Here is a 115,343-nt window from a genome sequence, read left to right as displayed (position 1 = left end):
TTCTTCTTTTCCTCATCTGTAAGAGGAATGGTATTTGAAGACTTCGTGTAGTAAACTTCAAAATCATCAATATAGAGGGTACCAGCATATTTACCGATATTCAGCAGCAGGCGCAAGGCATTGTCACCATTACATTTGGTAGTCACATCAACTTCCTTCCAATCAGTTGTAACCTTGATGGTAGGGAAGTCACCACAGCCTTTGTATCCGTCAGGATTCTGGAATCCAGCACCAAATTCACCAGCTACAGAACCCTTGATTTTCATCTTCAAGTGATAGGTTGTACCATTCTCGAAAGTGAAACCTGGTTCATAGTTAACTTGTGCATCCCAGGGGTTTTTCTTGGCTGCGTTGTTACCAACCTCACAAACACCATTTACAATCTTTGGCTTATTATCCATACCCCATCCACCAAGGTTCTGACCATCATCAAAGGTAAGATGCCCAACACTTACAGGGATTTCAACCACTTGACTTTCGGCCACTTCTTGAATTTCTGAAGTTACAGTATGCCAGGAATAAGGTTTATTACAAGGAACTTCGTCCTCTTTTATGTCACCATTTACGATCAAATTATTGGTAGAACCTTCTTCACAAAGACTCAAAGACTTGATGTCCAGTTCGCCGCCCAGTTTACCTGCAGCAAAAACAAAGTTCTCATAATTTGCTGTCGGAGTAAATTCAACGGTATATTCATTCCATTGAGTACCTACTGAAATCGAACCTAAACCTGCATCACCTGGAGCTCCCCATAGAATTAAGTCAAAAGGAGCAGTAGCTTTTGCATTCATTGTAAAGACATACTTTTTCCCTTGAGATAACTGAGCAGGGAAATATAATTGAGCATCCCAATGACCACCAGCCTTATTATTCTTAATAACCAAGCAACGTGTGACATTAGAAGAAGGAGGTAACTCCTTATCTGCAATCAGTCGCTTCAGATACTTGTTAGGCTGCTGTGAGTGCCATGCCAATGTATGACCATATACAGAAAGACCTGCATCGGTAGCATTCTTAACATATTCACTTACTTTATCAAAATTCATGCTACCATCATCAGCAACACAAGAAGACATCTTCATGGCGTTGCCGGCTACAGTCTCGTTAAAATTGCTGTTGGTCAAAGCATACACCAGTTCCTTCTTGTTATATTCATCTACAGTAGTTCCGATTCCGAGGTGGAAGTTTGGACGGTCCTTGATGTATTCCTTCAAGGCATCATATTGCTCCAGATAACCATACTGCGCTTCCTTATCAGGACGTACGGTCTCGAAATTCTGGTCGAAGTGGTCTGCACAAGAGGCCAAAAGCATGGCCCCGAGTGCAGATACTAATATTTGTTTATTCATAACTTATGCGATCATTAATTATTATAGGTATAAGAGAACTCCTCTAAAGTTACTCCACTACGCCACCAGACGAGTTTCTCGTTCAAACTCTTCTTTACACCATCAGCGAAGGTGATTTCGGCGTTGAGTTCCATCAGGTCACGATCCTTATTATTCCACGAATGGATACCATCGTCAGCCCAAGAGCCTGAGCCTGTAGCCTTAACACCTTCGGTGAGCGAAGTGATGGTACACTTTTCGTTGGCATCGAAGGTGAGCAGGAGGTCTGCCTTGTAGATGGTACTGCCCTCCTGGAACTCTACTGAATAAACAGAGCTGTTCAGGGTGCGGGTAGTAATCTGAACCTGTGAAGCCTTCTCGATGTTGTCGGTGCTTGTATTGTGATTTGTCAACCACCAGCCACTATACTTGTTCTGATACTTCACGCAGTACATCACGTAATCCTTAGGAGCTGTTTCCCAGATGGATGTATTGGTACGAGAGCCTGTAGCACCTTCTTTCAGAGTACCGGCAGAGATTCTGTCGAAGCCCTGCTGATCGGTCATCACCAGAGGAATCACGTAGGTATTCTTCACGGCATCAGGGTCGTTGAAGAAAGCATCAGTCAGCTGCACTACTGTCTCACCCGTCATTCCACCCTTGAAATCGAGTTTGTTGGTAGAAAGAGAGTAATATTCTGCAGGCATTGCCTTTACAGGAGTACCATCGGCAAAAGTAAGATGATCGCACAGACTGTTATCCACAGCTACGTTCACATAACCTTTTCTTCCATTGTAAGAGCCGGCAAAAGTTGCCTTGATTTTGCATTTATGCTCCTTATCGAGAGAGGTATCGTATTCATCATCGCCCAAGACGATGGTACGAACCGGACTCTGATAAACGAACATGGCAGTGGTTCCACCCTCGTAATCATCGAAAGCCTGGTCTCCATTCTCACATGCTGTGAAAGAAGCCATCAGTGTCAGAAGGGCTGCCACCATTTTGATATATCGTTTCATAATCATTAGTCTTTATTTATAATATTAGCCGTTTATTATTTCCAACCATCGTTCTGCTTGAGGTTGCTGTATTTCAGAATCTCAGAGTATGGGATAGGACCATAGTACATATAGTCTGAATAGTTGCGTTCCTCAGCGTCGAAAGTCTTGTAGATGTATTTGCCTGTTGTGGCATCTGTCGTGATGTTGATACCCTTGGCAGCCTCATTGAGTTTAGGGAGCTCAACCTTCCAGCGACGCAAGTCCCAGAAACGATGATTCTCGAAGCAGAGTTCCAAGCGACGCTCATTGCGAATCAACTCACGCATCTTGTCCTTGTTCTGTGCGCACTCTTCCAAGTATGGGTCTTCACCAAACTCACCAATGCCTGCACGCTCACGGATTGCCTTGATGACATCGTAAGCAGAATAGTTGGCTCCACCTACATTAGCCTTAGGACCCTGAGCCTCATTGGCAGCCTCAGCATAGTCAAGCAAGATTTCCGTAGTACGGATACGAGCTGACAGATGCTTCTGCTTGGTTGCAGAGCTTGGGTTGAGGTTCACATCAGGACGGAGCAACTTGCGGAGATAATAACCAGTCTTGGTTGATTTTCCGTTCTCCTTGTTCAAGCCATCCAGAGTTTTGGAATCGGCAGCTGTATTTACCACTCCATCAGTAGAACCGATTTTATCGCCATTTACAAGAATGTAGGCAGCGAGACGTGGGTCACGGTTCTGATAAGGATTCTTGGCATCGTATTCTGCATTAGCATCAGTAATAGGATAACCGTTTGCCATAGGGAACGCATCCACCAGGTTCTGGGTTGGATTGAGCTTACCGCTACCATAGAGCGAAGGAGGATAGTTATCTGTCTCCAGAGTGTTGCTTTCATCAACGTTTCCACGCCAGATAATCTCCTTAGGATTCTCGGATGTAGCACCCAAACCGTCTATGAGCGACTTATTGCAGAACCACTTCCATCCGTCAGGATCCACTGCATCCAAACCACCAAACTCGCTCAGGCAGTTGGCAGCATATTTGGCAGCATCCTCATAAGAGGCTACTTCGGCAGATTTATAAGCAGGAGAAGCGGCGAGGATGGCGAGCTGAGCCTTGAAAGCCGAGATGATGCGACCGTCAATCTTGCCACGATGGTTGGTACCGAAGGCACGATTGTACTCTGCATTGGTAGCACCCTTCTGGGCATACTTGGCAGGAACCTTATCCTCATCCACATCGGCATACTGCTCAGGCAAATACTTCAGAGCCTCATCAAAATCAGACATAATCTGATCGTAGCACTCCTTGAAGGAGTTACGTGGAAGATTGAAATCAGACTTTGAATCTTCTGAAGAAAGATGGATAGGCACACCCATCAACTGACCATCTACCATTCCGGCATGAGCACGGAGCAAGTACATCATGTGTAAGCCACGCAAAGCATAGGCATTACCCTTGTAGTTGTCGCAATACATCTGATTGAGAATCTCACTTGAGTAAGACCACTCAACCTTATCACAGTTTTCCAACATCAAGTTGCAGTACTGGATGGCATGATAACGTCCATCCCACTGTGAAACAGGGTTCATATTGGCAGCCCAAGAACCTGTAGCCATCTTCTTATGGTTGAAATAGTCGCCTGAGTTTTCGTTGGTGACAGCATCATCTGTAGCCACATCAGTATATGGAGAGGTGCTATATGGCAGAGCCAGGTAAGCATTGTCAAGAATACCACGGGCAAACGTAGGATCCTTATACATCTCGCTGATATCTTGGTTATTTTCCAAGGCAGGCTCAAACAGGTCGTCACAAGAAGTGAGCGATACTAAGACTGCACTTATCAATAATAATCTTGATAATTTCATAATTTTAATTCTTTAATTAATTCTAGAATGAAACCTTAGCACCGATGCTATAGAAGCGGTTCAATGGTGCCGAGCCTGAATTGTTAACATTCATATCCATGAGCTTGCGCTCCTTGGCTATGGTGAGCAGACTGTTGCCATTGACAAAGAGCTGAAGTCCGCGTACGAAACTCTTCATGAACATCGCCTTAGGGAAGTCGTAGCTCAACTGCACCTTCTGAAGGTCGATGCGGTCGGTAGAGTACATCCAGAAGTCTGATGTCTGATAGTTGTTCGTACCTGCCTCTGTGGTCAGACGTGGGAAGGTGGCTGTGGCTGCAGTCTCCTTGGTCCATCTGCCGCGCATCTCTGCTGTATATTTGGCGCTACCGCCCACCCAGAAGTAGGTGGAATTCTTCACGGCATGAGCACCGAAGTTTCCTGTGCCGAGCATGAAGAGGGTGAAGCCCTTATATTTCAGAGTGAGGTTCATACCGATAGTGGTAGGAGTTCCATACCAGCCACCCTTGCCCAGGTAAACCTGGTCCTTGCTATCGATAACGTTGTCGCCGTTCTGGTCCTTGTACTTCAGGTCACCCGGACGGATGGTTCCGCCGATAATCTGAGTTGGAGAGTTCTTAATATCATTCTCATCCTGGAAGAAGCCCAGGCACTCATAACCCCAGATGGCATCGAGTGGCTGACCCTGGCGATACTGATAGGTATCAGCATACTGCGAATCATCTCGCTTGGTTGCCTCGGTGGTGTAGTAAGTTACGTTGGCTCCTACGCCGAAACCGAAATCACCAAACTGCTTCTTGTAGTTCACAGCAAAGTCGAAACCGCTGCGCTTGTCCTCATTAAAATTAATGTAAGGAACAAAAGAAGACTCAGGATAGTAGCTGAACAGATAGCTAGGCACCTGATTGCGAGCCTCCAGAATTCCATTGGTCCACTTAGAGAGGAAGTAAGATGCATCGAAACTCAAAGCCTTGTTGAGCACCTCTGCATGAACCGTGGCAGAAATTTCCTTGCGGTGCAGGTAGCTGAGTTCGTCATTGCTACCACGCTTAGCCTGCATAGCTGAGTGACCGGCGCCACCATTCCAATCCCACCAGCCACCGCTCTGATAGGTTCCGAGATACATATAATAGTTATCAATGCCCAGATCGGTCTTCATATCGGTATAGCTTGCACTCAAAGTTAAGTCATCGAAGATGGAATTCTCCAAGAACTTCTCTTTAGACAAGCGCCATCCCAATGTAACGGATGGAGAGACACCCAATCGCTTGGCTGATGGCAACTTGGCAGACCAAGGTGTAGCCAGAGCAAAATCGGCATAATACTTATGATCATAGTTATAAGAGAGCTGCAAGCCCATGTTGGCGTTGCTCACCTTATGATACTCTGCTGACTTACTCTGCTGATAACCGTTGGCCACCAACATGGCACTTACGTTGTGCACACCGTTGAAGGTGCGGTTGTAATCGAAGTGCGCATTGAATGCGATGGTCTGGTTATCGGTAGAACCAGAGATATTCTGAGCACCCGATTTCTTGTCCACCGTACCATTGTTGTTCAAACCTACGATAACATCCTTGCCGTTGTAGTTAGCCCATGTAGGCTGGAAGGTGGCGTAGGAATTGTTGAACGATGTTGAGTATGCCGTAGCATAGTCGATGGCTACCATCGTGTGGAAACTCAAGCCCTTGAGTACAGAAGAGAGGTCGAAGTTCAAACCTGCATCAAACTGGAACTGACGGCTGTGATAGACATTGGTACCCGAAGCATAAATATCGCCGAACACGTTGGTGAGGTCGGCAGAAGAACCACCCAGGAAGTACTTGCCATCAATGATATTGCTGGTAGCCCCAATCATAGTCAGCGCCGACTTGGCATTAGGGTCAATCATTTCCACAGGAATCAGCGGAGCCACACGGTTAGGGCGGAAGGTGCGAGCCTGCTCCCAGTAGCTGCTATTGTTAGTGTTAGCCGACTTAGCCCCGTAGAAGGTGGCATTCGCATTTACGTAGGCATTGATGGTGCTGCTCAAGGCGAAATCCACATTACCTCTTACATTGAATCGGTCGGTATAGTTCTTCTTAGCCTCGCCGAAGTTCAAGTTGTCACCGTTGCGATAGTAACTCACGTTGGCATAGAAGCGCGCCTTCTGGTTGCCGCCTTCTATTTCGGCAGAAACCTCCGAGCGGTTGAACGCCTTCTTGATGTAATCAGAAGAATAGAAGTCTACGCTAGGATAGCGATATGGATTCTTTCCGGATGCATAGTTGTAGATGGTCTCTGCAGAATATGGCAGGTTGTTTACATCACCACCATCATTCAGGAAAGCCTCATTGTAAAGGCTCATGTACTCAGCCGAACCGAGATACTCTGGAAAAGCCTTGGCTACGTTCCAGCCCGTATTGGCATTCACCTTAACAGACAAGCCATCGCTAACCTTGCCACGCTTGGTGGTAATGAGAACCACGCCATTGGCAGCCTTGCTGCCATAGAGTACTGTGGCCTGGGCACCCTTCAGGAAAGAGATATCCTCAATCTCGTCGGGGCGAACATTACTGGCTTCACGTGGCACACCGTCGATGAGGACGAGTGCATTGGAATAACCCCACATACCACTGCCATTATAACCGGATACATAACCCTGCATATTGTCAAGGCTGTAGGTATTATAGTTTTTCTCTGTCAATTCTCTGACGTTGACGGTGCTCACACCACCGAGCACATCGCTCTGGTACGCCTTCTTGAACGCCACGTTAACCATTGCGCTATCAGCAGATTCCTGAGCCGAAGCAGGCAACTGTGCCAGAAGTGCCGTAACCACTGTCAGAGCAGAGTATATTGTTTTCTTATTATTTTTCATATATAATATGATTATTTCTAAGTTTATGCTTTTTATATATCACATCTCCGGGTGATTACCATCCAGGATTCTGACCAAACTCAGGATACAGATAAACATCACTTTCCTTGAGTGGCAAGAGATAGTGTTTCTCAGAGAAGTCGCGGGTCACGATGCGTTTCTCGCTCCATCCTGTCACCTCGGCATCACGTGGATCGTTTTTGGTATAATCGAAATTACCGACACGCTTGAATTCCTGTGAAGTCTTGATGTTATAAGGATATTCTGTGAGAAGCAACCAGCGCTGCAGGTCGTTCCAGCGGAAGCCCTCAAAGGCAAGCTCTACGGCACGCTCGCGGCGAACCTCGTCCATAAACTTCTTCTGGTCGTTCATAAACTTATCTGCCACATGACCAGCTTTTACTCTCTCGCGAAGCACATTGATTGCTTCAGCAGCGGTGAGGTTGAGCTTTGAGCTCTTGTAGTTGGCTCCCTGAACGGCAGCACCAGCCTCAGCATACATCAGATAGAGGTCGGCAAGACGCATGTAAGGAAGGTCGCACTGCAAGGCACCACCCCATTCGTACATGCCATCATACTTATTTGCCTGGTGAGGAACCAGCTTCTGAGTATAGTAACCAGTGCGGCATCCCTGACTTGAAGAACTTCGCAATATACTACCAGAATACATTGGTATATACTGCAATGCTGCAACCTTTGGTTCCTTTACTGCATCAATGGTTGTATTGATATACTTAAAACCATCGAAGACGATGTCATGATAGAAACGCGGATCACGATTCTTGAATGGATGCTTTGGATCGAATCCGGAATCAGGATCATCCAAAGGCAGACCATTAGCCATACCATAATAGTTTACATAGTTGGCTGTCGGCTGGTGAATCACAGCATCGTGTTGTACGATATCTTCCATCTTAGGTCCCCAAAGTTTGGTGAAGTTCCAGTTTGATGAATTCTCGCCAATATATGGACCGCGCATGATTGCCTCTGTAGAACCTGGTTGTTTCCAATTCTTACCTGTAGTACGGAAGATATCAGAAAAGTTGTTTGTAGAACCAGACTTTGCTACATGATTATAAATATCAGAGTAGTCATAGGTACACAATGCATATGGGGTTTTGCCTGAATTTACCTGAGCAATAGCCTCTGCCAAAGCATCAGCAGCCTTTGTGGCAAGCTCTGTATTATACTTATAGGTATCGCCATTCTTGGAAGCTCCCTTCTCTGCACCGATATTATTCAATGGAGAAGAAGCCCAAAGCAACACTTTACCTAAGTAGCCCAAAGCGCAAACTTTTGTAATACGAAGTTCATTCTTGCCCAAAGTTTTCTTACCTATAGTTGTCTTGTCCCAATCATTAGGAAGTAACTCTGCAGCAGCCTTAAAATCTTCGGCACATTTCAATGCGCACTCCTGATAAGAAAGACGAGGCAAAGTCAAAACTGATGCACCATCCAATACGGTGTCTACGTATGGCATACCGCCAAAGAAAGCTATCAACTCCTCGTGCCACCATGCACGGAAGAACAACAACTGTCCCTTGATGAAGTTCTTCTCTTCCTGGGTACAGTCGGTCATCAAGTCAAGGTTAGCAAGACCCAAGTTACACTTGCGGATGCAATACCAGGCATGCTCCAAAGAATGAGCAAATTTATTGGTTGAAGTCGGATCAAGGTACTCACCAGGATTTCCAGAAGAAGGTCTGTGCAAGAAACTTTGATTATTGCCATACCAGTTACGGTAGTCGCCTAAATCAAAATGAGCAGTCACATGATCATCTCCCAAGCCAGTATTCATGATTTCATCTTCACCCCAGTTGAATGATGTACAATACATATTCGACTCCTTACTTGGAATACAGTTGTAAATTTGCTCCACATATCCCTGGAAATTGGTGAAGTTCTTGAACGCTTGTTCTGCACTCACATCTGTATCAGGGCTCTTATCTAAGTAATCTGTACAAGAAGCAAATCCGCAAGTGAGGCTCAGCGCACAAAATATTTTTACTAAATTATTTTTCATTTGTTATGCATGTTTAAAGATTAAACTTGACACCGAAGTTCACACGCTTCATTGTAGGGTAAGCACCTACGGCTCCACCGTTACTAGAGAAGTTTGACTCTCGGTCGTCTGGCATTCGGGTCCAGAGCCAGAGGTTGTTACCACTTACGTAAACCTTGAGGTTGTTCAAACCGAGTTTCTTGATCCAACCGCCGTTCCAGGTATAGGCAATCTCTACGTTCTTCAAGCGAATGTAAGAACCATCGCAAAGATATTGAGTGCCATAGTAAGCCGCATTCGACATTGGCTTAGAGTTGAAACGTGGAGTGATGACATCGCAGTTGTTGTGATTGTCGCTCCACCAGGTTCCCTGGTCATAAACATTGGCAAGCATTGGATCTACCAAACTGATCATGGTTACGTCACGGGTTACGTTGGTTACACCATAGAACTGAGCGAAACAGCTGAAGCCCTTGTACTCATAACCGATTGTTGCATTGTAGGAGTTCTGTGGAGTACCGGTATAACCGTAAGGAACTCTATCGTTCACATTATCCACCTTACCGTCGCCATTGAAATCGACGATGTAGTAGTCACCAGGAAGACGCTGGCCATCGTTGGAATCCATCTTCGGAGAACCATAGACATCATCATAGTTCTGAAGAATGCCCTTATCTAAATAGGTGTAGGTCTGGTTAATGGCATGACCTGCTGCCTTGCGATAAGATGGGAGCAACGCTGCATCATCCTTGATCTTCACCTCGTTCACGGCGTGGGTCATACTGAAGTTTGCCCAGAGACGCATCTTGTTGGCAAAAACCTTGTTGAACTTCACTTCCAACTCATAACCGCTGGTAGTTACTTTACCTAAGTTGGCTGTAGGAGCAGTCTGACCGAAGTAAGAAGGAATGGAACGATCTGAACCACTAACCAGAATGTCTGAACGAGTATCATGGAAGAAATCCACAGCACCAGTAATCAAACCACCCAAAAATCCATAGTCAAGACCGAAGTTTAGCTTCTTCACTTTCTCCCAATGTACGTTAGGGTTACCTACTGCTGACTCACGATACCATGTATAAATAGACTCCTTATCACTGGAAGTCGTACCCAACTGAGTCTTGCCGCCATATGCCCACTGAGTCATATAGAGGAAGCGGTCTCCTACGTTATCATCACCGATTTCACCATAAGATGCACGGAGTTTCATCATATCCACAATCTTGTGCTCACGAAGATACTTCATGAATGGCTCTTCGGAGATCATCCAACCAAGGGCACCAGAGCTGAAGAATGCGAAACGATTGTCTGGAGAGAACTTCTCTGAACCATTATAAGCACCATTGTACTCGAAGAAGTAACGAGAGTTCCAATCGTATGTGGTACGGAACACCCAGTCTTCACGATAAGAAGGAATCATGTAACCTGTTGCATATTCCTGGCGACCGAAAAGTCCCATGGCACTTACGCTGTGCTTGCCAAAACTGCGAGCCCAGTTGAGCTGAGCCTGATAGTTCAGGTTGCGCTGTGTAAGCCTATTGTTAACCTCACCACCATTCACGGTCCACTGGTTTCCCATAGCATAATCGAACTTATCGTATGGCTCGAATGGTTTCTTGTAAGAAACGGCTCCTGTATGAGGATCTATCCACTTCAGCTGAGGATCATGGTCCATATCATTAATACCACGATTCTTCTCTACAAAAGTATTGTCCCATGAAATCATACCTCGTGCAGAAAGTCCCTTGGTAATGAAATCAAGTTTCTGTTCCAACACGAAATCAGTAGTGATGCGAGTAGTGGTAGAAGTCATGGTACCACCCAAAGAAACCTGCTGGGCAGAGTTGGTTACATTAGTAGATCCTGGCAAAAATCCCCAAGAGCCATCGCTATACTTAGGCAAGAAAGCATCTGGAGAAATATTATATGCACCAGCCCATTGCTGGCTGACCTGCCAATCACTATAACCATCAGAACTATTTACCCAAGGAGCCTTGCGCTGACCGTTGGAACCGGCAAGGTTCATCTTGAACACGGTAGTCTTTGTGATGTTGAAGTCGAGATTAGAACGAACATTCACACGATTGTAGTCATAACCTGAACTATAGTTACGACCATTGCCGAAATCCTTATAAAGGTCACCCTCGCTCACGAAATCCACACCTGCAAAGTACTTCACAAACTTGGTACCACCCGATACATTCACATTGGCATTGTATGACATGGTGTAATCCTTGAAGAGTACATCCTGCCAATCTACGTTCGGATAACGCTCACGCTGCTCCAGTGTAGTCTGGTTGCGATAGTTCTCGATGAAACTCATCGGTTCCATCTTGTCGAAACTGCCTGGAGAGATGTTCAACTCATGTTCGATAGCCTTGTTGCGGGCAATAAGCGCATCGTAAGAATCATATTTATCAGGCAACTTTGAAGGAATCTTCATTACAGCATTGGCAGTAACGCTAATCTGAGCCTTGCCTTCAGAACCACGCTTGGTGGTAATCAGGATGACACCATTCGCACCCTTCACACCATAAACGGCGGTGGCAGAAGCATCCTTCAATACAGAGATGGTAGCCACAGACTGCATATCAACGCTTGACATTGGTCGCTCAATACCATCCACCAACACGAGAGGAGAAGAGTTGTTCCAGGAAGAAGCACCACGAATCTGAATCTGAGGTTCCTCTTCACCTGGCATACCACTGGATGCAGTGGTAACAACACCCGGAAGGTTACCAGTCAGAGCTGCTCCGATATCACTGATACCCGCAGCACGCTCCAGCGTTTTTCCTGTGGTCTGGGTGATGGCACCCACTACAGATGCCTTCTTCTGCTGACCATAACCAACGACTACAACTTCGCCGATGGCGTTGTCGTCTTCAAGAGTAAGTTTCAACTCTCTCTTCGTACCAATCTTTACTTCCTTGGTCTTCATACCTACGTATGTAAATACGAGGATAGAATTCTCTGAAGGAACACTGATACTGAAATTACCATCTAAGTCGGTGACCGCACCGACGCTGGCATTACCTTTCACTTTTACAGTGGCACCTATCAGAGGCTCACCTGTACCGTCAACAAGATTACCCTTGACCTGGATCTTCTGTGCCTGAGCATTCAAGCTGCAGAAAGCTCCCACCAAGCATAAGGCTGCTGTCCGTTTCATTGTTAACACTTGTTCAATCATGTTCTATTCATTTTTGATTTATGCTTTAAAAATTTAGGCGTGCACAAAAACTGTTTATTCACGGCGGCAAAGGTATGGATTTCTTTCGAAACATACTTTGCGTGGTGTAACAGAAAGTTTACCATTTTAGAAAAACCTTGCGAGAACGTATTTTCCCATTACTTAACAGTTGTTTTATTATATAAACACCAGCAGTTGGCTTTTCAACTTCTTTTCCTTCTATATTATAATATAAGGTGGAAACCACGTCTGCTTGAGTTTCTGTTTGTTTAATTCCTGTTGTATTTTGTTTCAAATACCATTCTTTATACCATTTCATACAGGCATAGCCGCAACATTCTTCGAACAATCCGTGTTTCTTGGCATTCTGGAAACCCGGCTGCACAATTCCGCTCTTCAAGTACTCATCAATATCGTAATATTCCTGTGGATGGGTAATCGTCATTCCGATATTGCCAAAGTGGTCGTGAACTGCCTTCCATGCCAATCCCCATTTCGAGGTTGATGCAGTTGCCCAGCTTCCCAGGTTAGGCTGCGTCCACTGTCCCCACTCATTATAGTGACCTTCGTTCGCCTTGTCCGGATCTTCCGGACTCCAGTCTATCTCCGTTACCATGATAGGCTTCGTCTCTACCATCGGCACCTGACTTTTGAAGTTGCGGATGAAAGTATCGTGATTGCAATTCTTATCGGTCATATTTCCATACCATCCGGAATAAACATGTACTGCATAAGAGAAGTTGTCCTCGCTATCGGTGATAGGATACTTGGCGTAATCCTGATACTGGCTCTGATAACCTGCACCCGGAACCCAGATAATTCCCTTGAAGCCCTGGACGCGAATCACATCCACTACCGGCTGGAAGAAATCATGCAGTGCTTTATCCGAATTAGAACCATCACTCAGATGAACCCTCACCGGCTCGTTGGCTAGTTCGATGGAGATGATGCCCGAATTCTGCTTGATGTATTCATCGGCAGCAAAGGTCTTCCATATCGACTTCAGGTAGCGGTTATATTTGTCGCCAACACTGATATCACCAGGACAGACACCCGGTGGACGTACGATGACGTAGAGTCCATGTGCTATAGCATCCTTGATGAGAGGAATGTAGAGTTTCTGGAGATAGAGACAATAGCGCGCCATGTTGAATGCCGAAACATCTGCCTCGTTTTCTGCTTTCTTCGATGGATCGTTGGTCCAACATGGATCCATGTGCAATCGGAACACCGTACAATAAGCTCCCTGCTCTCTGTCTGTAATGGCCTTAAACTGCTTAGAGAAATATTCCAAGCAAGGTTTGATGTCGGCTTCAGAATAGTCAGCCTTCCACTTTTGCCATCTCCACCCATTGAAGTAACGGTTCGGTGTATCCATCACACCATGAAGAACCACAGTTTTACCATTGGCATCCACCAGGTTCTTACCCTCCACACGGAGTGCCGGCAAATTATCGGCAGCCAGTCCCGCCATTGACAGCATAGCCATAGCGAGTGATATTAACAATTTCTTTCTGTTCATTGTTACAATTATTTTTAGATTTATCATTTATTGTCAGTCACCTTATTATATTATGAAGGATTGCCAGGTTCCAGTTTACAGAAAAGGATGCTGGTCTTTTAAAATAGAATGGCGCGTAATCACTACGCACCATTCCCCGAAAACCAATTAATCATGATTCTATATAAAAACCATAATATCAAAATCTTTTAGAAATTCTAAACCTATTCTACAAACTATTATGTATAAACCTAACTAACCTAAATGTTCTGAAACATACAACTTTAAAAACCGATGCAAAGATACTCCTAATCTATCATATATACTTTATAATAAGTAACCAATAGTTTTTCTCTTGTACCACATGTAACATTATCTTTACTTTACGTAACATTTTAACATCTTTTTAGCACAAATCTATAAAAAACATACATTTCCGTGCACTATTCTCCCATAAATTTTGTATTTTTGCAAACGAATATAAAAAAGCCAAAAGACAATGAAACCAAGAATCATGATGATTTCCATGAAATCAAACCTCAGAACAATGAGATACATCGGTCTTTTACTGATGTTTATCTTCTGTCTCACTGCGCAGAACATGATGGCGCAGCGAGGAAAACTTTTCAATTCAGACAACCAGCTTTCGAGCAACCTTGCCACTCAGGTGTTCCAGGATTCAAATGGTTTCATTTGGATTGCCACCCGTAACGGCTTGAATATCTATGATGGCTATAACTTTATGGTCATCAGAAAAACCTACGGCAACAGTAACGGGCTCAACAGCAACTATATCAACTGTATAACACAGGATGAAAAGGGGCGTATTGTGCTGGGAACAAACAAGTCGCTACTTATACTTAATGGCAAAAGGTTCTGCAACGTACCTATGCTCGATTCAAGAAATAAGCCTATAAACACTTACGTTACCCAGGTAAGCCGTTTGCACAATGGCGATATTGCTGTCGTCACCTCCGGTTACGGCATCATGACCAAGAAAATAGATGCAAACGCCTGTTACACCATGAAAGGAGAAGTAGAGAAGCTGAAGTTTGTACACAAGATATTGGAAGACAAACAAGAAAGGCTCTGGATTATCCTGGAAAACGGAAAGCTGTTACGGAAAGAAAAGAACGGCAAGATTGTTTCACGCATCATGGGAACAGAGCAACTTAACACACAAGATATCAGGCAAGACAACAAGGGCAACATTTATCTTGCTACCAAGAATGATGGTGTTTACCTTCTCAAGGCAGGTTCAACCGCCTTCACCAAGATAGCCGGCATAGGCAACCTTCCTATTGACAACATCTATATCAGCCGCGACCAGCGCTTGTTTATCGGTTGCGATGGTATGGGTATCTTCGTGTATAATCCTGTAACAGGATTCTTGCAAAATAATCCTCTGTTCTGCCATGAAGTAAATCTTGCCAAGAGCAAGATTACCAGCATTATAGAAGATTCTACGGGAAACATCTGGGTGAGTATGCTCCAGAAGGGCGTATTCATGCAGTCGCAGGCTCAATGCGATTTCAACTATATGGGCTACCGTTTGGACAGCCGCAACGTGATAGGCGAAAACAGCATCACAAGTCTGTGTGCCAACCAGGGCGATCAAGTCTGGGTGGGCACCGACAAGGATGGTCTTTACCTCTTTGACATAAAAACCGGTAGCATCAAGAGCCATTTATTAAGCAACACCACGGTACTGGCACTCTGCAAAGACAAGAAAGGCAGAACATGGGCAGGAACCTATACTGACGGCATCGGGCTGATAGATGCGGGGGGATCTTTCCATCCATTCAGCCTAGGCATTGGCAACCAGGCGGGCATCTTCGATATCAAGGAAGACCCGCAGGGCAATGTATGGTTTGCTACTATGGGCAAAGGACTTTTCCGCCTTTCTCCAGATGGAAGCATCAAGCAATGGGAAGCACAAGATGGTGCCGACAACAACCTGAAAAAGAACAGTATTCCTAATGATTACCTCATAAAACTTAGCATCTCAAAAGATGGTAAGCGGATTTTCGTAGCCACTTCTGTGGGTCTGGCTTGCTATGACCAGCAAAAAAACAGCTGGACTTCCACTTTCGGTGGCGTCAACTGTCTGAGCAAGGGCAGTTTCTCTCATTGCGTTTATTCAGACAGCAAGAACCGCGTATGGTTTGGCACAGAAGACGGCGCAATCTGCTATGATCCGAAGAAGGGATATGCTCATCCGAAGATCTATAACACAGAACTTGGACTTTCTGACAACAGCGTAACCAGCATCATAGAAGATTACAAGGGTAGAATCTGGATAGGAACTACCTGTGGTTTAAACCAGATAGATACAGAAAAAGGTACCATCAACAAGTACTACTCAGACAATGGCTTGCAGAGCAATGAGTTCAGCGATGCAGCAGCCTGCACGCTCTGGGGAGGAAAGATGCTGGTGATGGGCGGAACCGGCGGTATCAACTGGTTTGATACGGACAAGGTGAAACAGCATCCTTGGCAGGCAAAAGTTACCATATCAGGACTTCTTGTGGGCAACAAACCTGTATACCCGGATATGGAATCGGGCATCTATACTATCACCGACAAAGGCGCCTACAACAGCGACAAGTTCTCCTTATCTCATGAAGACAACACCTTCACCATCCAACTGTCTACTCTTACATATAATAATGTAGAGCAGATCAGTTATGCCTACAGCATCAATGGTGAGGATTGGCGAACCATACAGTCTGGCATGAACGAGCTGTCATTCTCACACATGCCTGCAGGTACCTATAAGTTCCGTGTCAAGGCCATCTGCAACGGATACGAAACCCCTGTCAAAGAGTTCTCCATCATCGTTCACCCAGCCTGGTACGCCAGCATCTGGGCAAGACTCTGCTATCTGCTTGCCTTCCTGGGGCTCTGTCTGCTCTATATCAAGCACCGCAAACGCAAGATAGAAGACCAGCTCATATTGCAGCAGCATATCCATGCGGAAGAGATGGGCGAAGCAAAACTGAAGTTCTTCATGAACATCAGCCACGAAATCCGTACCCCATTGACTCTTATCCTCACTCCGCTGTTCACGCTGATTAAGGAAGACAAAGACGCTCACCGACAGGGCATCTACGATATGATGCGCAAGAACTCGGAACGAATCCTGCACCTGATTAACCAGATGATGGACCTGAGAAAGATTGACAAGGGACAGATGGTGATGCACATGAGCAAAACCGATATGGTTGCATTCATTGGCGATGAATACAAACTCTTCTGCCAGCAAGCGGTGGCCAAGAGCATCCAATTCACCTTTGAGCACGAAGATGAAACACTCCCGGTATGGATAGACCGCGACAACTTTGACAAGGTATTGATGAATGTCCTGTCAAACGCCTTCAAGTTTACTCCTGCAGGCGGCAGAATCCGTATCACCCTCTCCCACTCGCCTCATCATGTCCGCATCGCCATCAAGGACAGCGGCAAGGGCATTCAGGAGGAAAAGCTCGAAACGATTTTCCAGCGCTTCTATCAGAGTGCCACCACTTCTAATGACCGGAATGTAGGTACGGGAATCGGTCTCGACCTGACCCGCTCGCTCGTGGAACTGCACTACGGAACCATTACAGCCGCCAACAACAAGACACTTGATGAAGCCGACTGGAAGGAAGGAAGCCAGTTCCTCATCACGCTGCCTCTGGGCAACGAGCATCTGAAACCGGAAGAAATGATAGATGCACCGGAGCCACAGACAGCTGAAGACATCAAGGAACTGGAAGAAAACATGGAGGAAGGAAACGAAGAGAATGCTGCCGATACAGCCAATGACGCCGAAGAAGATTTCAAGAGCAAGGTAAAGAGCACCATCGCTGTGGTAGAAGACGATGAGGCTATACGTAATTTTCTGAAGACCCAACTACAGGAAACCTACAATATCCTTACCTTCTGCAACGGAAAGGAGGCGCTGCCGGAGATTATCAAGCAGAAGCCAAACCTCGTTATCTCAGACATCATGATGCCAGAAATGGACGGAAACACGCTCTGTACCAAGATCAAGAACAATGTGAACACCAACCACATTCCGGTGATTCTGCTCACAGCGATGAGCAGAGAGGAAGACCAGCTGACCGGTTTGCAGTCGGGTGCCGATGCCTATTTGGTGAAGCCGTTCAATATGGACATTCTGCGCCGCACCATCATCAACCTGCTCAACGTGCGCCGTACTTTGAAAAACAAGTTTATGGGCAACGAGAGCCAGAGCGACAGGCAACTCGCGATAGAAAAAGACCTGTCGCCAAAAGACCAGCTGATGGAACAGGTGATGAAGGTAATCAATGATAACATGGATAATGAGGACCTGAGTGTGGATATGATTGCCCGCGAAGTAGGACTGAGCCGTGTGCATCTGCACCGCCGAATGAAGGAACTGACCAACCAGACACCACATGCCTTCATTCGCAATACGCGTCTGCAATATGCCGAAAAGTTGCTGAGTCACTCTAACAAGACGATAACAGACATCATGTATGCCTGTGGTTTCTCCAACCCAGCCAGCTTCAGCACCATGTTCAAGAACTTTTATGGCTCTTCGCCTCGCGATTATATGCAGGCACACCGGAAAATCTAGCCTTTTCACTGCAGAAAAGGCCAGATGTTTCCAGAAATAAAGTATTTGTTACATATAGAGATGTTTATGATACGCCTCGCAAAGTGTTGGTAACATTCTGTGGGGGTATATTTAAAAGGAAAGCGGTAACTTTGCAGCAGAATTCTGAATACATGTTTCAGCCATGAGTTCAGATACTCATTCTGTAATTTTAAACCCAATAATAAAATGAAGAAAATTGCAATCTTATCGCTTTCCCTGACGCTTGCAGCCGCTGCACAGGCGCAGACAGCTGAGTTTGACTATTTCAAGTATGCGGGAAATGACGCTCGCTTCAATGTTGAAATCGACAAGACTCACCAGTATTACAACCCAGTACTGGCTGGTTTCTATCCAGACCCATCACTCTGTCGCGCAGGTGACACCTACTATCTGGTAAACTCTTCGTTTACCTTCTTCCCAGGTGTGCCTCTCTCAACCAGTAAAGACCTGGTCAACTGGCAGCCAGCCGGTCATGTTCTCGACCGCACATCACAGGTTCCATTGAAGGGCCAGCAGGTATCAGCCGGTATCTTCGCACCAGCCATCAGCTATAACAAGAAGAACAAGACCTTCTATATGATTACCACCAATGTGGGAGCCGGCAACTTCTTTGTGAAATCAAAAGATCCTTCAAAAGGCTGGAGCGAGCCTATCTATCTGAAGAAGATTGACGGCATCGACCCTAGCTTCTTCTTCGATGACAACGGAAAGGGATATATCGTTCATAACGGTCCGGTAGTTGGCGGTGCCGATTACGAAGGTCAACGCTCTATCCGCTGCTTCGAATTCGACGTGAAGGGCGACAGCATCAAGGGCGACTTCAAGGAGATTCTGCGTGGCGGAACCCATGTAGAGGCGCGTCCTATCTGGATTGAGGGTCCTCACCTCTTCAAGAAGGACAAGTTCTATTATCTGATGTGTGCAGAAGGTGGTACAGGCGGATGGCACAGCGAGGTTATCCTGCGTGCCAAGAATCCGATGGGACCATGGGTAGAATGCCCTAACAACCCTATCCTTACCCAGCGTACCGGTCTCGACCCTAACCGCAAGGACCCAGTATCAAGTGCCGGTCATGCCGACATCGTAGAAGATGGCAAGGGTAACTGGTGGGCTGTATTCCTGGCTTGCCGTCCTTATGAAGAGGATATGTACAACACAGGTCGCGATACTTATCTCCTGCCTGTAACCTGGAAGAATGGATGGCCAGAGATTCTTGCCAAGAATACTCCTATCTCTACCGTTGGAGAGAAGGCTGGTTTGAAGCCTGCAAAGAAGAATGAGTTCTCAGGCAACTTCTCTTATGTGGATAACTTCGATGTAGATAACAATAAGGTAGGTCTGAAAGAGTTGAATCCACGCTGGATGTTCCTCCGTGACTTCGTTGACTGTTACAAGGTAGAAAACGGCAAATTGAAGTTCAATCTCCTGCCAGGCAACATCTACAAGCGTGAGCCGATGTCTGCTATCTGGGCACGTCAGCAGCACGGCACCTTCACAGCTGAGACAGAAATCAACTTTACTCCTCGCAACGATAAGGATATCGCAGGCTTGGCACTTCTCCAGAAGGAAGACCACAACTTCGTATTGGGTAAGACCATGAAGAAGGGCAAGCTGATGATTACCCTGACCCGTGCCGAGAAGAACAACGTAACTATCGCTTCTGCTCCTATCAAGGGAGGTAAGCTGAAGCTGAAGGTAGAAGGTCATGACAGATATTATGATTTCTATTATGCTGAAGAAGGCGGCAACTGGCAGCTTCTTGCCAAGGGTGTGGATGCCTCTAACCTGAGCACCCAGAAGAGCGGCGGCTTCCTCGGTGCCTGCATCGGTCTCTATGCTTCTTCCAACAAGGAATAAAGATTTGAGAAAAGATTAACGTTTTAGGAATAGATAATTAAAGAAAAGGTTGATACCTCGCGTTTTGCCTGGTATCAACCTTCTTCTTTTATTTATTCTTCACAATATCCAATGTCATTTTTCCTACCCAGATGGCGCTCTTTCCGTTCTGGTCGATTGGCACCGGTTTGCCATCGAGATTATTCAGATACTCCAACTGCTTGAAGTAGGTATGGCTATGACCGCCCAGTATCAGGTCGATGTCACGGGTGGCTGGGGCTACCTCAGAATCGTCGATGCCATCTATCTTCCAGCCCAGGTGGGAGATACAGATGATGACATCACACTTCTCTTTCTTCTTCAATATCTCTGTCATTTCCTTTGCCTTGGCGATAGGATCGAGATACTTGATGCAGCCATAGTTGGCTTCAGTTACCAGACCGGCAAGTTCCGGACACAAGCCGAAAACGCCAATCTTCAGTCCCTTGCGCCTGATAATGGTATAAGGCTTTACGATATTTGCCAGTTCGGTACCGGTGAAATCATAGTTGGAGCAGACGATAGGAAACTTCGCCATCTTGAAGATGCGCACCATGTTGTCTATTCCGAAATCAAACTCATGGTTTCCGATGGTAGCAGCATCATATTTCATCTCGTTCATCAGTCCTACTTCCACATCTCCCTTGAAGAGAGAGTAATAAGGTGAACCCTGTGAGAAATCGCCACTGTCAAAGAGCAGCAAGTCGGGATTCGCCTTACGCTCCTGCTTGATCATCACCACCCTACGGAGGAAACCGCCACGATTTGCTGTTGCCGTATCTGCAAGATTCGGATTGATGGGCATTACGCATGAATGCGTATCGTTGGTATGGAGCACTACGAGTTGCTTTACCACCTTTGCCTCTTTCTTCGCTTTAGCCTGAACGGCTGCCGGCTGCATCATGAAGGATGCCAGAGCCAGGCCTAGATATAATAATGTATGTTTCATCAGAATTATCAACTATAAACTATTAACTATTCTACCACGCAGCGGCCTTCAATCTTAGATTCCACCACCTTACCCTGTGCCTGCATCTCACGGAAATAATTCATGATGATGTAGCGCACATTGTTCTCTTTCTGCTTAGGAGAAAAGACATCGGTTCCGCTCTTGAAGGCTACGAGCTGGTCATTACCTTCGGCAAGATAATCGAGGGTTGCAACGCGGTAACTCTTCTCCGGATCAACAGGTTCACCGTTCAGCGTAACGCTCTTCAGCTTTCCATCCTTGGTGATAACCATTCTTACAGCATGGCTCAAGCCTTCGCCGCCACGATGAGCTATCTGCTGGAAAAGCTCCAGAACCTTATCACCCTTCAGGGTCAGGAAACAGATTTTGTTCTCGAAAGGAGCCATATCGTTCACATCGCCTACAGTAATCTTACCCTTGGCAAGATTAGAACGGATGCCACCCATATTGTAAACAGCGAAAACAGGCTGTTCTTCAAACTGCTTGCCACCCCATACCAGGATGTCACAGAGCAAGTTACTGAGTTCGCTCTCCGGACGGTGGCGAGTCATATCATGAGCAATATGACCTACAACAGGGCCCATGATACTGTCTACCTTACTCTTATAAGGAGCGATAAACCTGGTAGCCTCAGCATCAGGCTGTGCATCCCATTTCTGATCAACCAATATTCGGGTTCTCTCCACCTTCGCCACCTTGTATTTCTGGGCGAAAGCCGAACTTGCCATCAGCAACATGACTGCCGAAGCAAGGTAAATCTTGATACTATTTTTTTTCTTCATACTTAATACACTAAATACTTTTAGAGCGCAAAGATACAAAATAAATCGGCGAAATCGGCAAAATCGGCCAAAAAATTCCATTGCAGAAGTAAAGAAATCAAAAAAACAAAGGGAAAAAGTGAAGAAAGTGACTGAAAATTTGCGAGATACAAGAAAAAGTAGTAACTTTGCACCCGCTTTTCGGCGTAACCGCTGTTGTCTGGGCAGAAGTGTTGTCCAAGTCCATGTTGCGTTGGAACGACAAACAATTTTTAATTTTATACAAAAAATGGATTTGATTAAAGTTGCTGAAGAAGCATTTGCAACCGGCAAGAAGTTCCCTGAGTTCAAGGCAGGTGATACTATCACAGTCGCTTACAAAATCGTCGAGGGTACTAAGGAGCGTATCCAGCTCTATCGTGGTGTTGTTATCAAGATCTCTGGTCATGGTGACAAGAAGCGTTTTACAGTTCGCAAGATGTCTGGTACAGTAGGTGTTGAGCGTATCTTCCCTATCGAGTCACCAGCTATCGATTCTATCGAGGTGAACAAGCATGGTAAGGTTCGTCGCGCTAAGTTGTATTACTTGCGTAAGCTTACTGGTAAGAAGGCTCGTATCGCTGAGAAGAAGACTGTAGCTAAGGGTGCAGAATAATTTTTCTTAGGAGACCTAATCAGAAAAAAATAAAGGGAATCCAGTCTCACGACCGGGTTCCCTTTTTTATGTTAATAATCTTATACCGAAAAACAACTATCTTTACGATTCAATAAATCATGGTTGACAGCTAAACCAACCATGTTCTATTCTTTTATTTTTCGCCCGCATCATAATTCACGAGCCCATCCTCCGTGCCGTGTAAAGCACCTTGGAAATCATCCCAGCTCTGGAATCCGGCAAGCAGCGCCAGCTTGTCCAAAGTCTGGCGGGAAGGCTTCTCCTTCCCTTTCAAAACATCCCACATTTTGTGGAAAACATGCGCCTTGCCAACCTTCTTTTCTATGTGTTCAGCAAGAACTTTCAAATCCTGTTTCATAACAATCCTCTCATATTTACTAACTGGGAGCAAAAGTACTGAAAAAGAATGAAACAGAGTTCATTTTTCCCGACTTTTTTATGTTTATGAGTAAAAAAATGCTTTATATCATAAAAATGCTGTTTTTTAGGGCTTTTTACGAAACAGAAGTCCAATATCTCAATCATTTTTTGTATCTTTGCGCCAAATTCCAAAATACATTTCTTAGAAGATGAAAGAATTAGCACTTAAGTACGGATGTAATCCAAATCAGAAACCTTCTCGCATCTATATGGATGACGGAAGGGAGCTTCCTATCGAAGTGATCAACGGCCGTCCTGGCTACATCAACTTCCTGGATGCCTTCAATTCCTGGCAATTGGTCAAGGAGCTCAAGGCTGCTACAGGAATGCCTGCTGCCGCTAGTTTCAAACACGTTTCTCCTGCCGGTGCAGCTATCGGCTTGCCTCTGAGCGACACATTGAAGAAGATTTACTTCGTTGATGATGTCAAGTTTGAGCTCTCTCCATTGGCTTGTGCCTATGCTCGTGCGCGTGGCGCTGACCGCATGTGCTCTTATGGCGACTTTGTTGCGCTGAGCGATGTATGCGACGAGGCTACAGCCCTCCTCATCAAACGTGAGGTAAGCGATGGTGTCATTGCTCCAGGCTACACTCCTGAGGCTATCGAGGTTCTGAAGGAGAAGCGCAAGGGTACCTACTGCGTTATCAAGATTGATCCTGACTATGTGCCAGCTCCTGTCGAGCACAAGCAGGTGTTCGGTGTTACCTTCGAACAGGGACGCAACGAGGTGAAGCTTGATGATCCTGCTCTCTTCGAGGATGTTCCTACCAAGAACAAGACTTTCACTCCTGAGGCTAAGCGCGATCTGATTATCTCGCTCATCACCCTGAAGTATACTCAGAGTAACTCTGTATGCTACGTAAAGGATGGTCAGGCTATCGGTATCGGTGCCGGCCAGCAGAGCCGTATCCACTGTACCCGTCTGGCTGGTTCTAAGGCTGATGAGTGGTGGTTGCGCCAGTGTCCTAAGGTGATGAACCTGCCTTTCAAGGAGAAGATCCGCCGTGCCGACCGCGACAATACCATCAATGTCTATATCTCTGATGAGTGGGAGGATGTATTGCAGGACGGCGTTTGGGAGCAGTTCTTTACTGAGAAGCCTGAGCCATTGACCCGCGAGGAGAAGAAGGCTTGGATTGCCCAGAACAAGGGTGTATCATTAGGTAGTGATGCTTTCTTCCCATTCGGCGACAATATTGAGCGTGCTCACAAGAGTGGTGTTGAATACATAGCAGAAGCAGGCGGTAGTATCCGTGACGATCATGTTATTGATACCTGCGACAAGTATGGCATCGCTATGGCGTTTACTCACGTTCGCCTCTTCCATCACTAATTTATTATATAATTAAGGTATATGAGTGACATTGACGATATTATCATGGGCGGTATGGTCTTCAAGGGCGGCGGTGGTCCTAAGAAGGATGACGACGACAAGGTGAAGACCAAAGCCAAGAAGAAAAAGTACATAACGGGTGCTCACGGTAGTGGCTCTGCCCGTCAGAAGGCAAAGTATCGCCAGCAGAGAGCCAATCGTAAATCCCAGAAGAAGAAATAATACTTCTCTATCATAAATACATGTTTCGCCCGTGTGCTGTATGATAACAGCGCACGGGCGAACTGTTTTCTGATAGCGGGAGCCATGAATAGAGTACTGGCAAGCGAAAGACAGGATACTGGTATAAGTAAGACAGCCCACTAGCAAGCGTATTGCTAGTGGGCTGTTCTTCTTAAACAGTCATCAAAATCCAAAGGAAAAGCGGTAGAAGTAACGTACATCGAAAAACTCTTCACTCTTCACCTTTCCTTCGGAACCCCCTGTGTTTATCGGGGTTTCGAGGGGTGAAGAGTGAAGAGTAAAACGGCTATCGGTTCTTTACACTCTTAACGCCCCTGCCCTTCGTTAGATGAAGGGTTACAGGCTTCAATTGATGCTTGCCGTGGTCATAAATGATGGCTGGGTCCAGTCGTCTACCATCAAAGCTAACCTCGAAATGGAGGTGCTCTGTGGTAGCCCTACCGGTACGGCCCGTCAAACCGATTACCTGACCAGCCTTTACCTTATCGCCCTTCTTCACCTTGTTCCTACTCTGATGGCTGTAGAGCGTCTCGAAACCATAAGCATGCCTGATACGGATACAGTTGCCGTAACCATAGTAGGGTCCTGATGCAACAACCGTACCGTCAAAGGCAGCCACAATCTCATCATTCGGGCACGTCTTGAGATCTACACCCGAATGGCGGCGCTTGCCACCATAAGGACTGATTACCTTGGCACCCGGCAAAGGATAAGCCCAGGCTGTCTTTTCTATCTTCTCCAAATCAAGCTCGAAAGTATTGGTAATGGTAAACGGATCATGAACCTCATCAGGATCGAGCGTCATTCCATCTCCTATTCTACCCTTTTTCTTGCCAGATGCCTCCTTGTCAGCCTCAGCATTTCTTCCTACAGAAGAATCCTTTCCGCCGATAACCGAAGCGATGACACGGGCACCATGCTTGCGGAACTGCACGGTCTGGCGGCGCAACTTATGCGATTTCAACTCTACGAAAGTTTCCGGATTCAACCTACCGCCATTCACCATGATAGAGAAGTCGCAATAAGTTTCACCCTCCTTAGAGCCTACAATGGCAATCGTCTGTCCGGCATCCACATGCTGTCCTACCTTAACCAGGTTCTCGGCATTGTTGGCATAAACGGTTTCCAGACCGCAATCGTGGCGCACCACGATGACATTACCCATTGATTCCGACTTTCTGGAAAGTCGCACATAACCTTCGAGCATCGCCTTGACAGCATCGCCTTTAGAGGTAGAGATACGCAACACATGATTGTTCAGAAGGGTTGCTTTGCCCACAGGAAGCGGGAAGGAATATTCCTTAGCACGGAATATCTCAAAGTCTACATTAAATGCCTGACTCTGGGCAAAGAGACCGGGTGTTGCAATACTCACCTGCTGCTGTTCGGCTGCCGTGAATACATTTTTAGCGGGCATAAAGCTGCTCAGCGAGAACACCATGAGTCCTGCCACAGCCAATAGCCGCAATCCTTTTTTCATTCTTTTCATTATTTACTTTTTCTTTCTAAATCATTAAATATGCTATAAACTATTCAAGTTTCGCAAGTGAGCTCCACACGCCCTGAACCAACGGTCACCGGCCGAAGGGAATTGAAAATCGCTGACCGAAGGGTAAAGCAAAGGTAAAGGGCAGAAGCTCCTAGCCACACGCCCTGAAAGGGCAGAAGCTCCTAGCCCAGGGAGGGCACTGAAAAAGTAAAATCCACTTTCAGATTGAAAGTTAATGACGGATAAATCGTAGTTTTATCCTTCTTTTTCTGTCAAATACAGCCTTATTAAGACGATTTATGGAAAGAGAAGTTATAAATCGTAACCTTTTTCCGTTTTAGTCCTTAAAAATGGGGACTTTTTCAGTGCCCTCCCAGGGCAGCGCCCTGGGTTATTACGGACGCAAACCTGTCGCCCTGAAAGGGCAAAAGCTTTCAAGTACCAGGCAATTTACAAAGCTTTTGCCCTTACAGGGCGCCTTGCTGATTGCTATTATACCCAGGGCGATGCCCTGGGCTAGGAGCTTCTGCCCTTTCAGGGCGTGCTGCTTCTGGAGCTTTTGGGCCTTCAGGGCGTGCTGCTTCTGGAGCTTTTGGGTCTTCAGCCCGTACTTGAACCACATGCGAAACTTCAGTAAACTATAAACTGAAAAACATCCATTTCTCCCTCTCCGTTCTTACAGAAAAGGAAAAATGGATGTTATCTTGAAAACTATCTGATACTTACCTGCTACCAGGCTTTTACTTCAACAAGATGCCTGTATAGATTCTGCCACTCTCGATACCCAGCTTTCTGGCAGAGAAGTACTCATCGCTATGGGCAAAGGTACAGATGCCACAATCCTGGATATTCTCTTCGGGCACTCCACAATGCAGAAGAATCTGTCTGTTGCAGAGCGGAAGATTGAGATGCCATTTCAGCGGCTGCACGATATTACCCTCAGCTGCCAGGCGCTCACGCTCAGCAGGATCAACCGAGAAGGCGGCATTAGGACGCTGTTCGGCAATCTCTTCCATAGGGAAAGCTGCCTGCTCGAACGCCTCGTAAACCTCATCGCCCACCTCGAAATGGTCGAGCGAAATGCCCGGACCTATCACCGCCTTCAACTTCTTCGGGTCGGTATGATAGGTAAACGCCATCTCCTGAATGGTTTTATGCACGATGCGAGCCAGCGTACCACGCCAGCCGGCATGGATGGCAGCCACAGCCTGATGCTCCTCATCATAAAGAAGCACAGGGATGCAATCGGCAGTAGAAACACCGATGCATACACCTTTCTGGTCAGTCATCACGGCATCTACACCTTCGAGCACCATCTTGCGGATATTCTCAGGCATGGTGAGAAACTCGCCGGCAATATTGCGCACCTCTACTCCATGCACCTGATGGGGCATGATGATATGGTCGGTAGTGACACCGAGTTCAGCAGCCAGACGCTTGCGGTTCTCGGCAACATGCTCGGCAAAATCGCCGCAATATTCGTTGATATTGAATTCGCCATAGTTGCCCTGGCTTACTCCTCCCCTGCGGGTAGTAGAGAAAGCCATGACACCAGCGGCTACCTGATATTCTTTTATCATAACATTTACTCGTATTCGAAATCATCGAGGTCGTCAACATCCTCGATTTCATCCTCATCAATATATTCTACTACATCCTCGCCCTCTGCAGCCAGTTCCTGCTGGAAGCGAGACATATCCTTGTCACGGTGAACAAGCGTATCTTCGGCAGTAATCTCCTGAAGCTTGTTGCTCTCAGAATTGAGTTCCTTCCAGAGCACATCCTTCAGTTCCTGGATACCCTGTCCGGTAACAGACGAGATGAAGACCACCGGAAGATCGGTAGGCAAAGTTTCCTTGAGCATTTCAATCAGCTCTTCGTCGAGCAGATCGCACTTGGTGATAGCCAGCACGCGATGCTTGTCGAGCATCTCTGGATTGAAGTTCTTCAGTTCGCCCAGCAATACTTCATATTCTTTCTTGATGTCGTCAGTATCGCCCGGAACCATGAAGAGCAGCAGAGAGTTGCGCTCAATATGACGGAGGAATCGCAAGCCCAAACCTTTTCCTTCGCTCGCACCCTCGATGATGCCAGGAATATCAGCCATGACAAAACTCTGGTGATCGCGATAATCTACGATACCCAGCGATGGTTCGAGCGTAGTAAACGGATAGTTTGCAATCTTAGGACGGGCACTTGATACGGCACTCAGCAAAGTTGACTTGCCGGCATTAGGGAAACCTACCAGACCTACATCGGCAAGGAGCTTGAGCTCCATGATGATGGTCATCTCCTGCATAGGTTCGCCCGGCTGTGCATAGCGAGGAGCCTGGTTGGTAGAGGTACGGAACTGGAAGTTGCCCAATCCGCCACGACCGCCCTTGAGGAGCAGAACTTCCTGCCCGTCATAAGCCACATCGCATACAAACTTGCCTGTTTCGGCATTATATACCACGGTACCGCAAGGCACATCGATATAAATATCCTTGCCATCGGTTCCATGACACTTATCACGGCCACCATTTCCACCATGCTCGGCAAAGAAGTGGCGCTGATACTTGAGGTGCAGCAACGTCCAGTAGTTATGGTTGCCGCGGAGATAGATGCTTCCTCCACGTCCGCCGTCGCCACCGTCAGGACCGCCGTTAGGCTGGTACTTTACGTGGCGCAGGTGCATGGAGCCCTTGCCACCCTTACCAGAGCGGCATTGTATCTTTACGTAGTCTACGAAATTGGATTCAGCCATTTATTCTTTTCTTTTTATTTAATGAATAAATCTTCCCCACCATAGCGGGGAAGATTCTTTATCTTGATTACAAGTTGTCGATTACATTGCAAACACGAGCGAAGATCTCATCTACAGTACCGAGACCCTCGATGTGGTGATGAATGCCTTCCTTCTCATACCAGTCGATGAGCGGAGCAGTCTGTGTATGATAAACATTGAGACGCTTCTTGATAGTCTCCTCGTTATCATCAGAACGGCCGCTTTCCTTACCGCGGTTAATCAGGCGAGCCATCAGCTCATCCTCAGGAACTGCCAACTCAATCATCGCAGCAATCTTATGACCACGCTCAGAAAGCATCTTCTTCAGAGCCTCAGCCTGTGGAGTGGTACGTGGGAAGCCGTCGAAGATTACACCAGCGTGGTCCTTACCGAAGCTATCGTATACACTTGCGAGGATGTCAATCATCAACTCGTCTGGAATCAACTGACCATTGTCGATATAACCCTTAGCTGTCTTACCAAGTTCTGTACCGTTCTTGATTTCGTTACGAAGTACGTCACCTGTAGAAATGTGACCGAGACCATACTTCTCGATCATCTTGTCGCTCTGTGTGCCTTTACCTGCACCTGGAGCGCCGAAAATTACGATATTTTTCATTTTTACCTTAATATATATATAAAATATTTATGTTGTGTCAGAAACTTAATTTATACTGTTAAACCATTGCTTTCCCTTCGGAGTCATAACAAATAACAAGAATACTATAGCAGGGATTCCTACCATAGCCAAAATAATGTATGTACCCAAAAAAGGTATATCCAAGCAATAATCACTAATTTTCTCCCACATGCTTCACCCCCTATTCTTCTACAATCGTGTAGATGTCGCGGAGGTTTCTGCCTTCTTGGTCATAATCCAATCCATATCCCACGATGAAATCGTTAGGGATTTCCATAACAGCATAGTTGATATCAAGATCAACCTTCAAGTTGCCTGGTTTCACGAGGAGGGAACAAATTTCGATGCTGGCAGGATTTTTCTTCTTCAGGTCTTCAATCATGTGAGCCATGGTGAAACCGGAATCTACGATGTCCTCTACGATAACCACGTGGCGGCCTGCCAAATCCTGGTTCAAACCCATCAGGGTCTTCATGCTGCCCGTAGAGGAGGTACCCTCGTAAGAAGCATACTTCACGAATGAAATCTCGCTTGGCACGGTAATCATTCGCATCAAGTCGGCTGCAAAGATAAATGCGCCGTTCAATACTGCCAGGAAGACAGGTTTCTTGCCTGCATAATCCTTGTTCAGACGGTCTGCTACGACCTGTACTTTCTTCAGAATCTCAGCTTCAGGAATCGATGTCTTGAAGCTTTTATCCTTGATCTTTACTATGCTCATAGTCTGTTCTATAATAATATTTTCTGCAAAATTACGAAAAAAACATGAAACTTCGTGCTTTCATCAACTATTTTTTGTACTTTTGCATGAAAATAACCGTTTATCTGCATGAGTTGACAAATTATCACGACAGTTCGCGCAGATAATACTAAGATTATCAGATAATATGAAGATTTTCACAAGCGCTCAGATTCATGAGTTAGATAAATATACCATTGAGCACGAACCTATCAGTTCGCTCAACCTGATGGAACGTGCAGCCAAAGCGCTGACACGTGCCATAGAAGAGGAATGGTCTAACCGCACTCCAGTGGTCGTTTTCGCCGGTCCGGGAAATAACGGCGGCGATGCGCTTGCTGTGGCGAGAATGCTCAGCGAGGATGGATATGATGTAAGTGCATACTTATTTAATGTGCAGAACAAACTGTCGGCAGACTGTCTTGCCAACAAGAAGCGTCTGCTGGATGCAAAGAGAGTGAAATTTACTGAGATAACCACTAACCTGGACCCTCCTAAGCTCAATGCAGAAACGCTGGTGGTGGACGGACTCTTTGGAAGCGGACTCAACAAACCATTGGCTGGCGGATTCGCTGCGATGGTGAAATATATCAACCAGAGTCCTGCCAAGGTAGTAAGCATCGATATCCCTTCGGGACTGATGACCGAGGACAATTCCTATAATATCCATGCCAACATCATCCGTGCCACTCTGACCCTTACCCTGCAGCAGAAGAAACTGTCGATGCTGATGGCGGATAACCAGCAGTACCTGGGCAGACTGCGCGTGCTCGACATCCGACTTTCCCAGGAATTCATCCAGAATACGGAGTGCCGGTGCCGCATACTCGAAGAGAACGACATCCGTCCGCTCCTGAAATCGCGCAGCGACTTTGCCCATAAAGGCAGCATGGGTAATGCGCTGCTCATAGCGGGAAGTTACGGCATGAGCGGCGCTTCGGTATTAGCCACCAAGGCTTGTCTGAGAACAGGTGCGGGCAAGGTAACAGCCCATACCCCAAAACGGAATTATGAAATCATGCAGATTTCGGTACCTGAAGCGGTACTGCAGATGGATGCTGAAGAAACCATATTCAGCGAACCGGTAGATACAGAGATGTTCGATGCGCTGGGCGTAGGTCCTGGATTGGGACAGAACGAGACAACAGCCATCGCCCTCATCGCCCAACTGCGCCGTGCTACCTGTCCGCTCGTCATTGATGCCGATGCACTCAATATTCTTTCCAGCCACAGGGCGTGGATGCAGCAGTTGCCAAAGAATATCATCATGACACCTCATCCGAAGGAGTTCGACCGGCTTGCCGGCAATGCGAGCAGCAGCTGTACCGAAAGACTGATGAAGGCAAGCGAACTGGCTGAACGCCTCCAGGCATACATTATATTAAAGGGACATTATTCTGCACTCTGCCACCCTGACGGGAAGATTGACTTCTGCAGTACGGGCAACAGCGGTATGGCTACAGCAGGCAGCGGTGATGTACTGACAGGTATCATCACCGGTCTTCTGGCAAGAGGATACAAACAGGAAGATGCCTGTCGCCTGGGTATGCATCTTCATGGTCTGGCAGGCGATCTTGCAGCTAAAGATCTGGGCAAAGAAAGCCTCATCGCCAGCGACATTATCCAGTATCTTCCGAAAGCATTTCTCAGATTGGAAGAATAATGATCAATTCAAGTTTCGCAAGTAAGCTCCACACGCCCTGAAAGGGCAGAAGCCCCTAGCCCAGGGCATCGCCCTGGGTATGATGGCAATCAGCAAGGCGCCCTGTAAGGGCAAAAGCCTTATGTTTTGCCTGGAGTTTTAAAGCTTTTGCCCTTACAGGGCGACAGGTTTGCGTCCGTAATTACCCAGGGCGATGCCCTGGGCTAGGAGCTTCTGCCCTTTCAGGGCGTGTGGGGCGATACTTGAGTAACTATTTACTTTCTATTTATATAAGTATAAGATAAAAGATGATGTAAAATACGATCTGTTTTCAGCGGATTGTGCCAATATGTGCGAAACTTAATTTTGAGAATAAGAATTAATAAAATATATTGTATAACTTTTTTTGTATTAAGTAAAAAGATTATGAAAAAAATGAATTTGCTCGTAATGAGCTTGGTTTCAGCCGCAGCTTTGTCTTTCACTAGCTGCAGCAGTAATGATGATTTGGATGATAACAAAGCTGGTCAGGAGAAGGTAGATGGTTTCTACATGACCTTGTCTATTCAGACTCCAAATGCTAGCGGTACTAGAACTTCAGTTCTTGATAAGACTGAGAATGCTACAACAGGTGAAGCAGCTATCAAGACTGGTACTTTGTATTTGGTAGATAAGGACAATAAGATTGTTTTCTCTGAGAATCTTAAGAACCTGACTTGGTCTGGAGCCGTTACTGGTAAAGATGGTACTACAACACAGCAGGACGGTAACAAGACTTTCGAAATCAAGGTTCCTGCAGTTGAAGCAGATAAGACATACCGTGTATATTTCTTGGCTGGTAGCAACAAACCAGCACCTGAAATGGACTTCGCAGCTACGAACAAAAACGTCTTTACAGCGACTAGCAAGTTCGCAAATCCATTCGCTACCGACGACAACTTTGCTATGTTCAACCAGAACGATGCACAGGTAAATGGTAATGGTTATTCTGTAACCTTCAGCAAGGCTAACAACAACAAGCAGAACCCTGCAAAGGTTAAGTATATATCAAAAGATGGAGAAACTCCAATAAACAATGCTCCTATCAAGGTTGAGCGTGTAGTAGCTCGTATTGATGCTCCAAATCCTGGTACATCTACAGTTCTTGCAGAAGCTCCAACAGATGCTTCAGCGGCATTGAAGGTAGCAATGAAGGATGCTAAGGAGAAGGTTGCAGAGATTAAGTTGTTAAACTATGCTGTTTCTAACTTGGCAAATAAGTCTTACGTGATGCAGAATTGGAGTACTGATAATAAACTCATCATTCCAGAAGGAATCAGCTACTACCAGCCAACAGCAGATTTCGGTGGAGTATACGATTACCAGGATGGTGGTTTCACTACTACAGAAAAAGCCAAGGTAAACTACGTCTTCGAGAATAGCTCTACAACTGCTCCTACAACCATGTACTTCGAGTATCAGATTAAGTTGGATAACAGCAAGTTTACTGAACCTGCAGACTTCAAGGATGGTACATTCTATCGTTACAACAACGTAATCTACACCTCTTTCGCTCAGATCTTCAAAGATTACGAGGGTGTAACAGGCCTCTTCAATGGCAAGGACAAAGATGAAATGAAGACAGAATTGACTAATGCCATCAAAAACGAAACAGAGTTGGCAAAGTTCCGTAAGGATTACAACATTGAAGTATTCAAGGGAGGTAAGACATACTACAAGCATGTTATCAAGGACAATTACATCAATGGCATTATCCAGCGTAACAGCATCTATCGCCTCAATATTAACAACATCTTCAACGTAGGTGCCCAGGTACCTAATGGTACTCCAACAGAGAATGATTCCTACTATCTCAACGTTACTGTTACTGTTAACCCTTGGGTTCTCAACGAAGATAACGTTAACTTGCAGTAATATTCCGTCAAACCAGACAGATAAAATATAAATACTTATATATATACCAATACTCTCGGGGGAGCAATCCTCCTCCGTGAGTTTATCAACCAAACGTTCGTTCTGAAAAGAACGAAAACATTCTTAAAAGATAACTAACATTGCCGCCCATGTATAAAAGGCGGGAGATACAAAGACGTGCCGTCATACCCCCAACCCGAAAGACTGGCACTTTTCAATCCTTAGATAATAACGATGCCGAAGGCAACGAAACAGAGAACTGATAAAGCAAAGATATTCGCTACCTACGGCACTCTCTATATAAAATAAGTAAAAGTAAAAGATTATAAAAGATAAAGAATATGGCACATTTCCTCAACAACAAATGTTGCAAGCTGGTTTGCATCTCAGCCATCGCACTCACTTCTCTTTCATCATGTATGAAAGACGAAATCACGAGCTGCCCTACAGCTAAGTTGTCGCTCAAATTCGACTATACTTATAATGTGAAAGAGGCTGATGCTTTCTCTGCTGAGGTGAAGAACCTCAACGTTTATGTATTCGACAAGAACGGTAAGTTCGTAGATAACTATACCGAGTCGGCTGACAAGTTTGAAACAGGTCATAAGATGGAAATCACAGACCTGCAAGCAGGCAAGTATACCTTCGTCTGCTTGGCTCGTGACAAGCAGCCTGCCGCAATGGGAACAAGAGCCGAAGGTGATGATGAGACCGAGTTTAGCTTTACTAAACTTACCCCAGGTATCTCTACCATCAACGACCTGCAAGAGGAAATGGGCAAAAAAAACGCAGAAGAATCCGTAAACGACAAGCACTTCACCGCACTCTATACCGCACAGGACTCCCTCAACTTTGATGGAGAAAACGATGTGCAGGGAAAATTGAGTCTGATGAAGTGTACCAAGACATACCGCGTGGTGATGCTTCCATTCGAACCCGACCAGGAAGGATTCACAGCCGAAAACTTCGATGTAGAAATCAAAGGTTCCGCTGCCCTACTCGACTATAAGGGCGACAAGGTAAAGCCAAAGGCAATCACCTATCTACCTTATGAGAAGAAACTGGTAGAAAACCACAGCGGCAAGACTGAGGTAGAAGGCGAAGACGTAGAAAAGGCGCTGGTTTACGACCTGTCATCATCACGTATGTTCGAAACCAAAGATGACAACAAGAGCCGCGCTGCCGACGGATCCAGCCAATATGATGACAAGCGCATCGTCATCACCGACAAGCGCATCAACAAAGTCATCTTCAACCACTCCCTGCCTTGGTTCCTCTCACTCTGTGCCAGCGACCGCTACGGCAAAGACTGGAGCGACCAGCAGTATCTGGACCGTCAGGATCATTACACCCTGGTATTCTACGTGCCAGCTCCAAGTTCTACCTATAGCATGGATGCAAGAATCAAGGTAAACAACTGGGTTCTGAATCTTCAGAATGCCGACCTGGGAAAATAAGAAAAGAAAAGAAGTATAAGTAAAAGAAAGAAAACATGAAACGCTATCAATCTACTCTGACCAAGATGACACGCCCAGTGTGTATGGCACTCGCTGCTTTGCTCATGGTAGGCGCAATGGCATCCTGTTCAGAGAATGAAAATACAGAAACAGCTCAAAGCGACAATGCCTATCTGAGCCTCAGTTTCTCTACCGGCACCGGAAACAGTACCAGAGCCGGAGAAAGCCATACGGAAGATGTGCTCGCAAATAATGAAAGTAAAGCTGACCCAAACTCAGAGAGCGACTTTCACAGCATCAAGGTATGGGTGTTTCAATCTGGCACAAACGAAGATGCCAATCCTATCGCATATAAGGAAGAAGCATTGAAAGATATTAATGGCAGCTACAATTTGCAGCTACGTTTCTTAAGAAAGATAGCAGGAAAAGAGGTAGAAAATATCGACCTCTACATCCTGGCTAATTCAGAAAGTACCAACATACAAGACAAGTTGAGCGGTAAGAATTTCAGCAGCATCACCCGCAAGGAGTTGCAGAATATCAGCTTTGACTCTACTTTTGGCATTCAAGATAATGGTAATCCACAGAACACAAAAGTTCCTGAAACAGGTCTCCCTATCTCTCGTGCCATCACCAACATTTCTGTAGAGAAACATGTTGGAACAACCGAAGCAGAGGCAGCGACCAAAGGCATCAAGATTCCTCTGGTTCGCGCTGTTTCCAAGCTCCACTTCTACTTTGCCCGCAAAACGGGCACAGAAAATGTAAAGGTTACCAGTATCGAGGTGGAAGGAAACACCATTCCTACCGCCAGCTACATCTTCCCTGATGAGACTGAATACAAAGAAAATGATGACAATCAGGTTGTTACCAGCAACAAATACAATGTAAACAGTAACGGCTATGTATCAACTGTTTTGAAACTGAATGGTGTTGAGACTGATAACATCAAGGAAGTAGAAGATCCAGAGAAGTTCAAGAAGAACGAAACTCAAACTGCACAGGATTATCTGGATGCCTTTAAGAAAGCAGGAATTGCTCCCCACAACCTGTGCTATCTCCGTGAAACCACCAAGGCAATCAAAGGAAAGATTCATTATTCTTTAGGCACGGAAGAAAAAAGCGTTGACTTCAGTATCCCAACAGGCAGTAAAGCCATCCGCAACCGCGAGCTGGTAGTTTACGGTTACTTCCTCAACGGACAGATGGGCATGCTCACCGTTACTCCAACCATTAAAGAATGGCAAGATGGCGGAACGTATGATTACAACGATCCATCAACAGAAGTGATATTTCCTGATGCCGACAAGACTGATTGGGGCTACAAGGTATATTATGGTCAGCCACAACGCGGTCCGATGATTACACTGAAGGACATCGACACCAAAGGAGCACCATGGATTCTCCAAACAGACAACCCACTTTTCGGATTCGTAGAGTGTAATGAGGATGGAAGTTTCAAAGCAGGACAGTCGGCCGACAGCTACAAGATAGAAAGCTACATCATCAACAAGGAAGGTGCAAAGAAAACCCTCTACTTCTATGTAGTGCCCAAGAACCGACTGGATATGGCTCAGCCACACAACGTAAGAGCACATGTGTTCCTGACCAAGAATCCAAACGAAAGGTTTGTTCTCAATCCTGATTTCAAACTGAAGGGATGTATCACCGGAGAGGATGCGGGCAAAGACATTCACTTCGAACAAGTATTATAAAGACATAAGAAAACAATATTCATCATGAAGAAGTTATATATAGACATAAGATTCGCAAAATGCATCTTGGCTCTTACGGCAGGATGGCTCATGGCAGGATGCTCGGCTGAAGACGAACTGGGAAACGGTTCGGCTACACAACAGCTGAGCATGACTCCCATGGTCAACGACCTGCAGACCACAAGAGTGAAGGAAGAAGAGAATCTTCATGAAAAAACTCTATCTTCTCTTGACTTTAAGATGTTCGAACCGACATCCAACGAACGCAGAATAAACCGTCAGTTCGACACCCCTGCAGAGAACAAAGAAGAGGAACTGGGTTCGGGCGACTGGAAATCGGAACTCCATCTTGATGTGGATAAAACTTATCCGTACTATGCAGTAGCCAATGCCAAGGAAAATCTCAAGGGTAAGAATCTGGAAGAACTTCTTGCCAGCACCCAGCAGGACAACGACATCTGGCTTCCCTATCCTCAGGCAAAAGACAAGAAGTTTCTGATGAGTGCCAAGGAGCAGTATATCATCAGCAAAGACCCTATACAGGATATTCCTGTAGAATTGGTGAGAGCGGCTGCCAAGATTAAGCTGAATCTCTCTTCATCAGTAAACGGCTACAATATCACAAACGTAACGTGGAAGTTTCTCAACTACAACACCAATACTGCTGTATTTGCAGGCCAGCCAGCTACGCCAAACATCATGAGCAACAACGAAGATAACACGGTGGATAAAATAGAAGCCAACAAGTGTTCTGTAACTACATACAGTTATTCCACCACCTGGACCAGCCAAGAGGATGCTCCGAAAATTGCCGTAAAGGTCGTTTTCGAAAGCACGGATGGCAAGAATGAAAAAAGGGAAAAAGAGCTGACCATCCCCGTTCGTGACCCAAAGGGAGAAAAGAAGCTGGAACGCAACTACATCTATACGGTAAATGCAGACATCAAGCGTCTCAAGGATAATATAAACATTGATTACGATAAAGAATTGGGCTATCTGAAATGGGCTATCACCAAATGGACTACGGGAGAAGATACTGAAGTAGATGCTGATAAGGCAAGCTATCTGGTGGTATATCCTACGAAGCTGGATATGAAAGACAAATCGCTGGATGAAAGCATTCAATGGTTTGCTGCAGAAGAATGTCGCACCTCTGAAAAAAACGGGTATGAAATCAACAAGTTTGGAGAAATCAGCACTCAAGAGGTTCAATTTGGTGGAGCTGACGCAAAATATTCAGGTGAAACATGTGACAATAAAAGAGGATGGATAAGAATAGAAACAGGAGACCAGCCATCACACAATACCGTCGTTTACTGTAAGTTCAAGATTGGCTTTAACAAGAATGGTTACAGCAAATACCAGGATGTACTCGTCAGGAAATATCCTGCTGTGTATTCACTGAATGTAGAAAGTGTTAAATCTGACCATACAAAGGATATCAAAAACCGACTGTACACAGTTCAGGTAGCTAATACCAGGAACAGTAATTACAGTCAATATACCTTTGCCAAGCCAAAATTGGACAACAACAACATGTCACAAGACAATACGGTTTCACCTGCCTTCATCATAGCCTCAACAGTGGGCGAAGGCGATCATGCAAAAGGCAATTTCTACGAAAGCAACCAAGCAGCCAGAGATTATTGCAAAAAGTATACAGAAACCGCAAAGACCCGAAAGCGTGAGACCGTTGAAATGAACGGCTGGCGCCTTCCAACTCAAGACGAAGTAAAAGTCATCTTGGGTTTGCAGAAAATTGACGAGGCAAAGAATGCTTTCGGAAAAGTGATGACAGGTGAATGCTACTGGACTCTTGACGGCAACACATCAGGCTACAATAACGACAAGAAGCAAGATGGCAAGTTCGTTCGCTGCGTCCGTGACCTGACATTGAATGAAATTGAAAAAATCGAGAACCAAGACATCGAATAAAAGAAGCAGAATGATATGAAAGAAATAAAATTATATATCGGAATCATAGCAGTGCTGTTAACAACCATGTTGACAGCCTGTTCCGATTCTATGGTTGACAACGACCCTTCTACGACCAGTGAAACAGAAGAAGGTTACTATAAAGCCAGTTTCAGAATAGCCATTCCCAGTTTCGAAGAGAACGCTACCCGAAGCACCGTGTTCCTCAACGAAGGTATCCGAAACAAAGAAGCCATGAAGCTGTTCTGCTTCGACAACAAGGGACAGTTTGTGGGCTTAGGTAAAATACAGGATTTTACTGCGGTTCTTGGATTCAGAAGAGATAACGACGGAAACTATCATGAAGTTGACGAGAATGGCAATTACACTGGAAGCATCACCCATAACCCAGCAGAAGGAGTGAACGGCGGAGGCATCAAGACCAACGGAAGCACAGAGCCAAAAGAATTTTCGGCAATGATTCCGAACAACACCTCACGTATCCATCTGGTGGCGAATACCGACAATGTTTACAAAACCATCAATGAAAGCGATCAGTGGAAATGGGCAGGCATGCATGAGAACCTGCTCATGACTACTTTCGAGACCTATCACACAGAAGAACAGTCTGTGATTACGCGCTATTGGGGATATATCTGCAAAGAGAACCCAGAAAAACTGAAAGAATATCTGAATCCCAAAACTACAAAGGAGGATTATATCATCCATCTCATCAGAGACAGGGCTAAGATTTCGGCAGAATGGAGCAAAGATGCCATTGAAAATGCTAAGAAAGAAAACAGGACGCTGGAGAATGACTTCAAACTGACAGTGATAAACGGAGTGGCATACGGAACCCTGGCACCATTCGACAGAACGAACCTCAAATTCACCCCAACAACAGGCGACTCCGAATGGGTATGGAACGTAGATTATGTAACTCCCCCCCCTGGACGGAAGCAGACTGGCAGGTGATGCCACCCAGATGTTTAACCCTACGGGCGTATACGAAGATGCCAACCTGCCTTCAGAACCTTCAAAAGTTCTTATGGGGCACAACGGAAAGTATTATCTGATATACCTGCAAGATGCAAGCAACAAGCCATACCAAATCAAGCGAAACTATGAATATAAAATCATCATAGACAAGCTGGATGAAAACAGAGGATATAGCAATCTTCAGGAGGCATTGAAAAGTGCTCCTGTCAACAATCCATGGATTACCATACAGCAAATCGTACCAGGGGTTTCTAATGGCGATGACGAGCTGAAAATTGAAGGTGGAACCTATAAATTTGTGCATTCGGGCGAAGGCACAAAGCAGGAAATCAGCTTTACCTATAAAGGTAATGACGCTGCCAGCAAGCAGGCGTCAGCTTTCAAGGCAATATGGACAGAAAATCTGGCATACGCAGCGGATGCCCAGCCTGTGGTTTCAAGCTACACGTATGATTCTGCAACAAAAACGGGCACTGGTACCATCACATACAACCTGGGAATCGTTGATGATAACTGGCGAGAAGGAACCATCCACCTCTACGATACCAAAAAGCATGGATTGAGCATCAATATCCATCTCTACAGCATCAACGAGGTGCAGTATCAGGTAAACGCTCCTGCCAACATCGGAACAAATGCAAATGCTGAGGCAGAGTTTAAGTTTACCGTTCCCGCCAACTACCCGAAGGAGTTGCTTCCAGTAACCGTGAAGTTTGCATCGGGCGATGTAGTTCCCGAGGGCTGTGACATAGAGTACAGTTCTACAAGGGAGCTTAACAAGACCTGGGACTGCTGGTATGTATTCAAGGCTGGTGAAGCCGGCAAGACATATTCCTTGAACTTGAAAAACGTTCATCAAAACGCTACTGGCAATGCTACCTACTACGTGAAGATGGACAATGCCAATCAAGGACAAGCAAAGGAGTATGAAATCACCTATCAGTAGTAAGTATTAGAAAAGTTTAGTTCATATATCTGTATCGGGGCGCATATCGTTTCAAAATTTAAATGCCCCCAAATATCAATGAAATAGGTAATAAAATAATTATCATTTACTATACAAATAGAATGCGGGAACCAATAAATTAAACTAGACTGGTCGTTGGAACTGTAGTTGCCGAGGTGATCTCACCTTCTATAGTTCCGCGGCTTTTTTTTTTTGATAAAATTACGCTAAAATCTGCCGAATAACTTAAAATGAGCTATTTATGAGTTTTTTACCTTAATGGAGGTAATGATTTGGCAACAGTTCTAATTTATGCAATCTTCATAGGTTTGCTGTCAAACAACTCTTTTCGGGTTGCAAAAATACAATAATAATACGAAACAGCAAGGACTTTTAGCAACTTTTTACGGTTAATTTTCTGTAATTATATAATGTGGTTTAATCGTAATCGCAGAAAAAAATGTATTTTTGTAGGCAAATTGTATAAAAAACAAGACCCGATAGCTTGACGAATCAGAGGCTACCGGGAATCAACGCTACAAAGATAGTGTTTTTTCTTGTTACAACCAAGTAAACGAACAAATATTTATGGAATATTTAGAATTTGAGCGGATTTTGTCTGCCAAACGAATACAGAGATACAAAGATGCTGCGAATGGTGACACTCGCAAGGCTATGGCTTTGTATCGTTACAACTTGCGCTTGTCGCAGGAGATGTTCACTATCGTTAGTTGTTTTGAAGTTGCTTTGCGTAATGCGATAGATAGCCTTTTAGTGCCGAGCTTGGGAGAGGATTGGTTGAAAGATTCCGTTCAAGACAATGGAATATTCTCCAATGGGCGCATGAACGAAACACGGAAAATCATAGAAAAGGCATACAACCGTTTGAATAGACAAGGTAACTATTCTCATTCCAAGCTGATTGCCGAAATGGAATTTGGAGTTTGGAAATATATGTATTCTTCACTACAATATCGTGCAACAGGACAATGTCTATTGAGGGCTTTTCCTAACAAACCTCGCTCATCGGCTGCTGTTCAATACAACAACACCTACATTTTCAATGAACTTGACAAGGTGAACAGTCTGCGAAACAGAATTGCTCATCACGAACCGATATGCTTTAGACTTCATGAGGCTGAGATTGATACAAGTTACATTATCAACGAATACCAGAAAATTCAAACCTTGTTTTCGTGGATGGGCATTGATTCACATTCAATGCTTTATGGACTTGACCATGTGCAAAGTGTCTGTGCCAAGATAAATAGTTTAAAAGTGTAATTATAGAGTCTGCTTATGAGCAACGACAAAAATGACTTCTTCCTCCATTCCAATGAGGTAAATCACATAGCGAAGGAGGATTACGACAAGATAGAATTGTTGGTGAATACGGCAAAGGCTTTTGCTCGCAGCACCTACCAGTGCGTCTATATCATTGACTACTTCCACCAGGGTTTCATCTATGCCTCTGATAACCTGGCGTATCTCTGCGGCTTGCAACCTGAGCAACTCTTGGATGCTGGCTATCAGATGTATATCGACCATGTGCCAGAGCAAGACTTGCAGATGTTGTTGGAAGTAAACAAGAAAGGTTTCGACCTATTCAACGAACTGCCTGTGGAAGACCGGCTGGAATATACCATATCGTATGATTTCCATCTAACCAACGGCAAGCATAGCCGACTGATTCATCATCATCTCAACCCGATTCTCCTTTCCGATGACGGCAGGATATGGCTTGCCTTCTGCACCGTTTCGTTGGCGGCGACCGATGAGCCAGGACATATCATCATGCAGAAGAATGGCGAGCGTGGGTATTTCGAGTATTCCACAGACCGCCACAAGTGGGAGAGGAAAGAATGTATAACCTTGAGCGAGGCTGAGAGAGAAGTTTTGAGACTGTCTGCCCAAGGCTATACGATGAATGAAATTGCCGATAGAGTGTGCAAGTCGGTGGATACCATCAAGGCTTGCAAGCGAAGCCTCTTCGCCAAATTGGGTGTGAAGAACATTGCAGAGGCTCTATTCCATGCGGTCAACTATCAGATGATATAAACTATACCTCTTCCAGCAGTGGCGAGAGATAGAACTTAGGGAAATACTTTACCTCCTTGCCTTCCGCAAGTCTGCAAAGGATATTCACGCAATAGCCTGCGGCAATATATGCCCCAATGCTCAGTTGTGGGAAAGATTTCTCTGAATAGTTCTTGATGGCTTCGTCTATCCAAGGTACAGGCTTCTGCCAAAACATACCATACTGCGAGATGTACTTGCCAAGCTTTCTTTGGAATATATCGGCATTCCAACTATCAAGAGCAATCCTATCTTCATTCTTTTCGATAGAATCCTCTTCATGCTTCCCAATAGAACCCTCATCTGAATTTCGCTTTTTTACCTCGCTGAAAGGATAGCCTTTCGGTTTTCCCACGGCGAGGAAAGCTGCCTTGCCAAGGTTGACGGCATGGATGACAGGAATGCCCTGCTTCTTGCATTTCTCATCGAAGGCAAACGAGGCTTCTGTATCGTGCAGCGTGGCATTCACGACATATTCTACCCCCGACAAATCACATTGCTCCACATCTTCCATCGTCAGCGTGTTCTTTTCGAGACGAGAGATTCGGAATCTATCTTCTTGCAGAAGACGATTCTGGAAGTCATAGTGCAAGGCACAGGAAGCTATCAAGCCTCCCATGTCTGCACCTGCTATCATAACATTAACTTGATTATTCATATCGTTGAGAGATTAGAAACGGTTTATTTCCTCATTACCTGCACCTTTACCCTTATATCGGTTTCTTGAAGTATTGAAGTTGTACTGCAATGTCAAGAGCAAGGCACGAGTATCACTTGTCATGTTTTGCCTAAGTGTAACATCCTTGTTGTAGAATGTAACATTACGGTAGCTCTTGTTGAAAATGTCATTGGCTTCAAGCGACACGGAGAAACGATTTTTCCAGAAAGCCTTGTAAAGTTTGGCATTGAGGTACGAGGAAGAACCGAGTTTCATGTTGTCCTTGTTGCCACGGCTATTCCATTCCATATCGATGTTCATCCAAATGTCTCCAGGCAGATGGATAGCATTTTGGAACTGTACGATTCCCAAAGGATTGCTAAAGGATTTGCGTTCACCCATATACTCGCCTGTGAACCACTGTTTGATGATGCCAGCATTCACTTTTGGTTCCCAAATGCCAACCTTAAATTGTGCGCCAACAAATGCTTGTAGTTCATCTATCTTTGGAGTGTTCTCCATGGTGATCAATTTCACCTCTCCGTCCTCGCAATACGATTTCGTAGTCTGGATAAAGGCATCCTTTCTATGTTCGTATGAAATCTTCGCAAAGAATTGCTTCCATGCACCCATCAACTCCACAGAATGAATCTTCATAGGGGATAGGTAAGGATTTCCACTTTCCAAGGTCAAGCGATTGACATAGCTGACTGTTCCGTCAAGGTCATCGTATGATGGACGTTGAGTCTTGCTTGTGTAGCTCAATGATAATTGCGTTTTTCCAATCTCTGTAGAAATAGACAAAGAAGGGAAAACGTTGTTGTAAGTCTTGCTTTGGTCTTCCTTGAGTTGCCCATTTTCCGTGTATTTGAAGTTGACATGCTCGTAACGAAGCCCTGCCTCTACGGCAACTTTTCCGAACTGCTGACCTATGGAGAGAAAACCAGCCATGTTTTTCTCATCGCTCTTGGTGTTGCTATTTCCGATAGTAGCCATATTGATGTTGAAATCATTCAATGTCTGTGAGGCGGTGTACTCATTGCCCACTTCAAGTTGTCCTTTCCACAGAGGATAGCTCAAAACCAGCTTCTCGGCAAACATTCGTGAGTGCCCGATACCATTGGATGTAATCGAATTGTCCTCATTGTTGAGGTTTATCTCCGACAGATTGGAAGTCTTGCGCTTTTTTCTCCACATGTAGTCCATGTTGAAGTCAACGCCAAGTTTGCCCACTTCTCCATTGTAATAGATATTGGCATGATGCTTAGGCATGGCATGTGTCCTGTTGAGTCCTACGGTGGAAACCATATCTTTCAGAGTTCCATCTGCATACGAAGTGGTTTTATAATCAGGATGTTCCTTTTGCAGTCCCACTCCATTCACATAATAAGCGCCAATGGAATGATGCTCATTGAGCATCCATGACAATCCAAACTTGCCGAAGAACTCATTGTTTCGCATACGACCGATGCTTTCTATGTTCTGAAGCCAATTGGTAGAAGCTTTCGTTTCCAGGTCCGTGACTCCATAGCTATAGAATTTGCCGGTATAATAATTGAGATTGGAGAATAGTTCCAAGCCTCCTTTACGATATTTCAAGTTTGCTTGCTCCATGCTCGAAAAATAGTGTCGGAAACCATTTTGGGCACGAAGTGTTCCACCAAAGCCTTCACCTTGCGATGGTTTGGTACGAATACGAATGACAGACTTGACCGAAGCATCATACTTGGCACCAGGATTGGTGATGACTTCCACATTCTTGATGTCTTGTGAGTTGAGTTGTGCAAGCTCGTTTTTGTCTTGTACGACACGCCCATTGATATAGATAAGTGGTGTACCCTTGCCAAACACCTCGAAGTTGCCGTCTCTTCCTGTAACCATTGGCACTTGGCGCAACACATCATTTGCTGTGCCAGCATGAGAAAGTTGGGAGTTGGCTACAGTCGTAACCAAGGCATTGCCTTTGATGGCAGTAACGGGGCGTGATGATTTCACCACCACTTCGCCGAGCATCTTACTGTCTTCTTCCATCTTGATGATGCCTACATTCTCGCCTGTGCAATCCTTGCAGATTGTCTTATAGCCTACGGATGTCACCTTGATGATTCCGCCATTGCATGAAGAGTCGATGGAGAAGCGTCCATCATTTCCACTCACTGCTCCCTTGACGAAAGCAGAGTCTTGTCGGTTCAAAAGCACAACATTGGCAAAAGCTAAAGGCTCACCCTTGACATCCACTACTTTTCCCGTGATATTCTGTGCCATCATCGGAGTCATTGCCGAGATGCACAAGGCTGTAATAATCATTTTCTTTTTCATAACTTTTTATATTATGGATTTTTCTGAGTGCAAAAGTAAGGACATGACTTAAAAAGACTTTGACACAAAAGTGTATTTCTGAGGTGATGGGCAGAAAAATTACACTTTTGTGTATGTTAAGAGGGAGAAACGATACACATGTTGCTTGATTTTCTGACTTTGGAAGAAAATCTACATTTATTTTCGAGAGTAACTCGAAAGGTTTTGAGTAACTCAAAACATACCTTGCTGTGTCTTTATGGACACCATGTTTTGGCAAGAGTAAATCTAATACCATTGAAAACACTGCGGAGGTTCGCCCAGTGGCTGGAGGCGCAAAGCCTCCAAGGAACGGCTCATTTTCTTTATGCTAAAGGATGAAAACGAAAAAAATCCCGAAGAATGAGTTTTCCTTGAATGCCATTCCTCGGGATGAACAAAAATGTATTCCTGCATGTCATACGTTTTATATGTCATACGATAAAAATGTAAAACGTATGGCATCAATGCATATATGCTTACACACTTCTTTGCATGGATACTTCTTTATCAAATTGCAACTGCACTTCCATACGACAATGAATCAGTACGTCAATAAGTCAATACGACAGCGAATCATCGAAGCGTCAAAAAAGCGACCATTCTCAACTAAAGGAATTAGTCCCTCCATAGAGTTGCAAGACAATGTTTGTTTTCTCTTTTGCTCCGTACAATCTCTTGATGATGGCATCACGAAGTTGTGCCGCACCATTAGAGTTTAGCCGGAAGCAAATGGCAACAACCATAGGGAATCCATACAACGTTTGCCAAATACCCTTGGAAAGTTCTTCCCTTCGTTGGACTTCCGACATAGACAACATACCTTCTTTATATATAGCTCGTATCACAGCAGTGAGTTTCGGGGCAGTGATATAAAGCATATCAATCAACTCACTCTCACTCATCCACAAGTCCTCCAAGTTGGACGGAATGGAAAGCCTTCCATTGCCATCCACGGTGATTACAGTCCGTTTCATGCCATTCCTCCCATTACAGGCAAATGCCCCTTGATTCGACTTTCAAAGACAGATATGTCATGGTCAAGTTTTGTGCTTGTCACCTTGGCGTATATCTGTGTTGTGGTGATATTCGTGTGACCAAGAATCTTGCTCACGCTCTCTATCGGCATACCATACTCCAAGGCTAAAACTGCCCAACTATGACGTGAGACATGAAATGATACACGCTTTTTTATACCACACATTGCAGCAACTTTCTTGATGCGCTTGTTAATGCTGTCAAGATTACCGATATTGAACAAGTGGTTGTCTTTTCTGAAAGACTTGTATCTCTCAACAATCTGCATAGGAATATCCATCAGCTTGATTTGGAACGGTACGCCTGTCTTCTGACGCTTGGACACTATCCAAGGAGCACCGTTTACCATGCTGATGTTATCTTCCGTCAAGTTCTTGATGTCGATGAAAGCTATACCTGTCCAACTGCCAAAGATAAAAAGGTCTCTCGCAAATGCCATGTTGGGGTCTTCCAACTTTATCTCAGTCATGGCGGTAAGCTCGTCCAAGGTCAAGAACTCACGTTCCTTGTGGTCTGGATCAACGTGGTACATGGCAAACGGATTTCTCGGTATCTTGCCGTTGTAGTGTGCCGCCGTAACGATATGTTTCAGAGGTATGGAGTAAATCCAAATGGAGGACTGCGCAAGCCCTACCACATTTTTCAAGTAAAGGCAATAGTCACGGATAAACTCCTCGGTAAGCTCATTCATGGACATATCGCTGCGCTTGTACTGATACTTGATGAACTCGGCAACGTACTTTCTCACCACAAGATACTTGTTGTAAGTTGTCTTTGCCCTGTCCTTACCCACACGCTTGGCAAAGGCGGCGTTCTCCTTGTCGAAAGCTCTGAGCAAGGTCTCGTATTCGGTGCCTATGCCTTGATAGGCGTTTCTCACCATTTCAGCGGTAACGAACGCCTCACGGTCGGAAAGTCGTTGGTAATGCTTGGCGATTTGAGCCTTGATGTTGTCGAGCGCAAAATTCACTTCCTTGGCTTCCTTACTCTTGCCTATGGCTCTGTTGCCCTTGGCATCCCAGATAGCCTTGGTAACGCTCTGCTTGCAACTGAACTGTGCGATAGTTCCGTTGATTGTCACACGTCCCATGATAGGGACAATTCCGTTTCTCTCCTTGCTTCCATTTACATAGAAGACTGTCTTGAAAGTGCATCTCATAATTCTTACTTTTTTGTTCGGTGCAAAATTAAACTATGAGAGTTGCATGGCAAAACCAAAACTTACGCAGAATGGAGAAGATTGAACCGCCACCGTTAAAAATGCTTATTAGGGCGTTTCCATTGGGTAATGATTTGAAAGCGTTTCTACTTCTCTAATCTGCTTTTTCCTCATTTCCTTGTCACTGCCAACTAAAGCCAACGACTGCCACAACCACTTGAAACTCAAACCAAATGCTCTATTTTGCTATTTTTTGCCTTTTTAGGCGTTCTTTTTATATAAAAAACCTTGCCACTTTCAATTTTATTTTGTAATTTTGCACCCGTTAGTAATATTATTAATTCCAATATAAAGATGATGGCAAGATTCATATTCCTCAGTTTCTTCATGCTGGTTGGAGCCTTAGCCCCAACCAAGGCTCAGAACAGTTTCCCATACCCTGCTCTGCCAGACAGTCTGCGCAGCGTAGAGCAACGCGCAACATACCTGAGTGAGCACTATTGGGACAACTTCAACTTTTCCGACACCCTGGAACTGGCAAACAAGGAGATGGCAGAACAGGGCTTTGTCAACTTCATCGATATTCTGGCACGTTTCGACCAGGAAATAGCCCAGAAGGGTATTGCTGCCTTTACAGCCAAAGCTTACCGGCAGAAGCCATCTAAAGAGAAGTTTGAAAGCCTCATCGAGCATTATTATGAGAACCCTGAGTCGCCCATGCGCAACGACAGGGTATACGCCCTATTTCTGGAAGACATGGCTAAATCGCCATACTTCGATGTAACCGAGAAAGAAAGAATAGAATTTAAACTGAAACAGGCAAGAAAGAACTTGCCTGGCACACAGGCTACCAATATCAGTTTTATGCTGGAAGACGGTAAGCCTCATCAGTTGAGCGATTACCGGGAAAAGAAGGTTATCTTATATTTCTACGATCCTGACTGCGAGAACTGCCACAAGATATCTGCATGGCTCGACAAGCAGACAATACCAGCCGGCTTCAGTCTGCTCCGCATAGTAGCAGATAACCGATTGAGCACGATTTACGGGCTCAAAGCCATGCCAACCATTTACCTGTTGGATAAAGAGAATAAGGTGATATTAAAAGACTGTACACCGGAACAGCTCATGGAAACGTTACGGGGAAATGAAAACAGAAAGTAAAACTAGACTGGTCGAAAGAAGCGACATCTCTTATTGAATAAACATATCATTTACTATCATTTGTCTTAACTTCGTATATTATATATCAACATACCATTCATTATAATTGTAACTTCATATCATTTATTATATATCTGAATTGCATTTTACTATTTATATGTATCTTAATTAGCTCGGGAAGAGTCATACTTCAACTTGAACTCCTCACGGGCGTGATTATTGCGCATTACAACAACCACATAGTCACCATCCTTAACTGTTCCTACCTTGGCAACAAGCGTATAATAACCATACTGACCAGACTTTCCATAATCACCTGTTTCGGTAATGATTAACTTCTTGCCAACCAACTGAGTTGCAAACTTGATATTTGTACCTTGGTCGAAGATTACATTCTTATGAGTCAGCATCAGCTGACCACCCGGAAGAACCTTGCAAACCAACTTCTCATCATTCTCAGCCTTACTGTTAGACTCCTCGCTTACGGCAGAGCCCGCAGTCATGGAATAGCTGAGCAAAGAGAAACCTGACTCATCGGTGGTAACGCGACTAACTGTTTCACCCATTTCATCGTCAGATGCACTGCAACTTACAAATCCTATTGTCATCATAGTCATAGCGATGACCATCATAAAATACTTCTTCATAGTTATACCATTTACTAATTGTTTTCATTATCATTTAAACCAGTCATCTTCAGATTCCAGCCTTTCGGCCATTACCATCCGATGCTTTTAAAAACAAACACCTTTCGGTTTAAATCATCTTTTACAATTACACAAATGATATGTTGGGAGGAGTGATATCATTTACTATTGGTTATCATTTACTATTGCTTATCATTTACTATAGGGCTTATACCCCTCTTACATGTCCTGTTCTTTCGTTTGAACATTGCAAATATAGGAAAAAAGTCAATAGGATGCAAGTTTTCTTGGTTAAATAATGTAAAGATCTTCATGTTATCGTGCACAATATGCATTACTTGCTGACAGATTGTATGATTGCGAGAAAAAAGGGGATAAAACAAAAGCGGGAACCCTTTCGGATTCCCGCTTATATCTTGTGTTGTAAAATCTCGAAGTTTAGTCGAGGTTAGCCAACTTGTTGTCAGAATGAAGAACATCCTTAATCTTGTGGCTATAGAGGTCAACCATGTACTCACGAGCCTTACCGCAGTACTGACGTGGGTCGAAGTACTCTGGGTGCTCAGCCAATGTCTCACGAACACCTGCTGTGAAAGCAAGACGAGAGTCAGAGTCGATGTTGATCTTGCAAACAGCGCTCTCAGAAGCCTTAGTCAACTGCTCCTCTGGGATACCAACTGCATCTGGCAACTTACCACCGAACTTGTTGATGATATCAACATACTCCTGAGGAACTGAAGAAGAACCGTGGAGAACGATAGGGAAACCAGGAAGCTGCTCCTCAACTGCTGCCAATACGTCAAATGCCAATGGAGGAGGAACGAGGTGACCAGTCTTAGGGTCACGTGTGCACTGCTCTGGCTTGAACTTGTAAGCACCGTGAGAAGTACCGATAGAGATAGCCAATGAATCAACACCTGTACGTGTAGCGAAATCTACAACCTCCTCAGGCTTTGTATAGTGAGACTCCTCAGCAACTACGTCATCCTCAACACCAGCGAGGACACCGAGCTCACCCTCTACAGTTACACCGAACTGATGAGCGTAATCAACAACCTTCTTTGTCAATGCAATGTTCTCCTCGTATGGAAGTGCAGAACCGTCGATCATTACAGAAGAGAAGCCGAAATCTACACAGCTCTTACATGTCTCGAAGCTATCACCGTGATCGAGGTGAAGAACGATCTCAGGATGGTTGCAACCCAACTCCTTAGCATACTCTACAGCGCCCTCTGCCAAGTAGCGGAGCAATGTAGGGTTAGCATACTTACGAGCACCCTTAGATACCTGGAGGATAACTGGTGACTTCAAGTTAGAAGAAGCCTGGATGATAGCCTGGAGCTGCTCCAAGTTGTTAAAGTTGAAAGCAGGAACGGCCCAACCGCCCTTGATAGCTCTTGCAAACATCTCCTTAGTGTTCACAAGACCGATTTTCTTGTAATCTACTGCCATAATTTTACTTAATTTATTGTTTAATGAAACATTCTTTTTTTTCTTATATATAATAAGGTGTAGAACTTATGAGGCTCTTTCCTTACCGAGTGCAAATTTACCTTTTTCTTTTGAGACAGCAAAATGATAATTCGATTTTTCGTGTTGCAATCGAGTTAAAAAAGTTAATTCCGCACCAATACCCTACAAAACACAAAGTTTTTGCTAAACGCAGTTAGCAATTTAACATCTTTATATTTACATCTTTCTGCCCAACCGCCAGTTACTTCTTGGCAAGTTTATATTCACGAGCCGCATAAGCCAGAACGATGACAAATCCTACGAGCGGTACCAGGAAAGGAAGCGTGAAATGAGTACGGTCGGCGATGAGTCCCATCAACAGGAAGCCGCAACCTCCGATTGGCGTCATCATCAGAAGCGAAGAGGCTGTCTTGGTAAGGTTGCCCAAACCCGTGAGGGCGATACTGAAGATGGTAGGGAACATGATGGCCTCGAACATATAGTTGCAAAGCAGGGCTACCAGCGATAGCTTACCCAGATTTGACAGGACTAAAAGTATACAGACAACACACCCCACAGCGCAGATCAGCAACATCGTTGTTGCCTTGATTCGGCGCATAATCCAGGAACCGAGGAATCTGCCTACCATAAAGAATGCCAGCGCACAAGTCAGGGTTACGGAAGCCGTGCGGTCGTCCATCCATTTCATGCCCGTTACGAAATTGATGAAATAGGAATTGATTGAAATCTCTGCCACTTCATAGCTCAGCAAAGCCAGAAGTCCAAACACGAACATCTTGTGATGGGAAAAGAGTTTGCTGATATTAGAACCGGCTGCCTCATCTTCTGCTGTTGCCACATGACTGATTTCCGGTAAATCTACACGCGAGAAAACCAGAGCTATCACCAAAACCAGAATACCCAGAATGGTATAAGGCACCACCACATTGCCGCCCTCTTCGGTCTGGTTGAAGAGGAACTGACCGATGCAAAGTGTGGCGAAAATGCCACCCAATCCATTAAACGACTGCGATAAGTTCAGTCGGCTGGTAGCAGTTTCCTTGGCACCCAGTTCGGTAACATAGGGATTGGCGGCTGTTTCCAGAAACACCAAACCGCACCCGATAATGAAAAGGCAGAGCAGGAATGCAGAGAAACTGCCCACCGCAGCACCCGGGATAAAGAGCAAAGCGCCAATACCAAAGAGGAGCAGACCGAAGACTACTCCACGGCGATAACCATACCGGTTGATAAAAAAGCCAGCAGGTATTGCCATCAGGAAATAACCCAGATAGGTAGTAACCTGAATAAGGGCGGAATGAGTAATACTGATGTGCAGAGCATTCTGGAAGTGCTTGTTGAGTACATCCAGAATGGCACGAGCGAAGCCCCACAAAAAGAAGAGCGACGTAATGAGAATGAATGGGACAAGATATTTCCTGTCGGTTGTCTGATTTGTATCTGTCTGTTGTTCTGTTAACATATTCATAAGGCATTCATTTTAGCTGGGAACAAAGGTAAGGCTTTTCGATGGAAATTCCAAACTTTCCCAGGATTATTTGTTGTTTATATCAAATATAATTGTCTTTACTATCAGATGAAATCTCCGTTCATAGACGTTGAACGGCGGTTCAGCGTCGATGAACGGCGGTTCAACGTCGCTGAACGGACATTCAGCGTCGATGAACGAAGATTTCATTCTACTGTAAATACATCTTTAACTAGAAATAGAACGTTTCTGATGTCTATTCTGAGACAACTCTTCCCGTCATTCCTTCGGAATCAAGACGGCTCCCTCCTGCTTCTTACCATCCATCAGAATTCTCATCGGGTGCTCAAAGCGCACATGACGGACATATTGCGTCTCCTCTACAGCCGGCATGGCATCCAGGATTTCCTTATTTACAAAGCCGCCTTCACCGGTATTTGTATCTACCGTAAAGTATCCCACGCCAAAAGAGGTGAGGTTCTGGAAGAAGTGAGTACCCTGACTAGGATCGATATTGTAATTCTTCAGAGCCACCTCTACGATAACCCGGGCAGCGCTGATATGCGGCCACTTTACAGGTACACCCAGATAATGGTCGCTGGAACCCCAACGGCCAGGACCTATCAGCACATAGTTCTTGCCTTCAGCAAGGAACTTGCGGTTGATTCGTTCTATATCATCGGCTACATAAAAATTATTCATCGCAGAGAAGTGGTCATCATACTTCACATAAACCACATCAACCACATCTTCGCTGATGCCATGACCCAGCGAATTGTGCGAACGCAACAGGCAGTCGGAATCAGGGATAGCCTTCACATCTTCATCAAGCATCTCCTTGGCATCGACGATAGGACGAATCTGAAGAAGATAGAATTCGCAAGTCCTGTCATTATTGATATTGCAGGCAAACTCTATCTCCACAGGTCTGCGCATAGCCCCTGCTCCATACTTCATCGACATCTGCAGTATCTCTGGCAAAGGCACCACTCCATGCTGGAGCACACTTGAGAAGGTTATCAGTTTGCGGCCATTCTCATAGACTCCATCATTGATGACCTGATCGTATGGATCGAAAGTAGATGCGATATAGGTAAGGCTCTGGTCTTCTACGGCATCCTTCACCCGAAGTTTAAGAATATTAAAGCCATCATCCACCTTGAAATCATTGCCTACATGCTTCATATCCAGCGCATAGAACTGGGTCTGGGTGTCGCGCAGAGCCAGCTCAGTTTCCGATGTCTGGAGCACCTGATTCGGATGATAAGGACAAACACGCAGGGTCTGACCTCCATCTACGATATATTTACCCAAGCCCAAGGCCAGACTGGCTATACCCTCTTCTGCCTCTTCATCACCTATCGGATAGTAATTGAGCGAACGGAGCACACCGCTCATGGTAGGATAAAATCTTGTACCATAGTCTTTACCCACAACCTGCTGCAAGATAACAGCCATCTTTTCCTGATCGATGACATTGCTCGTTGCGGTCATGTAAGCCTTCGAGTCGCGATAGAACACAGAAGCATAGACACCCTTAATGGCACAGGCCAGCATCTGCAGCATCTGATACTTATCTTCCAGATACGGAATCATATAGGTAGAATAAATACCGGCAAACGGCTGATAGTGGGCATCTTCGAGCAGCGAACTTGAACGGATTGCGATAGGACTCCTGGTTGCCTCAAAGAAGGTGAAAAAGTCGGCTATCAGCGAATCGGGCAGCTGGGCATGCAGGAAGTGCTTCAGAATCTCATCGTCGCTAGCATCACTCAAAGCTATCGGATAGAGATTGTTGCTCATCATGAACTCGTCGAAGATATCGGTACAGAGCACCACGGTCTTCGGAATCTGCACGGTGGCATTCTCATACTGGTTGAACTCAGGATGGCGCTTGATGATGTTGTCGAGGAATGCAAGACCTCTACCCTTTCCGCCCAGGGAGCCTTCTCCGATACGGGCAAAGTGGGCATACTTGTCAAACTTCATGCGGTCGAAAACAGCCACTACACCGATGTTTTTCATGTGACGATACTGCACGATAGCATCGAAGATAATCTGTCGGTGAGCATCTACATCCTGTAATTTCTCCCAGGTAACATGCTTCAGGAAAGCAGATACAGGGAAGATGGCACGAGCACAAAGCCAACGGCTCATGTGGTTGCGGCTGATATGATAGAGCATGGAATCGTTAGGAATATTGAAGATGTTATCCTGCAATTCCTTCAAACTATGAATGCGCATAATCTCCTCATGAGTCTTAGGATCACGGAATATGAAATCGCCAAAGCCCATGTGCTCTTCCATCAGACGGCGAAGATCTACGCTCATCTTCTTCGAGTTCTTGTCAACAAAGCGGAAACCTTCTGCCTCTGCCTTCGCACGGTTCTCACTTTCAGAACTTTCTATGATAAGCGGAACGAAAGGATCATTCTTCCTGATATAACGGAAGAGTTGCAAACCAGCATCCGGACACTTCTCGCGACCGAAAGTATCTGTACGATGCTTAGGCTTCTCTTCAGGCATCACCTCATTACCAAAAGCTTTGGCAGCACTCTTTAACGGGAAACGTGCATCGCTGATTACACCCAACGTGTTATCAGAATACTTATCATACAGTTTCTGGGCTTCCTCGTAAGTACGAGCCAAGACCACCTTAGGACGGCCACGCATACGCATGGTAGCCGCATGCCGGTTCAGAGCCTCCTGAGAAAAGTTCTTGCTCTGCTCCAATATATAATTATAGAGATTAGGCAATATAGAACTATAGAAACGGATAGAATCTTCTACCAGGAGAATCATCTGCACGCCTGCTTCCTGTATGTCATGTTCAAGATTCATCTTATCCTCTATCAGCTTGATGATAGAAAGAATAAGATTGGTGTTGCCAAGCCAGCAGAAGACATAATCGAAGATACTCAAGTCTTCATTCTGCATACGCTTGGTAATACCATGAGAGAAAGGCGTAAGAACAACACAATGGATATTGGGAAACTTACCCTTGATGTCGCGCGCTACGTCGAAGGCATCATTATCAGCATTGCCAGGCATGCAAATCACCAGATCTATGACGGTAGAACGCAGCACGGCAGCAGCCTCTTCGGTAGTAGAAACTTGAGTAAAGGTTGGCGGATAGCGGAGACCCAGCTCCATATATTCATTATATATCTTCTCTTCGATACGTCCATCATCTTCAAGCATGAACGCATCGTAAGGATTGGCTACAATCAGTACATTGTAGATACGGCGCATCATCAGATTCACAAACGATACGTCTTTCAAGTAGAATTTATTCCACTCCTGAGGTATATTATTTTCCATAAATGAAGTTAAAGTTTGTGCAAAGATACTGATTTTCTGAGATTTACTTGCATCTTTCAACATTTTTTTTTATATTTGTGCCATAAAATATGAAGATATGGTTACAAAATCTTTCATCACAGCCATCTTGGCTATATTCAGCCTGGTTCCATGCTACGGACAAAAGCACCAACACGGCAAGGCATCATATTACTCTAAAAGAGCAACAGGTGCCCGCTCTGCAAGCGGCCAGAGAATACATCATGACAGTTTAACATGTGCACATCGGTTTTATCCCTTCGGAACGCACCTCAAGGTTACAAACCTTAGCAATGGCAAGAGTACTATCGTAAAAGTCATCGACAGAGGGCCGTTTGGAAGAGGTAGAATCATCGACCTATCATGGAAGGCTGCAAAAGAAATTGGTATGATTGCACAAGGCGTAGCGACTGTAAAAGTTGAAAGGGTGGAAAACCCGATTCCTTACAAACCAGAGGACACAAAATTGCCTAAGGTTGATTTCGAAGTGGCTGAAACGGAATATGAATTTCCAAACAAGTGGGGAACTCCTAACAGGAATAAGGAAAATCATCACAGCAGTAAAAAAGAAACAAATAAAATTGCTTCAAAGGTAATAAATAAAACAGAGCACCATAAAAGCAAAGAGGTAACAAAGGCTGAACTAAAAAAGCAAAATACAGATAAAGCAAAAAGTAAAGGCGAGAATCATCATTGATTCTCGCCTTTACCTTTTTTATTTATAACAGAATCCTAAAATAAGATACTATCATACATTTCATTATCATACAGGAATCTTATCTGGATTTTGTCGGAATATCAAACTGATTAACCTTGGAAATTGTCTTACCGCCTTGTATAACTGAAACACAGAAACAAGCAGTACCATTCTTCAAACGGTTATCAGCCTTGACCATTGCCGTATATCGAATCACATGACCAGGAGCAATACTTTCTACATGAACACTTGGAGATATGAAAATATGCTTATTGCCGGTAGTCTCAATAACGGTAGGAACTACATCATACAACGTGTGAGCTCCGTTATTTCGGATTTCAAAAATAACCTTGGCTGTTTCATTCCGATTCAAAGTATTGTCCTCATTTGAATCTACAAAACGAGCATTCATTATTTCCAAAGAGGATGAATAAGCATAATTCTGCCCCAGTTCTTCCAGAGTAGAACTAGGAATAGTAGCTACAGGCTGCTGAGCACTATAACTTCCTGTATAATCCCTATCATTGAAATCATAAATCCTATCATCACCAGAATTAGTTGAATCAAAGATTTCGTCATTGGAATAAACAGGTGAAGAGTGCTGATAAACTCCATCCTGATAAGAGTGTTGATCACGGTGTGATCTATCTCGATAAACAGATTCTCTTTGCTGCTGGGATTTCTGGTCAGCCTGACTACCAATGGCCGCTCCAACGGCAGCACCACCAGCCATGCCAATGATAGTACCCATATCAGAACCTCTAGGACCACCAGACAAGCCACCGATAGCAGAACCAAGAATAGAACCAAATGTGGCACCAGCATAAGCACCACTTCCCGTATAAGTATCGCAGCTACTCAACAGCAAAGAAGAGCAAGCTACAAAAAGCATAATCTTTTTCATCTTCATTAAGCTTTAAATTTCTGCTGCAAAGATACAAAGAACTAAAAGAACAAAAGCAAAAAAATCCCTAATAATGATTAGGAAAAACCCTAAAAGAGCAGATAGTTTTGAAAAAGGGACAAAAAAAGCGCCCTTGTCAAGACAAGGACGCTAAATTTATCTGAGATGATTGAAAATTATTCAGCCTTTGGAGCCTCCTCAGTTGCAGGAGCCTCAGTCTCAGCTACAGGAGCCTCTTCAGCCTTTGTTGCCTTACGACTACGACGAGTCTTCTTAGCAGCAGCCTTCTGAGTCTTAGCCATATTCTCATCAAAGTCAACGAGCTCGATGAAAGCAATCTCAGCTGCATCACCCTGACGGGTACCCAACTTGATTACGCGAGTGTAACCACCTGGACGGTTAGCTACCTTCTCAGCTACCTCACCGAAGAGAGCCTTAACAGCATACTTATTCTGAAGATAACGGAAAACTACACGACGTGAAGTTGTTGTATCGTTCTTAGAACGAGTAATCAATGGCTCAACATACTTCTTAAGAGCCTTTGCCTTTGCGAGGGTCGTAGTGATTCTTTTGTGCTCGCTCAAGATAAGTGATGAAGCCATGTTAGCCAACATCGCGTTACGATGAGAAGCAGTACGACCTAAATGGTTGAATTTCTTATTATGTCTCATTTTTGTTTTTGCTTTTTGGACTACGAACCTTTAAGATTCCTTGTCTAATTTATACTTTGAAATATCAGTTCCAAAAGACAGATTCAGACTCTCGAGCAAATCATCAAGCTCTGAGAGCGATTTCTTACCAAAGTTGCGGAACTTCAAGAGGTCAGTCTTGTTAAACTGAACCAAATCACCAAGAGTCTCAACATCAGCTGCCTTCAAGCAGTTGAGGGCACGAACACTAAGATTCATGTCTACGAGACGAGTCTTAAGCAACTGGCGCATATGAAGAACCTCTTCATCAAACTCCTGATTGCTCTCCTGATCCTGAGTCTCAAGAGTAATCTTCTCATCAGAGAAGAGCATGAAGTGATAAATAAGGATCTTCGCAGCCTCTTTCAGTGCATCCTTTGGACTAATGGAACCATCTGTTGTAATTTCAAGTACGAGCTTATCATAGTCGGTCTTTTGCTCAACACGATATGGTTCTACAGCGTACTTTACATTACGGATAGGGGTGTAGATGGAATCGATTGGGAGAACGTTAACGTCAGTGCAGAATTGACGATTCTCATCAGCAGGAACATAACCGCGTCCCTTATTAATAGTCAAATCGATCTGCATCGAAGCTTTGGCATCTAAATGACAAATCACCAAATCAGGGTTTAACACTTCAAATCCAGTCAGATACTTACCGATATCACCTGCTTTGAATTCTGTAGAATTCTCAACGGTGATACTAACTTTCTCATTCTCGAATTCTTCTACTACTTGCTTGAATCGAACTTGTTTGAGATTCAAGATAATGTTAGTAACATCTTCCTTTACACCAGGAACTGAAGAGAACTCATGCTCAACACCCGCAATGCGGATAGTGTTAACAGCATAACCCTCCAATGATGAAAGGAGAATGCGGCGCAAGGCGTTACCAATGGTAACACCGAAGCCAGGCTCCAAAGGACGGAATTCAAACTTTCCGAACTTGTTATCAGCCTCTAACATTACTACTTTATCAGGTTTTTGAAATGCTAATATCGCCATTAATGTAATGATTTATTTAGAGTACAACTCAACGATTAACTGCTCCTTAATATTCTCTGGAATGTCGGCACGCTCTGGCTTGTGCAAGAACTTACCGCTCTTTGAATTATCGTCCCACTCAATCCATGGGTACTTGCTATGATTGAAACCTGCAAGAGCTGCTTCGATAACCTCGAGAGACTTAGACTTCTCACGAACACCAACAACCATACCAGGCTTAACTGCGAATGAAGGGATATTAACTACCTTACCATCAACAACGATGTGCTTGTGACCAACCAACTGACGCGCAGCTGCACGTGTTGGAGCGATACCAAGACGGAATACAACGTTATCAAGACGGCACTCGAGATTCTGAAGAAGAACCTCACCAGTAATACCATCAGCCTTAGCAGCCTTATCAAACATATTACGGAACTGACGCTCTAATACACCATAAGTGTACTTAGCTTTCTGCTTCTCTGCCAACATGACAGCGTACTCAGACATCTTACGACGACGGTTGTTGCCATGCTGTCCAGGAGGGAAGTTTCTCTTGGACAAAACTTTGTCAGCGCCGAAGATTGGCTCACCAAAACGACGCGCAATTTTAGATTTCGGACCTATATATCTAGCCATAATATTATATAAATGCTATATTGTTTGTATCTTAATTAATAATGCTAACCTCAAGCGTTATACACGACGACGCTTTGGAGGACGGCAACCATTGTGTGGTAATGGAGTTACGTCAACGATTTCAGTAACCTCGATACCTGCACCGTGAATAGCACGGATAGCAGACTCACGACCATTACCTGGACCCTTAACATAAGCCTTAACCTTACGAAGACCAAGATCAAAAGCGACCTTTGCACAATCCTCTGCAGCCATCTGAGCAGCATAAGGAGTATTCTTCTTAGAACCACGGAAACCCATCTTACCAGCAGAAGACCAAGAAATAATCTGACCCTCATTGTTAGCAAGAGATACAATAATGTTATTGAATGAGCTATGAACGTGAAGCTGACCGATAGCGTCAACGCGTACATTTCTCTTCTTAGATGTTGCTTTTTGCTTTGCCATAATTAATTTCCTCCTTCAGAATTACTTAGTAGCCTTCTTCTTATTAGCAACAGTCTTCTTCTTACCCTTACGTGTACGAGCATTATTCTTTGTGCTCTGACCGCGAACTGGAAGACCATTACGATGTCTAACTCCACGATAGCAACCAATATCCATCAGTCGCTTAATGTTCATCTGGATCTCTGAACGGAGATCACCTTCAACTTTGAACTCAGCGCCGATAATTTCACGGATCTTAGCTGCCTGGTCATCAGACCACTCGCTAACCTTCAGGTCACGGTTTACACCGGCCTTATCCAATATCTTTGCTGAACTACTTCGACCAATACCGTAGATATAGGTCAATGCGATTTCGCCACGCTTATTCTGGGGCAAATCTACTCCAACAATTCTTATTGCCATTGTTTAAATAAATAATTAAAAAATTAATACCTTTCGTTTAAAGCGGTGCAAAAGTACAACTATTTTTTGAAATAACGGCACTTTTACAATACTTTAACATTAACCCTGACGTAATTTCATCTTAGGGTTCTTCTTGTTGATAACGAACAGACGACCTTTACGACGAACGATCTTACAGTCAGCTGAACGCTTCTTTAATGATGCTCTTGTCTTCATAACCTTATATATGATTATTATTTGTATCTAAAAACAATTCTACCTTTGGTAAGGTCATATGGGCTCATCTCCACCTTTACCTTATCACCAGGTAAAATCTTGATGTAATGCATTCTCATCTTACCAGAGATATGAGCTGTGATGTCAACTCCATTCTCTAATTCTACTCGGAACATCGCATTTGACAATGCTTCTACAATTGTTCCATCTTGCTCAATAGCGGCTTGTTTTGCCATAATATAAATATTTGTCCTTCTTAATGTTAAACTTCTACGAATGAAGATAAAATTGTGCTTTATCTTTTCGAGCAACTTTGTGCCATCACTATCAGATAAAAATCATAATTAGATGACATATTAGCGGGAAAAGGCTCTCCAAGTGGATGAGGAATTACCTATCCAAATGGAGAGTCGTCTCACAAAATATAGTAAATTCAAGTCAGCTTTACTTGAAGATGAAGTAAAACTGCACTCTGAATAATTTCATCTTCTGTCTTCAGAAATTTCTCATTTCAAAAGAAAAAGATTAATATGCAGCAACACCACCCTGACGCGTATGGCCTGAATTCAAAAGACCATCATAGTGGCGCATAAGCAAATGACTCTCGACTTGTTGTAATGTGTCAATGACAACACCAACCAAAATCAATAGAGATGTACCTCCAAAGAATTGAGAGAAAGCTTGCTGTACATCGAGAAGTCCTGCTAATGCAGGCATGATTGCAATAAACGCAATAAATAACGAACCTGGTAAAGTAATACGAGACATTACGGTATCAATGTACTCAGCTGTATCCTTTCCTGGTTTTACGCCAGGAATGAAACCATTGTTACGTTTCATATCCTCAGCCATCTGAGTAGGATTCAATGTAATAGCTGTATAGAAATAAGTAAATGCAATAACCAAGATTACATAAACAACATTATATAGCAAGCTACGATTATCCATCAACTGCTGAACAACACTACTAGCATTTTCAGACTGATAGCGAACTATCGCCAATGGAATAAACATTAAAGCCTGTGCAAAGATGATAGGCATTACGTTAGCTGCAAAAAGCTTCAAAGGGATGTACTGACGTGCACCACCATATTGCTTATTTCCAACCAAGCGTTTAGCATACTGAACAGGAATCTTACGTGTACCTTGCACCAAAAGAATTGATGCACAGACTACAGCATAAAGGATAAGAATCTCTACAATGAACATAATAAGACCACCACCAGAAATTGCCTGCAAACGAGAAGTTACCTCCTGAACGAAAGCCTGTGGCAAACGGGCGATAATACCAATCATAATAATAAGAGAGATACCATTACCTACTCCCTTGTCAGTGATACGCTCACCTAACCAAAGGATAAACATACTACCTGCAGCCAAGATAATTGTTGCCGGTATCATGAATACCGTCCAACTAATACCTGTGGCTAGAGCATTAGCAGCCTGCATTTTCAAATTCAAAAGGTAACTAGGAGCCTGAAAGACCAAAATGGCCACAGTCAGGACTCTAGTATACCATTGTATTTTTTTGCGGCCGCTCTCGCCCTCGCGCTGCATCTTCTGGAAATAAGGTACAGCAACAGCAAGAAGCTGCATAACGATTGAAGCTGAGATATAAGGCATAATTCCGAGTGCAAAGATAGATGCATTGGAAAATGCACCACCAGAGAACATGTCCAATAGCGACATAAGACCGCCAGAGGTCTGCGACTGAAGTTTTTCCAACATGCCCGGATTGATACCTGGAAGTACCACAAACGAGCCAAAACGGTAAATAGCCGTAAACAGAAGAGTAATGAGGAGTCTCTGACGGAGATCCTCTATCTTCCAACAGTTCTTTAGTGTCTCAATAAACTTTTTCATTTACTTAGATTATAGTTGCGTTACCACCTACTGCCTTGATTGCTTCTTCGGCAGTCTTTGAGAAAGCATTAGCTTCAACTTCCAATTTTGCTTTAAGTTCACCGTTACCGAGAACCTTTACAAGCTCCTTGCCGTTTGTGAGGCCAGCAGCCTTAAGTTCCTCAATACCGATTTTAGTAAGGTTCTTTGCTTCAGCAAGAGCCTGAAGAGTTGAAAGGTTTACTGCGAAGTACTCCTTATGGTTGATATTCTTAAAACCAGCCTTTGGAACACGACGCTGCAATGGCATCTGACCACCTTCGAAACCAATCTTTCTCTTATAACCAGAACGAGCCTTGGCACCCTTATGACCACGTGTTGAAGTACCACCGAGACCAGAACCTGGACCACGACCAATACGACGACGTGAATGGGTAGAACCTGCAGCAGGTTTCAAATTATTTAATTTCATAATCGTTCCTAATTTAAAAAGATTAATTAATCAACTACACTTACGAGGTGATGAACCTTACGGATCATACCACGGTTGCTAGGAGTATCCTCTACCTCAACAACCTGAGAAATCTTGTGGAGACCAAGACAAGCGAGAGTACACTTCTGATCTACTGGAGCACCGATTTTACTCTTAATCTGCTTGATTTTAATTGTTGCCATATTCGATTTTTCCTAATTAACCGTTAAATACTTTATCCATACTGATACCACGCTCACCTGCTACAGTATAAGCATCACGCATCTCTGCAAGAGCTGCGATAGTAGCCTTCACAAGGTTATGGGCATTTGAAGAACCCTTAGACTTAGCGATGACATCCTTGATACCTACGCTCTCAAGTACTGCACGCATAGCACCACCGGCCTTCAAACCAGTACCGGCTGCAGCTGGCTTAATAAGAACCTTAGCACCACCAAATGAAGTTTCAACCTCATGAGGTACAGTACCCTTGAGTACAGGAACCTTTACCAAGTTCTTCTTAGCAGCTTCAGTACCCTTTGCGATAGCAGCAGTAACCTCACCTGCCTTACCAAGGCCGTAGCCGATCACGCCATTACCGTCACCTACAACGACGATAGCAGCGAATGTGAAAGTACGACCACCCTTTGTAACCTTAGTTACACGGTTGATAGCAACCAAGCGATCCTTAAGTACTTCTTCGTTATTTACTTTTACTTTATCCATTGCCATAATCGTTTAAAATTTAAGACCACCATTACGAGCACCTTCAGCCAACTGCTTTACACGACCATGGTAAAGGTAACCATTACGGTCGAAAACTACTGCCTCAACGCCAGCAGCCTTAGCCTTCTCAGCAATGAGCTCGCCAACCTTAGTTGCCTGCTCCTGCTTAGGCATCTTCTCCAAACCGAGTGAAGAAGCTGATGCAAGTGTAGTGCCTGTCAAATCGTTAATAACCTGAGCGTAAATCTGCTTGTTAGAGCGGAATACACTAAGACGTGGACGCTCAGCTGTACCGTTCACACTCTTACGAATGCGGAACTTTATCTTAATTCGTCTTTCTACTTTCTTTGTTGTCATAATCGTAAATAATTAAAATTACTTAGCTGAAGCACTCTTACCAGACTTTCTGCGAATAACTTCACCCTTAAAGAGAATACCCTTACCTTTATAAGGCTCAGGCTTGCGGAAAGAACGAATTTTTGCACAAACGAGCCCCAACAACTGCTTGTCGCAAGACTCCAATGTCAAGATTGGGTTCTGGTTTCTTTCAGACTTAGTCTCAACCTTAATCTCCTTAGGCAACTGGATGAAAATAGGGTGAGTGTAACCCAAAGCAAACTCAATGATATTACCCTGGTTAGAAACACGATAACCAACACCTACCAATTCCAAAACCTTTGTATAACCAGCGCTTACACCAACAACCATGTTGTTAACGAGAGAGCGATACAAACCGTGGAAAGCCTGCTTCTGCTTAATATTTACAGGACTATTTTCATCGATTTCAAAGCTAATCTGACCATCTGCATTATTAAACTTGATAGATGGATCAATCCACTGAGAAAGTTCACCCTTAGGGCCCTTTACTGTACAAACATGAGAAGTCTCATCATAGTTTACAGTAACACCTGCAGGGATACTAATTGGCAATTTTCCTATTCTAGACATATAAAAGCCTCCAATTAATAAATATAGCAAAGAACCTCGCCACCGATCTTAAGATCAGAAGCTTCTTTGTCTGTCATTACACCTTTGGATGTAGATAAGATTGCAATACCTAATCCGTTAATAACTCTTGGCATGTCCTTGTAACCGGTATACTTACGCAAACCTGGAGTTGACACGCGCTTCAAACACTTGATAGCGTTTTGCTTTGTAGTTGGGTTGTACTTCAAGGCAACCTTAATTGAGCCCTGAGGACCATCCTCTACAAACTTGTAATTGAGGATGTAACCTTTCTCGAAGAGGATCTTAGTGATCTCTTTCTTCAAGTTAGACGCAGGAACTTCTACAACACGGTGATGAGCCATGATTGCATTTCTGAGTCTTGTCAGATAATCTGCTATTGGATCTGTCATAAAATATAAATGTTTAATTAATCGGGACTACCCCGACAATATTAAATAAAAAAATATTCTTACCTTTGAAAGGATTACCAGCTAGCCTTCTTTACACCTGGAATCAAACCAGCAGAAGCCATCTCACGGAACTGGATACGAGAAATACCGAACTGACGGATATAACCCTTTGGACGACCAGTAATCTTGCAACGATTGTGAAGACGGATTGGGTTTGCATTCTTAGGGATAGCCTGAAGCTTACGAGCTGCCTCGTATGCTTCGGCTGGATCATTAGAAGTTGCAATAATCTTTTTCAGTGCTTCGCGCTTTTCAGCGTAACGAGCTACAAGCTTTGCACGCTTAACCTCGCGAGCTTTCATTGATTCTTTTGCCATATCTCTTAATCTTTATTTGCGTTCTTGAATGGAAGACCAAAAGCCTTCAAAAGAGCAAAACCTTCTTCATCAGTCTTAGCTGTTGTTACGAAGGTAATATTCATACCCTGAATACGATCAATCTCATCGATATTAATCTCAGGGAAGATAATCTGCTCTGTGATACCTAATGTATAGTTACCACGACCATCAAACTTGCTCTCAATACCCTTGAAGTCGCGAATACGAGGAAGAGAAACACGAACGAGCTTCTCCAAGAACTCGTACATACGCTCACGACGCAATGTTACCATAACACCGATAGGCATCTTCTTACGAAGCTTGAAGTTTGCAATATCCTTTTTAGAATATGTAGCAACAGCCTTCTGACCGGTGATAGCAGTAATCTCATTGATTGCTACATCAACAATTTTCTTGTCCTGAGTAGCATCACCAAGACCCTGATTAATGACAATCTTCTTCAATACTGGAATCTCCATAGCTGAAGAGTAGTTGAACTGCTTCTGAAGAGCAGGAGCGATTGTCTCCTTATATACTTTCTTTAACTGTGCTGTATCCATTACTTGATTTCCTCCCCTGACTTTTTAGCGATGCGAACAACGTTTTTACCCTCATGCTTGATAGCAACACGAGTAGCCTTGCCACTCTTAGGATCAATCAAACTCAAATTTGAGATATGAATAGGAGCCTCCTGCTTAACAATACCTCCCTGAGGATTCTTAGCAGATGGCTTAGTGCTCTTAGAAACCATGTGCACACCTTCTACGATAGCACGGTTCTCCTCAACGAGGACCTTAAGCACCTTACCAGTCTTGCCCTTATCTGCACCGGCAATAACGATAACGGTATCGTCTTTCTTAATATGTAACTTACTCATTACTTCTTACTTTTTAAATATTAAAGAACCTCAGGTGCCAAAGAAACGACTTTCATATTTACTGCACGAAGCTCACGAGCAACAGGACCGAAGATACGGCTACCACGAAGCTCACCTGCATTGTTAAGCAATACACAAGCGTTGTCATCGAAACGGATGTAAGAACCATCTGCACGACGAATTTCCTTCTTTGTGCGAACAATCAAAGCCTTTGATACTGCACCCTTCTTCAAATCACTTGATGGGATAACGTTCTTGACTGCAACAACAATAACGTCACCAACGCTAGCGTAACGACGGCCTGTACCACCGAGAACTCGAATGCAAAGAGCCTCACGAGCACCGCTGTTATCACATACTGTAAGTCTTGATTCAGTCTGTATCATAATTACTTAGCTTTTTCAACAATTTGTACTAATCTCCATCTCTTTGTCTTAGACAGAGGACGAGTCTCCATGATCATAACAGTATCACCTACGTTAGCCTCATTATTCTCGTCATGTGCATGGTACTTCTTTGTCTTCTGGACAAATTTACCATAAATAGGGTGCATCTCCTTGAACTTAGCTGCAATAACAATGGTTTTATCCATCTTGTTGCTAATAACAACACCCTGTCTTACTTTTCTTAAATTTCTTGTTTCCATCTGGACCATTATTATTTGTTAAGTTCTCTCTGACGAAGTTCAGTTTTCATACGTGCAATATCACGACGAGCAACCTTAATCTCTGATGGATTCTCAAGTGGAGTTACATTATGATTGATCTTCTTCTTGTTCAAAGCATCAACAGCTGCCTCCAACTTCTCAACCAATTCTTTGGTCTCGATATTTTTAATTTCTGCAATCTTCATAATTAAGCGTTTTTATCGTAATCACGTCTAACAATAAACTTAGTCTTAACAGGAAGTTTCTGAGCGCAAAGGCGAAGACCTTCTTTTGCAATATCGAAACTAACTCCTTCAACTTCGAAGAGAATTCTACCTGGTGTAACAGGTGCAACCCATCCTGCTGGATCACCCTTACCTTTACCCATACGGACATCAGCAGGCTTGCGAGTGATTGGCTTATCAGGGAAAATTCTAATCCAGACCTGACCTTGACGGTTCATATAGCGGTTCAATGCTACACGAGCTGCCTCAATCTGACGACTATCGATCCACTTTGATTCAAGAGTTTTGATACCAAAAGAACCGAAAGCCAATTGTGTACCTCTGTGAGCGTTGCCTTTGTTGCCACGACCATCTTGAGGTCTTCTATATTTAACTCTTTTTGGCTGTAACATGATAGCTTTCTAAAATTTAACGGTTATTGTTTCTTTTACGATTACCACCACGGTTGTTAGAGCGACCGTTACCACGGTTGTTGCTCTTATTGTCCTGTGAGAAGTTTGGAGTAAGATCAGCCTTACCATAAACCTCACCACGGCAAATCCAAACCTTAATACCAAGCAAACCTACCTTTGTAAGTGCCTCGCACTGGCAGTAGTCGATGTCTGCGCGGAATGTATGAAGAGGAGTACGACCCTCTTTGTACATTTCTTTACGTGCCATTTCAGCACCATTCAGACGACCTGTAATCTGTACCTTGATACCCTCAGCACCAGCACGCATGGTGTTAGCAACTGCCATCTTGATAGCGCGACGATAAGCAATCATGTGCTCAATCTGAGTCGCAATATTCTTACCAACGATAGTAGCATCAAGTTCAGGCTTTTTAACCTCGAAGATGTTGATCTGAATATCTTTCTTATAAAGCTTCTTCAACTCTTCCTTCAACTTATCTACATCCTGACCACCTTTACCAATGACAATACCTGGACGGGCTGTACAAATAGTAATGGTAACAAGTTTCAATGTACGTTCGATAATAATACGAGAAATGCTTGCTTTAGCAAGACGCTCGTTAAGATACTTACGGATTTTCTGATCCTCAACGAGGTTATCACCGAAGTTCTTACCACCGAACCAATTTGAATCCCAACCACGGATAACACCAAGTCGGTTACTAATCGGATTAACTTTCTGTCCCATTCTACTTAATTATTTTTCGTCATTAGTTTTTGCATCAACAAAAAGAGTTACATGGTTAGAACGCTTACGAATTCTATAACCACGACCCTGTGGTGCAGGTCTCATACGTTTCATTGTAACGCCTTCGTCAACGAAGACCTTACTGATATAAAGCTCACCGTCTTCAGCCTTGCGATTATTCTTAGCTTCCCAGTTAGCGATAGCTGAACGAAGTAATTTCTCTACATCAGCTGATGCCTGCTTCTTAGAGAAGCGAAGTACTCCGAGTGCACGGTTAACCTCCATACCACGAATCATGTCTACTACATAGCGCATCTTACGTGGAGAAGAAGGAACGCCTACCAACTTTGCGAAGTACAAGTTTTTACGGGCTTCTTTCAATTTCTCAGCCGCAATATGTTTTCTTGCTCCCATTATTTACTTAAATTTTAAATGGTTTAACCCTTAGCTTACTTTCTGTTACCAGAGTGACCGCCAAAGCGACGTGTTGGAGCAAACTCTCCAAGCTTGTGGCCAACCATATTCTCTGTAACATAAACAGGGATAAATTTGTTACCGTTATGAACTGCAACAGTATGTCCTACGAAATCAGGAGATATCATTGAAGCTCTAGCCCATGTCTTAACAACATTCTTCTTGCCACTCTCGTTCATAGCGAGAATCTTCTTCTCGAGAGAAACGTTGATGTATGGACCTTTTTTAAGTGAACGACTCATAATTTACTCTTTATTTTTTGTTAGCTCTTTCGATAATATACTTGTTAGAAAGCTTCTTAGGTGCGCGAGTCTTAAGACCCTTAGCGTACAAGCCCTTACGTGAACGTGGGTGACCACCACTCTGGCGACCTTCACCACCACCCATTGGGTGATCAACAGGGTTCATAACAACACCACGGTTGTGTGGACGACGACCCAACCAACGAGAACGTCCAGCCTTACCAGACTGTTCAAGAGCGTGGTCAGAGTTACCAACACTACCAACTGTAGCCTTACAAGCACTCAAAATCTGGCGTGTTTCACCAGAAGGGAGCTTAATTACACAATAACTGCCCTCACGAGAAGTCAACTGAGCAAAATTACCAGCCGAACGAACCAACAAGGCACCCTGACCAGGACGCAACTCAATGTTGTGGATCACTGTACCTACAGGGATGTTTGCCAAAGGAAGACAATTACCAATCTCAGGAGCAGCATCTGCACCTGACATCAAAGTAGCGCCTACCTGAAGTCCGTTAGGAGCAATAATGTAACGTTTTTCACCATCAGCATAGTAAAGCAATGCGATACGAGCCGAACGGTTTGGATCGTACTCGATTGTCTTAACAACTGCTGGAACACCATCTTTCTCACGTTTGAAGTCGATTAAACGATACTTCTGCTTGTGACCACCGCCAATGTAGCGAACGGTCATCTTACCGGTGTTGTTTCGACCGCCGGTAGAACGTTTACCGTAAACGAGAGACTTCTCTGGCACGGATGCAGTAATATCCTCGAACGTGCCAATAACTTTGTGTCTTTGACCCGGAGTAACCGGTTTTAATTTACGTACTGCCATTTTTTATTTTAAATATTGCTGTAAAAATCAATTGTATCGCCCTCCTTAAGAGTAACGATTGCCTTCTTGAACGCATTCTTCTGACCCTTAACAAGACCTGCCTTTGTATAACGGGCAGAGCGCTTGCCTGCGTAACGAATAGTGTTCACGTCAACTACTGTAACATTATACAGACTCTCAACTTCCTTCTTAATCTCGAGCTTATTAGCCTCAGGACGAACAACGAAGCCATAGCGGTTAGGCTGCTTGTCTGTAATCTTGGTCATCTTCTCAGTAACCAATGGTTTGATAATAAATGCCATATTCTAATATCTCCTTTTTACTTTGTTAAGATCTGGTCGATAGTCTCCAGCGACTTTTCAGTAATCACTACTACATCAGCGTTCAAAACTTTGTACGAATTGACGTTAGATGCGAGGATAACCTCAGCGCGCTGTAAGTTACGTGCAGACAAATATACGTTTTTATTTGATTCTGGCAAAACGAAGAGCACTTTTTTGCCCTCAATTTTGAGATTCTTAATAATACTTAAGAATTCTTTAGTCTTCGGAGCCTCAAATGTAAAGTCTTCCAACATTACAATTGCGCTTTCCTGTGCCTTATAAGACAGAGCAGACTTACGAGCAAGAATCTTTACTTTTTTGTTGAGCTTGAAGCGGTAATCACGTGGTTTAGGACCAAAAACGCGAGCACCACCTACGAGTACAGGTGAGTTAATATCACCACGGCGAGCACCGCCGCCACCCTTCTGACGACCAAGCTTACGAGTAGAACCGCTCATCTCGCTTCTCTCCTTAGACTTAGCTGTACCCTGACGCTGGTTAGCGAGATACTGCTTTACGTCAAGATAGAGAACGTGATCGTTAGGCTCAATGCCGAAGACTGCATCATTAAGAGCTACCTTGCGGCCGGTCTCCTGACCTTTGATATCTAATACGCTAACTTCCATTATTTCTCAATTAAAACAGTTGAACCTTTGCATCCAGCGAAAGAACCCTTAACAATAAGAAGATTCTGCTCTGGAATTACCTTTAACACCTGAAGGTTCTGAGTTGTAACTCTGTCACCTCCCATTTGGCCGCCCATGCGCATACCCTTGAATACCTTTGCAGGGTAAGAACAAGCACCAATAGATCCCGGCTTACGAGCGCGGTCATCCTGACCGTGAGTAGACTGACCTACACCACCGAATCCGTGACGCTTAACAACACCCTGGAAGCCTTTACCCTTTGATGTACCAATTACATCAACGAACTTACAATCGTTGAAGATTTCAACTGTAATTGTGTCACCGAGGTTGTACTCCTCATCAAACTTGAACTCGGCCAAGTGCTTCTTAGGTGTTGTGCCTGCCTTCTTGAAGATTCCCATCATAGGCTGAGAAGTACGCTTCTCCTTTGCCTCTTCGAAACCTAACTGATAAGCCTTGTAACCATCCTTTTCTACAGTTTTCACCTGGGTTACAACACAAGGACCTACTTCGATAACAGTGCACGGAATATTCTTACCGTCGGCACTGAAAACGGATGTCATTCCGATTTTCTTTCCAATTAATCCTGGCATTTCAATTTAATTTAAATAATTAGACTTTGATTTCTACTTCTACACCACTTGGCAATTCAAGCTTCATCAAGGCATCAACTGTCTTAGCTGTTGAACTGTAGATGTCAATGAGACGCTTGAAATCTGAGAGCTGGAACTGCTCGCGAGACTTCTTGTTAACGAAAGTACTGCGGTTTACAGTAAAAATACGCTTGTGTGTTGGCAATGGAATAGGACCACTAACGATAGCGCCTGTTGCCTTTACAGCCTTCACAATCTTCTCAGCTGACTTGTCAACCAACTGGTGGTCGTAAGACTTCAGCTTAATTCTGATTTTCTGACTCATTTTTAAAATTAAGTTATTATTATATGAATTATTTAGTCTAATGGAAGAAGAGGTACGCTGCTTAAGAGTCATTCGCTAAGCAGCGCCTCATCTTACCGTTATTCTTTATTATTAAAGAAGATCTGCGTGACCCTTAACCTCCTCCAACACAGCCTTAGCAATTGTTGAAGAAAGAGGTGCATGATGATCGTACTCCATAGAACTTGTTGCACGACCAGAAGTGATAGTACGCAAAGCTGTTACATAACCGAACATCTCAGCCAATGGAACCATTGCCTTTACGATGCGAGCACCGCTACGACCTTCTTCCATACCCTGAACGAGACCACGGCGCTTGTTCAAGTCACCGATTACATCACCCATGTTCTCTTCTGGAGTAACAACCTCTACCTTCATGATAGGCTCCATCAAAACTGGACCAGCCTTAGGGCAAAGTACCTTGAATGCCTGATGTGCTACCAACTCGAATGACAACTGGTCAGAGTCAACTGGGTGGAAGCTACCATCGGTCAAAGTCACCTTCAAACCTGTCATTGGGAAGCCACCGAGTACACCATTTGACAAGCAATCAGCGAAGCCCTTCTGTACAGATGGAATGAATTCCTTAGGAACGTTACCACCCTTAACCTCGTTGATGAACTGCAAGTCGCCTTCCTTGTAATCCTCGTCCTTAGGACCGATGGTTACATCGATACAAGCGAACTTACCACGACCACCAGACTGCTTCTTATAAGTTTCACGGCTCTGAGCTGTCTTAGTGATAGCCTCCTTGTAGTTAACCTGAGGCTTACCCTGATTACACTCAACCTTGAACTCACGCTTCAAACGGTCGATGATGATATCCAAGTGGAGCTCACCCATACCAGAGATAATTGTCTGACCGCTCTGCTCGTCTGTACGAACTGTGAAGGTTGGATCCTCCTCAGCCAACTTAGCGAGACCATTATCCATCTTAGCGATGTCTGCCTGGCTCTTTGGCTCTACTGCGATAGAAATCACAGTATCAGGGAATGTCATAGACTCCAATACGATTGGGTGTTCCTCGTCACAGAGAGTATCACCTGTACGGATATCCTTGAAACCTACACCTGCACCGATATCACCAGCATCGATAGACTCCATTGGGATTTCCTGCTTAGAGTTCATCTGGAACAGACGGCTGATACGCTCGCGCTTGCCAGAACGTGGGTTGTAAACATAAGAACCAGCAACGACCTTACCTGAGTAAACGCGGAAGAATACCAAGCGGCCCATGAATGGGTCAGTAGCAATCTTAAATGCGAGAGCAGATGTTGGTTCATCCTCAGATGGTTTACGATCCTCTTCCTCCTCTGTATCAGGGTTAGTACCGATGATATTTGGAGTATCCATTGGTGATGGCAAGAATGCACATACATAGTCGAGCAATGGCTGAACACCCTTGTTCTTGTATGAAGAACCGAGCAACATTGGGCAGCACTCCATAGCACAGCAACCCTTACGGATAGCAGCAAGAAGCTTTTCTTCTGGAATATCCTTACCATCGAGATAAAGTTCCATAACCTCATCATCGAAGTTTGCAGCACCCTCAAGGAGCTTATCACGCCACTCAGCAGCCTCGTCAGCCAAGTCTGCAGGGATATCTTCTACATCATACTCAGCACCCATAGTCTCATCGTGCCAAAGGATAGCCTTCATCTTAATGAGGTCAACTACACCCTTGAAGTTCTCCTCTGCACCAATAGGAATCTGAATAGCAATTGGATTAGCGCCCAAGATATCCTTCATCTGCTGAACTGTCTCGAAGAAGTTAGCACCAGAACGGTCCATCTTGTTTACATAACCGATACGAGGTACATTATACTTATCAGCCTGACGCCATACAGTCTCAGACTGTGGCTGAACACCATCAGCTGCAGAATATGTAGCAACAGCACCATCAAGTACACGGAGAGAACGCTCAACCTCAGCAGTGAAGTCAACGTGTCCCGGAGTATCGATCAAGTTGATCTTATAAGACTTACCGAGATAGTTCCAATTACAAGTTGTAGCCGCAGAAGTGATAGTAATACCACGCTCCTGCTCCTGGGCCATCCAGTCCATTGTAGCAGCACCATCGTGTACCTCACCAATCTTATGAGTCTTACCTGTATAGAACAAAATACGCTCAGAAGTTGTTGTCTTACCAGCATCGATATGCGCCATGATACCGATGTTACGAGTCAAATGTAAATCGCGATTTGCCATTTTCTTTTAACTATATTATATATTAAATTAGAATCTAAAGTGAGCGAACGCACGGTTAGCCTCAGCCATACGATGCATATCCTCCTTACGCTTAAATGCACCACCCTGATTATTAAAAGCATCCATGATCTCTGCAGCAAGCTTATCAGCCATAGTCTTACCACCGCGCTTACGTGCAAAAAGAATAAGATTCTTCATAGAAATACTTTCCTTACGATCAGGACGAATCTCTGTAGGAACCTGGAAGGTTGCACCACCGATACGACGGCTCTTAACCTCTACCTGAGGAGTAATATTATCAAGTGCCTGCTTCCAGATTTCAAGAGCAGACTTTTCCTCGTTAGACATCTTAGCCTTTACAATGTCAAGTGCATTGTAGAAAATCTCATAAGATGTATTCTTCTTTCCATCATACATCAAATGATTTACGAACTTTGAGACCTTCTGGTCATTGAAGACAGGATCTGGAAGGATCACTCTCTTCTTTGGTTTTGCTTTTCTCATTTTAAATAAAACTTTTTTTAATTCTGCATGGGGCTGTATAATGTTCTTCAACGCTCGCACCCGAGCATTTACTCAACCTGATTACTTCTCCAGCAAAACTTTTATTAAATATTTTAACCCCAACTCCCGACCTTCTCCGACCGTGAGTCTGCGGTTTTGTCTAAAATTTAAGAAGCTATATTACTTCTTTGCCTTAGGACGCTTAGCTCCGTACTTAGAACGACGCTGTGTACGATTCGCAACACCTGCAGTATCAAGTGTACCACGGACAATGTGATAACGTACACCAGGAAGGTCCTTTACACGACCACCGCGAACCAAAACAATTGAGTGCTCCTGCAAGTTGTGACCCTCTCCTGGAATATAAGAGTTTACTTCCTTTGAGTTTGTCAAACGTACACGTGCAACTTTACGCATTGCTGAATTAGGCTTCTTAGGAGTTGTTGTATAAACACGAACACAAACACCACGACGCTGAGGACAAGAATCCAAAGCTGGTGACTTGCTCTTGTCTACAAGAACTCGTCTGCCTTTTCTTACTAACTGTGAAATAGTAGGCATAATTTTACTTTTTAATTTATATATTTATTTTTATTTATTGTCTTATTTCGATGTAAGCCACTACTTTATAGAGCCTTTTCGGGGTGCAAAGGTACGATTTTTTCGGCAAACTACCTAAATATTAAGGAGACTTTTAAAAAACGAAGGCTAGTTTTAACTTTATATAACTATTAAAAACGAATATTATAAAGAAAAAGCGGAATTTAGCAGAGAATTTAGTCTTAGTATGTATGCTGTAGTACATTATGCCTCACCCTTTGGTGTGCCAAATGGAGCGATTGTACGTTCTTGCTCATCAGACAACTTAATTTTACCGAAGGACTGCTCATAGTTATAAATATTGCTCTGCAATGCCTGGAGCAATCGCTTAGCATGCTCAGGTGCCATGATAACACGACTCTTGATCTGAGGTGCAGGCATGCCAGGAAGTGCACATGCAAAATCCAAGATGAAGTCTGAACTAGAATGAGTAATCAGTGCCAAGTTAGAGTATGTACCCTCTGCAACTTCAGGGCTGATGCCCATCTGGAACTGATTCTGCTGCTGTTGATTATTCTTATTTTCTTCCATAATTTTACTAAGTTAATAGGATTAAACTTTAAATGATAGTGCAAATTTACACATAATATCTGAAAAAAACGAATAATCTGCCACTTATTTTAAAAAAAACATCATAAGACAACAGAAGATGGAATCTTGATTCTTTGCTTTTTTTCATCTGTTACAGATAATAAAAGGGTGCGCCATAGACTTATGACGCACCCTCATTATACCTATTTATATATAGTACTCTATTCTACGATTATTCTCCTATTGGAGAATCAGCATAGTCGAGCACATTTTTCTTATTAGCCTGCATACGCTCATATTCTTCTTTAGAGCCAACGATGAGCTTATCCCACTGACGAAGACCAGTACCTGCAGGAATCAAGTGACCACAGATAACATTCTCCTTCATACCCTCAAGGTAATCAACCTTACCACGGATAGCAGCCTCATTCAAGACCTTAGTAGTTTCCTGGAATGATGCAGCACTCATAAAGCTCTTAGTACCAAGAGCAGCACGAGTAATACCCTGGAGGATCTGTGTAGAAGTTGCAGATACGGCATCACGAACCTGTACAAGTTTCAAGTCACGACGCTTCAATGCAGAATTTTCATCTCGCAATCTACGAGCCGTTATGATCTGACCTGGTTTGAGACTTTCACTATCACCACCGTCAGTAACAACCTTCTTACCCCAGATACGATCATTCTCTTCTGCAAAGTCAAGTTTATCAACCAACTCTTGCTCCAAGAAGGTAGTATCACCTGGATCGTCAATACGAACCTTACGCATCATCTGACGTACCACAACCTCAAAATGCTTATCATTAATAGCCACACCCTGAAGACGGTAAACGTCCTGGATCTGGTTAACAATATATTCCTGAACAGCGGTAGGACCCATGATGGCGAGAATATCGCCAGGAGTTACACTACCATCAGAAAGAGGAGTACCAGCACGTACAGCATCATGTTCCTGTACCAAGATCTGCTTAGAAAGAGATACAAGATACTTCTTCTGATCGCCTGTCTTAGATGTCACGATGATCTCACGATTACCACGCTTTACCTTACCCATAGTTACCTCACCATCGATTTCAGATACAACAGCAGGGTTAGAAGGGTTACGAGCCTCAAGAAGCTCAGTTACACGAGGGAGACCACCAGTGATATCACCTGCACCACCTACAGCACGAGGAATCTTAACCAAAACCTCACCGGTATTAATTGTCTGTCCATCCTCAACTGCCAAGTGACCACCTACAGGGAAGTTGTATGTACCAAGGATTTCACCATTAGCATCGATAACATCACAAGATGGAACCATTGCCTTATTCTTGGAATCGGTGATAATCTTCTCCTCCAAACCTGTAGTCTCATCGACCTCAGCACGATAAGTCTGATCCTTCTGAACGTCATTGAACTTCAATGTACCCGCATACTGGCTGACGATAACGGCGTTGAATGGATCCCAACGGGCGATAACGGTATCCTTCTCTACGATTTCACCCTCCTTGTGATACAATGAAGAACCGTAAGGAACATTCAAAGTTGCAAGAACGATGTTTGTATTAGGATCCACGAAACGGATTTCAGCCAAGTGGCTTACTACCTTTTCGCACTTGATATCGTTTCCTTCCTCGTCTTCCTCTACGAATGGTACTGTGCTCAACTCGTCAAACTCGATACGAGACTTATTCTTCGCAGCAATCTTAGCATTGGCAGCAGCATTAGATGCAATACCACCGGCGTGGAATGTACGGAGAGTCAACTGAGTACCTGGCTCACCAATAGCTTGAGCAGCGATGACACCAACGGCTTCACCCAACTGTACCATACGGGCTGTTGCCAAGTTACGGCCATAGCACTTCATGCAGACACCCTTTTTGCTCTCACAGGTGAGAACAGAACGAATTTCAACACTCTCGATAGGAGATTCATCAATAGCCTTTGCCTTAGCCTCGGTGATTTCTTCACCAGATTTGACAATCAGTTCACCAGTTGTTGGATGAATAACATCATGCACAGAAACACGACCCAAAATACGCTCATAAAGAGATGAAATAATCTCATCACCATTCTTTAAAGCTGTACAAACCAAGCCACGCAATGTACCACAATCCTCTTCGGTGATAATAACATCGTGAGAAACGTCTACAAGACGACGAGTCAAATAACCGGCATCGGCAGTCTTCATAGCGGTATCAGCAAGACCCTTACGGGCACCGTGAGAAGCGATAAAGTACTCCAATACAGACATACCCTCCTTAAAGTTAGAAAGGATAGGGTTCTCAATGATCTGCGCGCCCTCTGCACCAGCCTTCTGAGGTTTAGCCATCAAACCACGCATACCAGACAACTGCTTAATCTGATCCTTAGAACCACGGGCTCCAGAATCAAGCATCATGTATACGGCGTTGAATCCCTGGTCAGCTTCGGTCATCTCCTTCATCAAGATATTACCCAAATCTGTATTTACGTGAGTCCACGCATCAATAACCTGGTTGTATCGTTCCTTGTTGGTGATGAAACCCATATTATAGTTATTGGTAATTTCCTCAACCTCCTTACGACCGCGCTCAACAATAGCTTCCTTCTCTGGTGGAATAATAATATCACCAAGGTTGAATGACAATCCTGCGACATAAGCCATACGATAACCTAAGTTCTTGATTCCATCAAGGAATTCACAAGCCTTAGCCATACCAACAGCCTTGATAACATTAGAAATCAAACCACGGAGGGTTTTCTTGGAAATCACATCATTGAAGAAGCCAACTTCATCAGGAATGATACCATTAACGATGACACGTCCAACAGAAGTTTCTACCATTCGTTTCTGGATTGTACCATCAACCAAGTCGTCAACTACAACCTTAATCAAAGCATGAAGATCACATCGGCCCTCGTTACGAGCAATCAATGCCTCTTCAGGACCATAGAATGTCAAGCCCTCACCCTTTGCACCTGGACGAATCTTAGTAATATAGTAAAGACCAAGCACCATATCCTGAGAAGGAACGGTGATAGGCGCACCATTAGCTGGGTTGAGAATGTTATGACTCTGAAGCATCAGGATTTGAGCCTCCAAAACAGCCTCATTGCTCAATGGAAGGTGAACAGCCATCTGGTCACCATCGAAGTCGGCGTTGAACGCTGTACATGCCAATGGATGCAACTGAATAGCCTTACCCTCAATCATCTTAGGCTGGAATGCCTGGATACCGAGTCGGTGAAGCGTAGGGGCACGGTTCAACATAACCGGATGACCCTTCATTACATTCTCAAGAATATCCCAAATAACTGGCTCGCGACGATCAACAATCTTCTTGGCACTCTTAACAGTCTTTACGATACCACGCTCTATCAACTTACGGATGATAAATGGTTTGTAAAGCTCTGCAGCCATCAGTTTTGGAAGACCACACTCACCCATCTTCAACTCTGGACCTACAACGATTACAGAACGGGCAGAATAGTCAACACGCTTACCCAGCAAGTTCTGACGGAAACGACCCTGCTTACCCTTTAAAGAGTCAGAGAGTGACTTCAAAGGACGATTGCTCTCACTCTTTACAGCAGAGCTCTTGCGTGAGTTGTCGAACAAGCTGTCAACAGCCTCCTGCAACATACGCTTCTCGTTACGGAGAATAACCTCAGGAGCCTTGATCTCAACCAATCTCTTCAAACGGTTGTTACGGATAATCACACGACGATAGAGGTCATTCAAGTCTGATGTTGCAAAACGACCACCATCCAATGGTACCAACGGACGAAGCTCAGGTGGAGTAACAGGAATAATCTTCATGATCATCCATTCTGGCTTGTTAATACCTTTACTAGCACGGAAACCTTCTACAACTTGCAGACGCTTCAGAGCCTCAGTTTTACGCTGCTGACTTGAATCGTTATTTGCACGATCGCGGAGTTCGTATGACAAAGAGTCAAGGTCTACATTCTGGAGCAACTGATAAATTGCTTCAGCACCCATTTTTGCTATAAACTTATTAGGGTCCGTATCGTCCAAAAGTTCATTGTCACCATTAGGATCATACTGGTCAAGAAGAGCCATATATTCATCTTCTGACAAGAGATCAAGTTTGTGAGAACCGTTCAATTCAAGACCATCAGCATCAGTCTTTCCCTCAAGAATACCAGGCTGGATAACTACATACTTCTCGTAGTAAATGACAGCATCAAGTTTCTTGGTCGGCATACCCAAAAGGTAACCAATCTTATTTGGAAGAGAACGGAAATACCAAATATGAGCAACAGGTACGACAAGCTCAATGTGACCAGAGCGTTCACGACGAACTTTCTTCTCTGTAACCTCTACACCGCATCGGTCGCAGACGATTCCCTTATAACGGATACGCTTGTACTTGCCGCAGGCGCATTCATAGTCCTTAGTAGGACCAAAAATACGCTCGCAGAACAAGCCATCACGCTCCGGCTTATATGTACGATAATTAATGGTTTCCGGTTTAGTAACCTCACCATACGAATTTTCCAAGATCTCCTCTGGCGAAGCGAGACCGATGGTAATCTTCGTAAAATTATTCTTTACCTTTGTATCTTTTTTGAAAGCCATGTTTCTATATATAAATTAGGGGTTCTCAAAATTAATCAAGTTTGATGCTCAAACCAAGGCCACGAAGCTCATGGAGCAATACGTTAAGTGACTCAGGAATACCAGGAGTTGGCATTGGATCGCCCTTTACGATTGCTTCGTATGCCTTGCTACGTCCTACAACATCATCTGACTTAACAGTCAGGATCTCCTGCAAAACGTGGCTTGCACCGAATGCCTCGATAGCCCAGACCTCCATCTCTCCGAATCGCTGACCACCAAACTGTGCTTTACCACCAAGTGGCTGTTGTGTAATCAAAGAGTATGGACCGATAGAACGAGCGTGCATCTTATCCTCAACCATATGACCTAACTTCAAGAAGTAAGTCATACCAACAGTAGCTGGCTGGTCAAACTGCTCTCCAGTCTCACCATCATAAAGGTAAGTTGAGCAGAAACGTGGCAAGCCTGCCTTATCTGTCCATTCAGAGAGATCATCCAATTTAGCACCATCAAAGATAGGAGTAGCAAACTTTACACCCAACTTTTTACCTGCAGCACCCAAGATACACTCAAAGATCTGACCAAGGTTCATACGTGAAGGCACACCCAATGGATTCAATACCATATCTACAGGACGACCGTCAGCCATAAATGGCATATCCTCCAAACGAACTACCTTAGACACAATACCCTTATTACCATGACGACCGGCAAGTTTATCACCAACCTGGATCTTACGCTTCTTAGCAATATATACCTTAGCCATCTGAAGAATACCTGATGGAAGTTCATCACCAATAGTGATAGCAAACTTACGACGCTTTAATTCAGCATCAAGTTGCTTATACTTGCGGATATAGTTCATAATAAGTCTCTGAATCAAGCCATTGGTATGCTCATCCTTAGTCCACTTATTAGACTGAACACCATCATACTCCAAATTCTTCAAGGCTGTAGCAGTAAAGGTACTGCCCTTGGTGATAATCTCAGCACCTGTATAATCCTTAACACCCTCAGAAGTCATACCTTCTGTAAGTGTAAGCAACTTGTCTACGAGAATATCCTTCAAGTCATCACCCTTTGCCTCATACTCCTCATCAATCTTAGCAAGAATAATCTTATCCTGCTTCTTTGACTCACGGGTCTTGATAGCACGAGAGAACAACTTCTTGTCAATAACAACACCGCTCAATGATGGATTTGCCTTCAATGAAGAATCCTTCACATCACCAGCCTTATCACCAAAGATAGCGCGAAGCAACTTCTCTTCTGGTGAAGGATCACTTTCACCCTTAGGTGAAATCTTACCAATCATGATATCACCTGGTTCAATTCTTGCACCAACACGCACGATACCATTATCATCAAGATCCTTTGTAGCTTCCTCGCTGACATTAGGGATATCAGATGTGAATTCCTCTACTCCACGCTTAGTTTCACGGACATCAAGAGAGTATTCGTCAACATGTACAGATGTCAATACGTCATCACGAACCATACGTTCAGAAATAACAACAGCATCCTCATAGTTGTAACCCTTCCAAGGAATATAAGCTACAAGCAAGTTACGGCCCAAAGCCAGCTCACCGTTTTCTGTCGCATAACCCTCAGTCAGGATATCACCCTTCTTTACACGCTGTCCCTTATTACAGATAGGACGCAAGTCGATGGTCATATTCTGGTTGGTACGACGGAACTTAGGAATACGATACTCCTTCAAAGCTGGTTCGAAGCTTACAAATTCATCGTCTTCTGTGCGATCGTAAAGGATACGGATAGTTGTAGCATCAACATATTCGATAACACCCTCACCTTCTGCAGTAACCATAGTACGTGAATCCTCACAAACTTGCTTCTCAAGACCAGTACCAACTATTGGTGCATCATTATGAAGCAATGGTACAGCCTGACGCATCATGTTACATCCCATCAACGCACGGTGACCATCATCATGCTCCAAGAATGGAATCAAACCTGCGGATACAGAAGCAATCTGCTGTGGAGATACGTCGACATAATCAACTTGATCCGGACCTACAACAGGATAATCAGCATCCTGACGACACTTTACTACATCACGAATGAAAGAACCATCAACAGTCAAAGGCGCATTACCCTGACCGATAATCTTAGACTCTTCATCTTCAGCAGTCAAGTATACAACATCCTCATTAGCCATATCGACCTTGCTATCATTCACCTTACGGTAAGGAGTAACAATAAAACCAAGATCATTAATCTTTGCATACATACAGAGAGAAGAAATCAAACCGATGTTTGGACCTTCAGGACTCTCAATAGGGCAAAGACGACCATAGTGTGTATAATGTACGTCACGAACCTCGAAACCGGCACGCTCACGAGACAAACCACCAGGACCTAAGGCAGAAAGACGACGCTTATGAGTTACCTCAGCCAGAGGGTTAGTCTGGTCCATGAACTGTGACAATGGATTAGTTCCAAAGAAAGAATTGATAACACTAGAGATTGTCTTAGCATTAATCAAATCTGTTGGAGTAAACACCTCATTGTCGCGAACATTCATACGTTCACGGATAGTACGGGTCATACGTGCCAAACCAATAGAGAACTGGTTAGCCAACTGCTCACCTACAGTACGAACACGACGATTAGACAAGTGGTCGATATCGTCAACTGTTGCACTAGAGTTAATCAGCTGAATAAGATATTTAATGATCTCAATAATATCTTCCTTAGTCAAGACACGAACATCAATGTCAGTATCAAGATTCAATTTCTTATTGATACGATAACGACCTACCTCACCCAGATCATAACGCTTATCCGAGAAGAACAGGTTTTGGAAAACCTCACGTGCACTTGCGTCATCTGCAGGATCAGCATTACGCAACTGACGATAGATATAGTTAACAGCTTCCTTCTCAGAGTTACTTGGATCCTTTGCCAAAGTATTGAAGATAATAGTAAACTTGTTGGCAGCTTCCTCATCCTTATGAAGCAGAACAGTCTGCGCACCACTCTCAACAATCTCCTCAATATTATCAGCAGTAAGTTCAGTCTCACGCTCCATGATTACTTCGTTACGCTCAATAGATACTACTTCACCGGTATCCTCATCAACGAAATCCTCATTCCAACTCTTCAAAACACGAGCAGCAAGCTTACGACCAATAGCAGCCTTCATATTCTTCTTGTTAACCTTCACCTCCTCGGCGAGATCAAAAATCTGAAGAATATCCTTATCCTGTTCGTAACCAATAGCACGCAACAATGTGGTTACAGGCAACTTCTTCTTACGATCGATATATGCATACATTACATTGTTAATGTCAGTTGCAAATTCAATCCAGCTTCCCTTGAAAGGAATGATACGAGCAGAATAAAGCATGGTACCATTTGCATGAACACCCTGGCTAAAGAACACACCAGGAGAGCGATGAAGCTGAGAAACAACAACACGCTCAGCGCCATTAATCACGAAAGTACCATTATCGGTCATATATGGGATAGTACCAAGGAACACATCCTGAATAAATGTACCGAAATCCTCATGATCAGGATCAGTACAATACAGTTTCATCTTAGCCTTCAAAGGTACACTATATGTAAGACCACGCTCCAAACACTCATCAATAGAATAGCGAGGAGGGTCGATATAGTAATCCAAGAACTCAAGAACGAAATTGTTACGTGTATCGGTAATAGGGAAGTTCTCAGAGAACACCTTATACAAACCGTCATTCTTGCGTTCCTCAGGCGGAGTATCCAACTGTAAGAAGTCCTTGAAAGACTTTAACTGCACATCGAGGAAATCCGGATATGGATACGGATTATGCACGCTGGCAAAATTTACTCTGTTATCAACAATTTTTGTAGCCATTAGAAGTTATTAAATGGGTTTTATTAATAATATAATAAAAGACACAAAAAGGTTAGGACTCACCTACTTGGAGAATCCTAACCATTTATATAAAAAATGTATTACTCTAATTACTTGAGTTCTACCTTAGCACCGGCCTCTTCGATAGCCTTCTTAAGGTTCTCAGCCTCGTCCTTAGCTACACCTTCCTTGATTGTAGAAGGAGCACCGTCTACGAGATCCTTAGCCTCTTTCAAACCGAGACCACAAGCCTCCTTAACAGCCTTTACAACCTGGAGCTTAGCGCCACCAACCTCAGCGAGGACTACGTCGAATGTAGACTTCTCCTCAGCTGCAGCTGCACCACCAGCAGCAGGACCAGCAGCTACAGCTACAGCTGCAGCAGCAGGCTCAATACCATACTCGTCCTTGAGGACTGTTGCCAACTCATTAACTTCCTTAACAGTAAGATTTACTAACTCTTCTGCAATAGCTTTGATATCTGCCATTTTATTCTAAATTTTATTTTTGTTTATACTATAATTAATGATAACATTGTGATTGATTACTCAGGACGCTCGCCCAATGTCTTAAGCACACCATGAATAGTGTTGCTTCCTGATTGAAGAGCTGAAACAACGTTCTTTGCAGGTGACTGGAGCAAAGCAACAATCTCTGCGATAACTTCGTTCTTGCTCTTGAGAGCTGAAAGCTCTGCAAGTTTGTCTGCGCCAACGTAGAAGCTTTCCTCTGCATAAGCAGCCTTCAATGTTGGAACATCTTCCTTGTCATATTCCTTCAACAACTTAGCTGGTACATTAGCTGTATTAGCAAACAACACAGCAGTAGTACCCTTCAAGTAGCCATAGAGCTCAGAGAAATCGATATCTGAAGCCTCGAACGCCTTGTGAAGCAAGGAATTCTTAACAACAACCATCTTAATCTCGCTCTGGAAGCACTTGCGACGGAGTGCGCTTGTCTTCTCTGCATTCAATCCTGTAACATCTACAAGATAGAAATGAGGAAACTCCTGCAACTTCTGTCCAAGTTCGGCGATAATAGTATCTTTAACTTCTTTCTTCATTTTACAAAACTTTTAGAGTTATTCAACTGATTTAGGATCAATCTTGATACCCTTACTCATAGTGCTAGAAATAAAGATACTCTTGATATATGTACCTTTAGCAGCAGCAGGCTTCAGCTTGATAACTGTGTTGATGAACTCCTTAGCATTTCCATAAATCTGCTCAGAAGTCATGCCAACCTTACCGATTGAAGTATGGATAATACCAGCCTTATCAACCTTAAAGTCGATCTTACCTTGCTTAACTTCCTTTACTGCCTTAGCAACATCCATAGTTACAGTGCCACTCTTAGGGTTAGGCATCAAACCACGAGGACCGAGTACACGACCCAAAGGACCAATCTTACCCATGCAAGAAGGCATTGTGATGATGACATCAATATCTGTCCAACCACCCTTAATCTTCTCAACGTATTCGTCAAGACCTACATAATCAGCGCCTGCTTCCTTAGCAGCAGCTTCCTGATCAGGAGTACAGAGTGCGAGCACACGAGTAACCTTACCTGTTCCGTTTGGCAATGAAACAACGCCACGAACCATCTGGTTAGCCTTACGTGGATCAACACCTAAGCGTACATCAATATCAAGAGATGCATCAAACTTGGTAGTGGTAATTTCCTTTACCAACTCTGAAGCCTCCTTCAATGTGTATGCCTTCCCTGCTTCAACCTTATCAGCTACTGATTTTTGATTTTTTGTCAGTTTACTCATTTTTCTAATTGAAGTTTTAAATTATTTACCAGGGAAGTCCCCTTTTACAGTAATACCCATACTTCTTGCAGTACCAGCGATGAGCTTCATAGCTGATTCTACAGTAAAGCAGTTCAAGTCCTTCATCTTATCCTCAGCGATTACCTTTACCTGATCCCAAGTAAGAGAAGCAACCTTCTGACGATTAGGCTGAGCAGAACCTGACTTGATTTTGGCAGCCTCTTTCAATTGAACTGCAGCAGGTGGAGTCTTGATAATAAAATCAAAAGACTTGTCAGTATAATAAGTAATAACTACTGGCAACACTTTACCTGCTTTGTCCTGGGTACGGGCGTTGAATTCCTTGCAGAATCCCATAATATTAATACCCTTAGAACCCAATGCAGGTCCTACTGGAGGTGAAGGATTCGCAGCGCCACCTTTAATCTGTAATTTGATTAATCCAGCAACTTCTTTAGCCATTTCTTTGTTAATATTTAAAATTGAAACTTATAAGGAATAACAATCTCGTAACAGAATCCTATTCCTTTTCTACTTGCATAAAACCTAATTCCAACGGAGTTTTACGTCCGAAGATCTTAACCGTAACTTTCAGCTTATGCTTTTCAGCATTAACCTCTTCAACGATTCCGCTGAAACCACTGAATGGACCTTCCATAACCTTAACGGTATCATTAACCAAGTAAGGACAATCAAGATTCTCCTCAAACTCAGTCTCCTCAGCAGAACCCAGCATACGATTGATATCGCGCTGTGGAACTGGTGTCGGTTCATCCAAACCTCCAAGGAAACCCAAAACATTAGGGAGGAAACGCAACGTATGCGCTACATCACCCTTCAGTTTGGCCTCCACAAAAACATAACCTGGAAGAGAAACCTTTTCTTTAACGACTCTCTTTCCATTACGCACAGTTGCATGCTTCTCAACTGGAATCAACACCTGAGAAACATTTGCTGCTAGTAAGTCATTGTGCTTCATTTCAGCTTCGATGTATTCTTTCACCTTAGCTTCCTTACCACTAACGGCTTTAAGCACATACCATTTATTTCCTGCGTCTGCCATTTCCTTAAAAAATTAACCTGGATAAACTACACCCATAAAGGCTTTGAAAATAGAATCCATCGCGAACACAACAAGTGCAATGACTAGGGAAGCAGATAATACAACCATTGCACTATGAGTAAGTTCGGCACGTGATGGCCAAGTAGTCTTATGCGCAAGTTCATCGTAACATGCCTTGCAATAATTTACTATTTTATTCATATTATCTTCTATTTAGCACGGGTTGAAGGGCTCGAACCCTCGACACCTGGTTTTGGAGACCAGTGCTCTACCAACTGAGCTAAACCCGTAGAAAGACTCCCGCTCCCTTAGGAGGGGAGTCTGATATATATAGCAAATTAGATAAATCTAAATTACTTGATATCGTCGAGAATTGTTGTAATCTGACCAGAACCTACTGTACGACCACCCTCACGGATAGCGAAACGAAGACCCTCGTTCAAAGCAACCTTGTAGATCAACTCTACCTCAATCTCTACGTTATCACCAGGCATTACCATCTCAACTCCCTCTGGAAGCTTGATTTCACCTGTACAGTCCATAGTACGGAGATAGAACTGAGGACGATACTTGTTACCGAATGGAGTGTGACGACCACCCTCTTCCTTCTTCAATACATAGATAGAAGCCTTGAAGTGATCGTGAGGAGTAATAGCTCCTGGGTGTACAACTACCATACCACGCTTAACCTCAGCCTTATCGATACCACGGAGAAGCAAACCTACGTTATCACCAGCTTCACCCTCTGCAAGAATCTTACGGAACATCTCAACACCAGTAATAACTGACTTCTTGTCCTCACCAAGACCGAGCAACTGAACTTCGTCACCTACCTTGCAACGACCTGTCTCAATACGACCTGTAGCAACAGTACCACGACCTGTAATTGAGAATACATCCTCGATAGGCATCAAGAATGGCTTATCAATCTCGCGCTCTGGCTCCTGAATCCACTCATCAACTGTATCCATCAAAGTCTCAACAGACTTAACCCACTTCTCAACACCGTTCAAAGCACCGAGAGCAGAACCACGTACAATTGGAGTATCCTCCTCGTAACCATACTGCTCGAGGATCTCACGAAGCTCCATCTCAACGAGCTCAAGCATCTCCTCATCATCAACCATATCGCACTTGTTCAAGAAAACAACCAAACGAGGTACGTTTACCTGACGTGCAAGAAGTACGTGCTCACGTGTCTGTGGCATAGGACCATCAGTAGCAGCACAAACCAAGATTGCACCATCCATCTGAGCAGCACCAGTAACCATGTTCTTTACATAGTCAGCGTGTCCAGGACAGTCAACGTGTGCATAGTGACGCTTTGCTGTCTCATACTCGATGTGAGCAGAGTTGATAGTGATACCACGCTCTTTCTCCTCAGGAGCATTATCAATCTGATCGAATGACTTAACTGCCTCAGATGTACCGAGCTTCTCGTTCAATACCTTAGAGATAGCAGCGGTCAGAGTAGTCTTACCATGGTCAACATGACCAATTGTACCAATGTTAACATGCGGTTTGGTACGCACGAATTCTTCTTTAGCCATAGCTTTTCTTTTTATTTATATAAATGAATAATCTGTTCCTCTACCATCCTAAGCATCTAGAACGATAGAGCTGTAACTGAGAGTTGAACTCAGGACCTCTTCCTTACCAAGGAAGTGCTCTACCACTGAGCTATTACAGCAAGTTAATAAATTGAGCGGAAAACGGGGCTCAAACCCGCGACCCCCAGCTTGGAAGGCTAGTGCTCTATCAACTGAGCTATTTCCGCTTATCAAAGAAAGTGGGTAGTGATGGATTCGAACCACCGAAGGCATAGCCAGCAGATTTACAGTCTGCCCCATTTGGCCACTCTGGTAACTACCCAATTTTCTTTTTCTGAGCCTCTTGTCGGATTCGAACCAACGACCCCGAGATTACAAATCACGTGCTCTGGCCAACTGAGCTAAAGAGGCAATCTTTACAGCCGCAATACGGCTAAATTTCCATCTACCGGAAAACGGCTGCAAAGATACAACTATTTTTTGAATCAACAAAATTTTTTCGAGTTTTTTTTTATCGATTCCTTGATTTTTCTTTAAATTTGGTCAATTGAACCTTCATTGAGTCCACTGCCTGGTCAATTCCTTCCTCAAAAGTGTCACATGTCTTTTCTACGAACAACTTGGTTCCAGGGACAGCAACTTCCAGATGAACTTCCTTATTCAAGGCAGTAGCAGGCTTCACGACCTTTAATTGCACCTCTACTTTCTGTATATCTTCAAAAGTTTTTTCTAACTTGGCGACTTTCTTTTCGATAAACGCCTGTAACTTCTCGGTAGCGTCGAAGTGAATCGACTGAATCTTAATTTCCATAGTTACCTCCATTTTTTAAAAGGTTACGCCCGAGGATGGGCTTCAATATAAACTCGTTTCAACTGTTCAAACGTTGTATGCGTATAAATCTCGGTCGTCGAGAGTTTCGCATGTCCTAACAGTCTTTTCAAACTTTCAATTCCTGCACCATGATTCAACATTGCAGTAGCAAACGTATGCCTCAACACGTGCGGACTTTTCTTTTTCAACGAGCAAACCCTTGCGAGGTTCTCCTTCACGATTTCTCTGACTTGAACCGGACTCATCCGTCCGCCCTTATCCGCAAGCAAAAGAGCTCCAGTCTTAACCATCACCCTTCGTGCTCTTAGAGCCAAATATTCCGAAAGAGCATTTTTAAGCTCGTCACCAAAAGGAACTATACGTTGTTTGTTTCCCTTACCCGTAATCTTTATCTCTTTTTTGATAAAGTTCACATCGTCAACATCAAGTCCTATCAACTCTGACAATCGCATCCCCGTCTCATAGAACAATATTATAATAGTACGTGCGCGTACATTATTATAATCATCGCCCCACATTTTCCTGTCAAGCAACTCATCCATCTCATTTTCTTTCAAGAATTGAGGTAGCGGTCTACTTTCCTTTGGTCCTTTGAGGCTATGAGCGGGATCCGACTCCACATAATGTCTGACTAAAGCAAACCGATAGAACATTTTCAAAGCACTCAACCGGCGATTAACCGAGGTTGCCTTATTACCTGCATCTACCATATGCTCCATCCAGTTGCGAATCATATCAGAATCAACAGATTCCCAAGTGAAGGATTCAGACAAGTTCCTAGCATACTGCTCAAAGAGTTTCAAATCTTCGCGATAGTTTTCTACCGTCCTCTGCGACCTGTTCAGTTCAGAGCGCAAATATTCCAAGAACTTATCTATACTCAACATAACGTCGTACCTTTTTCATTTCGGCAACGAAGTTACGAAAATTATTTTAAACTACCAAATTTTTTGAGGATTTTTTACTTTTATTCCTCGTTTGCACGCAACTGCTGTACGTAGATGGCGTGTTCCATCTTGAGACGCTTCAAAACAGAAGGTTTGTCATACTGCTGACGAGCACGAAGCTCCTTAACAACACCTGTCTTTTCGAATTTTCTCTTAAACTTCTTGAGAGCTCTCTCGATGTTCTCACCGTCTTTAACTGGTACAATAATCATTTTTTTGCTTTTAATTTATTATGTTAAACTTATGTTATTCAATGCGAAATATGGCAATGCCACAATTTGCGGGTGCAAAATTACATCTATTTTATCAAACTACCAAGTTTTTCTTCAACTTTTTACTCTAAAATGTTCATTTTATGGGTTTTGTAGCATTTTCAAGCCATTTTTTCTCCTCTTCATCAAGGAAAGGAGACAATTTTTCATAAACTGAATGATGATAAGCATTGAGCCAGTCAATCTCTTCAGGCAACAACATATCAACATCTATAGGAGCGGTATCTATAGGACAAAGAGTAAGAGGCTCTATCTGCAGGAATTTACCGAACTCAGTAGACATGTAGTCTGAAATCAGCACCGTATTTTCTATTCTTACGCCAAACTTACCTGCCAGATACAAACCAGGCTCATCCGTCAAGGTCATTCCAGCTCTCAAAGGTGTAGGCATCCACTCCATTCTTATTTGATGAGGGCCTTCGTGCACACAGAGATACGAACCTACTCCATGGCCTGTACCATGCAAGAAATTATATCCTTCACGCCACATACACTCTCTTCCTACAGCATCCAACTGAGTTCCTGATGCACCATCGGGGAATTTAACCAATTCCAACTGAATATGCGCTTTCAGAACCAAGGTATAAACATGCTTCATCTCTTGAGATACAGGTCCCAAAGCAATGGTACGGGTAATATCAGTAGTACCATCCTGGTATTGAGCGCCAGAGTCTATCAGGATCAAGCCTTCCGGTTTCAGAACGACATCTGTTTCAGGAGTTGCCTCATAATGGACAATTGCTCCATGCTGCGCATAGCCGGCAATCGTATCAAAAGAAATATCTCTGAACAGTTTCTGTTCGGCACGTAGCGACGTCAATTTCTCATCAATGGAAATTTCTGTTTGTCCGCCAGCCTCAACAGCAGGTTTCAGCCACTTCAAGAACTTAACCATAGCAACACCATCTTTAAGCATCGCACTACGGTAGCCCTCTATTTCTGCTTTATTTTTCACAGCCTTCATAGCCGGAATAGGAGAACCAGCAGCAACAATTTCCTGGCATTTTACAGCTTTCCACAGATAATAGCTCGTTTCATCTCCATCTAACAGGATATTATATTCCGAATATGATTCAAGGCATTTTTCCACCTTATTATATTTATAGAGAGAAACCTGATTGTCTTGAAGATACTGTTTTACTTCAGGAGATAATTTATTATCATCCACGAAAAGAGAAACTTTATCGCTCTCAATCAACAAATAACTTACAAATACAGGATTGCAATGAACATCTGTACCACGAAGATTCAAAGTCCAAGCAATATCATCCAAAGCGGAAACGAGCATACCATCTGCATGAAGTTCTCTCAAAGCCTTACGGATACGGGCCACTTTAGAGGCTAGCGTCTCTCCAGCATATTCCAATGGTTGAATTTCTACAGGATTTGCAGGAAGCGAAGGACGATTCTCCCAAATCTGTTCCAAAGGGTCCAAATTAGTCCTAAGCGTAATTCCACCGAGTTTACGGAGAGAATAGCTTAAATCTTTAACATAATTATAAGAGTTGACCATGCCATCAAGTCCAACCTCAGGAGATTGTACATCCTGCAATTCTTTTCCCAACCATTCTGCGATAGTAGGCGTACCTTCCATTTTCAGCCTCATCAGCTGATATTCAGTACCTTCCAACTGTTCTTCCGCAGCCAGGAAGTAGCGGGAATCAGTCCATAAAGCAGCCGATTTCATTGTAACGACAGCAGTACCAGCCGACCCGTTAAAACCAGAGATCCACTCTCTTCCTCGCCAATGGTCGGCAACATACTCGCTCTGATGAGCATCTGTACTAGGGAAGATGAAAGCAGAAAGATGTTCACGCTTCATCAACTCCCTCAATCTAGCTAAACGTAATTCGATTTCATTCATAATTGTTATGCAATTTAATGTTTAACTTAACTCCAAATAATGCATTTTGCTAATTAGAGATTACAAAGATAACATTTTTAAGAATTAACAACAAATTTAAGCGCAAAAATATGCACGATTTACATTACTTTTTATTAATTTTGCGGTCGGAAAGTAAAAAGAAGGAGTTTTACAAACTTTATTCCGGATACATTCCGCTATTTTTCAGGAGAAAAAGATTATAAACATTTTAATAAGAATTGTAGTTATGAATTTTTTAACAAATGACAAACTCGTTATCGTCGGTGCAGGCGGTATGATCGGTTCTAACATGGTACAGAGCGCTTTGATGCTCGGTCTTACTCCAAACATCTGTCTTTATGATATCTTCGAGCCAGGTGTACATGGTGTATTCGATGAGATTCAGCAGTGCGCATTCCCAGGTGTTAACGTAACTTATACTGTTAACCCAGAGGAGGCTTTCACTGGTGCTAAATATATCATTTCTTCTGGTGGTGCTCCTCGCAAGGAGGGTATGACTCGTGAGGATCTTCTTAAGGGCAACTGCAAGATTGCTGCAGAATTTGGTGACAACATCAAGAAGTACTGCCCAGAGGTTGAGCACGTAGTTGTTATCTTCAACCCAGCTGACGTTACAGCTCTTACAGCACTTATCCACTCAGGTTTGAAGCCAAACCAGTTGACATCACTCGCAGCTCTCGATTCTACTCGTCTGCAGCAGGCTTTGGCCCTCGAGTTCGGTGTACAGCAGGATAAGGTTACTGGCGCTCACACTTATGGTGGTCACGGCGAGCAGATGGCTGTATTTGCTTCTCAGGTTAAGGTTGACGGCAAGCCATTGGCAGAGATGGGTCTTTCTGACGAGCGTTGGGAAGAGATCAAGCACCACACAGTACAGGGTGGTTCTAACATCATCAAGCTCCGCGGCCGTTCTTCATTCCAGAGCCCAGCTTACAATGCAGTTAAGATGATCGAGGCTGCTATGGGTGGCGAGAAGTTCACATTGCCAGCAGGTTGCTATGTAAACTGCGACAAGTGCGGTTTCAAGAACGTAATGATGGCTATGCCTACTACTATCGACAAGACTGGTGTTCACTTCACAGAGCCTACAGGTACTGAGGAAGAGCTCGCTAGCCTCGCTAAGTCTTACGAGCACCTTTGCAAGATGCGCGATGAGATCGTAGAGCTCGGCATCGTTCCTCCAGTAGCTGAGTGGAAAGAGATGAACCCTAACTTGTAATTCTCCGCTTCGGATTTTTAGAAGTTAACTCGATAAGGGCTGAATCGTGAAAATGCTTCATGATTCAGCCTTTTTTCATTTATTTTCCCCCTATAGCGACCATTTATCCCCCAAATACGCCATATCGTTACATTTTTCTGTAATTCAGGTTATACGAGTTTGGTATTATTTTTGTAATTTTGCACACAGAAATAACAAATAAAAAAGGATAATAGAAAATTATGGAATTGATAAAGAACAAATCATTCGGGGGCGAGCGCCCTCTTTTCGGTGCTCACGATGTGCGTTTAGAAGATATTACGATTACAGATGGCGAATCGGGCATCAAGTGCTGCCAAAACATAGAATGCCACCATTCCAAGTTTTATGGCAAATACCCTTGGTGGCATGTGGACGGTTCCCTTATCACAGACTGCTACTTCGCCCCAGAAAGCCGTTCGGCCATCTGGTATAGTGATAATATGGTGATGAAAGACTGCACCATCGATGGGCCTAAGTTCTTCCGCGAAATGAAGAATCTGGATTTGGAGAACGTAAACATCACAGATGCTGATGAGACTTTCTGGAAGGTAGATGGCTTGAAACTGAAGAACGTAAAGCTCCACGATGGAACTTATCCATTCATGTTCTCCAAGAATATCTATGTAGACGGACTTGAGAGCGATTCCAAGTATGTATTCCAATACTGCAGAAATGTGGAGATTCACAACGCAAAGATTACAACCAAGGACAGTTTCTGGGAATGCGAGAATGTAACCGTTTATGATTCGGAACTGAATGGTGAGTATCTGGCCTGGCACAGCAAGAACATCAAGTTCGTACGTTGCCACATCAGCGGCGAGCAGCCTCTCTGCTACATGGACCATGTAACTCTGGAGGATTGCACCTTTGATAAGGAATGCGACCGTGCCTTCGAGGATTGCACCAACATCGATGCACAGATCAAGGGAAGTATCACCAACATCAAGAACCCTATCTCCGGAAGAATCGAGGCAGACGAAGTGGGAAGCGTAACATATACTGAGTTTGCCAAAGCGCCAAAGGGTGCATGTAAAATCACAGATAAATCGAAATAGTTTAAGAGGTAATTACAGAAAGGGCAACAATCAAGTAAATTACTAATTGTTCCCATAACTAATTGTTCTTACACTTAACTGAAATCTCCGTTCATAGACATTGAACGGCCGTTCAAAAGCTTTGAATGTACGTTCAATGTCTTTGAACGGAGATTCAAAGTCTATGAACGAAGATTTCAATTAGGAGAAAAAGAGATTTATCCTATATAAATAAGAGATTTATCCTATATAGATAGAAGAAACAACATAGATAGAAAACAAATATGAAATACAATTTTGATGAAATCATCGAACGTCGTGGAACCAACTCATACAAATGGGATTTGGTGAAGGAAGACGGCGTTATTCCGATGTGGGTAGCAGATATGGACTTCCAGACTGCTCCCTGCATCATCGAAGCTCTGCAAAAGCGCGTAGCTCATGGCATCTTCGGCTATACCCTCGTACCTGATTCTTATTACGAGGCTATCATCAGCTGGTTCTCCCGCCGCCACCAGTGGAAGATAGAGAAAGACTGGATTCTTTATACTTCAGGCGTTGTACCAGCCATTTCCTGCTGTCTGAAAGCCATCTGCATGCCTGGCGAAAAGGTATTGGTACAGACACCTGTCTACAACTGCTTCTTCTCCTGCATTACAAACAGCGGATGCGAAGTAGTAGAAAACGAACTGAAACGTGTGGGCAACTGCACTTATGAGATTGATTTCGAAGACTTCGAGCGCAAATGTGCCGATGAGAAGACCACAGCCTTCATCCTCTGCAATCCTCATAATCCAGCCGGAAGAGTGTGGAAGAAAGAGGAACTTGAGCGAATGAACGACATCTGTCTCAAGCACGGGGTAAAGGTCATCGCAGATGAAATTCATTGCGAGCTCATCATGCCAGGCTATCAGTATACTCCATTTGCCAGCATCAGCGAAGCTTGCCGCGACAACTGCGTAGTATTGAATTCTCCATCAAAGTCATTCAATATTGCAGGACTTCAGATAGCCAACATTATCTGTCCGGATGCAACATTGCGCCGCCGCATCAACCGCGCCATCAACATCAACGAGGTTTGTGATGTAAACCCATTCGGCGTTATCGCCCTACAGGCAGCTTACAATGAGGGAGAAGAATGGTTGGATGAATTGAACCAATATCTCTACGAGAACTATCAGGCAGTAAAGGAATTCTTCAATACCGAATTGCCACAAGTTCGCGTTACCCGCCTTGAAGGCACCTACCTGGTATGGCTCGATATCCTGCCATTCGAACTGTCAAGTGACGAGGCTTATGAAAAGCTGATGAACGATGGTAAGGTATTCGTCAACAGTGGTACGATGTATGGCAGAAAGGCTGGTCAGGGCTACCTGCGCCTCAATATCGCCTGTCCTCGCAAGACCCTGATGCAGGGTCTGATTCGCATCGCACGAGTTCTCAGCCAGTATATGGATGAAGAGGATTTAAGCGGATGCCCTGCATAAAAGAGCGAAGAAAGAGAAAAGATTTCTAAATAAAATGTTTAAAACAAGATAAGATGGAAAATGAAGTTTTAAAAGCCATTAAGGAGAGAAGAAGTATTCGTCGCTTCAAGGCAGATCAGATTACCGACGAAGAGTTGAAGACGGTATTGGAAGCCGGCACATGGGCAGCAACAGGTCATGGAACCCAGGAGCCTTTCATCATTGCCGTTCAGAATCCTGAGATTTGCGCCCAGCTTCGCAAGATGAACGCAGAAATCATGGGTGTAGAAAGCGATCCTTACTATGGAGCGCCAACCATCGTTATCGTTCTGGCACCAGAAAGCAACGTTAACGGTGTGAAAGATGGCAGCCTTATCTTAGGCAATATGATGCTTGCTGCCCACTCTATCGGCCTTGCATCTTGCTGGATTAACCGTGAAGACGGTATGTTTGCATCAGAAGAAGGCAAGAAGTTGATGAAAGACTGGAATCTTCCAGAAGGTTTGATGGGAGTAGGAGCCTTAGCCTTGGGTTATGCTTCTTCGCATCCTCATACCGTAAAACCAAGAAAAGAGGATTACTACCGCATTATCAAATAAAGGCAGGATGCCTGGTTTACGGCACATACATATACAAGAAAAGGTCTCATGAAGAAAAACATTCATGAGACCTTTTCTTGTATATGTATATAATGAAGCTATTACAACTTTACACTTGCCAAGACCTTATCAGTAGCGCCAGCCAAATGAGCCACGAAGGCGCCAGCCTTATCGCCAGCCTGATTCAGGAAGGCCTCATCATTCATCAGAGAACTCATCAAGCCTGAGAAATCTTCATAGGTATTGATTTCAAAACCTCCACCCGATTTCAGCAAGCCCTGAGCCTCCTGAAACTTTTTATTGTTCGGACCAAAGATAACCGGCATATTCCATACGGCAGCCTCCAAGGTGTTATGAATACCTACACCAAAGCCACCACCGATATAAGCCACATCACCATAGTTGTACATACTGCTCAACAATCCGAAACAATCGATGATCAAGACATCAGCCTCCGCAGCTTCTTCAGGAGTAGTTTGCGTATAGCGCACTACCTTCTTGCCCTTTATCAGAGAAAGAATCAACTTCAGATGCTCTTCAGCGATGACATGAGGAGCAATCAGCAGGCGCCAATCCTTATGCTCATTAAAGAAAGGTATAAAGATATTCTCATCTGGTGGCCAAGAACTACCGGCAACAAATACCTTGAAATCATGATGAGGAACACCTGCAGACTGAGATGAAGCCACTCCTGTTCTGAAAGCCTCGCAAATCGGCAATTGCTTGGCAGCCTCCTTTATCTGGAGAACACGGTCGAAACGGGTATCTCCTACCACATCCACAGCCGTGATGCCGATACCTTCGAGCAATCGCTTACTTTCTTCGTTCTGTACGAAGAAACGGGTAAAGCACTTCAGCACTCCAGCATAGTTTCTGCCATACCATTTAAAGAACACCTGATCCTCGCGGAAGATACTGCTCACGCTATAAGTAGGAATGTTGCGATGCTTCAGGATATGAAGGAAATTAGACCAGAACTCATACTTGATGAAGAAAGCCATCACAGGACGTACCAGTCTAAGGAAACGGATGGCGTTCAACCTAGTATCCACCGGCATATAACAGATGATGTCAGCTCCCTCATAGTTCTTGCGCACCTCATAACCTGAAGGAGAATAGAAGGTAAGCAGAATCTTATACTGAGGATAGTCCTTACGGATACGTTCCATCAAAGGTCGTCCCTGTTCAAACTCACCGAGCGATGCAGCATGAAACCAAATGTACTTAGCGTTAGGATCCACCTTCTGCCTCAATATTTTGAAAGCCTCACGCTCACCACGCCACATCTTGCGCACCTTTTCATTAAACAGACTTGCAATGGCTATGCCCCAAAGGACGAAATATATTACGATATTATAGATCATGATATTTCTTTATATTGGTTACTATCTATAAATACGTGAACTCTCTGAATAGCCTTCAGCAACATGCTGCAGAAAGCCATTCAGAGAGAAATTATTGTGAATTAACCCAAAACTTCGATTGCCTTGCGAAGACGGCGCAGAGTTTCCTCCTTGCCAAGGAAGGCAGAAATATCGAACATACCCGGGCCCTTACCCTCACCTACGAGAGTCAGACGGAATGCGTTCATCACATCACCCAGCTTATAGCCCTTATCCTCTACCCATTTCATCACGACAGGTTCCTGACCTTCGATAGAGAAATCCTCAATACCTTCAAGCACATCAGCAAGTTCTGTCATCTGCTGTGCAGAATATTCCTTCCAGCGCTTCTTGGCTGTCTTAGCATCATACTCTGTAGGAGCAATGAAGAAGAAAGAACACAATGGCCACAGTTCATAGACAAAGTTCACACGATCCTTCATCATGTGTACCACCTGCTTTACGCGGTCCAGAGTTTCCTCTACACCATTGTTGGCAACAATAGGGGCAAAGAGGTTAGCTATTTCATCATCGCTCTTCATCAGAATGTATTCGTGGTTGAACCAGATTCCCTTCTTGAAGTCGAACTTGGCACCAGCCTTAGAGCAACGTGAAATATCAAAAGCCTTCACCAGTTCATCAAGAGAGAAGATTTCCTGTTCTGTACCAGGATTCCAGCCGAGGAGCGCCAGGAAGTTGACTACAGCCTCTGGGAAGTAGCCACTCTCACGATAACCGGAAGAAACCTCGCCAGTCTTAGGATCATGCCACTCCAGCGGGAATACCGGGAAACCGAGGCGGTCGCCATCACGCTTACTCAGCTTACCTTTACCTTCAGGCTTAAGAAGCAAAGGAAGATGCGCAAAACGAGGCATGGTATCTGCCCAACCGAAAGCCTTATAAAGAAGTACGTGCAAAGGCGCACTAGGCAACCACTCCTCACCACGGATTACATGAGAGATTTCCATCAGGTGGTCGTCTACGATATTTGCAAGGTGATAAGTTGGCAATTCATCAGCACTCTTATAAAGTACCTTATCATCCAGGATATCACTCATTACCTTCACATCACCACGAATCATATCGTTCACGTGAATTTCCTGTCCTGGTTCAATCTTGAAACGTACAGTATACTGCTTTCCGTCAGCAATCAGCTTATCAACCTCTTCCTTAGAAAGAGTCAGAGAGTTGCGCATCTGCATACGAGTATGAGCATCATACTGGAAATTCTGGATTTCGGCACGTTTCGCTTCCAACTCCTCAGGAGTATCAAAAGCAATATACGCCTTATCATTATCCAGAAGCTGCTGAACATACTGCTTATAGATATCACGACGTTCACTCTGGCGATAAGGTCCATGCTCTCCACCGAAACTTACACCCTCGTCAAACTGGATACCCAGCCACTTGAAAGATTCCAGGATATATTCTTCGGCTCCAGGCACGAAACGATGAGAATCTGTATCCTCAATACGGAACACCAGCTCACCTCCATGTTGGCGAGCAAACAAATAATTATACAGAGCGGTACGAACACCGCCAATGTGCAATGCACCCGTTGGACTAGGGGCAAAACGCACCCTTACTTTTCTATCTGCCATGTCTTTTTATAGCTATTTTCAAATTTTTCTGCAAATTTACATCTTTTTTTGCGATTTTAGCCGTTTTTTTTCGTATTTTCGCACTGTAAAACGAAATAAGTAAGAAAAAAGTAGGAAAATGAGCATATTTAACAACCCAGAAGAGAACTATTGGCGCAATTTCGCCACAAAAACGGTTTTGATATTAATTACCGTTGCTATCATTGTTTGGTTCCTTCCTCGCAACGAAGGAAGGATGTTCCGGTACGATGTTGGAAAGCCATGGATGTATGGTTCCGTCATCGCAAAATTTGACTTTCCGATCTATAAGACCGATGAAGCCATCAAGCGTGAACAGGATTCGCTGATGAAGCAATTCCAACCTTATTATTCTGTCAATGAATCCATCGGCAGCGAACAGGTGAGCCGTTTCCTGCACGACTTCAGCCAAGGTGTACCAGGTTTGCCAAAAGAATATGTGGGACTCATAGCCCACCAGCTTCAGCGCCTTTATCAGACCGGCATCATCGCTACCACGGAATATAATCGTATCTACAAAGATTCTACCAGTATGATACGAATTATCAACGGAAAGAATGTGAAGAGCGTACCTATCGGTTCGTTCTACTCTACTATTGCCGCTTACGAACGCATCTTCTACGATGAGAAACTGGCAACCCAGCGACAGCTTTTATCCCGTTGCAACCTCAATAATTATGTTGAAGCCAACGTCATATACGATAAGGGAAGAAGCGAGGCAGAGAAAGCCGACATGATGAGCAGCATTCCACTGGCAAGCGGAATGGTGATGAGCGGTCAGAAGATTGTGGATCGTGGTGAAGTGATTACGAACAACACCTATCGGGTGCTCAATTCATTCGACAAGGAGATGAAGCGCCGCAGTTCTACCCAGGAAGAACTGACAACCACTATCATCGGACAGGTACTGTTTATCTTCATTCTTGTCATGCTGTTTACCTCTTATCTCTCACTTTTCAGAAAAGACTATTTTGATAAGCCGCGCAGCATTACCATGCTTTATGCGATGATTACGCTGTTCCCTATCTTTGTGTCACTCATGATGAAACACAATTTCTTCAGTGTCTATATCATCCCATTTGCCATGGCGCCTATCTTCGTACGTGTGTTTATGGACTCGCGTACAGCCTTTATCAGCCACGTTACGATGATCCTCATTTGTGCAGCAGCAGTAAAGTACCAGTACGAGTTTATCATCGTACAGCTGGTAGCTGGCCTTGTTGCTATTTACAGTTTGCGTGAACTCAGCAAGCGTTCGCAGATATTCATCACAGCCCTGTTGGTAACTATAGCCAGCGGTGTAGTATATCTTGCCCTTCAGCTGATGCAGGACAACCAGGTGTTCAACGTTGATGCCAGCATGTATAGCTACTTTACCGTAAACGGCATCTTCCTGCTACTCTCTTATCCGCTCATGTACATTATAGAAAAGATGTTTGGATTTACATCTAATGTTACACTCTTCGAGCTGTCAAATACCAACAAGGGATTACTTCGCAACCTGAGTGAGATTGCTCCAGGCACCTTCCAGCATTCTATCACCGTAGGTAACCTGGCAGCAGAGATTGCCAACCGCATCAGAGCCAACAGTCTCCTGGTACGTACCGGAGCACTCTATCATGATATCGGTAAGATGACTAACCCTGTTTTCTTCACAGAGAATCAGGCGGGCGTTAATCCTCACGACCAGTTAAGCGACCTTGAGAGCGCACAGATTATCATAAGCCATGTTTCAGAAGGTCTGAAGATGGCAGAGAAGGTTGGTCTGCCAGGCATCATAAAGGATTTCATCACTACTCATCACGGAACGGGCATCACCAAGTATTTCTATATTAATTACTGTAATGCCCACCCTACAGAGGTGATTGACAAGTCACAGTTCCAATATCCTGGTCCGAACCCATTTACCCGCGAACAGGCCATCCTGATGATGGCAGATACGGTTGAAGCGGCTTCGCGCTCTCTGAACGAATATACTGAAGAAAGCATCAGTAACCTCGTCAATAAACTCATCGACGGACAGGTGGCAGATGGTTTCTTCAAGGAGTGCCCTATCACGTTCCGAGACATCGCTCTCGCTAAGCAGGTACTCATCGAACGACTCAAGGCTATTTACCATACCCGTATTTCGTATCCTCACTTAAACGTAAGACAGAATGCCGGCAAAAAGACGAGTCAGGAGTCTAAAGAACAAGAGTAAAGATACAATTCGTGAAGTTCTTATGCCGTAAAGCGTATAAACGGATATACAAAAAGGTAAAACATAACCGATAAAAGCCCTTTTTCTTGCACAGTTTTTAAAATCTGTGCAAGAGAAAGGGCTTTTTGCGTTAATATGTTTTAAATATTTAATAAAACCAATAGCGAAATAGAACATTATAATTACCTTTGCGGACGTTTTTATTTAATATTATTAAGATGAAGAAACTAAAATTAGTTGGTTTGGCCATTGCGATGGCTTGTGCAACCCCATCTTTTGCAGGCGGTTTGCTCACCAACACCAATCAACATGTAGCATTCAACAGAATGATGAGCCGTGAGGCTTCAATTGGTATCGACGGTGTTTATTACAATCCAGCCGGAGTTGTATTCATGGGTGAAGGTCACCATCTCGCCATCAACTGGCAGTTGGCTTACCAGACACGTAGCATTGAAAATGATTATGCTCTGTTCACAAACAATGTGAACAATCCTATTACTCCTCGTACTTTCAAGGGTGAGGCTTTTGCGCCTGTCATCCCTTCATTCCAGTATGCTTATAATAAAGGTAGATGGTCACTTCAGGCTAGCTTCGCCCTCACAGGTGGCGGTGGCAAGTGTACCTTCGATAATGGTCTTGGCTCTTTCGAGAAGATCGTAGCTGAGACAGCAATGGCTGCTTGCGGTTTGGCAGGTGCTGTGGATAAGGTTGCAGCAAAGTATGGCGTACCAGCTGTTTTTACTAGCGATAAGAATTTCGGTAAAGAAGGCAAGTATAGCTACAACAGCTATATGCACGGCCGCCAGTACTACTATGGTCTCTCTCTGGGTGCAGCCTATAAGTTCAGCGACAACTTCAGCGCATTCGCAGGCGTACGAGGTGTCTATGCATCTACTAACTACTACGGATATGTAGAAGATATCAAGGTAGGCAACATGCCTCTCTATAAGGTGCTCGACCCAACCAAGGAAACAGCTGCCAACATTGAGTTGAGCTGTGACCAGAGCGGTGTGGGCTTCACTCCTATTATTGGTGTGGATTTCAAGACTGGCAAGTGGAACTTCGCTGCCAAATATGAGTTTAAGACTCGTATCCGCCTGAAGAACAAGTCAGTAAACCAGGTACCTAGTATCGGTAACCTGCCAGACAACCTCCGCAACGCCTACATTGCAGGTGGTGTACCAGAGGCTGCTGCAAATGCCATCATCGGCAACCCAGATATTCAGGGAGCCATGGGACAGTTGAAGACCGAGTTCGACACCAAGCTCGAAAAAGCTATCGGCGAATATGAAGATGGCAAGAAGATTGCGGGTGATATTCCTGCTTATCTGGCACTCGGTGTTGGCTATAGCCCTGTTGATGCAGTTAGAGTAAACGTTGGTTTCCACTGGTTCGATGACAAGCACGCTACATCTTACAACAACCGACAGGAGAAGTTAAAGCGTGGTACATTGGAGTACAACGCAGGTGTCGAGGTAGACGTAAACAAGAAGATTACCTTGAGTACTGGCTGGCAGAACACCAACTATGGTTTGCCTGATGAGAACCTTGACACACCAGCTTCAAAAAGATACATGGACGACAAATCATTCGTTGTCAGTTCAAACTCTGTAGCAGTTGGTGGTGTATACCACATCAACAAGAAGATGGATTTGAACGTGGCTTACTTCCACACCTTCTATCAGCACAAGAAGACTTCAGAGAATGTAGAACTAATAGGAAAGACCTACAGTTCTGACTACACACGTAACAACAACGTATTCGCAGTAGGTCTTGACATCAACTTCTAAACATAACTACAAATATCATAATTAAAAGGCTACCCGTTCTTGCAACAAGTAACGGATAGCCTTTTTCATTTTATTTACCAATCATATTTTCTTCCATTCTGCCAGAGAAAAGGATGTCCAGGAAACTACAATGGGTCTACATCATAATAAATCTGCAGAGCTCCATATCTCGGATCCTTTCCCATCTGCTGTTGAGCAAACTTCAGATATTCTCTTACCTTCTGCTGATCAATACCATTTTCCAGTTTGATAACAATCTTTCGGATGTTCATCGTCTTAACCCTTGCCACAGCAGGTTTATCGGGTCCCAACACACGCTCGCCAAACCAGCTTCTCAGCGTTTTGCTGAGCTCATGGCTAGCCTGTTCGCATACCTTATCATATTTATGTTTTACATACACATTAATCAGGTGGAAGAAAGGTGGATAATGAAAAGTTCTTCTCTCCTCCAGAATACCCTGATACAAGCCTTCATAATCATTATGCACCACCTGTCCGATGACAGGCAAGGTAGGATTCTTGGTCTGTAGAATCACCAAGCCACGTTTACCTTTTCTTCCAGCTCTACCACTCACCTGTGCCATCATCATGAAAGCATGCTCGTAGGCGCGGAAATCGGGATAGTTGAGCATCGAATCAGCATTCAGGATGCCTACTACACTCACCTTATCGAAATCGAGACCCTTAGAAACCATTTGCGTGCCTATGAGAAGATTCGTCCTGCCTTCAGAGAAGTCTGCGATAAGACGTTCGTAGGCATTTCGTGTACGTGTTGTATCCAAATCCATTCTGGCAATCTTGGTTTCCGGAAAGATTTCCGCTATCTGGTCTTCTATCTTCTCGGTACCAAAACCACGTCCCATGATTTCCGTACTGCCACAGTTAGGACATTCCGTAGGAACCGGATAAGTGTAACCACAATAATGGCAAGTAAGCAGGTTGATACTCTTATGCAACGTAAGCGAGACATCACAGTTCTTACATTTCGGCACCCAACCACATACCTTACATTCAACCATCGGCGCAAAACCACGACGATTCTGAAAGAGGATTGCCTGTTGCCCATTCTTCAAAGCCTCTCTTACTGCAGCCAAAAGCTGTGGAGAGAAAGGACCGCTCATCATCTTACGGCGACGCAAGTCTTTTACATCTACCACCTGAATATCCGGCAACTGAATACCTTTGTATCTTGTCTTCAGCTCTACCAGTCCATACTTACCTTGCTGCGCATTATAATAACTCTCCATCGAAGGCGTAGCCGTACCCAATAAAGTCTTAGCCCCATACATCTTGGCAAGCACTATGGCAGCACTTCTGGCATGGTAGCGCGGAGCGGGATCCTGTTGTTTAAAGGAAGTCTCGTGCTCTTCGTCTATGATGACGAGTCCCAAATTCTTAAAAGGCAGGAAGACGGCACTTCTTGCACCCAGGATTACATCATAGGGATGATCAGAGAGTTGTTTCTGCCAGATTTCTACACGCTCAGCATCACTATATTTAGAATGGTAGATGCCCAGCCGGTCGCCGAAAACTCTATGAAGGCGCTCCATGATTTGTACGGTCAGAGCGATTTCCGGCAGAAGATAGAGCACCTGCTTATGCTCCTCTATGGCTTTTCTGATAAGATGAATGTAGATTTCCGTCTTTCCGCTGGATGTCACACCATGAAGCAATACAACATCCTTTTTCATCATTTGCATCAGGATCCCATTATAGGCATCTTGCTGAGCCAAGGAGAGAGGTTTAATCAAGTCAAGATGAGATTCTCCATTCGTATTCAATCGTCCTATTTCCAATTCATAAGTAAAGAGAATTCCCCTATTGATAAGCGCCTTGACAACAGCAGCCGTACAATGGCTCTCGTTCATCAGTTCTTCCTTGGTCACTTTTTTAATGCCTTCCCTAGGCGTATCGCCATCAAGACTATCCCAATGCGAGAGACTCAGAAAGGTGGTTAAAGTTTTGGCTTGCTTCAAGGCTCTCTGCACCAGATTGAGCGCTACATGTAGTGCCTGCTCACTACGGTATGTACTGGCAAGTTCTACATAGAGTTCCATCTTGGGCTTGAATTTCTCTGTAGACTTCAGACCACCAGGCATAGCAGCATTATAGACATCGCCTAAAGGAGCCATATAATAATAGCCAATCCATTGCCACAATCTCATCTGCTGAGGCAACAGCGAAGGGGTACTGTCAAGTACCGCCTCAATAGGTTTACAGGAGAAAGCAGGCTTATCATCATGCAGTCGGGTAGCCATTGCGATATATTTCTTACTTTTACCAAGAGGAACCAGTAAGCGTACCCCAGGCACAACTTTCCCTTCCATCCCATCAGGGACAGAATAAGTAAAGGTTCCGTCGAGCGGAAGGGGTAATATCACATCTACATACTTCATATCTAATCTTCTTTAACCTTGAAATATCCATCATTCAGGCTTTCGACTTGCAAAGTTAGCAAAAAAAAAGCAGATACCCATCATCGGATACCTGCTTTTATATATTTTAAGATGTACTAGGCGAGACCATACGATGTTCTCACCCATAATCTGTCCTGTTCTTTTACGAGATTAGAACCAATAACCCAAAGCAATCTGCCAACTGTTATTCTTACTGTTACCATTCACAATCTTTTCGCTTGTTTCCTCCCAGGTAACATCTGCAGTCTTACCGCAAGCGATGTTATAGTTTGCAGAAAGCTGGAGATGGCTCAGCAGGGTAACACCCAAACCTACGTTTACACTGAAGTTTGTTTTCTTCAGAGAATAACAGCCTGATTTATTCCATTCGAAGTTCTTGTCACCAACGTTGATACCCCACTGTGGACCAGCGAAAACGAAAACATTAGCCAAGCTGCTCAAACCGAAGCCATAACGTACGTTTACTGGGATATTAAGCGATTTCTGAGTCATCGTTGTCTCTGCATCATTTACAGACACCTTAGCTTCCTTCTGATCGTACAAGGCAGCAGCATCAAAACTCAAACCAACAATAGGGATAGTAACCTTTACCATTGGACCAACAAAGAAACCTGTCTTGTTAGATGCATCGAATACATCGTTACTCAAAGACATGTTAGTAACATCCAAACCGCCCTTCAAACCAAACTTAATCTGGGCATTAGCATTTGTAGCAAACATCATGGCTGCTACAACCATTAATACTGATAAAACTTTCTTCATTCTATATTTACTTTAATTCTTATATAAATTAATGACGCTCTCTACGAACCGTTACTCTAGCTGAGCCACCAGAAGAAACATTGCTTCCTCCTGATCTGCGTTTCTTAACAGTAGAAGTCTTAGCTGATTTAGATGCAGAACCATTTCTTCTGTTACGGCTTTTCTTCAGAGTCTTGGCATCCATATTCTTTTCTGCCTTGGCAATACTGTCAAGAGAGTCCTTCCGAGCCTGATTACCCCAGATATTCTTCTCAAAGGCTTCCAACTCAGCCTCTATACGTTTCTGTTCCTTCGCCATAGCCGTATCCGAAGGACAGTATTGTGCCAGAGTATTGCCCTGCATATTATTGGTCTTGTAGATTTTACCCTGATACAGATTCTTGGTAAAATAATCTTCTGCACTCATCACAGCAGCATTGTTCACATTACTGGTCATCAGCTGCTGCTTAGCCAGGAAAGGAGCCAGGTCATCATACTTCACCCAGAAGAGCGGATACTTGTTTCCTACATCTCCAAAGTCATCATTACGGGTCATGATAGGGCACAAAGCCAATACCTTGGTATGGAAAGAAGCTGTTTTCTGGTCATAATAAGAAGTCTCCTTCACATAGTACGCCTTCACTTCAGCTGATGGAATATCGCTGTCATCAATATGCACCTTTCCATTATCAGTCTTCTCGTAGTAGATATGATAATTATCTACGAATGCTTTCGGAGTAAGACGGTTGGCGGCAGAAAAATCTTCATTACCATCCATACGATACTGATAAACAGGCACTCTACCCGTAAACATCAGTTTAAAGATATAGGTAAAGAGATTCATCTTACCATCTGTTGGCTCTACAGGATAATACAAGGCAGCATTGGCATCATCTGTGAGATTGAGTTCACGATAGATGTCTCTTCTCCAAACCACGTCCTCATCCATCGGGATGGCTGTAGGGAAATAAAGTTTGGCACGCAAGGTCATATTGTCAGCATTCGACTGTTGTGCCTTTTGCTGAGCCTGCTTTCTGCGAGCCGCTGGCTGTGCCATGATGCTCTGCACCATTCCCAAAAGCATGAATATGAATAATATCTTTTTCATTACATTGAACTTTGAACATTGAACTTTGAACTTTATGATAAGTAAAGCCGTTGAACTCTTCACTTACCTAACGATAACTTCCATTGCTGCCGGCAGATTTCGGGTAATACCATCAGGACCTACAGCCTTGATATGCGAGATATAGAAGCGTCGGTTTCTTGACAGTTTTCTGAACTCTTCGCGCTGTCGTTCTGAGAAATTGGAACCCGCCGAAGCCAAAGGTATGGCATTTCCCATATTATCGAAGAATACAGTTTCGAAGCTCAGCACCTTAAACGGAATATCAAGGAGTCCGTCATCTATGGCTGCATGAATGCCTGGAGCACCCATCAGAGCACCTTTCGATAGAGCACCACCTCTAAATCTGTCTGTACCCATCGCAATATAAGCTGTTGGGTCAGGAAGTTTTCTTACATGAAAAACGAATGGAGGCAGACTTCTCACCTGTCCCTTATCGCGGGCTGTCACATGGATGGTAACATCCTTACCCACCGCTGAAGGTGTAGCCACGAAATGACCATTGCCCTTAGCTACGAAAGAACCGCCTGTCATAGTTGCAGAGATAGCATTTGCCGGAACACCAGGAACGCTGATGCTGATAGGATTGGCATAGCCTGCATAGAGCACATTCATCAGGTCGGCAGCAACGGTAGCTGTATTAGGAACAGGCAATACGGTGTATTTCTGAACGAAATTGCGTCGCATCATCTCGCCATTCTTGCCTCTCATCAGAATGTAACCGCCAAACTGGTGCTCACCTACGCCACCTGCCACAAAACTGTATCTGCCATTCTCGGCATTCAGCCTACTACCATTCACATAGATTTCCGGGCGCTGTGTACTGTCTATTGCAGCCATCACCACATGCGAATTGAAACGTTCACCGGCATAGAGGGTTGTTTTCTCAGGAATAACGAATGCATCGAGTTCATTCACATTCAGTTCTACCAGATCTATATTTTTCTTCTCCTCATCCGATTTCTTCCCATCATCGGCAAGACTTTTCTTGATTTTCTCGACAATAGACTTGCCTTTGACACCGAATTCCTCATCTGTAGGAGTATTCAGCGCCAACATAGCCATCAGGATGACATACATCAGGTTAATCATCTTCTGGCGAGGCGAAACCGGTCTTTTCTTGATTGCCATGGATATAAATTTGCTTGATTCTATTTATTTTCTTCGTCTTTACTCTTCACTTGTTACATGAGGAGCCGCCACACGCATATTGATGGTCATGGCATCAATCATACGGGTATAAATCTTGTTCAACTGTTCTATCTGCTTTGCCATCATCTTGGTCTGCTCATTGATCTGGTCAATGGTACCAATCTGCTGGCTGGCACTTTTCAGCTGCATCTCGTATACCCTGCTGATACCTGTCAAGGTACGGTTCAGATTCTCCATCTCCTCGCTGTCACGAGTCAGTCGGCTACTCTGTTCGTTTACCTTACTCAAGGTTTCAACCAGGCTCTTCAACTGTTCTACGTAGCTGTTCTGAACTTCCACCACCTCAGGATTAAGTGGAGTCAGTTCTGGCGCAGCAGTCATTACAGGAGAGACAGGAGAAGCAACCTGAGGTTGAATGGTTTCAGAACGATTCTTGGCAGTCATCATTTCTTCTGCCGACACCTTTCCTTCCAGATACTCCTCTGTAGCATGGGTAGGCAAGTCTCTACCTTCGGCAGTCTTGTCGAAAGGACGGTCGAAAGCAGAAAGGAAGAACACGAAAATCTCGGTTCCCATACCTAAGAAAAGCATGAAATTGGCACCAGGAAGATGAGTCAACTTAAAGAGGGTACCAGCGATTACGATAGAGGCACCCCAACTGTAAGCATAGTTAAGGAATGTCTGACCCGGCACACTATCCATCCACTTCTGCAAGCGGTATACGATATTGAATTTGCTATAATAGCTCATATTATTTATCTCCTATTCTTATTCTTCAATGGTTTCTGTTTTCCGCTTGCCGTAGTAGCAAGACTTCTCACGCAACGGAATCCGATGTATGAGCGAGGCTGATTCTGGTATTCGAAAGTGCGCCATGCCGAACGGATAAACGACTCAGGGTCTTTCCAGGAACCACCTCTTACACTCTTCTTCTTCAAACGGTAAGGATCTTCTATGGCAGCATTATACTGTAAAGTTGGGTTAAAATCGCTCATTGCGTCAACACCCGCCTCTGTATAAACGGTACTTGTCCACTCAGCCACATTACCAGCCATATCGTAAAGTCCATTAGAATTTGGCGAATAGATAGCCACCTTGCTGGTTATCAGGTTGCCGTCTTTGGTATAGTTGCCCCTGTCTGGTTTGAAATTGGCGTAAAAACAGCCATCCCCATTCTTCACATCCGCATTGTCCCAAGGAAATTCATTCTGGTTCTTGCCTCTTGCAGCATATTCCCATTCTGCCTCGGTTGGCAGACGGTAACGCTGTACAAATCTTGCTTCAGGACCTAAGCCCTTCAAAAGATAGTCTGTTCTCCAGGCGCAGAAGGCATTTGCCTGTTCCCAGGTAACACCGACTACCGGATAGTCATTATACGCAGGATTGCTGAAATAACTTCTCAGATAGGTTTCATTCTCTGCATTTCTGAAGTCATTTACCCAACAGGTAGTGTCAGGATAAACATTCACGATATAGGTATTCAGGAAATCCCAAGGTCCTGAAAGCGGACGGTTGATAGTCTCACGCACCACTCTACCCTCATCATCGTAATAAGCGGTATCTTTCGAAATCATCACCACCTCGTCTGAATTTATCTTCACATCGGTGTTAAGGGTACGTTCCTGTGGATTCAGGCGGAACTTACGCTGAGCTGCAGCTGTATAATCATAGATTTCGTATTTATAGTTGAGCTGGTGCCAGTCGATGAGTTTTTCTCCTGTAACCGGATTGGTTTCATACAAACTTTCAAAAGCTCTCTGCTCATCCTCATTAGGTTTCTTAGGAAGCGCTTTCTTCCAGTTTACATGAGGTGTAACCGGATCGCCATTCTTATCTTCAGTAATCATGTAAGTCTCGTCGCCTCCATAAGCAGGATCAGCCAGACGTGTACGAAGGATAGAATCACGCACATAAGCCACAAACTGCTTATATTCTGAATTGGTGATTTCAGTATCATCCATCCAGAATCCATCCACCGACACATCCTTGCGTGGTGTTTTCATTCCCCAAAGTGAGTCTTGGGTCTCCATTCCCATTTTCAGGAAGCCACGGTTTATCTTTACCATACCATAAGGGGCTGGCTCTACAAAGCTTCTACCGCTCACGCCAACCACCTCGCCACCTCTGCCTGCAACAGAAGCTTGCTTGGCACCGAAGCAGCCGCTCAAGGTGAGCAATATAGCGAATGCACTAAGGAGCAATATACTTTTCTTCATTGTTTTATGATTCTACTATGTTCTTATTTCTATTTACATTATAATATTCTGACGCTCTGATGGCGGTTTCTGCCTTTCTTGGTCAGGTTGATATCGGTCTGATACCCAACAAAGAGTTCATGACTGCCATTTCCAGCACTGAGTTTAGAGGTGTATGCCTCGTAACTGTAACCAAGCACTACCCCATGAAAACTACCGCCTACCAGCACGGTCACAGATCTGTCCGGACTGTAGGTCACACCACCATACAACATCCGTTTCTCATATTGGTAAACCAATCTTCCTGTCAGGTCGCCTCGCCATGTGGTACCATCTGTTGTTACAAGAACAGACGGCTTTATTGTTAAGAACGGATTTCTCAGTCGAATATTGTATCCACCTGTCAAATAATATGTGGCATCTATTTTCAATTCGTTGGTCTCACCTAGATTTATCGTAGGCGATGTAAGATGCTGGGCAGAAAGTCCTACGTACCAAGCCTTATGCTGGTAATACAGACCCAGGCTCAAATCCATTCCGCTTCCATTTACGTCTGAAGTAGAAAAGGCAGGGTCACCACTTTCTCCCAAATCCACCTTGCTTCCATCAAACTTCTCACTCAGCATACCTCCTTGTACACCCACGCTCAGCGTTCCACCCAGGAGTTTATTCTGCAAAGCATACTGTAAAGCCAGCCGCTGATGGGTAAAAAGACCTATCTGGTCATTCTGTAGCGACAAGCCTACTCCATGCCGATGATTGAACAGGAAGAAAGGCATGTCAGCCGCCACCTGAAAGGTACGGGGATTATGTTCGAATCCAGCCATATCAAGTGCGTAGGCCGCCGTAACATTGAGTTTCGACTGCTTACCCACAGCAGCAGGATTGAATGATGGTTCCATGTCAAAATAATGACTGAAGGAAGGATCATACTGTGCCCTCATTTCGAGCACCCCCACTAGCAGAATCCATATAATGATAAATCTTTTCAACACAATAAGATAACGGAATTTCTTACACATTATTATATATAAGCAAGAAACAAAAGATGAAAAAGGCTACCCTCTTATAAGAGAGCAGCCCTATCATCGAGATTAATACTCGTCATCATTCCAGAGGAATATTAGGGCTGAATACCAGGCACTTATAGTCTTCCAACTTTTATAGTGAACATTTTATTAAGGAGTAAAAGTCGCTAAAAGGCTTTTCTAAACCTATCTTGCAACTCCTTGATTCGCTCTAAAAGTTTTTCGAAAGATAAAGTCTGACCATAGATAAAGTGGTTACACATCTCTGCATAATCACCCTCCCAATCCTTCATCAACTCTTGCCTAGGAACGAAATCAATCTCACTCGGCATCAACTTAGAATAATCTACATACCCTACAGCATAGTATATGGAACGATGCTTAACAATACGATCATACAAGTCCATATCCTGCAGGGCTTGTTTGCCAAATTCTGTATCCATCAAGCGTTCAAGATCATAAAGATGTCTAGACATTCGGACATAACGAGGAGTCTGTTTCTGAAACTCCTCACATAGCAAGAATGCCTTCTCCAGGAATGTTCGTGTAGGTACAACTGTCCTGATAGTAGCTGTAGCCGCCGCATCTTCTCCAGGGAAAGTCTGCTCAATATATGATGAAATCAAACGGTCTTCCGTAGGCTCGTTCATAGACAAGCAACTAATCTCTATCTTTACTCTTGGCGGAATATACTCTATCGTATGACCAAGCATAGACTCATAATGAACGAGAATGACAGATGGATCCTTATCACTTGCAACAGGACTTGCCTTACCATCCTCATCAATTTCCTCTACTACATTTTCTATATTGTATCCTTCCACACCAAGTTTCTTTAGATTTTCATCCAACTCTGCAGAAACTGTATCAAGAAAATACCTACGTGCCTTCTTGCGAAGTTTTTCACGCTGATTCTTTGTCGTCTTCTCTATACCAAAGAATTCATGGTTTACAGATAAGTCTATATCCTCACTGAATCTTTCTATCAAATTCCATCCTTTACTGAGACTTGTACCTCCCTTAAAGATGAGTTGATCTGCACATGAACATTTGAAAAGAGCGTTGAGCACCACAGTTACCCACCAGTCCTTTTCAATTGCAACCTGATTAATACGAAACTTCTCTTCTGCACGTTGCAACATTGCTATTCGTTCATCTATTGTGTGATTTAACCAAAGTGTCATAATGCTCGTTTTTATCTATTATATCAGTTATCAGCTTTCTCATCCATACTGGCATGAGAGTAAGGTCTTGTACAAACAAGTCTTTATGTTCCTCTTCATTGACCAATTTTCTTATGGTAGAGAGTTCTTGATTACCTACATTCTTTTGTCCTAATGTTCTAAGAGCTTGTACAAGAAGCGCTGCCAACACTGTCTGAAAAGCAAAGTTCTTAGGAACACTTCTCTTCAACTCTATAGTCCGATTTCCAAGAGTCAAGACTCTTCCACTTCCCGATGTCAGATAAGTATATTTTGTAGGCACCTGTGTTGAGAGTCCAAGTTTGTTGAGCGCTGTAACTCCTGAAGGTCGTATTTGTACCTTATCTCGCTGGGCTATAGCCATCACCATTTCATCTATTGATGGATAGACTATCCCAAATCGGGTATTCTTAGGGCGAAGATAAACCCCATTAGCTAATCGAACTATATTTCCCTTTTTTTCTTCTACAGAAAGTGCACGACTTACCACCTTCTCATTATCATTGATGTCAGAGAAGTCTGAGATGAAGAGAATCTGCCCTTCACTTGTCTCGTATATACGGTTTGCTATTTCTGCCATATCGTTTTCTTTCTTTAATGGTGCAAAAATACAAAAAATCAGCGATATGTGTAACACCCCGCCGATTTAATTAACTTTTTTTATGTAGAAAACTTTGCAAATATTTTCCACAATCACTTATTTTTATTCACTCTTAGCTGTCTGTGGTACTCACGACTCTTGCGTTGTAGTTCTTCCTTATGACTGGCATAATATCGACGTTGATACTCTTTTTTCGTGGCAGTTTTTCACTCTTTAAGAGACATACAGGCAAATTCTCCGAATGAATCTGGATACTGCTTGATTATTGCAGTAAAGACTGCGGACAAGACCTGCACGACAATGGAGTTTCCGGCTCGCCAATATAGAGAATAGTCAGAAGTCTTACGATGACGACCATTTATAAACATAAGTTTCGCTATTTGTTCTTTTGTGTAACCTTCTTTACCTCAAATCCGCAACCTATAGGGTTTAGTGGGATTTTGCTTGCAAAGCGACAAAATTCATTTTATTGTACATATTTCTTGCACAACAGAAATGTCGCAGACACAAAATCCCCTTACCCCATAAAGCGACTTGAGGTAATACGCTGGTTTAACCAGAAAAGCATGGTCTTTAACCAAAGTCTGTCTTGAACAGGTTGGCATAAGCATTGTTG

The 115,343-nt window shown here is 43.9% G+C and carries 102 protein-coding genes, 5 tRNA genes and 1 pseudogene (1 of these 108 running past the window's edge); 22 read left to right on the top strand and 86 right to left on the bottom strand.

The features are described from left to right. The 7 genes from NNC77_RS06880 to NNC77_RS06850 all read right to left on the bottom strand — a co-directional run. On the bottom strand, positions 1-1,349 hold the 5' portion of the coding sequence (locus tag NNC77_RS06880) for an endo-1,4-beta-xylanase (protein ID WP_254970300.1). The gene continues 829 nt to the left of window position 1, outside the view; 1,349 of the gene's 2,178 nt are visible here — the first part of the coding sequence; it begins with the start codon at positions 1,347-1,349; its stop codon lies beyond the left edge, outside the window. Between the two features lie 14 nt (positions 1,350-1,363). After that, complete coding sequence (locus NNC77_RS06875; protein WP_254970299.1) at positions 1,364-2,347, bottom strand: DUF5627 domain-containing protein; 984 nt, start codon at positions 2,345-2,347, stop codon at positions 1,364-1,366. A 35-nt stretch (positions 2,348-2,382) separates the two neighbouring features. Continuing rightward, complete coding sequence (locus tag NNC77_RS06870) at positions 2,383-4,194, bottom strand: RagB/SusD family nutrient uptake outer membrane protein (RefSeq protein WP_254970298.1); 1,812 nt, start codon at positions 4,192-4,194, stop codon at positions 2,383-2,385. Between the two features lie 22 nt (positions 4,195-4,216). Continuing rightward, positions 4,217-7,054 carry a SusC/RagA family TonB-linked outer membrane protein gene (locus tag NNC77_RS06865; RefSeq protein WP_254970297.1) on the bottom strand — a complete coding sequence of 946 codons (2,838 nt, stop codon included), beginning with the start codon at positions 7,052-7,054 and terminating at the stop codon, positions 4,217-4,219. A gap of 55 nt (positions 7,055-7,109) precedes the next feature. After that, positions 7,110-9,077, bottom strand: coding sequence for a RagB/SusD family nutrient uptake outer membrane protein (locus NNC77_RS06860; protein WP_254970296.1), 1,968 nt, complete (start codon positions 9,075-9,077; stop codon positions 7,110-7,112). A 13-nt stretch (positions 9,078-9,090) separates the two neighbouring features. After that, positions 9,091-12,225, bottom strand: coding sequence for a SusC/RagA family TonB-linked outer membrane protein (locus NNC77_RS06855; RefSeq protein ID WP_437183278.1), 3,135 nt, complete (start codon positions 12,223-12,225; stop codon positions 9,091-9,093). Between the two features lie 139 nt (positions 12,226-12,364). Continuing rightward, a complete protein-coding gene (locus tag NNC77_RS06850; RefSeq protein ID WP_254970294.1) occupies positions 12,365-13,768 on the bottom strand; it encodes a cellulase family glycosylhydrolase in 1,404 nt (467 codons plus the stop codon). 478 nt (positions 13,769-14,246) lie between these two features. Between NNC77_RS06850 and NNC77_RS06845 the strand changes: the two genes are divergently transcribed. After that, positions 14,247-18,353, top strand: a complete 4,107-nt coding sequence (locus NNC77_RS06845; RefSeq protein WP_254970293.1) for a hybrid sensor histidine kinase/response regulator transcription factor — start codon at positions 14,247-14,249, stop codon at positions 18,351-18,353. 207 nt (positions 18,354-18,560) lie between these two features. Further along, on the top strand, positions 18,561-20,231 hold the full coding sequence (locus NNC77_RS06840) for a glycoside hydrolase family 43 protein (protein ID WP_254970292.1): 1,671 nt from the start codon (positions 18,561-18,563) through the stop codon (positions 20,229-20,231). 88 nt (positions 20,232-20,319) lie between these two features. Here the strand turns inward: NNC77_RS06840 and NNC77_RS06835 are convergent, their stop codons facing one another. Beyond that, positions 20,320-21,153: a bifunctional metallophosphatase/5'-nucleotidase gene (locus NNC77_RS06835; RefSeq protein WP_254970306.1), complete on the bottom strand. Its 834-nt coding sequence runs from the start codon at positions 21,151-21,153 to the stop codon at positions 20,320-20,322. 71 nt (positions 21,154-21,224) lie between these two features. Continuing rightward, positions 21,225-22,001: a 5'-nucleotidase C-terminal domain-containing protein gene (locus NNC77_RS06830; RefSeq protein ID WP_254970291.1), complete on the bottom strand. Its 777-nt coding sequence runs from the start codon at positions 21,999-22,001 to the stop codon at positions 21,225-21,227. A gap of 268 nt (positions 22,002-22,269) precedes the next feature. Here NNC77_RS06830 and rplS point away from each other — a divergent pair, with 268 nt between their 5' ends. After that, the gene (gene rplS / locus NNC77_RS06825) at positions 22,270-22,635 is read left to right on the top strand and encodes a 50S ribosomal protein L19 (RefSeq protein ID WP_117727195.1); all 366 of its coding nucleotides are present in this window, start codon (positions 22,270-22,272) and stop codon (positions 22,633-22,635) included. A gap of 154 nt (positions 22,636-22,789) precedes the next feature. On the opposite strand, the gene NNC77_RS06820 is transcribed toward rplS, so the two are convergent. After that, positions 22,790-23,014 (bottom strand): hypothetical protein, encoded by a 225-nt coding sequence (locus tag NNC77_RS06820; protein WP_022122172.1) that lies wholly within the window; start codon positions 23,012-23,014, stop codon positions 22,790-22,792. A 211-nt stretch (positions 23,015-23,225) separates the two neighbouring features. On the opposite strand from NNC77_RS06820, the gene NNC77_RS06815 reads away from it, so the two are divergent. Beyond that, positions 23,226-24,410, top strand: coding sequence for a phosphoribosylaminoimidazolecarboxamide formyltransferase (locus tag NNC77_RS06815; RefSeq protein WP_217313125.1), 1,185 nt, complete (start codon positions 23,226-23,228; stop codon positions 24,408-24,410). Between the two features lie 21 nt (positions 24,411-24,431). After that, a complete protein-coding gene (locus NNC77_RS06810; protein ID WP_006848784.1) occupies positions 24,432-24,632 on the top strand; it encodes a hypothetical protein in 201 nt (66 codons plus the stop codon). 307 nt (positions 24,633-24,939) lie between these two features. On the opposite strand, the gene NNC77_RS06805 is transcribed toward NNC77_RS06810, so the two are convergent. The 5 genes from NNC77_RS06805 to hpt form a co-directional block, all read right to left on the bottom strand. Next, positions 24,940-26,133, bottom strand: coding sequence for a peptidoglycan DD-metalloendopeptidase family protein (locus NNC77_RS06805; protein ID WP_254970290.1), 1,194 nt, complete (start codon positions 26,131-26,133; stop codon positions 24,940-24,942). 749 nt (positions 26,134-26,882) lie between these two features. Then, a complete protein-coding gene (pgeF, locus tag NNC77_RS06800; RefSeq protein ID WP_254970289.1) occupies positions 26,883-27,722 on the bottom strand; it encodes a peptidoglycan editing factor PgeF in 840 nt (279 codons plus the stop codon). A gap of 5 nt (positions 27,723-27,727) precedes the next feature. Then, positions 27,728-28,888 (bottom strand): GTPase ObgE, encoded by a 1,161-nt coding sequence (obgE, locus tag NNC77_RS06795; RefSeq protein ID WP_006848787.1) that lies wholly within the window; start codon positions 28,886-28,888, stop codon positions 27,728-27,730. A 67-nt stretch (positions 28,889-28,955) separates the two neighbouring features. Then, the gene (locus NNC77_RS06790) at positions 28,956-29,528 is read right to left on the bottom strand and encodes an adenylate kinase (RefSeq protein ID WP_022122168.1); all 573 of its coding nucleotides are present in this window, start codon (positions 29,526-29,528) and stop codon (positions 28,956-28,958) included. Between the two features lie 202 nt (positions 29,529-29,730). Continuing rightward, positions 29,731-30,270 carry a hypoxanthine phosphoribosyltransferase gene (gene hpt, locus NNC77_RS06785; protein ID WP_217326406.1) on the bottom strand — a complete coding sequence of 180 codons (540 nt, stop codon included), beginning with the start codon at positions 30,268-30,270 and terminating at the stop codon, positions 29,731-29,733. 166 nt (positions 30,271-30,436) lie between these two features. Here hpt and NNC77_RS06780 point away from each other — a divergent pair, with 166 nt between their 5' ends. From NNC77_RS06780 to NNC77_RS06740, 9 genes are all read left to right on the top strand, one after another. Then, positions 30,437-31,951 (top strand): NAD(P)H-hydrate dehydratase, encoded by a 1,515-nt coding sequence (locus NNC77_RS06780; RefSeq protein WP_118141074.1) that lies wholly within the window; start codon positions 30,437-30,439, stop codon positions 31,949-31,951. A 405-nt stretch (positions 31,952-32,356) separates the two neighbouring features. Beyond that, positions 32,357-33,844, top strand: a complete 1,488-nt coding sequence (locus tag NNC77_RS06775; RefSeq protein ID WP_234564248.1) for an Mfa1 family fimbria major subunit — start codon at positions 32,357-32,359, stop codon at positions 33,842-33,844. 341 nt (positions 33,845-34,185) lie between these two features. Then, entirely contained in the window at positions 34,186-35,301 is a 1,116-nt protein-coding gene (locus NNC77_RS06770; protein WP_119228765.1) for a FimB/Mfa2 family fimbrial subunit, read from the top strand. Positions 35,302-35,336: 35 nt separating this feature from the next. Beyond that, positions 35,337-37,016, top strand: coding sequence for a hypothetical protein (locus NNC77_RS06765; protein ID WP_254970288.1), 1,680 nt, complete (start codon positions 35,337-35,339; stop codon positions 37,014-37,016). Between the two features lie 24 nt (positions 37,017-37,040). Continuing rightward, complete coding sequence (locus NNC77_RS06760; protein WP_254970287.1) at positions 37,041-38,951, top strand: DUF1566 domain-containing protein; 1,911 nt, start codon at positions 37,041-37,043, stop codon at positions 38,949-38,951. Positions 38,952-38,966: 15 nt separating this feature from the next. Beyond that, complete coding sequence (locus tag NNC77_RS06755) at positions 38,967-39,905, top strand: hypothetical protein (RefSeq protein ID WP_254970285.1); 939 nt, start codon at positions 38,967-38,969, stop codon at positions 39,903-39,905. A 10-nt stretch (positions 39,906-39,915) separates the two neighbouring features. After that, the gene (locus tag NNC77_RS06750; protein ID WP_254970284.1) at positions 39,916-40,875 is read left to right on the top strand and encodes a hypothetical protein; all 960 of its coding nucleotides are present in this window, start codon (positions 39,916-39,918) and stop codon (positions 40,873-40,875) included. A gap of 588 nt (positions 40,876-41,463) precedes the next feature. Beyond that, positions 41,464-42,159: an Abi family protein gene (locus NNC77_RS06745; RefSeq protein ID WP_021991675.1), complete on the top strand. Its 696-nt coding sequence runs from the start codon at positions 41,464-41,466 to the stop codon at positions 42,157-42,159. A gap of 15 nt (positions 42,160-42,174) precedes the next feature. After that, complete coding sequence (locus NNC77_RS06740) at positions 42,175-42,933, top strand: helix-turn-helix transcriptional regulator (RefSeq protein ID WP_254970283.1); 759 nt, start codon at positions 42,175-42,177, stop codon at positions 42,931-42,933. Between the two features lies 1 nt (position 42,934). Here the strand turns inward: NNC77_RS06740 and NNC77_RS06735 are convergent, their stop codons facing one another. From NNC77_RS06735 to NNC77_RS06720, 4 genes are all read right to left on the bottom strand, one after another. Next, positions 42,935-43,609 (bottom strand): hypothetical protein, encoded by a 675-nt coding sequence (locus NNC77_RS06735; protein WP_254970282.1) that lies wholly within the window; start codon positions 43,607-43,609, stop codon positions 42,935-42,937. A gap of 12 nt (positions 43,610-43,621) precedes the next feature. Continuing rightward, positions 43,622-45,928, bottom strand: a complete 2,307-nt coding sequence (locus NNC77_RS06730) for a TonB-dependent receptor domain-containing protein (RefSeq protein WP_254970281.1) — start codon at positions 45,926-45,928, stop codon at positions 43,622-43,624. 623 nt (positions 45,929-46,551) lie between these two features. After that, the gene (locus NNC77_RS06725) at positions 46,552-46,923 is read right to left on the bottom strand and encodes a hypothetical protein (RefSeq protein ID WP_117694884.1); all 372 of its coding nucleotides are present in this window, start codon (positions 46,921-46,923) and stop codon (positions 46,552-46,554) included. After that, positions 46,920-48,143 (bottom strand): site-specific integrase, encoded by a 1,224-nt coding sequence (locus NNC77_RS06720; protein WP_254970280.1) that lies wholly within the window; start codon positions 48,141-48,143, stop codon positions 46,920-46,922. The genes NNC77_RS06725 and NNC77_RS06720 overlap by 4 nt, the downstream gene beginning before the upstream one ends. A gap of 357 nt (positions 48,144-48,500) precedes the next feature. On the opposite strand from NNC77_RS06720, the gene NNC77_RS06715 reads away from it, so the two are divergent. Further along, positions 48,501-49,307 (top strand): DUF5106 domain-containing protein, encoded by an 807-nt coding sequence (locus NNC77_RS06715; RefSeq protein ID WP_254970279.1) that lies wholly within the window; start codon positions 48,501-48,503, stop codon positions 49,305-49,307. A gap of 164 nt (positions 49,308-49,471) precedes the next feature. Here the strand turns inward: NNC77_RS06715 and NNC77_RS06710 are convergent, their stop codons facing one another. The 4 genes from NNC77_RS06710 to NNC77_RS06695 form a co-directional block, all read right to left on the bottom strand. Next, positions 49,472-49,954, bottom strand: a complete 483-nt coding sequence (locus NNC77_RS06710; protein WP_119228771.1) for a hypothetical protein — start codon at positions 49,952-49,954, stop codon at positions 49,472-49,474. 438 nt (positions 49,955-50,392) lie between these two features. Next, positions 50,393-51,406, bottom strand: coding sequence for a class II fructose-bisphosphate aldolase (locus NNC77_RS06705; protein WP_153092348.1), 1,014 nt, complete (start codon positions 51,404-51,406; stop codon positions 50,393-50,395). Between the two features lie 262 nt (positions 51,407-51,668). Continuing rightward, positions 51,669-52,895, bottom strand: a complete 1,227-nt coding sequence (locus NNC77_RS06700) for a sugar MFS transporter (protein WP_254970278.1) — start codon at positions 52,893-52,895, stop codon at positions 51,669-51,671. Between the two features lie 279 nt (positions 52,896-53,174). Beyond that, positions 53,175-56,216, bottom strand: a complete 3,042-nt coding sequence (locus NNC77_RS06695; protein WP_118079720.1) for a PEP/pyruvate-binding domain-containing protein — start codon at positions 56,214-56,216, stop codon at positions 53,175-53,177. Between the two features lie 97 nt (positions 56,217-56,313). Between NNC77_RS06695 and NNC77_RS06690 the strand changes: the two genes are divergently transcribed. Next, entirely contained in the window at positions 56,314-56,931 is a 618-nt protein-coding gene (locus NNC77_RS06690) for a septal ring lytic transglycosylase RlpA family protein (protein WP_254970277.1), read from the top strand. A 79-nt stretch (positions 56,932-57,010) separates the two neighbouring features. Here NNC77_RS06690 and NNC77_RS06685 read toward each other — a convergent pair whose 3' ends face one another. The 52 genes from NNC77_RS06685 to NNC77_RS06430 form a co-directional block, all read right to left on the bottom strand. Further along, entirely contained in the window at positions 57,011-57,835 is an 825-nt protein-coding gene (locus NNC77_RS06685) for a glycine zipper family protein (protein ID WP_234564238.1), read from the bottom strand. Positions 57,836-58,011: 176 nt separating this feature from the next. Further along, positions 58,012-58,506, bottom strand: a complete 495-nt coding sequence (rplQ, locus tag NNC77_RS06680) for a 50S ribosomal protein L17 (protein WP_022122155.1) — start codon at positions 58,504-58,506, stop codon at positions 58,012-58,014. A 30-nt stretch (positions 58,507-58,536) separates the two neighbouring features. Continuing rightward, positions 58,537-59,532: a DNA-directed RNA polymerase subunit alpha gene (locus tag NNC77_RS06675; RefSeq protein ID WP_006848810.1), complete on the bottom strand. Its 996-nt coding sequence runs from the start codon at positions 59,530-59,532 to the stop codon at positions 58,537-58,539. 12 nt (positions 59,533-59,544) lie between these two features. Further along, positions 59,545-60,150 carry a 30S ribosomal protein S4 gene (gene rpsD, locus NNC77_RS06670; RefSeq protein ID WP_234564237.1) on the bottom strand — a complete coding sequence of 202 codons (606 nt, stop codon included), beginning with the start codon at positions 60,148-60,150 and terminating at the stop codon, positions 59,545-59,547. Positions 60,151-60,207: 57 nt separating this feature from the next. Further along, the gene (rpsK, locus tag NNC77_RS06665; protein WP_022122153.1) at positions 60,208-60,597 is read right to left on the bottom strand and encodes a 30S ribosomal protein S11; all 390 of its coding nucleotides are present in this window, start codon (positions 60,595-60,597) and stop codon (positions 60,208-60,210) included. A gap of 21 nt (positions 60,598-60,618) precedes the next feature. Next, positions 60,619-60,999 carry a 30S ribosomal protein S13 gene (gene rpsM, locus NNC77_RS06660; protein WP_006848813.1) on the bottom strand — a complete coding sequence of 127 codons (381 nt, stop codon included), beginning with the start codon at positions 60,997-60,999 and terminating at the stop codon, positions 60,619-60,621. 99 nt (positions 61,000-61,098) lie between these two features. After that, on the bottom strand, positions 61,099-61,215 hold the full coding sequence (gene rpmJ / locus NNC77_RS06655) for a 50S ribosomal protein L36 (protein WP_006848814.1): 117 nt from the start codon (positions 61,213-61,215) through the stop codon (positions 61,099-61,101). A 17-nt stretch (positions 61,216-61,232) separates the two neighbouring features. Continuing rightward, the gene (gene infA, locus NNC77_RS06650) at positions 61,233-61,451 is read right to left on the bottom strand and encodes a translation initiation factor IF-1 (protein ID WP_006848815.1); all 219 of its coding nucleotides are present in this window, start codon (positions 61,449-61,451) and stop codon (positions 61,233-61,235) included. A 289-nt stretch (positions 61,452-61,740) separates the two neighbouring features. After that, positions 61,741-63,078 (bottom strand): preprotein translocase subunit SecY, encoded by a 1,338-nt coding sequence (gene secY / locus NNC77_RS06645; protein WP_118067194.1) that lies wholly within the window; start codon positions 63,076-63,078, stop codon positions 61,741-61,743. 4 nt (positions 63,079-63,082) lie between these two features. Then, complete coding sequence (rplO, locus tag NNC77_RS06640) at positions 63,083-63,529, bottom strand: 50S ribosomal protein L15 (RefSeq protein WP_006848817.1); 447 nt, start codon at positions 63,527-63,529, stop codon at positions 63,083-63,085. 26 nt (positions 63,530-63,555) lie between these two features. Further along, positions 63,556-63,732 carry a 50S ribosomal protein L30 gene (gene rpmD / locus NNC77_RS06635; protein ID WP_254970276.1) on the bottom strand — a complete coding sequence of 59 codons (177 nt, stop codon included), beginning with the start codon at positions 63,730-63,732 and terminating at the stop codon, positions 63,556-63,558. A 16-nt stretch (positions 63,733-63,748) separates the two neighbouring features. Further along, positions 63,749-64,261, bottom strand: coding sequence for a 30S ribosomal protein S5 (gene rpsE, locus NNC77_RS06630; RefSeq protein WP_006848819.1), 513 nt, complete (start codon positions 64,259-64,261; stop codon positions 63,749-63,751). Positions 64,262-64,267: 6 nt separating this feature from the next. After that, positions 64,268-64,612 carry a 50S ribosomal protein L18 gene (rplR, locus tag NNC77_RS06625; protein ID WP_022122151.1) on the bottom strand — a complete coding sequence of 115 codons (345 nt, stop codon included), beginning with the start codon at positions 64,610-64,612 and terminating at the stop codon, positions 64,268-64,270. Positions 64,613-64,630: 18 nt separating this feature from the next. After that, complete coding sequence (rplF, locus tag NNC77_RS06620) at positions 64,631-65,203, bottom strand: 50S ribosomal protein L6 (protein WP_117694704.1); 573 nt, start codon at positions 65,201-65,203, stop codon at positions 64,631-64,633. A 14-nt stretch (positions 65,204-65,217) separates the two neighbouring features. After that, the gene (rpsH, locus tag NNC77_RS06615; RefSeq protein ID WP_006848822.1) at positions 65,218-65,613 is read right to left on the bottom strand and encodes a 30S ribosomal protein S8; all 396 of its coding nucleotides are present in this window, start codon (positions 65,611-65,613) and stop codon (positions 65,218-65,220) included. 74 nt (positions 65,614-65,687) lie between these two features. Beyond that, positions 65,688-65,990 (bottom strand): 30S ribosomal protein S14, encoded by a 303-nt coding sequence (gene rpsN / locus NNC77_RS06610; protein ID WP_006848823.1) that lies wholly within the window; start codon positions 65,988-65,990, stop codon positions 65,688-65,690. Positions 65,991-65,995: 5 nt separating this feature from the next. Next, the gene (gene rplE, locus NNC77_RS06605; RefSeq protein ID WP_022122149.1) at positions 65,996-66,550 is read right to left on the bottom strand and encodes a 50S ribosomal protein L5; all 555 of its coding nucleotides are present in this window, start codon (positions 66,548-66,550) and stop codon (positions 65,996-65,998) included. Then, a complete protein-coding gene (gene rplX, locus NNC77_RS06600; protein ID WP_006848825.1) occupies positions 66,550-66,867 on the bottom strand; it encodes a 50S ribosomal protein L24 in 318 nt (105 codons plus the stop codon). The genes rplE and rplX overlap by 1 nt, the downstream gene beginning before the upstream one ends. Positions 66,868-66,887: 20 nt before the next feature. After that, positions 66,888-67,253: a 50S ribosomal protein L14 gene (gene rplN / locus NNC77_RS06595; RefSeq protein ID WP_006848826.1), complete on the bottom strand. Its 366-nt coding sequence runs from the start codon at positions 67,251-67,253 to the stop codon at positions 66,888-66,890. Positions 67,254-67,255: 2 nt separating this feature from the next. Then, on the bottom strand, positions 67,256-67,522 hold the full coding sequence (gene rpsQ / locus NNC77_RS06590; protein ID WP_006848827.1) for a 30S ribosomal protein S17: 267 nt from the start codon (positions 67,520-67,522) through the stop codon (positions 67,256-67,258). Between the two features lie 2 nt (positions 67,523-67,524). After that, the gene (gene rpmC, locus NNC77_RS06585) at positions 67,525-67,719 is read right to left on the bottom strand and encodes a 50S ribosomal protein L29 (RefSeq protein ID WP_006848828.1); all 195 of its coding nucleotides are present in this window, start codon (positions 67,717-67,719) and stop codon (positions 67,525-67,527) included. 2 nt (positions 67,720-67,721) lie between these two features. After that, on the bottom strand, positions 67,722-68,150 hold the full coding sequence (rplP, locus tag NNC77_RS06580) for a 50S ribosomal protein L16 (RefSeq protein ID WP_006848829.1): 429 nt from the start codon (positions 68,148-68,150) through the stop codon (positions 67,722-67,724). A gap of 16 nt (positions 68,151-68,166) precedes the next feature. After that, the gene (gene rpsC / locus NNC77_RS06575; RefSeq protein ID WP_006848830.1) at positions 68,167-68,898 is read right to left on the bottom strand and encodes a 30S ribosomal protein S3; all 732 of its coding nucleotides are present in this window, start codon (positions 68,896-68,898) and stop codon (positions 68,167-68,169) included. 9 nt (positions 68,899-68,907) lie between these two features. Then, positions 68,908-69,312 (bottom strand): 50S ribosomal protein L22, encoded by a 405-nt coding sequence (rplV, locus tag NNC77_RS06570; RefSeq protein ID WP_006848831.1) that lies wholly within the window; start codon positions 69,310-69,312, stop codon positions 68,908-68,910. Between the two features lie 35 nt (positions 69,313-69,347). Continuing rightward, positions 69,348-69,614 carry a 30S ribosomal protein S19 gene (gene rpsS / locus NNC77_RS06565; protein WP_006848832.1) on the bottom strand — a complete coding sequence of 89 codons (267 nt, stop codon included), beginning with the start codon at positions 69,612-69,614 and terminating at the stop codon, positions 69,348-69,350. Positions 69,615-69,624: 10 nt separating this feature from the next. After that, the gene (gene rplB, locus NNC77_RS06560) at positions 69,625-70,452 is read right to left on the bottom strand and encodes a 50S ribosomal protein L2 (protein ID WP_006848833.1); all 828 of its coding nucleotides are present in this window, start codon (positions 70,450-70,452) and stop codon (positions 69,625-69,627) included. Between the two features lie 8 nt (positions 70,453-70,460). Beyond that, positions 70,461-70,754, bottom strand: a complete 294-nt coding sequence (gene rplW / locus NNC77_RS06555; protein ID WP_006848834.1) for a 50S ribosomal protein L23 — start codon at positions 70,752-70,754, stop codon at positions 70,461-70,463. A gap of 17 nt (positions 70,755-70,771) precedes the next feature. Continuing rightward, positions 70,772-71,401 (bottom strand): 50S ribosomal protein L4, encoded by a 630-nt coding sequence (rplD, locus tag NNC77_RS06550; protein ID WP_022122146.1) that lies wholly within the window; start codon positions 71,399-71,401, stop codon positions 70,772-70,774. Further along, positions 71,401-72,015, bottom strand: a complete 615-nt coding sequence (gene rplC / locus NNC77_RS06545) for a 50S ribosomal protein L3 (RefSeq protein ID WP_022122145.1) — start codon at positions 72,013-72,015, stop codon at positions 71,401-71,403. Before rplC ends, rplD begins: the two co-directional genes overlap by 1 nt. A 19-nt stretch (positions 72,016-72,034) precedes the next feature. Continuing rightward, positions 72,035-72,340: a 30S ribosomal protein S10 gene (rpsJ, locus tag NNC77_RS06540; protein WP_006283658.1), complete on the bottom strand. Its 306-nt coding sequence runs from the start codon at positions 72,338-72,340 to the stop codon at positions 72,035-72,037. Between the two features lie 111 nt (positions 72,341-72,451). Continuing rightward, complete coding sequence (gene fusA / locus NNC77_RS06535) at positions 72,452-74,566, bottom strand: elongation factor G (protein ID WP_022122144.1); 2,115 nt, start codon at positions 74,564-74,566, stop codon at positions 72,452-72,454. 27 nt (positions 74,567-74,593) lie between these two features. Further along, positions 74,594-75,070, bottom strand: coding sequence for a 30S ribosomal protein S7 (gene rpsG / locus NNC77_RS06530; protein ID WP_006848838.1), 477 nt, complete (start codon positions 75,068-75,070; stop codon positions 74,594-74,596). 180 nt (positions 75,071-75,250) lie between these two features. Next, positions 75,251-75,631, bottom strand: coding sequence for a 30S ribosomal protein S12 (gene rpsL / locus NNC77_RS06525; RefSeq protein ID WP_006848839.1), 381 nt, complete (start codon positions 75,629-75,631; stop codon positions 75,251-75,253). Between the two features lie 243 nt (positions 75,632-75,874). Continuing rightward, complete coding sequence (locus tag NNC77_RS06520) at positions 75,875-76,201, bottom strand: DUF3467 domain-containing protein (RefSeq protein WP_006848840.1); 327 nt, start codon at positions 76,199-76,201, stop codon at positions 75,875-75,877. Between the two features lie 232 nt (positions 76,202-76,433). Beyond that, positions 76,434-80,768 carry a DNA-directed RNA polymerase subunit beta' gene (gene rpoC / locus NNC77_RS06515; protein WP_117727213.1) on the bottom strand — a complete coding sequence of 1,445 codons (4,335 nt, stop codon included), beginning with the start codon at positions 80,766-80,768 and terminating at the stop codon, positions 76,434-76,436. Between the two features lie 31 nt (positions 80,769-80,799). Then, positions 80,800-84,612 carry a DNA-directed RNA polymerase subunit beta gene (gene rpoB / locus NNC77_RS06510; protein WP_022122142.1) on the bottom strand — a complete coding sequence of 1,271 codons (3,813 nt, stop codon included), beginning with the start codon at positions 84,610-84,612 and terminating at the stop codon, positions 80,800-80,802. Between the two features lie 110 nt (positions 84,613-84,722). Continuing rightward, positions 84,723-85,100, bottom strand: a complete 378-nt coding sequence (gene rplL, locus NNC77_RS06505; protein ID WP_006848843.1) for a 50S ribosomal protein L7/L12 — start codon at positions 85,098-85,100, stop codon at positions 84,723-84,725. Between the two features lie 56 nt (positions 85,101-85,156). After that, positions 85,157-85,675, bottom strand: a complete 519-nt coding sequence (gene rplJ, locus NNC77_RS06500; RefSeq protein ID WP_022122141.1) for a 50S ribosomal protein L10 — start codon at positions 85,673-85,675, stop codon at positions 85,157-85,159. Positions 85,676-85,693: 18 nt separating this feature from the next. Next, positions 85,694-86,386 carry a 50S ribosomal protein L1 gene (gene rplA, locus NNC77_RS06495; protein ID WP_022122140.1) on the bottom strand — a complete coding sequence of 231 codons (693 nt, stop codon included), beginning with the start codon at positions 86,384-86,386 and terminating at the stop codon, positions 85,694-85,696. Between the two features lie 21 nt (positions 86,387-86,407). Then, positions 86,408-86,848, bottom strand: a complete 441-nt coding sequence (rplK, locus tag NNC77_RS06490; protein WP_006848846.1) for a 50S ribosomal protein L11 — start codon at positions 86,846-86,848, stop codon at positions 86,408-86,410. A gap of 58 nt (positions 86,849-86,906) precedes the next feature. Continuing rightward, the gene (nusG, locus tag NNC77_RS06485; protein ID WP_006848847.1) at positions 86,907-87,449 is read right to left on the bottom strand and encodes a transcription termination/antitermination protein NusG; all 543 of its coding nucleotides are present in this window, start codon (positions 87,447-87,449) and stop codon (positions 86,907-86,909) included. Between the two features lie 12 nt (positions 87,450-87,461). Further along, positions 87,462-87,650, bottom strand: a complete 189-nt coding sequence (gene secE, locus NNC77_RS06480) for a preprotein translocase subunit SecE (protein WP_006848848.1) — start codon at positions 87,648-87,650, stop codon at positions 87,462-87,464. Between the two features lie 16 nt (positions 87,651-87,666). After that, a tRNA-Trp gene (locus tag NNC77_RS06475) sits at positions 87,667-87,739 on the bottom strand. Positions 87,740-87,802: 63 nt separating this feature from the next. Continuing rightward, a complete protein-coding gene (gene tuf, locus NNC77_RS06470; protein WP_022122139.1) occupies positions 87,803-88,999 on the bottom strand; it encodes an elongation factor Tu in 1,197 nt (398 codons plus the stop codon). A gap of 68 nt (positions 89,000-89,067) precedes the next feature. Beyond that, positions 89,068-89,139, bottom strand: a tRNA-Thr gene (locus tag NNC77_RS06465). A 14-nt stretch (positions 89,140-89,153) separates the two neighbouring features. Beyond that, positions 89,154-89,226, bottom strand: a tRNA-Gly gene (locus NNC77_RS06460). Positions 89,227-89,239: 13 nt separating this feature from the next. Beyond that, positions 89,240-89,321: transfer RNA gene (locus NNC77_RS06455), tRNA-Tyr, on the bottom strand. A gap of 15 nt (positions 89,322-89,336) precedes the next feature. Next, a tRNA-Thr gene (locus NNC77_RS06450) sits at positions 89,337-89,410 on the bottom strand. A gap of 100 nt (positions 89,411-89,510) precedes the next feature. Further along, positions 89,511-89,810 (bottom strand): ribosome hibernation-promoting factor, HPF/YfiA family, encoded by a 300-nt coding sequence (gene hpf, locus NNC77_RS06445; protein WP_022122138.1) that lies wholly within the window; start codon positions 89,808-89,810, stop codon positions 89,511-89,513. A 23-nt stretch (positions 89,811-89,833) separates the two neighbouring features. Next, positions 89,834-90,715, bottom strand: a complete 882-nt coding sequence (gene xerA, locus NNC77_RS06440; protein ID WP_254970305.1) for a site-specific tyrosine recombinase/integron integrase — start codon at positions 90,713-90,715, stop codon at positions 89,834-89,836. Between the two features lie 83 nt (positions 90,716-90,798). After that, the gene (rpsU, locus tag NNC77_RS06435; RefSeq protein WP_006848852.1) at positions 90,799-90,990 is read right to left on the bottom strand and encodes a 30S ribosomal protein S21; all 192 of its coding nucleotides are present in this window, start codon (positions 90,988-90,990) and stop codon (positions 90,799-90,801) included. A gap of 136 nt (positions 90,991-91,126) precedes the next feature. Next, a complete protein-coding gene (locus NNC77_RS06430; protein WP_254970275.1) occupies positions 91,127-92,914 on the bottom strand; it encodes an aminopeptidase P family protein in 1,788 nt (595 codons plus the stop codon). 247 nt (positions 92,915-93,161) lie between these two features. On the opposite strand from NNC77_RS06430, the gene NNC77_RS06425 reads away from it, so the two are divergent. The 4 genes from NNC77_RS06425 to NNC77_RS06410 all read left to right on the top strand — a co-directional run bounded on the left by NNC77_RS06425 (position 93,162) and on the right by NNC77_RS06410 (position 97,274). Continuing rightward, positions 93,162-94,154 (top strand): malate dehydrogenase, encoded by a 993-nt coding sequence (locus NNC77_RS06425; protein ID WP_117586705.1) that lies wholly within the window; start codon positions 93,162-93,164, stop codon positions 94,152-94,154. A gap of 221 nt (positions 94,155-94,375) precedes the next feature. Beyond that, positions 94,376-95,230 carry a DUF3737 family protein gene (locus tag NNC77_RS06420; protein ID WP_117694718.1) on the top strand — a complete coding sequence of 285 codons (855 nt, stop codon included), beginning with the start codon at positions 94,376-94,378 and terminating at the stop codon, positions 95,228-95,230. Between the two features lie 263 nt (positions 95,231-95,493). Beyond that, on the top strand, positions 95,494-96,696 hold the full coding sequence (locus NNC77_RS06415) for a MalY/PatB family protein (protein ID WP_022122133.1): 1,203 nt from the start codon (positions 95,494-95,496) through the stop codon (positions 96,694-96,696). A 53-nt stretch (positions 96,697-96,749) separates the two neighbouring features. After that, positions 96,750-97,274, top strand: a complete 525-nt coding sequence (locus NNC77_RS06410) for a nitroreductase family protein (protein WP_153085988.1) — start codon at positions 96,750-96,752, stop codon at positions 97,272-97,274. A 101-nt stretch (positions 97,275-97,375) separates the two neighbouring features. Here the strand turns inward: NNC77_RS06410 and NNC77_RS06405 are convergent, their stop codons facing one another. After that, entirely contained in the window at positions 97,376-98,635 is a 1,260-nt protein-coding gene (locus tag NNC77_RS06405) for a 3-deoxy-D-manno-octulosonic acid transferase (protein WP_254970304.1), read from the bottom strand. A gap of 104 nt (positions 98,636-98,739) precedes the next feature. Continuing rightward, entirely contained in the window at positions 98,740-100,257 is a 1,518-nt protein-coding gene (gene gltX / locus NNC77_RS06400) for a glutamate--tRNA ligase (protein WP_254970274.1), read from the bottom strand. Positions 100,258-100,375: 118 nt separating this feature from the next. Here gltX and NNC77_RS06395 point away from each other — a divergent pair, with 118 nt between their 5' ends. Both NNC77_RS06395 and NNC77_RS06390 read left to right on the top strand, forming a co-directional pair. Then, positions 100,376-102,475 (top strand): HD family phosphohydrolase, encoded by a 2,100-nt coding sequence (locus NNC77_RS06395; RefSeq protein ID WP_119237480.1) that lies wholly within the window; start codon positions 100,376-100,378, stop codon positions 102,473-102,475. Between the two features lie 218 nt (positions 102,476-102,693). Further along, positions 102,694-104,265 carry an OmpP1/FadL family transporter gene (locus NNC77_RS06390; RefSeq protein ID WP_254970273.1) on the top strand — a complete coding sequence of 524 codons (1,572 nt, stop codon included), beginning with the start codon at positions 102,694-102,696 and terminating at the stop codon, positions 104,263-104,265. Positions 104,266-104,390: 125 nt separating this feature from the next. Here the strand turns inward: NNC77_RS06390 and priA are convergent, their stop codons facing one another. The 9 genes and pseudogenes from priA to NNC77_RS06345 form a co-directional block, all read right to left on the bottom strand. Beyond that, complete coding sequence (priA, locus tag NNC77_RS06385) at positions 104,391-106,661, bottom strand: replication restart helicase PriA (RefSeq protein WP_254970272.1); 2,271 nt, start codon at positions 106,659-106,661, stop codon at positions 104,391-104,393. A 171-nt stretch (positions 106,662-106,832) separates the two neighbouring features. Further along, complete coding sequence (locus NNC77_RS06380; protein WP_153082393.1) at positions 106,833-107,444, bottom strand: porin family protein; 612 nt, start codon at positions 107,442-107,444, stop codon at positions 106,833-106,835. Positions 107,445-107,472: 28 nt separating this feature from the next. After that, the gene (gene gldN, locus NNC77_RS06375; protein WP_254970271.1) at positions 107,473-108,531 is read right to left on the bottom strand and encodes a gliding motility protein GldN; all 1,059 of its coding nucleotides are present in this window, start codon (positions 108,529-108,531) and stop codon (positions 107,473-107,475) included. A 63-nt stretch (positions 108,532-108,594) separates the two neighbouring features. Beyond that, positions 108,595-109,491, bottom strand: a pseudogene (gene gldM / locus NNC77_RS06370) (gliding motility protein GldM); the annotation flags it as partial. A gap of 228 nt (positions 109,492-109,719) precedes the next feature. Then, positions 109,720-110,451 (bottom strand): gliding motility protein GldL, encoded by a 732-nt coding sequence (gene gldL, locus NNC77_RS06365; RefSeq protein WP_022120530.1) that lies wholly within the window; start codon positions 110,449-110,451, stop codon positions 109,720-109,722. 5 nt (positions 110,452-110,456) lie between these two features. Next, positions 110,457-111,917 (bottom strand): SUMF1/EgtB/PvdO family nonheme iron enzyme, encoded by a 1,461-nt coding sequence (locus NNC77_RS06360; protein ID WP_117694733.1) that lies wholly within the window; start codon positions 111,915-111,917, stop codon positions 110,457-110,459. Between the two features lie 38 nt (positions 111,918-111,955). Next, the gene (locus NNC77_RS06355) at positions 111,956-112,918 is read right to left on the bottom strand and encodes a PorP/SprF family type IX secretion system membrane protein (RefSeq protein WP_254970269.1); all 963 of its coding nucleotides are present in this window, start codon (positions 112,916-112,918) and stop codon (positions 111,956-111,958) included. Between the two features lie 173 nt (positions 112,919-113,091). After that, positions 113,092-114,108 (bottom strand): nucleotidyl transferase AbiEii/AbiGii toxin family protein, encoded by a 1,017-nt coding sequence (locus NNC77_RS06350; protein WP_254970268.1) that lies wholly within the window; start codon positions 114,106-114,108, stop codon positions 113,092-113,094. Further along, positions 114,077-114,706, bottom strand: a complete 630-nt coding sequence (locus tag NNC77_RS06345) for a DUF6088 family protein (RefSeq protein ID WP_218419416.1) — start codon at positions 114,704-114,706, stop codon at positions 114,077-114,079. Before NNC77_RS06345 ends, NNC77_RS06350 begins: the two co-directional genes overlap by 32 nt. Between the last annotated feature and the right edge of the window lie 637 nt (positions 114,707-115,343).

This window comes from Segatella copri (assembly GCF_024330485.1).
Lineage (GTDB): Bacteria > Bacteroidota > Bacteroidia > Bacteroidales > Bacteroidaceae > Prevotella > Prevotella copri_L.
Note: the sequence above shows the minus strand (reverse complement) of the source record. Positions and strands in the feature narration are given on the sequence as shown.

Excerpts from the sequence above, each read along its gene's own strand:
- rplX (WP_006848825.1), bottom strand. The coding sequence starts at position 66,867 with ATGAGTAAGTTACATATTAAGAAAGACGATACCGTTATCGTTATTGCC.
- NNC77_RS06740 (WP_254970283.1), top strand. The coding sequence starts at position 42,175 with ATGAGCAACGACAAAAATGACTTCTTCCTCCATTCCAATGAGGTAAAT.
- rpmC (WP_006848828.1), bottom strand. The coding sequence starts at position 67,719 with ATGAAGATTGCAGAAATTAAAAATATCGAGACCAAAGAATTGGTTGAG.
- rplW (WP_006848834.1), bottom strand. The coding sequence starts at position 70,754 with ATGGCATTTATTATCAAACCATTGGTTACTGAGAAGATGACCAAGATT.
- NNC77_RS06875 (WP_254970299.1), bottom strand. The coding sequence starts at position 2,347 with ATGAAACGATATATCAAAATGGTGGCAGCCCTTCTGACACTGATGGCT.
- priA (WP_254970272.1), bottom strand. The coding sequence starts at position 106,661 with ATGAAGTATGTAGATGTGATATTACCCCTTCCGCTCGACGGAACCTTT.
- NNC77_RS06390 (WP_254970273.1), top strand. The coding sequence starts at position 102,694 with ATGAAGAAACTAAAATTAGTTGGTTTGGCCATTGCGATGGCTTGTGCA.
- rplK (WP_006848846.1), bottom strand. The coding sequence starts at position 86,848 with ATGGCTAAAGAAGTTGCTGGATTAATCAAATTACAGATTAAAGGTGGC.
- rplR (WP_022122151.1), bottom strand. The coding sequence starts at position 64,612 with ATGACAACAAAGAAAGTAGAAAGACGAATTAAGATAAAGTTCCGCATT.
- NNC77_RS06430 (WP_254970275.1), bottom strand. The coding sequence starts at position 92,914 with ATGAATGAAATCGAATTACGTTTAGCTAGATTGAGGGAGTTGATGAAG.
- NNC77_RS06420 (WP_117694718.1), top strand. The coding sequence starts at position 94,376 with ATGGAATTGATAAAGAACAAATCATTCGGGGGCGAGCGCCCTCTTTTC.
- rpsK (WP_022122153.1), bottom strand. The coding sequence starts at position 60,597 with ATGGCAAAGCAAAAAGCAACATCTAAGAAGAGAAATGTACGCGTTGAC.
- NNC77_RS06860 (WP_254970296.1), bottom strand. The coding sequence starts at position 9,077 with ATGAAAAATAATTTAGTAAAAATATTTTGTGCGCTGAGCCTCACTTGC.
- NNC77_RS06345 (WP_218419416.1), bottom strand. The coding sequence starts at position 114,706 with ATGGCAGAAATAGCAAACCGTATATACGAGACAAGTGAAGGGCAGATT.
- secY (WP_118067194.1), bottom strand. The coding sequence starts at position 63,078 with ATGAAAAAGTTTATTGAGACACTAAAGAACTGTTGGAAGATAGAGGAT.
- NNC77_RS06765 (WP_254970288.1), top strand. The coding sequence starts at position 35,337 with ATGAAACGCTATCAATCTACTCTGACCAAGATGACACGCCCAGTGTGT.
- rpsC (WP_006848830.1), bottom strand. The coding sequence starts at position 68,898 with ATGGGACAGAAAGTTAATCCGATTAGTAACCGACTTGGTGTTATCCGT.
- rplB (WP_006848833.1), bottom strand. The coding sequence starts at position 70,452 with ATGGCAGTACGTAAATTAAAACCGGTTACTCCGGGTCAAAGACACAAA.
- rpmJ (WP_006848814.1), bottom strand. The coding sequence starts at position 61,215 with ATGAAGACAAGAGCATCATTAAAGAAGCGTTCAGCTGACTGTAAGATC.
- rpsD (WP_234564237.1), bottom strand. The coding sequence starts at position 60,150 with ATGGCTAGATATATAGGTCCGAAATCTAAAATTGCGCGTCGTTTTGGT.
- gldN (WP_254970271.1), bottom strand. The coding sequence starts at position 108,531 with ATGAAAAAGATATTATTCATATTCATGCTTTTGGGAATGGTGCAGAGC.
- rplP (WP_006848829.1), bottom strand. The coding sequence starts at position 68,150 with ATGTTACAGCCAAAAAGAGTTAAATATAGAAGACCTCAAGATGGTCGT.
- rplV (WP_006848831.1), bottom strand. The coding sequence starts at position 69,312 with ATGGGAGCAAGAAAACATATTGCGGCTGAGAAATTGAAAGAAGCCCGT.
- NNC77_RS06520 (WP_006848840.1), bottom strand. The coding sequence starts at position 76,201 with ATGGAAGAAAATAAGAATAATCAACAGCAGCAGAATCAGTTCCAGATG.
- hpf (WP_022122138.1), bottom strand. The coding sequence starts at position 89,810 with ATGGAAATTAAGATTCAGTCGATTCACTTCGACGCTACCGAGAAGTTA.
- nusG (WP_006848847.1), bottom strand. The coding sequence starts at position 87,449 with ATGGCAGACGCAGGAAATAAATGGTATGTGCTTAAAGCCGTTAGTGGT.
- rpsQ (WP_006848827.1), bottom strand. The coding sequence starts at position 67,522 with ATGGTCCAGATGGAAACAAGAAATTTAAGAAAAGTAAGACAGGGTGTT.
- rpsG (WP_006848838.1), bottom strand. The coding sequence starts at position 75,070 with ATGAGAAAAGCAAAACCAAAGAAGAGAGTGATCCTTCCAGATCCTGTC.
- NNC77_RS06775 (WP_234564248.1), top strand. The coding sequence starts at position 32,357 with ATGAAAAAAATGAATTTGCTCGTAATGAGCTTGGTTTCAGCCGCAGCT.
- pgeF (WP_254970289.1), bottom strand. The coding sequence starts at position 27,722 with ATGATAAAAGAATATCAGGTAGCCGCTGGTGTCATGGCTTTCTCTACT.
- NNC77_RS06380 (WP_153082393.1), bottom strand. The coding sequence starts at position 107,444 with ATGAAGAAAGTTTTATCAGTATTAATGGTTGTAGCAGCCATGATGTTT.
- rplQ (WP_022122155.1), bottom strand. The coding sequence starts at position 58,506 with ATGAGACATAATAAGAAATTCAACCATTTAGGTCGTACTGCTTCTCAT.
- NNC77_RS06870 (WP_254970298.1), bottom strand. The coding sequence starts at position 4,194 with ATGAAATTATCAAGATTATTATTGATAAGTGCAGTCTTAGTATCGCTC.
- NNC77_RS06350 (WP_254970268.1), bottom strand. The coding sequence starts at position 114,108 with ATGACACTTTGGTTAAATCACACAATAGATGAACGAATAGCAATGTTG.
- tuf (WP_022122139.1), bottom strand. The coding sequence starts at position 88,999 with ATGGCTAAAGAAGAATTCGTGCGTACCAAACCGCATGTTAACATTGGT.
- NNC77_RS06735 (WP_254970282.1), bottom strand. The coding sequence starts at position 43,609 with ATGAATAATCAAGTTAATGTTATGATAGCAGGTGCAGACATGGGAGGC.
- hpt (WP_217326406.1), bottom strand. The coding sequence starts at position 30,270 with ATGAGCATAGTAAAGATCAAGGATAAAAGCTTCAAGACATCGATTCCT.
- rplL (WP_006848843.1), bottom strand. The coding sequence starts at position 85,100 with ATGGCAGATATCAAAGCTATTGCAGAAGAGTTAGTAAATCTTACTGTT.
- infA (WP_006848815.1), bottom strand. The coding sequence starts at position 61,451 with ATGGCAAAACAAGCCGCTATTGAGCAAGATGGAACAATTGTAGAAGCA.
- NNC77_RS06360 (WP_117694733.1), bottom strand. The coding sequence starts at position 111,917 with ATGAAGAAAAGTATATTGCTCCTTAGTGCATTCGCTATATTGCTCACC.
- rpsL (WP_006848839.1), bottom strand. The coding sequence starts at position 75,631 with ATGCCTACTATTTCACAGTTAGTAAGAAAAGGCAGACGAGTTCTTGTA.
- NNC77_RS06810 (WP_006848784.1), top strand. The coding sequence starts at position 24,432 with ATGAGTGACATTGACGATATTATCATGGGCGGTATGGTCTTCAAGGGC.
- NNC77_RS06855 (WP_437183278.1), bottom strand. The coding sequence starts at position 12,225 with ATGAAACGGACAGCAGCCTTATGCTTGGTGGGAGCTTTCTGCAGCTTG.
- NNC77_RS06755 (WP_254970285.1), top strand. The coding sequence starts at position 38,967 with ATGAAAGAAATAAAATTATATATCGGAATCATAGCAGTGCTGTTAACA.
- NNC77_RS06395 (WP_119237480.1), top strand. The coding sequence starts at position 100,376 with ATGAGCATATTTAACAACCCAGAAGAGAACTATTGGCGCAATTTCGCC.
- NNC77_RS06805 (WP_254970290.1), bottom strand. The coding sequence starts at position 26,133 with ATGAAAAAAGGATTGCGGCTATTGGCTGTGGCAGGACTCATGGTGTTC.
- rpmD (WP_254970276.1), bottom strand. The coding sequence starts at position 63,732 with ATGGCAACAATTAAAATCAAGCAGATTAAGAGTAAAATCGGTGCTCCA.
- NNC77_RS06750 (WP_254970284.1), top strand. The coding sequence starts at position 39,916 with ATGTTTAACCCTACGGGCGTATACGAAGATGCCAACCTGCCTTCAGAA.
- fusA (WP_022122144.1), bottom strand. The coding sequence starts at position 74,566 with ATGGCAAATCGCGATTTACATTTGACTCGTAACATCGGTATCATGGCG.
- NNC77_RS06850 (WP_254970294.1), bottom strand. The coding sequence starts at position 13,768 with ATGAACAGAAAGAAATTGTTAATATCACTCGCTATGGCTATGCTGTCA.
- rpsJ (WP_006283658.1), bottom strand. The coding sequence starts at position 72,340 with ATGAGTCAGAAAATCAGAATTAAGCTGAAGTCTTACGACCACCAGTTG.
- NNC77_RS06690 (WP_254970277.1), top strand. The coding sequence starts at position 56,314 with ATGGTTACAAAATCTTTCATCACAGCCATCTTGGCTATATTCAGCCTG.
- gldL (WP_022120530.1), bottom strand. The coding sequence starts at position 110,451 with ATGAGCTATTATAGCAAATTCAATATCGTATACCGCTTGCAGAAGTGG.
- rplJ (WP_022122141.1), bottom strand. The coding sequence starts at position 85,675 with ATGAAGAAAGAAGTTAAAGATACTATTATCGCCGAACTTGGACAGAAG.
- NNC77_RS06845 (WP_254970293.1), top strand. The coding sequence starts at position 14,247 with ATGAAACCAAGAATCATGATGATTTCCATGAAATCAAACCTCAGAACA.
- rpsE (WP_006848819.1), bottom strand. The coding sequence starts at position 64,261 with ATGGCAATGGATAAAGTAAAAGTAAATAACGAAGAAGTACTTAAGGAT.
- NNC77_RS06675 (WP_006848810.1), bottom strand. The coding sequence starts at position 59,532 with ATGGCGATATTAGCATTTCAAAAACCTGATAAAGTAGTAATGTTAGAG.
- NNC77_RS06685 (WP_234564238.1), bottom strand. The coding sequence starts at position 57,835 with ATGAAAAAGATTATGCTTTTTGTAGCTTGCTCTTCTTTGCTGTTGAGT.
- rplC (WP_022122145.1), bottom strand. The coding sequence starts at position 72,015 with ATGCCAGGATTAATTGGAAAGAAAATCGGAATGACATCCGTTTTCAGT.
- NNC77_RS06695 (WP_118079720.1), bottom strand. The coding sequence starts at position 56,216 with ATGGAAAATAATATACCTCAGGAGTGGAATAAATTCTACTTGAAAGAC.
- rpsM (WP_006848813.1), bottom strand. The coding sequence starts at position 60,999 with ATGGCAATAAGAATTGTTGGAGTAGATTTGCCCCAGAATAAGCGTGGC.
- rpoB (WP_022122142.1), bottom strand. The coding sequence starts at position 84,612 with ATGGCTACAAAAATTGTTGATAACAGAGTAAATTTTGCCAGCGTGCAT.
- NNC77_RS06410 (WP_153085988.1), top strand. The coding sequence starts at position 96,750 with ATGGAAAATGAAGTTTTAAAAGCCATTAAGGAGAGAAGAAGTATTCGT.
- rplN (WP_006848826.1), bottom strand. The coding sequence starts at position 67,253 with ATGATACAGACTGAATCAAGACTTACAGTATGTGATAACAGCGGTGCT.
- NNC77_RS06770 (WP_119228765.1), top strand. The coding sequence starts at position 34,186 with ATGGCACATTTCCTCAACAACAAATGTTGCAAGCTGGTTTGCATCTCA.
- rpsU (WP_006848852.1), bottom strand. The coding sequence starts at position 90,990 with ATGATTATTGTACCAGTTAAAGACGGTGAGAACATCGAGAGAGCTCTC.
- NNC77_RS06720 (WP_254970280.1), bottom strand. The coding sequence starts at position 48,143 with ATGAGATGCACTTTCAAGACAGTCTTCTATGTAAATGGAAGCAAGGAG.
- NNC77_RS06715 (WP_254970279.1), top strand. The coding sequence starts at position 48,501 with ATGGCAAGATTCATATTCCTCAGTTTCTTCATGCTGGTTGGAGCCTTA.
- NNC77_RS06355 (WP_254970269.1), bottom strand. The coding sequence starts at position 112,918 with ATGTGTAAGAAATTCCGTTATCTTATTGTGTTGAAAAGATTTATCATT.
- rplD (WP_022122146.1), bottom strand. The coding sequence starts at position 71,401 with ATGGAAGTTAGCGTATTAGATATCAAAGGTCAGGAGACCGGCCGCAAG.
- NNC77_RS06815 (WP_217313125.1), top strand. The coding sequence starts at position 23,226 with ATGAAAGAATTAGCACTTAAGTACGGATGTAATCCAAATCAGAAACCT.
- secE (WP_006848848.1), bottom strand. The coding sequence starts at position 87,650 with ATGAATAAAATAGTAAATTATTGCAAGGCATGTTACGATGAACTTGCG.
- NNC77_RS06700 (WP_254970278.1), bottom strand. The coding sequence starts at position 52,895 with ATGAATATGTTAACAGAACAACAGACAGATACAAATCAGACAACCGAC.
- NNC77_RS06425 (WP_117586705.1), top strand. The coding sequence starts at position 93,162 with ATGAATTTTTTAACAAATGACAAACTCGTTATCGTCGGTGCAGGCGGT.
- rplS (WP_117727195.1), top strand. The coding sequence starts at position 22,270 with ATGGATTTGATTAAAGTTGCTGAAGAAGCATTTGCAACCGGCAAGAAG.
- rplO (WP_006848817.1), bottom strand. The coding sequence starts at position 63,529 with ATGAAATTAAATAATTTGAAACCTGCTGCAGGTTCTACCCATTCACGT.
- NNC77_RS06840 (WP_254970292.1), top strand. The coding sequence starts at position 18,561 with ATGAAGAAAATTGCAATCTTATCGCTTTCCCTGACGCTTGCAGCCGCT.
- NNC77_RS06790 (WP_022122168.1), bottom strand. The coding sequence starts at position 29,528 with ATGAAAAATATCGTAATTTTCGGCGCTCCAGGTGCAGGTAAAGGCACA.
- rpsH (WP_006848822.1), bottom strand. The coding sequence starts at position 65,613 with ATGACAGATCCAATAGCAGATTATCTGACAAGACTCAGAAATGCAATC.
- NNC77_RS06820 (WP_022122172.1), bottom strand. The coding sequence starts at position 23,014 with ATGAAACAGGATTTGAAAGTTCTTGCTGAACACATAGAAAAGAAGGTT.
- NNC77_RS06710 (WP_119228771.1), bottom strand. The coding sequence starts at position 49,954 with ATGAAGAAGTATTTTATGATGGTCATCGCTATGACTATGATGACAATA.
- rplA (WP_022122140.1), bottom strand. The coding sequence starts at position 86,386 with ATGAGTAAACTGACAAAAAATCAAAAATCAGTAGCTGATAAGGTTGAA.
- NNC77_RS06865 (WP_254970297.1), bottom strand. The coding sequence starts at position 7,054 with ATGAAAAATAATAAGAAAACAATATACTCTGCTCTGACAGTGGTTACG.
- rpoC (WP_117727213.1), bottom strand. The coding sequence starts at position 80,768 with ATGGCTTTCAAAAAAGATACAAAGGTAAAGAATAATTTTACGAAGATT.
- NNC77_RS06730 (WP_254970281.1), bottom strand. The coding sequence starts at position 45,928 with ATGAAAAAGAAAATGATTATTACAGCCTTGTGCATCTCGGCAATGACT.
- rpsS (WP_006848832.1), bottom strand. The coding sequence starts at position 69,614 with ATGAGTCGTTCACTTAAAAAAGGTCCATACATCAACGTTTCTCTCGAG.
- NNC77_RS06745 (WP_021991675.1), top strand. The coding sequence starts at position 41,464 with ATGGAATATTTAGAATTTGAGCGGATTTTGTCTGCCAAACGAATACAG.
- NNC77_RS06705 (WP_153092348.1), bottom strand. The coding sequence starts at position 51,406 with ATGGCAGTAGATTACAAGAAAATCGGTCTTGTGAACACTAAGGAGATG.
- gltX (WP_254970274.1), bottom strand. The coding sequence starts at position 100,257 with ATGGCAGATAGAAAAGTAAGGGTGCGTTTTGCCCCTAGTCCAACGGGT.
- rplF (WP_117694704.1), bottom strand. The coding sequence starts at position 65,203 with ATGTCTAGAATAGGAAAATTGCCAATTAGTATCCCTGCAGGTGTTACT.
- obgE (WP_006848787.1), bottom strand. The coding sequence starts at position 28,888 with ATGGCTGAATCCAATTTCGTAGACTACGTAAAGATACAATGCCGCTCT.
- NNC77_RS06780 (WP_118141074.1), top strand. The coding sequence starts at position 30,437 with ATGAAGATTTTCACAAGCGCTCAGATTCATGAGTTAGATAAATATACC.
- NNC77_RS06830 (WP_254970291.1), bottom strand. The coding sequence starts at position 22,001 with ATGAAGAAAAAAAATAGTATCAAGATTTACCTTGCTTCGGCAGTCATG.
- rpsN (WP_006848823.1), bottom strand. The coding sequence starts at position 65,990 with ATGGCAAAAGAATCAATGAAAGCTCGCGAGGTTAAGCGTGCAAAGCTT.
- NNC77_RS06415 (WP_022122133.1), top strand. The coding sequence starts at position 95,494 with ATGAAATACAATTTTGATGAAATCATCGAACGTCGTGGAACCAACTCA.
- NNC77_RS06760 (WP_254970287.1), top strand. The coding sequence starts at position 37,041 with ATGAAGAAGTTATATATAGACATAAGATTCGCAAAATGCATCTTGGCT.
- rplE (WP_022122149.1), bottom strand. The coding sequence starts at position 66,550 with ATGGATACAGCACAGTTAAAGAAAGTATATAAGGAGACAATCGCTCCT.
- NNC77_RS06835 (WP_254970306.1), bottom strand. The coding sequence starts at position 21,153 with ATGATGCAGCCGGCAGCCGTTCAGGCTAAAGCGAAGAAAGAGGCAAAG.
- NNC77_RS06725 (WP_117694884.1), bottom strand. The coding sequence starts at position 46,923 with ATGAAACGGACTGTAATCACCGTGGATGGCAATGGAAGGCTTTCCATT.